Source organism: Azonexus sp. (genome assembly GCF_030824335.1).
GTDB lineage: Bacteria > Pseudomonadota > Gammaproteobacteria > Burkholderiales > Rhodocyclaceae > Azonexus.
The window spans coordinates 170,835-286,177 of sequence record NZ_JAVBXX010000003.1 but is presented as its reverse complement, the minus strand read 5'-3'; the positions used below and the strand labels follow the sequence as shown (position 1 = coordinate 286,177).

Here is a 115,343-nt window from a genome sequence, read left to right as displayed (position 1 = left end):
CATTGCCTTCCGCATCGGTGACCAGATCCATCAGCAGTACACCCTCGAAGCAGATGTGCGGCTGCGGCACCCGAACGCCAGCGTTGGCCAGCCGGTAAAGGGCATCAACTTCGGCGTTCTGCCAGGTTTCTTCCTGCATCTGGCGGCCGTAGCGACTGCCTTTTTCCATGGCCCGCGCTTGCCGGCTATTCTTCACCTTGCGGCCTTCCTGATAGGAAGCGGCCTTGCGGAAACTGCGCTGCTTGGCATCCTTGTATACCTTGGCGCAACGAATGTGCTCGCCGCAGCGAACGATATAGACGGTGGCTTCCTTGCCGCTCATTAACTGACCCAGGACTTCGTCAACCAGGCCTTCCTCAACGAGCGTGATGAGTCTTTTCGGTGTTTTCATGGGCGGACTCGATGGTATTTGGCGGGAGATGCTGGTGTGGCGGGATGATTTTGGTTCGTGCCGGGCCGTTGCTCAAACATCCGCTTCAACCAGTCCGCCGTCCTTTTCCATCCACGCCCGACGCCCGGCGGCTTCGCCCTTGCCCATCAGCAGCGTGAAGGTGGCGGTCATTTCCTCGATCATTTCGCAGCTGGCCTGGAACGGGACCAGGCGGCGGGTATCCGGGCACAGCGTGGTTTCCCACAACTGGTCGGGGTTCATTTCGCCCAAGCCCTTGAAGCGGGAGACGCTGATCTTGTTTTCGTTGATGCCTTCTTCGCGCAGCTTGTGCAGCGTCTGCAGCTTTTCGTTTTCGTCGAGACAGTAAATTTTGCGCGTGTGGCCGCGGGCTTCGACATCGACGCGAAACAGCGGCGGCTGGGCGACGTGGATGTGGCCGCGCTCGACCAATGCCGGGAAGTGCTTGAGGAAGAGCGTGAACAACAGCACCTGGATATGGCTGCCGTCCACGTCGGCATCGGACATCACGATGATCCGTCCGTAGCGCAAGCCGGAGACGTCAACCGTGTCGATCTGTTCGATCCCGTGCGGGTCGACGCCAATGGCCACCGAAATATCGTGCACTTCGTTGTTCTTGAACAACTGGCCACGTTCGACTTCCCAGGTGTTCAATACCTTGCCGCGCAGGGGCAGCACGGCCTGGGTTTCCTTGTCGCGGCCCTGCTTGGCCGAGCCGCCAGCGGAGTCCCCTTCGACGAGGAAGACTTCGTTGCGCGCCAGATCATCGGATTCGCAGTCGGTCAGCTTGCCGGGCAGGGTGGCGATACCCGATGACTTTTTCTTTTCCACTTTCTGCGTCGATTTCAGGCGGTTCTGCGCCGCCTTGACCGCCAGTTCGGCGATCTTCTTGCCGAAATCGGCGTGGTTGTTCAGCCACAGCTCAAACGGATCGCGCACCATCTGCGAGACCAGCTTGTAGGCATCGCGGCTGGTCAGTTTTTCCTTGGTCTGGCCCTGGAATTGCGGGTCGAGCACCTTGGCCGACAGCAGGTAGGTCATCCGGCCGCAGACGTCTTCCTGCGCCAGTTTGACCTTGGCCGGCAGGATGGCGTGGTGCTCGGCAAAGGCTTTGACTGCCTCGAATACGCCAGCCTTCAATCCGGCTTCGTGGGTGCCGCCATCCAGCGTCGGGATCAGGTTGACGTAGCTTTCCGGCTTGCCGCCGCCTTCCTCGAACCAGGCCAGGGCCCAGGTGGCACCTTCGCCTACGGCAAAGCCATTGGCCGTCTCGACATATTTTTCGCCGACGAAAATCGGGGCGACCGGCTCGCCGACCATCATCTCGTTCAGGTAGTCGGCCATGCCGTTCTGGTAGCACCAGGTTTTCTTGTTGACCAAACCGGATTCGGCTTCGATTTCGAGGTCGACCGTAACATTCGGCATCAACACGGCTTTCGAGCGCAGCAGATGTTCAAGTTGCGCCAGATTGACCTTGGGCGAATCGAAGTATTTTGGATCGGGCAGGATGCGCACCGTGGTGCCGGTATTGCGCTGGCCGCAATCGCCGATGCGGCTGAGCGGCTCGGTGACGAAACCGGCACCGAAGGCGATGTGATGGATGCCGCCGCCGCGCTTGATTTCGACCTCCAGCCGGATCGACAGCGCATTGGTCACCGAGACGCCGACGCCGTGCAGACCACCGGAAAATCGATAGGCGTTGCCCGATTCCTTCTTGTTGAACTTGCCACCGGCGTGCAGTTTGCAGAACACCAGTTCGACGGCCGGCCGGCCTTCTTCCGGGTGGATTTCCACCGGAATGCCGCGCCCGTTGTCGGAAACTTCGATGACGCCGTTGGCGCGAATGGCCACCGATATTTTCTTGGCGTAACCGGCTAGCGCTTCGTCCGCCGAGTTATCAATGACTTCCTGCACGATATGGGTCGGGCAAGTGGTCCGGGTATACATGCCCGGACGTTCCTTGACTGGTTCGAGGTCCTTCAGGACGCGGATGGAAGCGGCGGAGTATTCGGTCATCGTGGTGGAAATCGGCAATGAAACAGGGTTGACCGCAGAAGACGGCGAAACCGGGCGATTTTAACGGGTCGCAAGAGGGGGCGGGGGATTTCAGCGGCGCGTATTTTGTTAAAAATGGGCTAATATGCAAGAAAAACAGATATTTGCGTATTAATTGATAAACACATCAAAGCAATCCTTGGGGGAGGGGATGTCCATGGAAGAAGATCAAAGAGGGCGAGGCCTGAGCTTGCGGCTTGATCAGGAGAGCAAGTCGCTGATGGCGACCGTGACGCCAGACGCCGAGTCGAGTCCGATTGATGACGTCTGGTTGAATGAGTATCTGACCAAAAATGGTTATGCGACATTACGTTACGAGCCACAGGCACTGCTTGCCGTGCTGGCCAATTACAACGCTGGTACGGCGCTTGAAATCAAATTGGCCGAGTCTGTCGATGCCAGTCTGAACATTGAAATTTCAGCTGATGGTGTTGAGGCATATCTCGATATTCAGCCTGCAGCGGGTGGTGTTCCGGTTGACGCCGACTCGATTTTTGCACTTTTGGCAGATAACGGTATCGGCGATGGAATTCTGCACGATGCCATTGCAGCAGCAGTTGCCGCCGGCGCCGCCGAGGGCCTGGTGATTGCGCGTGGTTTGCCCCCCGAGCATGGGCTGGACGGTCGGCTGGAGTCCCTGATCCCGGATGTGCGCAGCCGCGTGCCTCGGGTCGATGAAAGCGGTCACACCGATTATCGTGACCTGGGGGATATTTTTGTCGTGCATGCGGGCGACTGGTTGATGTTGCGCCACCCGCCAACGCCCGGGACGCCCGGTAAAACGCTGCTTGGTGAAAAAATCGACGCGCTGCCTGGCAAGCCGGCAGCCTATGCATCATCGCTGCCGGGGACGGCTTTCGATCCGGCCAATCCGGATTTGCTGGTCGCCGCGATTACCGGGCAGCCCGTCGTGGTCAAAGGCGGCATGATCGTCGAGCCGGTATTCAATGTGGCGGAAGTCGGTACGGCCAGCGGGAATATCGATTTCGACGGCAGCGTGGTGATCAAGGGCGATATCAATACCGGTATGCGGGTCAAGGCCAGTGGCGATATCGAAGTGGGGGGCGTGGTCGATATGGGGACGCTGGAGGCCGGCGGCAGTATTGTCGTCAAGGGCGGTGTGATGGGCTCCCTGGGCCGCAAGACCAGCGAGGAATGTCACATTCATTGTGCCGGCTCGATCCACGCGGCGTATGCCCAGCAGGCGCGGATCGAAGCGGGGGACAGTATTTTCATCGACGACACGGCAATGCAGTGCGAGTTGTCGGCGATCAATCACGTGCATGTGGCCGGCAAGCGGCGTGGCCACATCATCGGCGGGCGCATCCATGCCACGCTGTCGATTACGGCCAAAGTCATCGGTTCGCCCAACCGCGTGCTGACCTATTGTGAAATCGGGGTCAATCCGCTGATGCACAAGCAGTTGCTGCAAATGAGCAAGCTGCGGGATGAGCGCGAAACCCAGTTGCTGGAAGTCAGCAAATTGCTTGATTTCGCCCGCAAGAATCCTGGCAAATTGCGCCCGGAAATGTGCGAAAAGGCGCGTACGACTGCCGCTTCGTTATCGGCAGAAATTGCAGCCATGCGCGAAGAACACGATGTGCTGACGAAAAAAATTGAGCTTTCGCAACAGTCGCGTGTCGTAGCTCAGCAACTTCTGCACGAGGGGGTCGAGGTGCACATGGGCAATCAGCGTTACCGCGTTACCGGGGAACAGGGCGCTTGTGCCGTCGGGATCGGTCGGGACGGCCTGGCGTTGCTGGCGCTGGACGAAAAGCCCTAGCGCCCGTTATCTTGCCGTCCGCAGCTTGGCCGTGCAGCCTTGCTATTTTTCACTGTCATTTGACCAGAATCCGGAGCCACTTCCCATGAATATCGCCGAGATCGCCAGTACCCGTCACACTTGCAAGGCATTCGATGCCAGCCGGCGCATTGATGCCGCCTTGATCGACCAGTTGCGCACGCTGCTGCGTTTTGCGCCGTCTTCCGTCAATTCCCAACCTTGGCATTTCATCATTGCCAGCAGCGAGTCAGGCAAGGCGTCTATTGCCGATACCCTGAAGGCCAATTTTGCTTACAACGAACCCAAGGTGCGCAATGCATCGCATGTGGTCGTGCTGTGCGCTCGCCGTGAACTGGATGACGCGCATCTGGCGTCGATCCTGGCGCAAGAAGAGAAGGATGGTCGCTTTGCTACGCCAGAAGCCCGGACAGGCCAGCAGAACACGCGTAATTTTTATGCCAGCCTGCACCGCGATCAATTGCAGGATGCACCAGTGTGGATGGACAAGCAGGTTTACCTTGCGCTGGGCAGCTTGATGTTCGGCGCTGCCTCTCTGGGGCTGGATGCGTGCCCGATGGAAGGGATCGATTGCGCCGCGCTGGATCAGGCGCTCGGTCTGGAAGAAAAAGGCTTGCGCAGCGTGGTCCTGTTGGCGCTCGGCTATCGCAGTGCGCAGGATTTCAATGCAAGCTTGCCGAAATCCCGCTTGTCGGCCGACGTGGTCATCAGCGAAATCTAAGGGCGTTTTGTCCGCTTGGGCGTGCCTATATGGCTCGCCTTGGCTGCCCGTTTGCCAACCCGGGAAAATGGCGAGTTCTGCCAGTTGACCGCAAAACTCGCATCCCTCTGGATGCATCGACGGAACGCGGCACACGCGCTGGATCGCTGCGATGTGCTGTGCGCGGCATGCTGATTGGCTTGTAACATGACGCCTTCAACGCATTGAAAGGTGGCGAAAATGAGCAAGGCATTGCGCTGGTCGGAACGCTGGTTCCGTTTTGGTCTGTGGATCGTGGCCGTGGTCTTCGCCAGTTTCTTGATCGGGCTGGGCGGAAACATCGTCGAAAATCTGCCGAAGGTGGAGCAGCGGCTGACGCTGGACAGCTTCATTGACCGACCTGCCGCCGAAGCCTTGCGGGTCGAAATCACGCAGGCTCAGACGGCGCAGCAGCAGGCAAAAGATGCGCTTGATCAGGCGCAACTGCAACTGAATTCCGCCCGTTCCGACGCGTCGACCGCAAGAGACACGTTCAACAACTGGCTGGCCGCTCGGCACGTTACCAAACGCGTTGAGCAGGATAGCGAGGTGATTGCCCGCACTGCGGCGCTGGATCTCCTGAAAGCGGCCGAGCGGCAGGCGCTGGCTGCAGTACAGGCGCAACAGCAGGTTTTGCTCGACCAGCAGCAGTTGGAGCAACGCGTCCAAAGCCAGTTGCGCGAGTTGCAGCGACTGGCTGGGAATCGCTTGAGCAGCGAGTTGCGTAGCCAGGAGTTGCGGGTTTTTGGCTATCGCTTGTTGTTGACCCTGCCATTGTTGGGTGTTGCCGGCTGGTTATTTGCAAAAAAGCGCCAGAGCATCTGGTGGCCATTTGTCTGGGGCTTCATCTACTTCGCCCTGTTCGCCTTCTTTGTCGAACTCGTGCCCTACATTCCAAGCTATGGCGGCTGGGTGCGCTACGTCGTTGGCATTGCGCTGACGGTGCTGGTTGGCCGTTACGCGATCATCGGACTGAACCGCTACCTGGAACGACAGAAACTGGCCGAAGCGATGCCCGACGTCGAGCGGCGCAAGGAATTGTCCTACGACGTGGCGCTGGCGCGACTGGGCAAGAAGGTCTGCCCCGGCTGCGAGCGCACGGTCGATCTGAGCAACACCGCCATCGATTTCTGCCCGCATTGCGGCATTTGCCTGTTCGATCATTGCTCGGGCTGCAAGGAACGCAAGAGTGCCTTCGCCCGTTTTTGCCACGCCTGTGGCGCGGCAGCGCGCGGTGAGGCCTAGAACAACAGCCCGCCGGTCAGTGCGCAGGCGGCGACGATGCGCCACGGCGCTTGTTTGCCAAGGGTCAGCGCAGTGAAGGCAAGGAGTGCAAGCAGCAGGTCCGCCAGCGTGTGGATCGTGCTGGTCCATAGTGGGTCGTAGAGTGCTGCCAGCAGGATGCCGACTACTGCCGCGTTGATCCCGGCCAGCGCCGCTCTGGCCCGTGGATTGGTGCGCAGGCGGTCCCAGAAGGGCAAGGCGCCGGCCAGTAGCAGAAAGGCCGGCAGAAAGATCGCCAACAGGCAGAGCAGGCCGCCCGCCCAGCCATTGGGTGACGGGCTGGCCGCGGCGCCGAGGAAAGCGGCGAAAGTGAACAGTGGACCGGGTACCGCCTGGGCTGCGCCGTAGCCGGCAAGGAAAATTTCGCGGTCGACCCAGCCATGACCGACAATTTCCGCCTGCAGTAGTGGCAACACGACATGGCCGCCGCCGAAAACCAGCGCACCGGCGCGATAGAACGCATCGATCAAGGCCAGCCCATGAACGGGAAATGCCTGGGCTAGTACTGGCAAGGCGATAAGCAGGGCGAAGAAAAATGCCAGCCAGAGCGCGCCGGTTCGTTGTTCCATGCCGGGGAAGAGGCTTTCTGCCGGAGCACCGCTCACTGGCCATGAGCGGCTCAAGCCGATCAGTCCGGCGAGCAGGATGACCACGATCTGGCTCCAGGCTGATGGCCATGCCAGGAGCGCCGCGGTGGCCGCCAGCGCAAGTACGCGTCGTAGCCCGTCGGGACAAAGGCTTTTTGCCATGCCCCAGACGGCTTGCGCGACGACTGCAACGGCAACGATCTTCAAGCCCTGAAGCAGGCCGGCGGGCAAGGCATTGCCGAACTCGCCCAGAGCGAGGGCAAACAGGATCAGCAGCAGCGCCGAGGGCAGCGTGAAGCCGCTCCATGCCGCCAGTGCGCCACGGTAGCCGGCTTGCTGCAGACCGATGGCCAGTCCGACCTGGCTGCTCGCCGGTCCGGGCAGGAATTGACATAGCGCGACAAGGTCGGCGTAGGCTGCATCCGTCAGCCAGCGCCGACGCAGGACAAATTCCTCCCTGAAGTAAGCCAGATGCGCGACAGGGCCGCCGAAAGCGGTCAGCCCCAGGCGAAGAAAAACAAGAAAAACGGACAGTGGCCCGTTCGGATTTTTTGTGTTCACTGAGCCTCGTTTCGTGTAATCACAATATTTCCATTTCATTATCTGGTTATTTAGTTGTCGTTTCTTTGCCTGGTGATGTGTATAGTCCGCGTTTTTCGCTTGAAGGTTTTACAACCTGAAAGTACAGGCCAACGTAAAAGATTGGCCATTCAAAATTCCCCTTTGCCATAAGCCACCATGCTTATTTCTGCTTGGGGAAAAAAGGAGGATACATGGCTCACATGCTGTCGGCTGCTCACCGTTCCATCGCTGCAAAGCTCAATTTCATCCTGCTCTCCGTCATTGTGGCGATATTTCTTGTTGCGGGCACCTTTCTTTCAAGCTGGCTTGGCAATCGTCTCGAGGCGCGTGGCATCGATGAGCTAAAACGTACCAACCAGCAGGTGGTCGACATGGTCGAAGCCTACGCCAGCGTGCTTGAGCGTTCAGCCGAAATGCTGGGGGCCAGTTTTACCGCTTCCTTGCCGAAGGGGATTTCGCTGGATGCACACCAGCAGGTGCCGACCGGGCCACTCGCCCTGCCGTTGCTGAAGGCTGGTGATGTCGGGCTCAATAACCAGTTCGCCCTGGTGGATCAATTTTCAAAAACGACCGGCGGCGTGGCTACCCTGTTTGTTCGCCAGGGTGACGAGTTTTACCGGGTCACGACCTCCTTGCGCAACCCGGCGGGTGAGCGGGTGATCGGTACACCGCTGGGCAGCAAGCATCCAGCCTACGCTGCCGTTCTGGCGGGTAAAAGCTATCTTGGTCCGGCTGCACTTTTCGGCCGCAATTACATGAGCGCTTATCTGCCTTTGCTCGATGCGGAGGGCAAAGTCGTCGGGATCTCGTTCATTGGCATGGATTTCACGGATAGCCTGAAAAATCTGAAGGCCAGGATTCTGGCGCTCAAGGTCGGCGAGTCCGGCTACCCGTTTGTGATCGACGCGGTCAAAGAGCCGGGGCTGGCAATCATTCACCCGGCTTCCGAAGGCAAGAACATTCTCGATATTCAGGACAAGAACGGTGTTGCCGTCGTGCGCCGCCTGATCGAGATAAAGTCTGGCGAATTGCGTTACTGGTGGCAGAACGCCGCCGTGGGTGAAACTGCGGCGCGGGAAAAAATCACGGTAGTAGCCCCCTTCGAGAAGTGGGGCTGGATTGTGGCCACGGGGGCGTATACCGAAGAATTCAGTCGTGAAGTGACTGCCGTTCAGTGGCAACTGACCATTGTCGGGATATCCATTCTGCTGGTGATCGCCATTGCCATTCTGTGGACCACGCATCGCTGGATCAGCAAGCCGCTGGCCGAAGCTGTTGCCGTAACGAACCGCGTGGCCGGCGGCGATCTGACGCAACATATCCGGGCGACCTCGTCGGATGAGGTCGGGCTCCTTCTTTCGGCTCTGGACGCGATGAGCAATCAACTGCGGCAGATGGTCAGTGAAATCGATGCCGGGATTGGTGGTCTGGCGAATGATGCGCACCGCTTGTCGCTGGCTTCCGAATCGGTTGCCAGCAGTTCCGGCGAGCAAAGCTCGGCAGCAACGACCATGGCGGCGACTGTTGAAGAGATGAGTAGCAGCATGCAGCAGGTTGCAATGCATGCCGAGGCATGCCGGAGCCTTGCAGAAACCTCGGGCAGGGTTTCCGATACCGGGATCGAAGTGATCAACCGGGCGGTGCAGGGGATGAGTTCCATTGCCCAGACCGTCGGCCATTCCTCAACGGCAGTAGCGCGCCTGGGGCAGGAGTCGCAGCAGATATCGCATATCGTCAATGTGATTCGCGAAATTGCCGAACAGACCAATTTGCTGGCGCTCAATGCCGCGATTGAAGCGGCACGGGCCGGCGAGGCCGGTCGGGGTTTTGCCGTGGTGGCCGATGAAGTGCGCAAACTGGCCGAACGGACGACCCAGTCGACGCAGGAAATTACCCGCATGGTGAATAGCATTCAGCAAGGGGCAAATCATGCGGTCGACAGCATGCAAACCGGAGAAAAGCAGGTTGACGAAGGCGTTCGTCTGGCCAGCGAGGCTGGCGGCAGGATCAACGACATCAAGTCCGGGGCGGATGAAGTCAGCGTTGCCGTGGTCGGGATTTCCGAGGCGCTGCGCGAGCAGAACATGGCGAATCAGGAAATTGCCCGCAATGTCGAACTGATCGCCCAGCAAGCGGAAGAAAACTATGTGCAGGCCAAAGCAACGGCCGATACTGCGCACGGTATGGAGGCGCTGTCGACCCAGTTGCGCGCCAGCATCGGCCGTTTCAGAACCTGAGCCTGAGCGTGTTTTGCCGACTTGCGGCTCGGCCGCGGGAGATCGTCACGGTTCGGCTGTCGAAGGCCTAAAATACGGCTTTTCTGTCACGAACCGGATGATCATGCCGCGCATCAAGATCGACCTGCCTGAACACTTCGTTTTTTCCACCGAAGTGCCTATTTATATTAACCACATCAACTATGGCAATCACCTCGATAACGCCGCATTGTTGATGTTGGTCTCGGAAGCGCGGGTCCGCTTCTTCCGCTCACTCGGTTATTCCGAACTCGACGTCGAAGGCGTTGGTGTCATCGTTGCCGATGTCGCAGCACAGTATCGTTCCGAAGCGTTTCACGGCGAGACCTTGCGGATTGAATTCGCTGCCGGCGACTTTCACAACCACGGTTGCGATCTGCTCTGGCGTTTGTCCGACCTGGCGAGCGGGCGCGAAGTGGCGCGTGGCAAGCATGGCATCGTCTTTTTCGACTACGCGGCACGGAGCAAGGCGGTAGTGCCGGTAGCCTTTCTTGCCAAGGTCGGCGGCGCATGATCCCGATCCGCTACGTCGAGCCGGTCTACCGGCCGCCGAGTGAGGCTGAATCGCTGATCCTGCCGCTCACTGATGGTTGTTCCTGGAACAAATGCACTTTCTGCGAGATGTACACCGCGCCGCAGAAAAAATTCCGCGCCCGTGAAGAAGCCGAGGTATTGGAGAGTATCCGCCTGACAGGTGAACGCTATGGTAACGATATCCGGCGTGTCTTTCTGGCGGACGGCGATGCACTGGTTTTGCCGACCAAACGCTTGTTGACCGTACTTGAGGCAATCCATACCCATCTACCGGCGGTGCGCCGGATTTCTTCGTATTGCCTGCCGCGAAATTTAAGGAAAAAGTCGCAGCAGGAAATCGACGAACTGGCGGCGGCTGGTTTGAAAATGGTTTATGTCGGTGCCGAATCTGGCGACGATGAAGTCCTGGCCTTGGTTACCAAGGGAGAAAGCTTCGCTACGACCTGCGAGGCTTTGGAAAAATTGGGAAACGCAGGTATCTCCCGTTCCGTGATGATCCTCAATGGCTTGGGCGGGCAGGTCTACACCCACCAGCACGCAGTCAACTCCGCGAAGCTGGCGAATCTGACACAGCCTGAATACCTTGCCACCCTGGTGGTCAGTTTTCCGAAAGGCGAGCAGCGTTTTCGTGCGGATTTTCCTCAGTGGGAACCGCTTGACCAACAGGCCTTGTTCACTGAAATGGAAGATTTTCTCTCGCGCTTGACGTTGACGCGTACCGTGTTTCGCAGCGATCACGCCTCCAATGCCCTGATCCTGAAAGGCACCTTGGGAGCGGATAAGGAAAGACTGTTGGCGCAGGTCAGGCAAGCGATTGAACGACCGCAGGAAGCGCGACTGCGGCCTCTCTGGGCGCGCGGTTTGTAACGCTGCCCTGGTTTTCCTGATGTATTTTTCAAGCATCGGGCATTTCTTGCCCGCCGGATGTTGTTGAATTCAGCGCTCAGAACGAAGGACCAAGAAGGAAGGACCAAGAAAAAGGCCAGCTGTTTTGCTGGCCTTTCTGCTGGCACCGTAACGCTCTCCGTTCAGTGCCGACCGATTTGCGGCGGATCATCCTCGGCTGAATCTTCAGCCCGTGTTGCCTTGGTAATTCCCGGATTCATCATCGGCCTGTTTCTTTGCGTTACTACACACATGATTCATTTCCTTTCGGTGAAACAACGTGCTGTGCACTTTCACTTTAGTCCAGAAATCGAACTTTACAAGGATGATTTTTTGCTACGTTGTCATATACCTATTTTTGGTAATTGCCTGGCAATCTATTCAAATGGTATTTTTGTTCAATGGATACCAACATACTGCTTATCATCCTTTGTTTCCTTGCCGGAGTCGGTGCGACCGTCTGGGTGAGTGCTTTGGCGCTGATGCATTTCGACCGGAAAAAACGGGGGGGCGAAATCGGCGGGAACTCACGGGGAGATGGCAGTTTGTTCCGTAACATCTGACTTCGTTGCACGCCATTCTCCCTATGCTATCCACCCACCATGTCATGCGGGGGGGCGTCCGCCAGGCCAGCTTCATTCAGCCGGCCCGACCAACCCGCAGGGCGGTGAAAATGGCCAGTATCTGGAAGCCGGCAATGCCAAATAGCACCTCCGTAAAATTTCCGGCATCCATCAATCGTCCGAACAGCAAGGGCGCCAAGGCCAAGCCGAGGTCCAGCCCGGAATAAACGAAACCGTAGATGCGTCCGAATGCCGCCTGACCAAAGCGCGCCGTGGCAGCCCGGCGCACCAGCAGATCACGCGATGGGCCGGCGATGCCGGTGCAGAAGCCGATGGCGCTCATCAGCGGCAGCATGCTCCAGGCGGGTAGAAGGCTGCTGGCGAGCAGTAATGCGAGCAGTGCGGCGATGCCGAGGGCCGCAGCGATCAGCCAGTCGTGTGCATTTTTCTGCGCGAGAAAGCCTCCGAGCACGATACCGACTGCGCCGCCGAGCAAGTAGGCCGACAAGGCGCTGGCTGCGCTTGCCAGGCTCAGGCCATAAAGTGCCTGCAGGATCGGGCTGGAAAAATTCTGGATGGCACCGAAGGCGGCGGTGATCAGAAAGAAGAACAGGAAACACAGCCAGACCGCCGGTACGCGCAGGAAGGCCAGCGGCGGTACGGCTTTTTCCGGTGGCCGACTGGCGTATTCGCCACGCGGATCGGCAATGGCCTGGCGACGCCAGAACAGTACAGCCAGCGCGGCGAGTGCCAGCAGGCTGGCGGCGAGGGCGGCATCGCGCCAGCCGGATACGGCGGCAATTCCTGTCATGAACACCGGTGCAGCAGCCCAGCCGAGATTGCCGGACAGGCCATGCACCGAGAAAGCGTGGCCGAGCCGGGATTGTGAGACATGACGGTTGAGCACGGTGAAATCGGCTGGATGGAAAACACTGTTGCCCAGACCGGCGAGCCCGGCAGCGATGAGTAGTCCGGGCAGGCCGTTGGCGAAATGCAGCGCGATGCCGGCGAGTATGAAACAGCAGATGCCGGCGGCGAGAACACGGAAGGCACCGAAGCGGTCAACGAAGAATCCTGCCGCAGCCTGGCCGATACCGGAAATGACGAAAAAGACTGTCATCGTCGTGCCAACGGCAGTGAAGTTCAGTGCGAAATCCACCATCAGCCATGGGAAGAGTGGTGGCAGCAGCAGATGAAAAAAGTGCGAGACACCATGTACGAAACCGATCAGCGAAATGGTTTCGATATCGTGCGTAACAGGTGGGGGAAGGGCAGTAGTACTCATGTCGGCAGCAGAAGAAATGCGTGTGCTTGCAGTTTAGCGACGTGCTACTTGACGTAAATTCGATAATAGGACAAAAATTATCGCAATGCTGACACATCTCCCCTTCGATCCCTGCCCCCGCCGGGCACCTACTGTCGCCGAGCCGCTGACCGTCAACCTGCGCAGCCTGCCGTCCGACGTGCGCGTACCCTTGCACAGCCACGACTGGGCGCAACTGGCTTTTCCGCTACGTGGTGCTTTGCGCATCGCGGCTGCAGGCATGGCCTGGCTTGTCCCGGCCTTCCGTGCGGTGTGGATTCCGCCACAGATCGAGCACGAAGTGGTGATGCTCGGCCAGGTCGAGTTACGTACCATTTACATCGCGACCGAGGCTGCACCATTACCGCTCGACGCTTGTTCCGTGGTTGAAGTATCCGATCTGATGCGCGCCTTGATTGAAGCAATCAGCGCATTGGCGGAGGAAGAGGACGAGCGTCGTGAGTTGATGATTCGTCTGTTGTTGACTGAAATTAGTCGCGCGCCCCCATTGTCGCTGGGCTTGCCCTTGCCACGCGACCGGCGTCTGCAAACCTTGTGCGGCGCCTTGATGGAGGATCCGGCGGCCAAACTTTCGTTGGCCGAATGGTCGGTTCGCGTCGGCGCCAGCGAACGGACGCTGGCCCGGCTGTTCGCCAGCGAACTGAAAATGAGCTTCGGCGCCTGGCGTCAGCAGCTACGCCTGGCCCGAGCACTCGACCTGATCGGCCGGGGGCGGGCTTGCGGTGAGGTTGCGAGCGAACTCGGTTACGCCAGTCAGGCGGCTTTTTCCGCCATGTTCAAACGCGCCTTTGGCGTATCGCCGGCTCGATTCATGCAGTCACGCGCCCAGTCTTCCGGGGGGAACGGCAATCTGGGCTATGATTCAACTATTCCCGAGGATAAGTGAAATGAACCCGAATCCATTGACCGAAGCCGATCTCGACCGGCTTGAAGAATTGCTCGAGGCAGAAATTTTTGGCGAAGAGTCGATGCGTCTGGACGAAGCGCAGGCATTGATCTGCGCTGTGGTCAGCAGTCCGCAGCCGATTCAGCCGGCCGTCTGGCTACCAGAGGTACTCGGCGCCGCCGCCAGCAAGGTTGACGATCCAGTGGTTGGGGAAACGGTCGAATTGTTGATTCGATTGAACAACGACATCGCGCAATCCCTGCTGGCCGATGAAACCATATCGCCGTTGCTTTACCCGGTGGATGAAGGCTCGGAAGAATACGATTTTGCCGCTTGGGCCGATGCTTATGTCTTTGGTGCCGGACTCGGCGGCGATTGGTACGAACTGGCCGGCAAGCACGCCGACGACTTGTCTGAACTGCTCGAGCCGCTGTTCATGCTCAACGGCATGCTCAAGGAAGATGCCGAAAAAAGTGGCGAACGCTGGTTCCTGCCCGCCGAGGAAGCCCGCCTGATGGGCGATATCCAGGACAACCTGCCGGTCATCGTGCAGACGCTGTACAACTTCTGGCGCGCCAAGCGTGGCGGGATGACGGTGCAGCACGACGAACCGAAATCCGGTCGCAACGACCCCTGTCCCTGCGGCAGCGGCAAGAAATACAAGCAATGTTGCGGTCGACCGGAAAAATTGAACTAAATATGCCGATCCGGGCAATCGCCCGGATCGTTTCTCCGCTGATCTGGCGGTCTCGCCCGGCATAGGGCGAATGGTGCAGTAGCACCAAAGTGATATTCCCAAAGCATTTAATGTTCGGCTAGGCTACGCTTGCCGGGCATAGGCGTGCGTCGCGTTAGTCCAGCCCGTCACCGCCAGGGGGATACGATCATGCAACACAAGGCACGCGGCAAATGCTCGGCCGGAGATTCGGCGCGGATTGATCCGCAGCAGCGCGTAAAAAACCAAGTGAATCGATGGCGGGCAAGCCTGCTAATGCTGGGAAGCTTGCTGCTGTTTCCAAGCGCCGTGCAGGCTGAGGCTGTCATCCTGGACAGCGATGTTGCGATTGCTACGCCATATTGGATGCGCTGGATGGATGAGCATCGGGTGATATTTCTTGCCAAAAGCGGTACGTTCTGTGAACGGAATATCCCTTCAACGCATGACAAAATGCAGATGCTGCAATCGGGGGACCGCCTCATGCCGCGCTCCGATCAGCCCAAGCGCAATCAGGGGGTGGCGCTCAATCGTTTGGCCATTTTCGATACCCGCACGCAAAAGACGAGCTTCCAGGGGGCTGTCGGTATCGATGCGCCATGTTACGCCAACGGAAATATTGCGTATTTCCAGCCAGTGCTGAGCGGTGGCAAATGTCTGCGGGAGGAATGGGAGCGTGTGTACGGCCGTTTGGGTGAGGAAAAGGTACAGCCGAAAACCTTGATCAGCCCGGAAACCTGCCTGCCCAAGTCGTCGAATGACCCGGAGGAGGACTGGCTAACCCAGGTCGGGCTTGATGATGCCTTGGTAAAAAACAAACGCACAATCAAGATGATCCGCTTGAACAAGGCCCACGGCTGGTTGGCAATGTCGCTGGAGGCTCGCGACTATCGGCCGCTGGCAATCTATCCGCCGGGGCACGGGAGCAAACCGATTCTCATCGACCGGGCGCCCTTCATCGATTGGCTGACGCAAGATGAAAAGAGGGCGACTCAAGTCAGGTTCCTGCGCTATGAAACCTTCCGTGGTGCCTACCTGCTGAGTGGAGAGTACCGGCCGGAGATGGCGGGACAGATTAATCCTGTGATCACGGCATTTTGGTGGCTGTATCCCGATGGCAGGGTTGAGCATGTTTTGACGCATCGTGGCGCTTTTGGGCTGGAGCTAATCCCCTTCAAGGAGGGGGTATTGGTCAAGCATTTCAGCGAAGGCTTGTACCAAATCAAACCCGATGGGACGCGAAGGTCGATATACCGCAAGGGTGTGAACCTGCTTATTGCACCAACGCTATCTCCTGGTGGATGCAAGATGGCATTTGGTACGCGCAAAGAAGGGGAAGGATCGCCACATTTGCGTGACGATGTCTTGCGTGTGATTGATTTGTGTACCGATGTGCTCCGGTAATCGCGGTGTTTTCAGATTCGGGGAAAAAAATGAGTGATAAAAACACTGGGCGCTGGTTTATGAATAAAAAAACCATTTTTGTTTTTATTTTGATATTCGTACTTTTTCTTCCTGATTTTTTTTCTGAAGAAAGAGATCCTCGAGTTATTGAAAGTGGCGTAGTCCTGGATTACTTCGCGTCATCGATGTGGCTTGATGATGATCGAGTGATTTTTTCCAATCTTTCTGACAAATATTGCCATGATGCTGCAACTCCACAAAACCCGAGAGAGAGCAAGTGGAGGAAGCGCCAAATAGGTATTTTCAATACCAGGACAAGAGAAATTACATGGCATGAAGATTTGGATGTTTATAGATTGATTTGTTCTTCAAATGGAAATTCGGCTTATCTAAGAAATAAAAATCAGTGTGATAGTAGCAAGCGCGAATTGGTTTTTGGTAGTTTTGGAAATGAGAGTGCGGTTCAGGATGGTCATTGGGTTGATAGCGAAACTTGTCAGATCAAACCCAATTCATTTTTCAGTACTAAAAAAATCAGGGAGAAAGAATTCGTTCAACAAGAAAAAGCGCTGAATAATCGATCGGTTCGCGTGGTTTATTTGAAACCGGAAGATGGTTTTTTGGAAATTCAGAAGGAAAATGGGCATTACCCTACGAAAATCTATCCACCGGGTCGTGAAAACAACCCAATAAATTTAAATGTTGATTTTTTTTCGATGTGGCTTTGGCTTGGGTATGAAATTGATTTCGTTGGTTATTTTGAATACAAAAAAGCGTATTTAATAGGTCTAGAAGGAGTACCCAAGGGGAGTGTAAATGGCACGCCTACTAAAGATGGGCAAGTCTGGTGGCTATTTCCAGATGGAAGAATTGAGGGGGTTATAAGTTACAAACGGAAAGAAAGTTGGAGCTCCGTGGTGAGTGGTAATGTGTTTCCATTTAAAAATGGATTATTGGTTTATAGGCCTTATTCAAAGAATGGTGATGGTGGGGGGTCTGGATTTTATCTTGTGGGTGAAAAGCAGCATCTTTCCCTGGTTGATAAAGGAGTTTCATTGTCTTTTTACAATACCCCCAGGTACCAGAGAGGGATTATTTCGCCAAATGGTTGTAAATTTGCTTATGGAATAGCTCCAAGTCTCAGCATGAGCAGTAAGAGCCAATATTATCTTAACGTCTTTGACGGATGTTCCAATCGTTGAGTAATGATTTAAATGCCAGAGGTGTATAGGGGTACGATCATGCAACACAAGACACGCGGCAAATACTCGCTCGGAGATTCGGCGCGGATTGATCCGCAGCCGCGCGTAAAAAACCAAGTGAATCGATGGCGGGCAAGCCTGCTAATGCTGGGAAGCTTGCTGCTGTTTCCATGCGCCGTGCAGGCTGAGGCTGTCATCCTGGACAGCGACCTTGCCATTGTTTCGCCATATCGAATACGCTGGATGGATGAACACCGGGTGATGTTTCCCACCAGGAGCGGCACCTTCTGTGAGCGGATTATCCCTTCGACGCATGACAAGCCGCAGGCGGTGCAACTGGGTGACAGCCTGATGCCGCGCTCCGTCCAGCCCAAGCGCAATCGGGGGCTGGAACTCAATCGTCTGGCCATCTTCGATACCCGAACGCAAAAGACGACCTTCCACAGTGCGATCGGTATCGATGCGCCATGTTATGCCAATGGAAATATCGCGTATTTCCAGCGAGTGCTGACCGATGGCAAATGCCTGCGGGACGAATGGGAACGTGTGTATGGCCGTTTGGGTGAGGAAAAGGTACAGCCGAAAACCTTGATCAGCCCGGAAACCTGCCTGCCCAGGCCATCGAATGACCCGGAGGAGGACTGGGCAACCCAGATCGCGCTTGATGAACTGATAAAAAACAAACGCAGAATCAAGATGATTCGCTTGAACAAAAGTCATGGCTGGTTGGCCGTGTTGGATGAGGGGCATGACCGCCGGCCGTTGGCCGTTTATCCGCCGGGGCGTGAGAGCAAACCGATTTTGATCGACCGGGCACCCTTCGTCGATTGGCTGACTCAGGATGCTTGGGTCAACTTTTTGCATTATGAAACCTTCCGTGGTGCCTATCTGCTGAGAGCTTCCTACAAATCGAAAGTAGAGAAAACGCCCTACGAATCGACAGCAGGAATTCAGTTGTTTGATGCGGTGATTACAGGATTGTGGTGGTTATATCCCAATGGCAAGCTTGAGCATGTTTTGACGCATCGTTCTGTATGGAAGCCGGAATTAATTCCGGTCAAGGAGGGGGTGTTGGTTAATCAGGAGCACAACAAAGGCTTCTACCAAGTCAAACCTGATGGCACGCGAAGCTTGATATACCGGAGGGATGTGAGTTTGCTTATTGAACCAACGGTATCTCCCGGTGGATGCAAATTGGCATTTGGTATGCGCAAGGAAGGGGAGGGACCGCCTCATTTGCGCGAAGATGTTTTGCGTGTGATTGATTTGTGTGCTGAAGCTGCACAGTAATTGCTGTATTCAACCGGGAGTTTGGTGATGTTTCTCGAAGGAATGTGCGGAATGAGAAATTTCTGGCGGATTCGTGAGGCGTTTTATTTGGGGATTCTTGTCTTGCTGAGCGCTTGTTCTCTTGGTGCGCCATTGGTGATGAACAGTGGCGCTGAAAATGTTATACCAGGTAATAAGAAAATATTTTGGCTGGATGATGATCGTGTGCTTTTTCTCGCTCATGGCGGTGAGTTTTGTCATGTGGGTGAGCCTCCCAATACTAACAAGGCATCACTTCAGCACTTGGCGATTTTCGATACGCGGACACAAAAGCTGAGCCGGTATAGCGATCTTGGGATACAGGGTCTTTGTTATGTGAACGGGAATGTCAGTTATCGCCGTCGTATTGTCCGGGATGGGCAGTGTCCAATAAATGAAGAATCGGATTTGTTCTATGGTCGTTTCGGCGAGGAAGTAATTCAAAAGTCTGTTCCGATCGATCCAGAGAATTGCTTGCCTGATTTAAATGCTGCGGTGGCTGCAAGGGAACTCTGGCGGGAAAGAAAGGCCAGGGAAGAAAAGGAGATGAACAATCGCCAGGTCTGGATGGCTCGTTTGCAACCAGCGCACGGCTGGCTGGCGATGCAACAGAACGAAGGGGATTACGGTCCGCTGGCGATTTATCCGCCGGGCCGTGAGGATAGCCCAATCAAAATTGATCGGGCGCCATTTGCCAAATGGTTGGATAAGGGTTACCAAATAATTGATTTGCGTTATGAAGCATTTCGCAATGCTTACTTGGTTGCGCTGCGGGACAGTGGGACAAAGTATGGTGGGTTGTGGTGGTTGTATCCAGATGGAAAAGTGGAGGAGGCTTTTATCTTCCAACGGAATGGAGATTGGCAGTTTTTTAATTATTCTGGAGTTATTCCCTATCGGGACGGTATTGTCGCAAGATCTGCTAGATCCAATCCAATGGGTTTATATCAGAGAACAAAAAATGGTGGGGTGAGGTTAATTGATTCTGGATGGATTTCCGAAGAAACCCAAAGACTTTCGCCGGATGGGTGCAAGCTTGCTTACGCTATCGATTTACGGAAGGCTTTTTTTCCTCAGTCAGGTCCTTATGAGTTACATGTGGTAGATCTTTGTGGGGCGATTAATTAAATTGACTGAATCTGAGGTAGCAGCGAGAAATACAAGAAATATTGCGGTCGACCGGAGAAATTGAGCTAAAACGACGGACTGATCACGAAAAGTGAAAAAGGACAACACAGTGTTGGCCTTTTGTTTGTTTCATTCAGCGACCGTATCGCTGTTTCTGCTCAAATGCCACGGCACGCCGTAAATAAGCGGTGAATGCCTGCATGGCTTCGGTATTGTTGCTGTATCCCTTGTCCTGAACTTCTGCATCGACGATGGCATCAAGTTCAGCGGGAAAGGAGATGTCCGGGTAGCGGGTTCTGCGTTTGGCTTGTTTCATGGTGGTTCGGGTGGTAACGGGAAAGGTGCGGACTGTACATGCAGCAAGGCTATTTTCCAATGCAGGCAAGCGTTGGTTTACCTGGCCTTGCCGGGGGCGGCGATGGATGGCGTTGCGGCTAATCCCAACGTTGCTGGTAGGAAAACGTCGGGAGCTTCCAGCTGAAACGTAGCGCCAGCATGCGAAAGCCAAAGCCGAGGACAAAACACAGCAGGGTATTCAGGTCGGCGTCGACGCCCAGCGAACGCATGGCCAGAAACAGGATGCAGACAAAGAGCGAGACGCTGGCGTAAAGCTCGCGGCAAAAGATCACCGGGAGCTGGTTGCACAGGACATCGCGCAGAATGCCGCCGCATATGCCGGTGATCATGCCGGCCATGATGATGACGACTACCGGGTATTCCAGTTGCAGGGCCACATTGCAGCCAATCAGCGAAAAGGCGACCAGGCCCATCGCATCGAGCATCAGGAAGATGCTTTTCATGTGGTGCATGAAGCGGGCGAGCAGGATGGTGGCCAGTCCGGCGAGGACGACCAGATACACATATTCGGGGTGTTGCGTCCAGCCAATCGGGTAGTTGCCAAGTACGACATCCCGGATCGTTCCACCGCCCAGCGCGGTGACGAATGCAATCACGGCGACGCCGAAAATATCCATGTTGCGACGTCCTGCGGCCAGTGCGCCGGACATGGCTTCGGTGGTGATGGCGATCAGGTAGATGACCAGCAGCAGATCGAATTGCTTGGTCGCGAGGGGCTGAAAAACGAGGGCGAGACTTTCTAGCATGGGAGAGACTCCGTCAAAGAGCAGAAGCCCCGAGTCGGATGCTTCTGTGACGCCTCTCCCCCTGTCCTTTTACCTGAGAGTTTGAGCCCTGCGAGGGCCTGCCCCTTCGGTGAGTTTGCGAGCATCTTGATGCTCGAAACTTCTCTCCAGCCGGCGAATCATTTCTGCGGTTCAATGTGCCTGAGCGATTATGGGAGTTTGCGCCTTCGGCGGAGCCCGGAAATCCGGTGCTCTCTCTCCCGCAGATCGGGCGGATTATCCTCATCTCGCGGCTTGGCTGTCAATCTGTGGCAAGCCTTGCCGGTGAGCCGTGCATCATCGTTCGGGGGTGATGCTGCGAAAGGTGATAATCTGATTCAATGATAAAAGCAATATGAATAGAGAAAGTTGATGTTGGCGAAAACCATCAGGCGTAGCCGCAGCGGTGTCGTGAGCACAGCCGGTGCGTCCTTGCGTCTGCCTGGCTTTCCTGTTGTGGGCATCGGTGCATCGGCTGGCGGGCTTGATGCTTTGGAACAGTTTCTCAGCCATGTTCCCCCGGCCAGCGGTATGGCTTTTGTTGTCATCCAGCATCTTGATCCTGACCACAAGGCTATGCTGTCCGAACTGCTGCAGCGGGTGACGCCGATGGTGGTGACGCAGGTGAAGAATCGCATGAAGATCAAGCCTGATTGCGTCTATGTCATTCCTCCCAACTCCGATATCTCCATCCTGCATGGCAGCCTTCATCTGCTTGAGCCATCTGCACCAAGGGGGTTGCGCTTGCCGATTGATTTTTTCTTTCATGCCCTGGCCGAGGATCGTGGCGAGCAGGCTATCGGCATCATCCTTTCCGGCATGGGTTCGGACGGTACGCTTGGCTTGCGCGCCATCAAGGAACACGGTGGCCGGACGCTGGTTCAGCAACCTGCAAGCGCAAAATTCGACAGCATGCCGAAGAGTGCGATCGCTGCCGGTCTGGCTGACATCGTTGGCGTGCCTGAAGATCTGCCGCAGCAACTGATCGAGTCGCTGCATCATTTGCGCTCGGCTGTGCTCGGCAAGCTTCCCAAGGAAACCGAAACAGTCGAGCAGAAATCGGTATTCGACAAAATCTGCATTCTGTTGCGCGCCCGTACCGGGCACGATTTCTCGCTTTACAAGAAGACCACGGTTTACCGGCGGATTGAGCGCCGTATGGCTATCCATCAACTTGAGCGGATTGCTGACTACGTGTGCTACCTGCAAGAGAACCCGCAGGAGTGCGATCTGCTGTTCAAGGAATTGCTGATCGGTGTCACCAGTTTCTTTCGCGATCCGGCAATCTGGGCTTATTTGCAGGAAGTCGTGCTGCCTGATCTGCTGGCTGCCTATCCTGACGGGGCTGCACTACGCGCCTGGGTGGTTGGCTGTTCGAGCGGTGAAGAAGCTTTCTCGCTGGCTATCGCCTTTCGCGAAACCTTGGCTGACTTGCAACACCATGCTCCTTATACCTTGCAGATATTCGCCACCGATCTCGACCCCGATGCCATCGAAAAGGCGAGGCGTGGCGTCTATCCCGCCAACATTGCGAGTGACGTGTCCGAGGAGCGCCTGAAACGTTTCTTCATCGATGAGGGCGGTACTTACCGGGTACGCAAGGATATTCGCGAGATGGTGGTGTTCGCGCCGCAGAATCTGATCATTGACCCGCCGTTTACCAAGCTCGATATCCTGACCTGTCGTAACTTGTTGATTTATCTTGGCCCCGAGTTGCAGAAACGGGTATTTCCCTTGTTTCACTATAGCCTCAAGCCGGGTGGGATATTGATGCTCGGCAGTGCCGAGTCGATCGGTAGTTTTACCGAACTCTTTGCACCACTGGAAAGCAAGGCGCGGTTGTTCCGGCGCAGCGACAATCTGCTGCGCGCCAAGTCCCTTGAATTCCCGACCCGCGAATTCACCAAAAAAAGTGAGCCCACCATGGACAGCACGCCCGAACACGTTACCGCGAATCTGCAGACGCTTGCCAACGACTTGCTGCTGCAGCGATTCTCACCAGCCGCCGTGCTGGTTACGGCTACTGGCGATCTGGTCTATATCAGCGGGCGCACCGGGAAGTACCTGGAACCGGCGGCTGGCAAGGTGAACTGGAATATCCACGCGATGGCCCGCGAAGGGTTGCGCCAGGAAATTTCTCTGGCGTTACCCAGGGCGCTACGAACGGGCGAAACCGTTATCTGCCGTAATCTTTCCATCGCTTCCGGTGAGCGCGTGCAGGTCGTCGATCTGACGGTGCAGCCAATCGCCGAACCAGCGGAACTGAGTGGCATGGTGATGCTGGTTTTTGCCGATGTGGCCAGTCGACCGCAACAATTGGCCATTGCAGGCGAAAAAGATGACAGCAAACGGGGGGAGCGTGAAGCCGAACTGGAGCTGTCGCTCGTTCGGATGCATGAGGAAGTGCAGACGTTGCGCGAGGAGATGCAAAGCTCTCAGGAAGAGCTCAAATCAGCCAACGAAGAGTTGCAATCCACCAATGAAGAGCTCCAGTCGGCCAATGAGGAGCTAACGACCTCGAAGGAGGAAATGCAGTCCCTGAATGAGGAGTTGCAGACAGTGAATGTCGAACTGCAATCCAAGGTGGACGAGCTTTCAAGCACCAACAACGATATGAAGAATCTCCTCAACAGCACCGATATCGCGACCGTTTTTCTTGATAACGAATTGCATGTCCGGCGTTTCACGACGCAGGCGACTCGTCTGTTCAAGCTGATTCCGAGTGATGTGGGGCGAGCCTTGTCGGATATCGTCACCGATCTCGATTATCCCGAGTTGCCGGCTACTGCCGAAGAGGTGCTGCGGACGCTGGCCTATTCGGATCGGGAGGTCGTTACCAAGGATGATCGGTGGTTTCAGGTCAAGATCATGCCTTACCGGACACTGGAAAATGTCATTGACGGCATTGTCATTACCTGCAACGACATCAGTCGTGCCAAACAACTGGAGGCAGAGCTGAGAGCCAGCGGTCGACCACTCAAGGAAAAATCATGACCCTTCAAGGCGATGGCCTCGAACTGCGCCGTATTGCCGAGGCGCGCCTTGCCGTCGGAAAGGCTGAGGCACTGCGCGCCGAGAATAGCGCTGAACTGCCGCGTCTGGTGCACGAACTCCAGGTGCATCAGATCGAGCTGGAAATGCAGAACAGCGAACTGGCAGAAACCCAGTCGGCACTTGAAAGCGCATTGAGCCGCTATACCGAGTTGTATGATTTTGCACCGGTGGGATATTTCACCATCGACCGGCCAGGCACTATCGTTCGCGTCAATCTGGCCGGTGCGCGCCTTCTTGGCGCTGATCGCTCCTCCTTGATTGGCCGCCGTTTTGCGGATTTCATCGGGCTGAATGCAAAATCGGATTTCAATAGCGTGCTAGTCAGTGCGCATGCCATTCCTGGCCGTAAAACCTGCGATCTGGCCCTGACTGCCAGTGCGTCACAGACGACGCCGGCCTATATCCACCTTGAGGTCGTGCTGGCCGATAACGCTCCGGTTTTTCATGTGGTCGCGATGGATATCACCGAGCGCAAGCGAACCGAGGCCGAGCTGGATAACTACCGTTGTCATCTGGAAAATCTGGTTGCTCAGCGTACAGCCCAGATTACCGATCTCAATCAGCAACTGGAGAAACGCGTTCAGGAAGCGGAAACCGCCAATCGTGCCAAGAGTGCTTTCCTGGCCAACATGAGCCACGAAATCCGCACCCCGATGAATGCCATTACAGGGCTTGCTTATACGCTGCAGCAAAAAGGCCAGCTGAATGTCGAGCAACAAGAAAAGCTGCACAAGATTGTCGGTGCTTCCAATCATCTTCTGGCAATCATCAATGACATCCTGGATATCTCCAAGATCGAGGCTGACAAGCTGACATTGGAGCACGCGGATTTCAACCTGAATGCCTTGATTGAGGACATCTGTGGCTTGATGGGGGGCGCAATCGCGGAAAAGGGGCTGCGTTTCGTCATCGATACCGACCATTTGCCGAATATTCTGAATGGCGATGTCACCCGTCTGCGCCAGGTGCTCCTCAATTATCTGGGTAATGCCGTCAAATTCACTGATGCCGGTGAAATCGCCTTGCGTGGGCGGATTATCGAGGAGGATGGCAAGACGTTGTTACTGAATTTCAGCGTCGAAGATACCGGCATTGGTGTGACAGAGGAGCAGAAGACCCGACTGTTCAGCAACTTTGAGCAGGCCGACAGCAGCATTACCCGACGTTTTGGCGGCACCGGGCTGGGCCTCGTCATCAATCGTCATCTGGCGCGATTGATGGGCGGTGAAGTCGGGATCGAAACACGGGCGCAAGGGGGAAGCATTTTCTGGTTGACCGTCAGGCTGGGCAAGGCGACGGCGTTGGTCGAGGCAAAAATGCCCGATGTGCCCGCCCAGGGAAGCGCTGCGGCACTCATCCAGAAGAAATATCACGGTACGCGTGTACTGCTGGCTGAGGATGAAGAAATCAATCGTGAGGTTGCTGGCGAAATCCTGGCGTATTGTGGCCTGAACGTTGATTTCGCCGAAAATGGGCAGCAGGCCGTCAAGATGGCACAAGCTAATTGCTATGCCTTGATCCTGATGGACATGCAGATGCCAGAACTGGATGGCTTGACTGCAACGCGGGCCATACGGGCGTTGCCGGGATATGCTTCAACGCCCATTCTGGCGATGACAGCCAATGCGTTTGCCGAAGATCGTCAGGCTTGTCTGGATGCTGGCATGAATGATCATGTTGCCAAGCCGGTTGATCCCGACAGCTTTTACACCTGTTTGCTGAAGTGGCTGGATAATTCCGTCTGATAGGATTGTCGGGTAGAGGAGAAGCCGGCGTACCTCTTCAGGATTTGCTCGCTAGTTGCGGTCGACCGGAATAAATGGGGAATTTGCCGCATCCGAGACCGGGAAGTGTACGAAAAAAGCCGTCCGGATGACGGACGGCTTTGGCTGGGGCAGCAGAAAATCAGGCGGTCTTGACCGGGATCTTGCCGATCTTGATCTGCCATTCCTTCGGGCCGGTTTCGTGCACGCTGACGCCGGAGGAATCGACGGCAACGGTCACCGGCATGTTCTCGACGTCGAACTCGTAGATCGCTTCCATGCCCAGGTCGGCAAAGCCGACCACCTTGGCCGACTTGATCGCCTTGGCGACCAGGTAGGCAGCGCCGCCGACTGCCATCAGGTAGGCCGACTTGTTGTCCTTGATTGCCTCAATGGCAACCGGGCCGCGCTCGGACTTGCCGATCATCGAGATCAGGCCGGTCTGTTCGAGCATCATCCGGGTGAACTTGTCCATGCGGGTGCCGGTGGTCGGGCCGGCTGGTCCAACGACTTCGTCACGCACCGGATCGACCGGGCCGACGTAGTAAATGACGCGGTTGGTGAAGTCGACCGGCAGCTTTTCGCCCTTGGCCAGCATGTCGGCAATGCGCTTGTGCGCGGCATCGCGGCCGGTCAGCATCTTGCCGTTCAGGAGCAGTTTCTGGCCGGGCTTCCAGGCAGCGACTTCGTCCTTGGTCAGCGTGTTCAGATCGACGCGGGTGGCCGACTTGAGGTCCGGCGTCCAGGTCACGGCCGGCCAGTCTTCGAGTTTCGGCACTTCGAGCTTGGCCGGGCCGGAGCCGTCGAGGTGGAAATGGCAATGGCGGGTCGCGGCGCAGTTCGGCACCAGCGCAACCGGCAGGTTGGCGGCGTGGCAGGGGTAATCCAGAACCTTGACGTCGAGCACGGTGGTCAGGCCACCGAGGCCCTGGGCGCCGACGCCGAGGGCGTTGATCTTTTCCATCAGTTCGAGGCGCAGTTCTTCCGGACGGGTCAGCTTGGCGCCGGTGGCCGCCTTGGCCTTGAGTTCATGGATGTCGACCGGTGCCATGATCGATTCCTTGGCCAGCAGCATGGCCTTTTCCGGCGTGCCGCCGATGCCGATGCCGATGATGCCGGGCGGACACCAGCCGGCGCCCATTTCGGGGATCTTCTTCAACACCCAGTCGACCAGGTCGTCGGACGGATTCAACATGGCGAACTTGGACTTGGCTTCCGAACCGCCGCCTTTGGCCGCACAGATCACTTCGACGTGATGGCCGGGAACGATTTCGAAATGCACGACGGCCGGGGTGTTGTCCTTGGTGTTCTTGCGGGCACCGGCGGGGTCTGCCAGCACCGAGGCGCGCAGCGGATTGTCCGGATTGCCGTAGGCGCGACGCACGCCTTCATCGATCATCTGCTGGATGCTCATCGTCGCATCCGGCCAGGTGACCTGCATGCCGACCTTGATGAAGACCATGCCGATACCGGTGTCCTGACAGATCGGACGATGGCCTTCGGCCGACATCCGCGAGTTGGTCAGGATCTGGGCGATGGCGTCCTTGGCGGCAGGGGATTCCTCACGGTCATAGGCTTCGCCCAGTGCCTTGATGTAATCGAGCGGATGGTAGTAGCTGATGTACTGGAAAGCATCGGCGACGGACTGGATCAGGTCTTCCTGTTTGATGGCGGTCATGCACAACTCCGAATCAATGGTTTTTTTGATGTTGCAGGGCGAGAGTCTGGGTCATGGTCTTGTCGACAAGCGCCATGGCCAGGGCAGAGAAAAGGAATACGACGTGAATGATCACCTGCCACATCAATGTGTGCTCTGACAGATTGGCCGCATTGATGAAGCTTTTCAGCAGGTGGATCGACGAAATGCCGATGATGGCAGTCGATAGCTTGATCTTGAGGACGCCGGCATTGACGTGCGACAGCCATTCCGGCTGGTCCGGGTGATCATCGAGATCGAGGCGGGAGACAAAGGTTTCGTAGCCGCCGACGATGACCATGACCAGCAGGTTGGCGATCATCACCACGTCGATCAGGCCAAGAACCACCAGCATCACATCAGCCTCACTCATGTGCTGCGAGCTGAAGGCACCGGTAACCAGATGGCTCAGTTCGATCATGAACAGCCAGCAATACACGACTTGGGCAACAATCAGGCCGACGTAGAGCGGAGCCTGAATCCAGCGGCTGGCGAAGATGAAAGTTTCAAGTGACTTGACAGGGGAATTCATCGTCATGGTGGGTTGTTATGGAAGGCCGGAGTTTATCACGCGACTGCAGGACGGTTCCCGATAAGCGGAAATGCTGCGCCGCAGCGTGATTTCGTAAGGCGTTTGTAAGATTATCGACGTGTAATGCCGGTTCGGCGCTGGACTGGGGAGTGTGTCAATTCCAGTGCGTACGGCTTTACTACATCCCGGGGTTTTCCCCGAGATCCGATCGGTTGTTTCAACATAAATGCGAAGTACCGCAGAGGAGAAGAATATGTCGAATGAGTCCGTGCAGTTTTATTATCCGTCTGACGAAATGGTCAAGAACGCGGCGGTTTCGGGGATGGACGCCTACAAGGCGCTGTGCGCGGAAGCAGAAGCCGACTACGAAGGTTTTTGGGCCAAGCGGGCCCGCGAACTGATCACCTGGAAGGAACCGTTCACCCAGGTGCTGGACGAGTCCAACGCTCCGTTTTTCAAGTGGTTTGCCGACGGCAAGCTGAATGTTTCCTACAACTGCCTCGACCGTCAGGTCGAAGCCGGTCTGGGCGACAAGGTCGCCATCATCTTCGAAGCCGACAACGGCGACGTGACCAAGGTGACCTACAAGGAATTGCTGGTCAAGGTCTGCAAGATGGCCAATTTGCTCAAGGCCAAGGGTGTCAAGAAGGGTGATCGCGTCGTCATTTACATGCCGATGACCATCGAAGGCGTAGTGGCCATGCAGGCTTGCGCCCGTATCGGCGCGCCGCACTCCATCGTGTTCGGCGGCTTCTCCGCTCAGGCACTGCGCGACCGTATCAACGATGCTGCCGCCACGTTGCTGATTACCTCTGACGGCCAGTTCCGCGGCGGCAAGGCCTTGCCGCTGAAGACCATTGCCGACGAAGCCCTGGCCATGGGCGGTTGCGAATCCCTGAAGGGTGTTGTCGTCTTCAAGCGCACCGGCGTTGAGTGCAACATGGTTGCCGGCCGTGACGAATGGTTGCACGACGGTCTGGCCAATCAGCCGGAAACCTGCGAGCCGGAATGGGTTGGCGCAGAACATCCGCTGTTCCTGCTCTACACCTCGGGTTCCACCGGCAAGCCGAAGGGTGTTCAGCACTCTACCGGCGGCTATCTGCTGCACGCCATCATGACCATGCAGTGGACTTTCGACATCAAGCCGACCGATGTCTTCTGGTGTACGGCTGACATCGGCTGGGTCACCGGTCACACCTATATCGCTTACGGCCCATTGGCTTGCGGTGCCACCGAAGTCGTCTTCGAAGGCGTGCCGACCTACCCGGATGCCGGCCGTTTCTGGAAGATGATCCAGGATCACAAGGTCAGCATTTTCTACACCGCGCCGACCGCCATCCGTTCGCTGATCAAGGCATGCGATACCAAGCCGGAAATCCATCCGAAGAGCTTCGACCTGTCGTCGCTGCGCCTCCTCGGTTCGGTCGGTGAGCCGATCAATCCGGCGGCCTGGGAGTGGTACCACAACAATGTCGGCGGCGGTCGTTGCCCGATCGTCGATACCTTCTGGCAGACCGAAACCGGTGGTCACATGATCACCCCGCTGCCGGGCGCAACCCCGCTGGTGCCGGGTTCCTGCACGCTGCCGTTCCCGGGCATCCAGTTCGCCGTGGTCGATGAGACCGGTGCCGATCTGCCGTGGGGTCAAGGCGGTATCCTGGTGTGCAAGAAGCCGTGGCCGTCGATGATCCGCACGATCTGGAATGACGACGAACGCTACGTCAAGTCCTACTACCCGGCCGACTTCCAGGGCAAGTACTACCTGGCAGGCGACGGCGCGATCCGTGACAAGGACACCGGTTACTTCACCATTACCGGCCGTATCGATGACGTGCTGAACGTTTCCGGTCACCGCATGGGTACGATGGAAATCGAATCCGCTCTGGTTGCCAATCCGCTGGTTGCCGAGGCTGCCGTGGTTGGCCGTCCGGATGATCTGACCGGTGAAGCCATCGTCGCCTTCGTCGTGCTGAAGGGCCAGCGCCCGACCGGTGACGATGCCAAGAAGATGATCAAGGAACTGTCCGACTGGGTGGGCAAGGAGATCGGTCCGATCGCCAAGCCGAAGGACATCCGCTTCGGTGACAACCTGCCGAAGACCCGTTCGGGCAAGATCATGCGTCGTCTGCTGCGTGGCCTGGCCAAGGGCGAGGAACTGACGCAAGACACCTCGACGCTGGAAAACCCGGCGATCCTTGAGCAACTCAAGGGCTAAGGCGGTCTAACAGACTGCATGGCATAACGGCTGGCACGCTTGGCGTGTCAGCCGTTTTTATTTTTACAGGGGGTATCTGGTGAAACGCGGTAGTCCAACCCGGCAGCGCCTGGCGGCGATCGGCTTGTGCGGTATTCCTCTGCTGACTTACCCGTTGCTCGGTTTGCCGAAAGGCAGCCTGGCGGGTATCCCGATGATTGTGTTTTACCTTTTCGGCGTTTGGGCCGGCTTGATTGCGTTGGCCGCCTGGATCGCTGAACGGCGGAATGCCTAGATGCTTTCCGGCTGGTTCATCGCGCTTTTGTCTGCCGCCTATGTCGGGCTCCTCTTTGCCGTTGCCCGTTTTGGCGATGCGCGGGCGGATGCGGGCAAGTCGATCATCTCAGCCAACGTTTATGCCCTGTCACTTGCGGTCTACTGCACCTCCTGGACGTTTTTCGGCAGTGTCGGCCGCGCCACTTCCGGCGGGCTGTCTTTCCTGACCATCTACCTTGGTCCGACGCTGATGCTGATGTGCGTCGGGGTCATCATCAAGATGATCCGTATCGCCAAGGCGCAGCGCATCACCTCCATCGCCGACTTCATCGCCTCGCGTTATGGCAAGAGCCAGTTGCTGGCTGGCCTGGTGACGGTGATTGCAGTGATCGGCATCGTGCCGTATATCGCCTTGCAGCTCAAGGCGGTGGCCGCCAGTCTGGATGTGCTGTTTGACCGGCCGGGGCATGCCATCCAGTTGTGGGGTATCGATTCGACCTTGTTGGTGGCTGCCGTGCTGGCCTTGTTCACCATCCTGTTCGGGACCCGCCATCTCGATGCCACGGAGCGCCACGAAGGCATGGTGGCTGCTGTTGCCTTCGAGTCAGTGGTCAAGCTGTTCGCTTTCGTGGCGGTTGGTCTGTTCGTCACCTATGGCATGTATGGCGGATTTTCCGATCTTTTTCAGCGGGCGGCAACGCATCCGGAACTGGTCGGCTTGCTGGAGCTGGATTCCGCACGGGCCGGGACATGGACGGCGATGGTCCTGCTTTCCGGTTTGGCCATTGTTTTCCTGCCGCGCCAGTTTCAGGTCATGGTGGTGGAAAATGTCGATGAGTCGCATCTCAAGCGGGCGGTCTGGCTGTTTCCGCTCTACCTGCTGCTGATCAACATCTTCGTGCTGCCGGTGGCTTTGGGTGGTTTGATGCATTTCAGCGGGCAGAATTTCAATCCCGATACTTTCGTCCTCACCCTGCCGCTTTCCCAAGGTGCCGAGTCGTTGGCGCTACTGGTTTTCATTGGTGGTCTGTCGGCCGCTACCGGTATGGTCGTCGTCGAAACCATCGCGTTGTCGACAATGATTTGCAACGATCTGGTGATGCCGATTTTGTTGCGGTCGACCTGGCTGAAAATGGAAAAAAGGGGCAATCTTTCCGGCTTGCTGCTCGGCATTCGGCGGGTCGCCATCATCCTGATCCTGTTGCTCGGTTACATCTATTTCCGTGCGGCCGGCGAAGCTTATGCGCTGGTTGGCATTGGGCTGATTTCCTTTGCCGCTGTGGCCCAGTTCGCCCCGGCGCTGTTTGGCGGCATGTACTGGAAGCAGGGGACGCGGGCCGGTGCGCTGGCCGGTTTGCTCGCCGGTTTCGCCGTCTGGCTTTATACCTTGCTGCTGCCGTCGTTTGCCAAATCGGGCTGGATTGCCAATGGCTTCGTCGAGCACGGCCTGTTCGGTCTGGGCTGGCTCAAGGCGCAGGCTTTATTCGGTTTGAGCGGACTGGACGAGATTTCACATTGCCTGTGGTGGAGTCTGCTGGCCAATCTCGGTGCCTACGTGGTGGTTTCGTTGAACAGCGTGCCGGGGGTTGTTGAAGCCGGGCAGGCCGAGCGTTTTGTCGATGTTTTCCGGCATGCCCAGCGCGGCCCCGATACCCGCTTGTGGCGCGGCGATGCCTCAGTCAAGGATCTGGTCGATTTGCTCGAGCGCTTTCTCGGGCCCTTGCGGGCTCAGCAGCAACTGGTTTCCTATGCGCAGATGCGCGGCGTTGAACACTGGCAGGTTTTGCCGCCCGACGCGGCCTTCGTGCATTTCGCCGAAGCCGAACTGGCTGGTGCCATCGGCTCGGCCAGTGCGCGGGTTATGGTCTCCAGCGTGACGCGTGAGGAGAACCTGGGCTTGGAGGAGGTGCTGGATATTCTTGATGAGGCAACCCAGGTTCGCGCCTATAGCCGCGAACTGGAGGCCAAGCAACTGGCGCTGGAGGTGGCGACAAGCGAGTTGCGCGAAGCCAATGAGCGTCTGCGCGAACTGGATCGCATGAAGGACGATTTCATCTCGACGGTGACGCATGAATTGCGCACCCCGCTAACGTCGATTCGCGCCCTGTCCGAAATGTTGCACGAAGACCCCCAGATGGAACTGGTCGACCGCACGCGCTTCATGGCCATTATCGTCAGTGAGACCGAGCGCCTGACGCGTTTGATCAACCAGATTCTCGACATGGCCAAGCTGGAGTCCGGGCGAGCCGAGTGGACGACGGCCGAAGTCGATATCGGGGAAGTGGTACGCGATGCCATGGTCGTACTGGGCCAGCTTTTCCGGGAAAAGGCGGTGCGTCTCGACGACGAGATTGCTGCCGATTTGCCGTGTGTGCTGGCTGACCGCGACCGCCTGACGCAGGTCGTGGTCAATCTGTTGTCCAATGCTGTCAAGTTTGTACCGGGGGGCGATGGTGTGGTCCGGGTCAGCGTGACTGCCGGTGCGCACGAGGTCCGGGTGGCGGTCGCCGACAACGGTCCTGGCTTGAGTGCGGAGGAGTGCTCGGTCATTTTCGAGAAGTTCCGCCAGGGCGGAAACACGCTGACAAACAAGCCCCAGGGAACGGGTCTTGGCCTGCCGATCAGCCGGCAAATCGTCGAGTATTTTGGTGGTAAGCTTTGGGTCGAAAGTACGCCGCGTGCCGGTGCTACCTTCATTTTCACGGTGCCCTTGCCGGTGCCGGAAGCATAACAATGGGAGACTGGACAAATGTCCAAAAAAATTCTGATTGCCGATGACGAGCCGAATATCGTCATCTCGCTTGAGTTCCTCATGAAGAAGGAAGGTTTTGATGTCGCAGTGGCAGTCGATGGTGAAGAAGCGTTGGCCAAAGCGGCTTCCTTCGCACCGGATCTGATCCTGCTTGATGTCATGATGCCGAAAAAATCCGGTTTCGAAGTCTGCGAAGCCTTGCGTGCCGATCCGGCCAAGGCGGATTTGCGTATCGTCATGTTGACCGCCAAGGGGCGCGACACGGAAGTCGCCAAGGGGCTGGCCATCGGGGCCGATGCCTATGTGACCAAGCCATTCTCGACCAAGGATCTGGTGATTCAGGTCAAGTCCCTGCTTGGCATGGCCTGAGTCCCGTTTCGTTTCCAGTCCCGGGTCCGTTTCTTTCGATTCTGCGGTCGACGCCGTGCGCGGCGTAAAAACGCTTGCTGTGGAGTACCAGCCATGAAGGCCAAAGTACGCTTTGCTATTGCTGTTGTCGTTCTCGGTCTGTTGATGACCGGGCCATTCGTCGTGACTTCCTTCCTGGTCTGGGTGGACATGGGGGAAAGCGAGCGTCAGATACTGATCGATCTGCTGGTCTCGCGTTTGCCGATTGGCACGATGATGACCCTGTTCGGTTTTGGTATCGGTGTCGGGGTGCTGCACAAGCTGTTCAAACAGTATGTCGAAGGTTTGCTTGGAATGGCCGAACAACTGCGCTTGATGCTGGGCGCCAATCGCAATTTCCGGGTCAAACTCGATGGCCCGCCGGAAGTCCAGCAACTGGCCCGGGTGGCCAACGATCTGGCAGCGCAACGCGATGCCTTGATGGATGATGTCGATTCGCAGATTGCTGAAGCCAATGCCTCGGTCGAAGAGGAGAAAAACCGCTTGGCCGCGCTGATGTCCGAGTTGGCGCAAGCGGTGGTCGTGTGCAATCTCGACGGCCGTATCCTGCTCTACAACAATCGCGCCAGGTTGCAATTCAAGGCGCTGTCGCAAGGTCCGACGACGGTGGCGGGCGGCGCGCTGATTGGTCTGGGACGGTCGATTTTCTCCATCCTGGAAAAGAACCAGGTTGAGCATTCGCAGGAAATCATTCGCCAGCGCCTGAGTAACGGCAAATCGGCATTGGCCAACTTCGTCACGACGACGCGCGGTGGCCAGTTGTTGCGCGTCCAGATGGTGCCGGTGCTGTCTGCCGTGCACGAAGAAGGTGAAGCGAAAATGACCGGGTATGTGCTGACGGTTGAGAACATCACCCGCACACTGGAAGAAGAGGCGCGGCGCGATCAGGCGCTGCATTCGCTGACCGAAGGCAGCCGGGCGGCACTGGGCAGTATTCGCGCAGCAGTGGCCAACCTGATCGATTACCCGGAAATGGACCCCGAGTTGCGCGAACGTTTCGTCAAGGTAGTCGATGACGAAGCTGCCCGCATGAGCCAGCGCCTGGACGACACGATGGGCGAGTTTTCCGATTCGATGAAGACGCGCTGGCCGCTGGAAGATGTGCTGGCAATCGACGTGATCAGTGCTGCGCAACGCCGGATCGACGACAAGCTGAAGCTGCCGAGCAAGATCGAGGATGTGGATGAAAGCTTGTGGATCAAGGCCGACAGTTTCTCGCTGGTTTTCGCGCTGACTTTCCTGGCCGAACGTTTGCTCGATCATTACCAGATTCGCGATCTGCGTTTCCGCACCAGTCACGAGGGAAAATTGGCCTATCTTGACTTGATTTGGGTCGGTCAGGCGATTTCCTCCGAGACTTTCTACACGTGGGAAATGGAGACCATGCAGGCACTGGGCGAGAGTTCCTCCTTGTCCCTGCGTGACGTGATCGACCGGCACGGCGGCGAAATCTGGTATCAGCGCGACAAGGCGGCACACCGGGCATTCTTCCGCTTCGTGCTGCCGGTAGCGGCGCCGGAGACCGAGTTGCTGGATGAGCGCCGGGCGACCGGCCGACCGGAGTATTACGATTTCGACTTGTTCAAATTCGAGGATCAAACGATAGACCTCGACCGCAAGCTGTCCGACCTGACTTACACCGTGTTCGATACCGAAACGACCGGGCTGGAGCCATCGAAAGGCGATGAGATCATCCAGATCGGGGCGGCGCGCATTGTCAATAACCGCCTGCTCAAGCAGGAAACCTTCAATCAGATCGTCGATCCGGAACGCCCATTGAAGCCGGAGTCCATCCCCATTCACGGCATCACCGAGGACATGGTGCGCGGCCAGCCGAACATTGATATCGTGTTGCCGGCCTTCCATGCTTTCTGTGAAGAAACCGTGTTGATCGCCCACAATGCGGCTTTCGACATGCGTTTCCTGCAGTTGAAGGAGGATCGTACCGGTCTGCGTTTCACCCAGCCGGTGCTCGATACCTTGCTGCTGTCGGCGGTGGTTCATCCCAACCAGGAATCGCACAAGCTCGATGTCATTCTTGAGCGCCTCGGCATTTCCATCGATACGCGACACAATGCCCTCGAAGACGCCGTCGCAACCGGCGAGGTCTTTCTGAAATTGGTCCCGCTGCTGGAACAAATGGGCATTGTCACCGTGCGTCAGGCGCTGGAAGCGGCTGAGAAGACCTATTTTGCCCGGATCAAGTACTGACATGGCGTGCGTGTCTTTGCCGGAAATGCCGGGGCTGCCGTGTATAGAACTGGCAGCATTGTCCGGCGAGCTCGCAGCGCTTGGCGATCTGGCACTGGCACCTGAACTGGCTAGGCGCTTGCACGATTTCCAGCGCCGGATTCCAGTCAGCGGTTTGTCGGGCGAAGCCGCGACACGCCTGATTTCTCGCCTCAACGACCAGTTGACCGCAAGTGTGCTGGCACTGGTCGCCCGTCGCCATCGATTGCCGCCGACCGAATGGTGCTGGTTGGCGATGGGCTCGGAAGGGCGCGATGAACAGACGCTGGTCACCGATCAGGATAACGGACTGGTTTTCGTCGCTACCAGCAGCAGCGAGGCCCAAGCATTGCGTGAATTGTTCCTGCCGTTTGCCCGGGAAGCCAACGAGCACCTTGCGGCCTGCGGCTTCACCCGTTGTCCCGGCGAGATCATGGCGGGCAATCCCGCTTGGTGTTTGTCGCTGGATGAATGGCGTGGCAAGTTCATTGACTGGGTCCGTTGTCCAGAACCGGAAGCTTTGCTCAATGCGACGATCTTCTTCGATTTTCGCCCCTTGTACGGTCATTTTGAACTCGGTGTTTCCTTGCGCGAACTGGTTTCTCGCTTGACCGCCGATGCCCCGGCATTTCTGCATTTGATGGCGGTCAATGCCCTGGCGGTGCATCCGCCGCTGGGTTTTCTCGGCGATGTTGCGGTCGACGACGCAGAAACCGTGGATTTGAAAAAACTGGGCAGCCGACTGTTCGTCGACACCGCCCGCATCCTGGCGCTGGCCAGCGGCGTGTCGGCGGTCAATACCTTCGACCGCTTGCGCGATGCCGGACCTTTGGGGTGCATGAAGGATTACGAAATCCGCGTGGCCCAGGCGGCGCTGTCACAGATTCTGCGCTTGCGCCTGGAGCATCAAGCAAGCCAGAGCGGGATGGAGCAAGCGGGTTTTCACCCTTCTTCGCTCCATGAAATCGACCGCGTGATCCTGCGTGAAGCACTGCGTCAGGCGCGCCATCTGCAACAACGACTAAAGTTAAACTACTCACTTTGACAGTAAATCAGGAAGGATTTGCCGTGCATTCAAAACAAGAAAATATCGGGAGAGCGACTGAAATGGATGTAAACCAAGTTGAAGCCATGTTGCGCGAGGAAGGTTTGCATCGCGCTGCAGGCAACACGATGACCTTCCTGCGCAAGCATGCGCCGTTCAACAAGATGTCAGCCGAAGCGCTGCAGCGCTTCGGCGAAAAGGCGCATATTGCCTTTTATCCGGCCGGGAGCCTGATCGTCGGGCCGGATTCCGGCAATGTCCGGTTCTTTTACCTGATCGAGTCCGGCAAGGTGCAGGCCCGCCAGGCGGGTGAAGTGACGGTGACCGAATATTCCATTCTCAGCCTGGGGGCGGGCGAGAGTTTCCCGATTGGCGCGGTGACGGCGGGGCGTCCTTCCACCAACATCTATACGGCAGTCGAAGATACGTTCTGCTATCACCTGCCGGCCGAGGATTTTCTCCTGCTGATGTCGAGCAGCCCGGAGTTCAACCTGTTCTGTACCCAGTACATTGCCAGCCTGCTCGACCAGTCACGGCGCCAGTTGCAGGCCCAGTTTGCCCAGAAGGCGAGCGAACAGCAGACGCTGAATTCGCCGCTAGTTGGTATCGGGACGCGTGAGCCGATTTCCGTCTTGCCGGAAACGCCGTTGCGCAGCGTGCTGGAAACCATGTCGCTGAAGGGTATCGGTTCGATGGTGGTGGCCGATCCGGAGAAGAAACCGGTCGGTATTTTTACCCGCAGCGATTTGCTTGATCGCGTCGTGCTGGCGGGTCTGGAACTTACTTCACCGATCAGCAGTGCCATGTCGTCTTCGCCTTTCATGCTCAGCGAGCATGCCACGGCGTACGACGCGATGTTGGCAATGGCAACGCACGGCATTCGCCATGTGCTGGTGACCGATCACGCCGGCTGCCTGACCGGCGTGGTTTCCGAGCGCGACCTGTTTGCCTTGCAGCGCGTTGGCTTGCGCCAGATTCGCCAGGCCATCGAGGCCGCACCGGATGTCGAAGCGCTGCAACATTCTGCCGCCGATGTGCGCCAGTTGTCGTTCAACATGCTGGCGCAAGGGATAGGCGCTGAGCAGTTGACGCAGTTCATTTCTGCCCTGAACGACGCGTTGACCCGGCGCGTCATCCAGCTCAACCTGGAAAAGCACGATTTTTCCGGTATCGATTGGGCTTGGCTGGCCTTCGGTTCGGAAGGCCGCGATGAGCAGACTTTCAGTACCGATCAGGATAACGGCATTGTTTTCGTGGTGCCCGAAGGGGAATCGCAGGATGCCCTCAAGCAGCGTTTCCTGGCTTTTGCGCTCGATACCAACAAGGATCTCGACAAGGTCGGTTTCCCGTTGTGCAAGGGCAATATCATGGCCAGCAATCCCGAGTGGTGCATGACGCTGGACGAGTGGCGGTCACAGTTCAGCAAGTGGATTCGCACACCGGAGCCGACTGCCTTGCTCAATGCAACCATCTTTTTCGACTTCCGGCCGCTTTTTGGCAAGAGCGAACTGGCCGATGCCATGCGCCGGCATTTATTGGCGCAGGCAGCCGCAACGCCGATTTTCCTGCAGGCCATGGCGCGTAATGCCCTCGATGTCAGTCCTCCGCTGGGCAAGATTCGCGATTTCTTGACCGATCTCGAGCCGGATCATCCGGGCAAGATCGATCTGAAGAAATATGGTTCGCGCATTTTTGTCGATGTGGCGCGCATTTACGCGCTGGCCGTCGGCGTGCACGGCACCAATACCGGCCAGCGGCTGAGAATGTCCGCACAGAAAATGAACATCAAGGGCGATGAAATCAACGCCATTCTCGATGGTCTGAACTTCATCCAGTTGCTGCGCCTGCAGCACCAGTATCTGGAAGGTGAGCCGGGACGCCAGGGCGACAACCTGATTGATCCGGAAAAACTCAATGAGCTTGATCGCCGGATTCTCAAGGAGTCCTTCCGTCAGGCGCGCAAGATACAGTCGCGTCTCAAGCTCGATTACCAGGTGAATCACTGATCATGTTCGGCATCAAGAAATTCCTGTTCGGGGAAGGACCGAACGAAAATCTGCCGGCCGACGTCAAGGCTGCTGTTGTTGCCTGGCAGGGACTCGAACTGGCTGGCCTTGAGTCATCGCATCATCTGACGCGCTACGTCATCGTCGATATTGCGACTACAGGCGCCAATGCAGAAACCGATCAGGTGACCGCGATTGCTGCCACGGTGATGCATCAAGGCGTTGCTTCGCCGGCGCAGAGTATCTACATCGACTTGTCGGCGGCAACTGACGATATTGCGGTCGACCGGCAATTGGCGGCATTTTTGCAATTCATCGGTAAATCGCCGCTGGTTTCCTACCATGTCGTTTTCGTCAGCGCCTTCCTGGAGCAATTGTTGAAGAAGCGACTGGGCATCAATTTCCAGCCGCGCTGGGTCGACTTGACTTGGTTACTGCCGGCGATGTTCAGCGAGGTACACCACAAACCCATGCCGCTGGATGACTGGCTGCTTGCTTTTGGCCTTGATCTTGGCGATGGGCGGCGTAGCCCCTGTGAAAACAATTTGTTGCTGGCCCGCCTGCTGCAAATGCTGGTGGTGCGCGCACATGCCAAAGGGGTTTATACGGTGGACGAACTGATCGAGGAATCGAAAGCCAGCAGCCACCTGCGTCGGACCCATTAAACGAGACGGCATGCTTAATTCGTTGACCCGGCTGCAGCGCTACTACCTGTATTACACGGCGGTCTTCGTGCTGTTCGTCCTGACGCTGGCACTCCTTGAGCGTCACGGGATGCCGCCGCGTTGGGTCGGCTATGCTTTCCTCGTTTTCACGGTATCGATGTACGCCACCATCGGCGTTTTCAGTCGAACCACGGATGTCTCGGAGTACTACGTGGCGGGGCGCCGGGTACCGGCCCTGTTCAACGGGATGGCGACCGGTGCCGACTGGATGAGTGCGGCGTCCTTCATGGGGCTGGCCGGCACGCTCTATCTGCAAGGCTTCCAGGGGCTGGCTTACGTGATCGGCTGGACCGGCGGTTTCGTGCTGGTCGCCTTGCTGCTGGCCCCCTATCTGCGGCGCTTCGGGCAATACACCATTCCGGATTTCCTGGTGGCCCGTTACGGCGGCAATTTCATCCGGCTGGTCGCTGTCGCTGCGGCCATTCTCGCGTCCTTTGTTTATGTCGTTGCGCAGATTTACGGTGTCGGCGTCATTACCAGCCGCTTCGTCAGTTTGCAATTCGAGGTCGGGGTCTTCGTCGGTCTGGCCGGCATCCTGGTCTGTTCCTTCCTGGGGGGCATGCGGGCCGTGACGTGGACGCAGGTGGCGCAATACCTGATCCTGATCGTGGCTTACGTAACGCCGGTCGCCATCCTGTCCTACAACGTCACCGGGGTGCCGATTCCGCAACTGGTTTACGGGCAAGTGCTGGAAAAGGTGACCACGCTCGAACATCAGTTGTTCGACTCAGCCAAGGAGCTGGAGGTGCGCGAACTCTATCAGGAGCGCGCCGACCTTTATGCACAGAAAATCATGCAGCTGCCACAGTCGCTGATCCTGGAACGCGAGCGCTTGTCGATCCAGATCAACGAACTGAAATCCAGCGACGTACAGATGCGCGAAATCGTCGCACTGGAACGTCAGCGCCGCGAACTGCCGCATGATCCGGAACAGGCCAGATTGCGCTGGGAAAATGAGATGTTTACTGCGGTCGACCGCAGTAAACCGCCAATTCATCACGCCGAACCCTTCCCGGCCAAAACAGTTGAAGAACAAAATGCCTTGCGCTTCAATTTCCTGGGGCTGATTTTCTGCCTGACGATTGGTACCGCTGCGCTACCGCATGTCCTGATGCGTTATTACACGACACCATCAGTGTCACAGGCCCGAGAGTCCGTGGTCTGGTCGCTGTTATTCATTGTCATCCTGTACATCACGGCACCGGCCTATGCGGTATTCGCCAAGTTCGAAGTGCTGTCCAATCTGGCCGGCATCCCGATTGCCAAATTGCCCGGCTGGGTTGCAGCGTGGACCAAGGTGGGCCTGGTCGGTATTGAGGATATCAATGGCGACGGCATCTTGCAGTTGGCTGAGCTGTCGCTTAACCCGGACGTTATCGTGCTGGCGACACCGGAAATTGCCGGCATGCCTTATGTGGTTTCCGGACTGGTCGCCGCGGGCGCTTTGGCGGCCGCGCTGTCAACCGCCGATGGCCTGTTGCTGACCATTACCAGCGCATTGTCGCATGACGTTTATTACCGGATTTTCCGTCCGGGTGCATCGACCCAACTGCGTCTGGTGATTTCCAAATCGCTGTTGCTGGTGGTCGCGGTTTTTGCTGCAACCGTTGCCGCCCAGAAACCCGGCACGATTTTGTCGATGGTGGCCTGGGCATTCTCGATCGCCGGTTCGGCTTTCTTCCCGGCATTGGTGCTCGGGATTTTCTGGGCGCGGGCAACGCGGGCCGGGGCCATTGCCGGCATGTTGGTTGGCCTGTTGTTGACGCTTTACTACATCCTGCGTCTTGAGTTCGGCGGCTTTGCCTGGCTCGGTCTTGAAGGCGCTCCCCTGAAACCCTGGTTGCATCTGCAATCGACCTCGGCGGGGGTGTTCGGTATTGTGGCTGGCTTCATGACCAATGTGCTGGTCAGCCTATTTACCCGTCCATCGCCTCAGGCGGCAGATTTTCTGGCCCGCATCCGACAGCCGGATCGTCGCGGGGAGGGCATATGAATCAGGTTTCTCCCTACTGGCGCAAGACACGACATCTGACTGCCTGGTTGCTGGTCATCTGGGTCGTTCTGACTTTCTGTGTCAGTTGGTTCGCCCGGGAACTGAATGCCTACAGCTTTTTCGGTTTTCCTTTTGGCTTCTATTTTGCCGCCCAAGGCATCTTGCTCTGTTATCTGGGCATCATCGTCTATTACAGTCGTCGCATGCGGCAACTGGATGCCGAATATGCTGGCGATGCGGAATAGAAGAGGGCGCTGCAGGAAAGAAGCGGTCTGGCGCGGGTGTTTGTGCTGCTGTTTCTGATCAGCGCCTTGCGCGCTGTGATCGAAATGCTCGGGCTGGCGCTGCTCGGGTTGGCGCTTATGTATGTCCTGGCCGGCAGTCAGCGTGATAAAAATCCTATTTATCAGCTTTTTGCCCTGATTACCCGAGCCCCCCGTCGTCTTGTCGCGTGCTTGCTGCGCAACAAAGTCGGGCCGGGATTATCCGGCCTGCTCTGCTTTGTTCTGCTTTTGGCACTCTGGGTTGGCTTGGCCCTCTGGCGTGCCGCGCTGCTTTAGTCGCGGCATCTGCTTGCGGACAAGCTTGAACAAGCTGAATTATTCAGCCAGTTGTTCACGCAATTGATCGAGGGCGGCGACCAATTGATGCGCACCTTCGTTCAGTTCAGGCAAAAGCAAATCCGCTGAATCCCCCAAGCCATTCTGACTGAGGTCGACAATTTCGTTGGCCAGATCGTGGAATCGGTTGTGGACCGAAATCAAACCGGATAGATTATCTGGCGTCTGCCGGGATGACTGGTGCTCGGCCAGCGATTTGACCAATGAATTGGCCAGCGTACAGCAGCGGTGTTCGGAAAGCGGCATGTCGGCATAGTTGCCACCGGCAAATGCGTTGAGAAACTGGCGACGCCACTTGTTGTGCTGGCGTATGGCCTCGTCGATGTCGATACGCTTCATGATTGCATTTCCCCGGAGTGAAATTGCCGCCGAGAGCGGCTTTGGTCTTCCAAACCGCCATTATGCCGCAGGTGGCCTTGCCTGCCTGCCTGAGATGGCCAGAATGCCGATATTTGTTGGGAGAATGCCGGGCTTTCTGCCCGCCTGTTTTCAGCTTGTCGTGCCGCTGGTCTGTGCGTGCAATACGGGGGGGCGGGCGCTGTGTCAGGCGAGGCTCAGGCGCTGCGCCGCTGGATGTGGCTGGAACGGCGCCAGCAGGCCGGGCGACTGAGTTCGGCAAGATCTGGGCCGCGTTGGCCGAAAATTGCATGGGCCAGAGCCAGGCGTTTTTGTTCCTCTTCCGAAATGCCGGCGATCAGGTCAAACCATTTTTGCAGTTGTTTCATGTGCTTTCTCCTCATTACATTGAGCTGTATGAAAAACCAGTCCTTGTAGATTAATCGAAAGCTGTATGGATGTACAGTTCTTTGTTCGGTGGCCTTAAGCGCTTAAAACAGCGTTTTTCCGGCCATCCGGAAAATGACGCTGCTGCGTAGCCATGCTAGAATTTCACCCTTGTCCGGATTAGCCTGAGGATGTTGAAAATGGGTGTCGTCAATACCAGTTACGTTTCTGATCACACGAAGTGGATGAACGAGCAGCTCGAGAAAAACCCGCAGTGGGTTGAAGATCAGAAGGCCGGACGTGCCTTGTGGTGGGACAAAAAGCAGGAAGTCGAAGCGACTGATCGCAATGCGCAGTCGAAAGTTCCGCAGAAGCCTTATCCTTACGACGTGAATTTCTTCGGCGAGTGATTCTGCGCCGGCTTTCTCTTTATGGGGGAGCCTGAAAATGCAAAAAGCCGGTGCAAACCGGCTTTTTTGTTGCCCAGTCGGACGGCGGCCAGAATCAGCCGCCTCCCGATTAGCCGCGCATCGATTCCGGCAGCTTGTCTTCGATCACCTTGAACAGCGGGGCGAAAACCTTGGGGGTGCCGGCGATGATGTTGCCGCTTTCCAGATAGTTGGCTTCGCCACGCATATCGCTGACCAGACCGCCAGCTTCGGAAATGAGCAGCGCACCGGCTGCCATGTCCCACGGCGAGAGGCCGAATTCCCAGAAGCCGTCGTAACGGCCGCAGGCAACGTAGGCCAGGTCGAGCGAAGCAGCACCCGGACGGCGTTGGCCGGCGGTTTTTTCGGTCAGTTCCTTGAAGATGGCCAGATAGAGATCCATCTTGTCGAGCATGCGGTAGGGGAAACCGGTACCGAGCAGCGCGTCCTGCAACTTGAGGCGGCGCGAAACGCGGATGCGACGTTCGTTCAGGAAGGCACCGCCGCCCTTGCTGGCCGTGAACAATTCATTGCGGTTGGGATCGAAAATGACGGCCTGTTCGATGACGCTGCCCTTGGCCAGCGCAATCGACACGGCGTATTGCGGCATGCCGTGGATGAAGTTGGTGGTGCCGTCGAGCGGATCGATGATCCACTGGTATTCCGCATCCGCTTCATCCTTGCCGGCGCTCTTGCCGGGGATTACACCGGACTCCTCTGCTAGAATCCCGTAATTCGGATAGGCATCCCGCAGAATTTCGATAATCGCGGCTTCGGCAGCCTTGTCGACTTCGGTTACGAAGTCGTTTGGCTGCTTGGTTGAAACCTTGAGCAGATCAAGGTCGTTGGAAGCGCGATTGATGACTTGGCCGGCGCGACGCGCGGCCTTGATGGCGATATTGAGGGCTGGATGCATGGCTTATGAAAGAGCGATCGGACGGCTGCGGTCGTGGACTGAAAGCCACTCGACAACCCACCCGATTCTTATTTGGGAAAGAACGAATTTTACACCATGAAACCGGAAGTCCTGCTGTCCCGCATCAGAGTTGTCCTTTGCCGTCCTAGCCACCCCGGAAACATCGGTGCCGCGGCACGGGCGATGAAGACCATGGGCTTGTCCGACCTGCGTTTGGTCAACCCCAAGCAGTTTCCTGACCCGGAGGCCGATACGCGGGCGACGGGTGCGGTCGACCTGCTTGATAACGCAAAAATCACCGCGACGCTGGCTGAAGCCTTGGCCGACAGTGTGTTTGCCGTGGCCGTCTCGGCCCGCCAGCGCGATCTCGGGCCAGCGGTCGGCACGCCGCGCGAAACGATGGCCCGCTTGCTTGAGGCAGCGCAGCAGGGTGTCGTGGCACTGGTTTTTGGCAACGAAACGATGGGCCTGTCGAACGAGGAAGTGCTGCAATGCCAGGCGGCAGTGACCATTCCGACCAACCCGGATTTCAGTTCGCTGAATCTCGGCGCGGCCGTCCAGGTGCTGTGCTACGAGTGCCGCATGGCGGCGTTTTCCGGCGCGGCGCCGTTGAGCAGTCAGGGCGCGACGCCCTTTGTCTCGCCACCGGCCACGCACGACGAGATCGAAGGGCTGTACGGCCATCTGGAAACGCTGATGACGGATACCGGATTTTTCAATCCGCAGCAGCCGGGGCGCTTGATGCCCAAGTTGCGTCGCTTGTTCGGCCGGGCCGGGCTGGAGAAGGATGAAATCAACATCCTGCGCGGTATTCTGGCGTCCACGCAAGTGCGTACCGGGCACGGCCGCAAGGGCTGATTCGCCTGCGAGCCGGTTTTCCGGCGTTCTGATCGGCGTTTATATCTAGCCAGGAATTTTCGCCAGGAAGCGGTCGAGCTGGTTGCCGAAGGCTTGGCGGTCGGTCTGGCTGAAGGGGGCTGGTCCGCCGGTTTCGATGCCGGCGGCGCGCAGGCCTTCCATGAAATCACGCATGTTCAGGCGTTCACGGATGGTCGCTGTAGTGTACAACTCGCCGCGTGGATTCAGCGCGTGAGCGCCGCGTTCGATGACCAGCGCGGCGAGCGGAATGTCGGCGGTAATGACCAGATCGCCGGGGGCCAGCTGGTCAACGATGTGCGCGTCGGCGACGTCGAAACCGCTGGCTACCTGGATGGCGCGGATATATTTTGACGGCGGCGTGCGCAACATCTGGTTGGCCACCAGCGTAGTCTGGATTTGCCGGCGTTCGGCCGCACGAAAGATGATTTCCTTGATGACGCCGGGGCAGGCGTCGGCATCGACCCAGATCTGCATGTCAGTTCTGCATCTCAGTCACGTATCTCAGTCGTGAAAGGCCAGCCAGGCGGCCAGGCCGAACAGGGCGATCATCAGGTAACCGGCGATGCCGCCGATCAGCATCTGCTTGTCGCCCTGGCGACCGAGCGGCAGCATTTCGGTGACCTGGACGCGTCGACCGTAACGTGCTTCGCCGGCCTGACCGATGCGGATGCAAACCAGCGCGGCCGTCACACCGAGCGTGACGAGCAGCGGAACCGGCGTGTAGTACCAGGCGATCCACAGCATCGGCAGGAAAATGGCGATGGCACTGATGCCGCGAATCAGGACAATGGCACGTTGTCTTTTGGTTTGTTCGCTGTCCGGGTTGTTGGTTTGCTTGTCGTTCATGCGCTGTCTTTCTCCTTGTCTTTGTCCTTATCTTTCTCCCCGGCTCGGGCGGCGTGTTCAAGAATGGTCGCAGCCAGGCGCTCGATTTCTCCGCTATCCAGTCTGGCTGCGGCAAACAGGGTGGGCGGGCTGTTGGCGTAATCACGCTGCCGGGCACGGGCGTAGAGCGGATCGTAGTGCTTGAGCAAGAGTGATTCGGTCAGTCCGGCAAAGTCCTGTTGATCGATTTGCCCATGCCACTGGTTGACCAGTTCGTGGCCGAGCAGCGTGCGCAGCGTATCGAGGTGTTTTTTCAGGTCGACCGCATCATTGACGAAATAATCGTAGTCGGACAGCAGGAATTCGACGCGATGCGCGAGTTCGGCCCGGATTTCATGGCAGGGGCCGGCCTGCATGCCGATGAATAGCTGTTCGGGCAGGCGCAGGCTGCCGATCTTGCGCGATTCCGATTCGACAAACACCGGCCGGGCCGGGTCGAAACTGCTCAAGGCTTGCCAGATCTGTGTTTCGAAGCGTTTTTGCGAAGGCTGCGGCTGGCTGGGCAGGCGGCCAAGCACCGAACCTTTGTGGCGGGCGATTTCTTCGAGGTCGAGCACTTGCCCACCCTGGCGTGCAATGGCTTGCAGGATGCGCGTCTTGGCCGAGCCGGTGGGTCCGCTGATGACCTGGAAACGGAAGCGGTCGGGCAGGGTTTCCAGCTGTGCCAGCACATGGTTGCGGAAAATCTTGTAGCCACCGTCGAGTTGGCAGGCATCCCAGCCGATGGCACGGAACACTGTGGTCATCGCGCCGGAGCGCATGCCGCCGCGCCAGCAGACGATCAGCGGCCGCCAGTTTTTGTCGCGTTCGAGAAAGCCGTTGTGCAGGTGCTGGGCGATGTTGGCCGAGATATAGGCCGCGCCCAGTTTCTTCGCAGCAAAGGGCGATACCTGCTTGTACAGCGTGCCGACCTCGGCGCGTTGCGCGTTGTCGAGCACCGGGCAGGAAATGGCACCGGGAATATGGTCGTCGGCAAATTCGGCCGGTGAGCGAACGTCGATGATGGCATCGAAGTTCGCCATTTCGTCCAAGGTGGCGACGCCTTTCTGACGTCGGCGCGGCGCATTCTCTGGCGCAGCCATCAATCAGCCGGCCTTGGTTTGAGCCATGAATTTTTCACCCATTGCTTCGCCCATCCGGATGGCGCGGGTTGGTGCCCAGTCGGCATTGAAGGCGATGCTGTCTTTCGGGAAGAGCATGACGACGGTGGAGCCGAGCAGGAAACGGCCCATTTCATCGCCTTTTTTCAGGTTGACCGTGGCTTCGCCATCGTATCGCCATTCCCGGACGACGCCGGGGCGTGGCGGATTGATCACCCCTTGCCAGACGGTTGCCATGCTGCCGACGATGGTCGCGCCGACCAGCGTCATGATGAACGGGCCGCTGGCCGTATCAAACACGCAGACGAGGCGTTCATTGCGGGCAAACAGGCCGGGTACGCCGCGCGCCGTGGTCGGATTGACCGAGAACAGCGCGCCGGGTACGTAGATCATCCGGGTCAGCCGGCCGTCGCAGGGCATGTGGATGCGGTGATAGTCGCGCGGGCTGAGATACAGCGTGGCGAAGCTGCCATTGTTGAAGCGTGCGGCCAGTTCGCGGTCGCCGCCGACCAGCGCGGTGGTCGAATAGCTGTGACCCTTGGCCTGGAAAATCTGGTCGCGTTCGATGGCGCCGAACTGGCTGATCGCGCCATCGACCGGGCACAGGAAACCGGCAGCGGCCTGCGGTCTGGCGCCATCTTTCAGCGGTCGGGTGAAAAACTCGTTGAAGCTCTTGTAACTGGCAATGTCCGGATTGGCCGCTTCGTCCATGTTGACGTTGTAGCGGCCAACAAACCAGCGAATGACGCGAGTTGTCATCTCGCCGGCTTCGGTCGATGCAAACTTGCCGGCGAGGATGGTCAGCGCCTGTTTGGGCAGCAGGTATTGGGGCAGTACAGCAAGGCGGTCGAACACAGGCAGATATTCCAGACAGAAAAAGACAATTATACGGGGTCGACCCCAGGGCCAGCCGTTGCTTCTATGGTCCCAGGGCCAGCATTTGCTTCTATGGTCCCAGGGCCAGCATTTGCTTCTATGGTCCCAGGGCCAGCATTTGCTTCTATGGTCGCAGAAGGTGTTTCGTCAGTCGGCGGACTGGCTTGTTCGGCAATTGCAGGGGTGGAGAAGGCGGGTGACGACGACCAGCGTTCGCGCCGCCATTTTTCGCGTTCGCCGTTGGCGCAGAAGGTCCAGGCGATCAGCCGGCTTTGCTTCTGGCCTTGCGCCATCGGGATGATGCGCGATTCGACGACCTTGGCTTTCTTCAGCGCCGCCTCAATGTGCGGCAGGTTTTCGCCCTGCGACAGCAGGCTGGTGAACCACAGCACGCGCTTCGGGATGTTGCAGCTTTGCTCGATCATCAGTTTGACGAAAGCGCGTTCACCGCCGTTGCACCACAGTTCGGTGCCGCCGCCGCCAAAGTTGAGGCGCGGCTGGGCGCTGCCTTTCTTGGCGCCCGGCTTGCCGAGGTTGTTCCATTTGCGCTGGCTGACTGCCAGCACCTCATCCGGCGAATTGTGGAAGGGCGGGTTGCAAATCGACAGGTCGAAGTACTCGCCGGTGCGCAGCAAGCCGGTGAAGATGTTGTCCCAGACCGTTTGGTGGCGCAGTTCGATATCTACGGTCAACCCCGGATTTTTCGCCAAAATGCCCTGTGCGTTGGTCAGCGCCGCTTCGTCGATATCGACGCCGAGGAAGGACCAGCCGTATTCGGCGTGGCCGATAAGCGGATAGACGAGGTTGGCGCCGGTGCCGATGTCGAGCACGCGCACGCTGGCGCCGGCCGGGATGTTCTTCTTGTTGCAGGTGGCCAGCAGGTCGGCCACGCTGTGGATGTAGTCAGCACGGCCGGGAATCGGCGGGCACAGGTAGCCTTCGGGAATTTCCCAGCCCTTGACGCCGTAGTGATGCATCAGGATCGCCCGGTTCAGCATCTTGACCGCCGCTGGATTGGCGAAGTCGATGCTGGCCTTGCCGGCCTGCGTGGTCTTGACGTGCTTCGCCAGCGCGGCCGAGGTGGCGGTCAGTGCGGCCAGATCGTAGCCGTTGGCGTTCTTGTTGCGCGGGTGCATGGCGGTCCTTCCTTCTGCGGGGTCGGGATTGTCCCACGAAAGCCTGTCGCAAGCACGACAATGCCGGTTTGCGCCAATCGATTGATTTTTAATGATTTGGCGCGGTCGACCGCAAGGCACGAAACTGGCTAGTCCTTTGCCTGTTCAAACGACAGGGAGGCGGCCCATGAAGCTGCAGATCGACCGGCCGCACATCGAAACGATGCTGCAGGCTTTTCCGCGTCTCGACTTCGTGCGCGAGCAGTTGCGTTTCGGCAATCGCGTCGAATTGGCTTTCCCGCAACTCGAAGCCGCTGAACTCGATTTGCTGCAGGCGCTGTACGCCGCCGGCGACGCCGAGTTGCGCGCACGCGCCGCGCAGATCGCCACCTTGCGCAGCGCGTTCGCCGAGGGCGGCAAGCGCTTCGATGCCGAAGAACTTGAAATGGCGGTGCCGGCCATCGCCCGTTATCTGGCCGAAGACGCCACGCGCGGCTGGGTGTTCTCGGCGGCGATCACTGGCAAGCCGCTGGCCTGGGTGGTGACGCGGCTTGATTACACGCCGCCGTCGGAAGAGGAAAGCGGCAAGATCTTTGTCGAACTGAAGGCCAATTCGCGCGCCCGGATGGCCATGGTCACCGTGCGCATCGCCGGGCCCGACATCGCCGGCCGGACGATCCCGGAAATCCTCGCCAGCAAGGGCTACGTCAAGGAAACGCCAGCGCTGCTGGCGAGTTACGACGAAGCGGCGGCGCGCTATTTCGACTGGCGGGCGCAGTACGGCGCGCAGTTCTCCGGCAGCGGCACCGGCTGGTTCGCCGAGAACCCGACGGCGACGCACCGCGACACCGACTATTCGCGCAAGGACCAGATCATCCTGTCGTCGACCGGCAGCCCGGCGCGCCTGGTCAACGATGAAAGCATTCTCGGCGAGCGCGTGCTGGCGCTCGATGCCAGCGGCGACATCCTGGCAAAGTTCGTGCGCCGCGTGCAGCGCAACGCGCGCTTGTCCGGCAAGGAGGAAAGCGAAGTCGAGGAAACCCGCGACGGCATCGCCAAGGGGCTGTTCACCGAACTGCCGGTGCATTTCTACATCCTGATGTTCCACCTCGACCTGCATCACTACGTCTGGGTGCATGTGGACGACATCGCGTCCTACGCCTACCAGCCGGAACTCAAGGACAAGCTGGTGCTGCCGCCCGAGCAGACCGACCTGATCGACATCCTGACCGCCGAGATGGACGTACTGATGGACGACATCGTCGCCGGCAAATCGGGCGGTACGACGGTGCTCTGCGCCGGGCCACCGGGCGTCGGCAAGACGCTGACCGCCGAGGTTTACTCGGAAATCATCCGCCGCCCGCTGTACCGCGTGCACTCCGGCCAGCTCGGTCTGAACGTCGCGGAAATGGAAAAATCGCTGAAGGAAGTGCTGACCCGCGCCCAGCGCTGGGGCGCGGTGATGCTGATCGACGAGGCCGACGTGTATATCAAGCGGCGCGACGACAACATCACGATGAATGCCGTCGTCGGCGTGTTTTTGCGCGTGCTGGAGTATTTCAACGGCCTGCTGTTCCTGACGACCAACCGGGTGGATGACATCGACGAAGCCATCGTCTCGCGCTGCATCGCGCTGATCCGTTTTTACCCGCCGGAGCGCGTCGACCGCAGAAAGATCTGGGGCGTCATGGCCGACCAGTTCGGGCTGACCATCGAGGCCGATTTGCTCGACCGCCTGCCGGACATCTTCCCGCAGGCGTCAGGACGCGACATCAAGGGCCTGGCCAAGCTGGTCGCCAAGTACTGCAGCCAGAAACAGACGGCGCCGACGGAGGAGGTATTCCGCCGCTGCTCGATGTTCCGGGCGCTGGAGCAGGCGGAGGGGTGAGGCAGGGATTTGCCCCACCGGCAAAAAATGCCAGTTGCGATAACTGAATCTGTCGAAAATATCGCTGATGCTGGTGTGTTGCGGACTTGGCAGATACCGGAGCGATGTGGCCTGTAACTTGCTGTGATTTGCTGCAAGCAGCCGGAATCCAACCTTGTCGGGAGAGTAAGCATGACCTTGAGCATCAACAGCAATGGATCGAAATTTTTCAGTGAATTGATGAATTCACGCATCAAGACTTCGGCCAATCCGGCTGCGTCGTCATTTGCCGAGAAATTGAGCCACGCGCAGAAAACCGGCGAAGAAAAAACATCCGCGCCTGCATCAGGCACAACTGTTTTGAATAACCCGGTACAAAAAGGCAATGATGCTGTGAATGGCGGCATGCCGATGGCCGCACTGGATTATTTTTCATTTGGCGATGGGGCAGCCATGGGATTGCCAAAGGATGTCTCGCGCCTGGAATACAACGTCTACCGTCCTGATGGCCTGGATATTGACGGGCGATCCTATCCTTTTGTCGTCAAATCGACCGGCGAAATACTCAGCGGGTCCGTTGCCGATAAATACCAAAAGATGCTGATGGACGTAACCAGACAGAGAGTCGGGATTTTCCAGGAAGGAAAAGCCAAAGGACTGTCTGACGAGCAGTTGTTGTCAAGCCTTCAGGCGTTCGACAACAGTCTGCCGGATTCGTATCGCACTTTGGTTGGCAAGTCCGACATGGTTGCCCCGTCAACGAGATACAACATGCCGACATATCACGAGGTGATGCAGGCGTGAAACCGGAGCCAGGCGGATAGGTCGCTATGCCGGCAGGTGCTTGTCCGATGAAATACGTTGAGCAAGTTTTCAGCGGCTGCCAATCAAGGTATTGTCATGAGTCATTCAAGGAAAATACCGGTGGCGAGGCATTTCATGGGATTTTTACAGCGTATTTTTGGTGTGTTTCAGAAGGAGGCGTCGCTACCTTCACCGGTGCTGGAGCAAGCGCCGCCGCTTGCAGCCGTGCTTGAAACACCGCCGCGTAGCGTCGCGCTCTCCTGGAAGGAAATGCTTGACGGGTCTGAGCGCATTGCGGGCTATTACTTGCGCCCGGTGGCGTTGGGTGGTGAGGAAACGGTCGCCGGCAGCGTGTTGCTGGATGCCCTGAGCAAGGAAAATGTGGGGCGCCTGAGCGCCCGTTGCAAAGTATTGATCCCGCTGACGCCTGAGCAATGGCGGGCTGCTGATTTCCGTTCTTTCATTTCCGGCAATACATTTTTCCTGCTGGCCGAAGCATCCGGTTCGGCCGAGTTCAATGCTGCAGCGGGGCTGGAGTTTGCCGCCGAGATTTGTGCAGCGGGCGGCCAACTGGCAATCAACCAGACTTTCCATAGCCGCCTGGCCGAGCCGCGGACGTTTTCTGGCCTGATTTTTCTCGATATTGCAGGGGCGCAACTTTCCAGCTTTGAGTTGTTGATCCGGAACATTCGCCAGGCTAGTCCACAAGCCATGCTGGCCGTCGATGGGGTTGGCACCTGGAGCGAATCGCGTTTTCTGCAGTCATTGGGCGTTGCCTTGTGTGCCGGCCCATTCACCACGACGCCGGATGAGACGGAGCAGACAGGCCAGATTTCCGAAAGTCGGCTGGTGGTCGTGGAAATGCTCAACTTGTTGCGTCGGGATGCGCCCAATCATGAAATTGCGGCAGTGGCCAAACGCGATCCCGGTGTGGTTCTGAAATTGATCGCCATGGCCAATTCGCCGATGTCCGGCTTGTCCCGGCAGGTGGCAACGCTGGATGACGTCATTCTGGTGCTTGGGCGGGATGTGGTTTATCGCTGGCTGGCGCTGGCGATGTTCCGGCTCGATCAACAAAGCCGGCGCGATGAGACGCTGATGGTGCTTGCCTTGAGCCGCGCCTCATTTCTGGAGAGCCTGGCTCCCCGCTCGGATCCGCAAATGGCGGGTGAATTGTTTTTGGTCGGTTTGTTTTCCTTGCTGGATAGTTTGCTCAGGATGCCTGTGGAAACAGCGATTTCGCGGATGAACTTGCCCAAGAAAGTGGTATCGGCTTTGCTGAGCAGAGCATCACCTTATGGCGACTATTTGAAGCTGGCTTTGGCCATTGAGGCTGGCAAGCTCAAGCAGGGACTGTTGTTGTGCGAACACCTCGGTCTTGAACCCGCCGAGGTGTGGCATCACTATAGCGAGGCGATGCTTTGGGCGGCCTCGGATGCGTCGGTCTGATTGCCGGTTTAATGTTCGCGGCCGTCGATGCGCGGTTTCAGCAGAATCGGGATGTAGCGCCAGCCGAGCAGGCCGAAGGCCAGCAGCCAGCAAGTTGCAGCGGCGTGGATGCAGGCCAGGTACAGGCCGGGCGCGAATTGCGGGATGACGATGCGGATCACCAGCGCGGCCAGCATGATGTACAGGATTCCGCGGTCGACCGGCGAAAACACGACTTTTCTGCCGGTGTGGCCGTTGGCGATGCGCACGATCATCGCCGGGATGATGCAGCCCATCGCGCCGAAGGTGAACAAGTGGATCGGTACTGAGCCGACCCAGCCGGGATCGGCCACCTGCACCAGCGCCACGGTCAGCAACTGGCCGACGATGGCCAGGTAGCCGACGTACATGATGCCGATGTCGATGCGGCGGAACGCCAGTTGCGGTTTCCAGAAAACGAAGCGGACCAGCAGCAGTAGCGCCAGTGCCAGCGACAAAGCGCCGGTCAGTTCGGCCGGCAGCAGGAAGCCGGCGACCAGGACCAGGCCGAGTAGCTTGATCGGCATGTCCAGCCGCGGCTGTCGCAGGATTTCCACCTGGAAGGCGCCCTTCATGAACGGCGTCAGCGTGCGTTCGAGCATGACCAGAAAGGCGAGGCGGAAGAGCGCCAGCACCATGTCGCTGCCAGCGGCGAAGTCACCGTGTAGCATCAATTGCTTGGCAACGATGAAGGCCGGCAGCAGCACGATGAAGAAGACATTGTCGCGGTAGCTGTCCTGTGCGCGGTAGCGGATCAGCGTCCATAGCAGCATGGTGATAATGCTGCCGAGGAAGAGGTTGTTCGACAGCAGGAACAGCGCCGTCGGCCAACTGCCGCCAAAGGCCATGCCGAGGCGTTCGAACAGCCAGGCAGCGGCGAGAAAGGCGAGCGCGTCGCCGTGGTGGCCGCGGATGTTCACCCAGTTCTTGGTCGAGGTCAGCAGGAAGCCGCCGAGTACCGCCCAGCCGAAACCGAAGAACATTTCGTGGGCGTGCCAGCGCAGTGCATCGACCGGACTTGCGGTCAACAACCCCACGCCGGAAAAAATCAGCGCCCAGATCAGTGGCAACAGTGCGCCGGCCAGGCAGGCGAGCAGAAAAAATGGACGGAAGCCGACCAGCCACAGTGGATGGCGTGCAAGGGACATGTTTTTCTCGTATTCGGGGGATGGAAACGTCGCAACTTTACCAAGCCTGAAGGCACCGGCATTTGATTTATCCCATGCTGGCGCGCAGGAGGGGGGACATTGGCGTAAAATCGCAGGCTTGGCTGGACAAGGAGTGAGACTGTGGTCCGGCTGATTTCCTAAGGATAATGATGAAGCGCGTGGATGATTTTCGCTTGCGTCTGGGCAAGCATGAGCTGGTTCCGATCATGATTGGTGGCATGGGCGTCGATATTTCGACAGCCGATCTGGCATTGGAGGCCGCACGGCTCGGGGGGGTCGGGCATATTTCGGATGCGATGATCAATACCGTTTCCGACCGCCGTTACGAGACCAAGCACGTCAAGGAAAAGCTTGCGCTGTACAAGTACAACGTTCTCAACGAGGACAAATCGTCAGTCAAGTTCAATCTTGGCCGCCTCGAAGAGGCCACCCGGCTGCACGTCGAAGCAACGATGGCGCGCAAGCAGGGTAGCGGCATGGTGTTCATCAACTGCATGGAAAAGCTGACGATGAACGCGCCGCGCGAAACCCTCAAGGTTCGCATGTCGGCTGCGCTGGATGCCGGGATTGATGGCATTACGCTGGCCGCCGGCCTGCACCTCGGTTCCTTCGGCTTGATCGAGGATCACCCGCGTTTCCGCGATGCCAAACTGGGCATCATCGTTTCCTCTGTTCGTGCGCTGCAGTTGTTCCTGAAGAAAAGTGCGCGGACCAACCGTCTGCCTGATTTCATCGTTGTCGAAGGTCCGCTGGCTGGTGGCCACCTGGGTTTCGGCATGGATTGGGCGCAGTACGATCTGGCCACCATCGTGGCCGAAGTGATGCAGTTCCTGAAAACCGAGCAGCTCGATATTCCGGTCATCCCGGCCGGTGGCATCTTCACCGGCACAGACGCGGCACAATTTCTCGAAGCCGGTGCTGCTGCCGTACAAGTGGCAACGCGCTTTACCGTGGCCAGCGAATGCGGTCTGCCGGACGAAGCCAAGCAGGAATACTTCAAGGCCAGCGAAGACGATATCGAGGTCAACCAGATTTCGCCCACCGGCTACCCGATGCGCATGATCAAGTCCAGCCCCGGTATTGGCGACGGTATCCGTCCGAATTGCGAGGCGTATGGTTACCTGCTCGACGCCAACGGCAAGTGCGCCTACATCTCGTCGTACAACCGTGAAGTGGCCCTGCACCCGGAAGCGCGCAAGGTCAAGGTGATGGACAAGACCTGTCTGTGCACGCACATGCGCAACTTTGAAATCTGGACTTGCGGCCAACTGACTTATCGTCTCAAGGATACGACCAACAAACTGGGTGACGGTAGCTACCAGATGCTCAGTGCGGAACATATCTTCAAGGATTATCAGTTCAGTACGGAGCAAAAAATTGCCTTGCCGGAGATCCTTCAGGGCTGAGGTTCACTCCTGCCATCTTGCGGTCGACAGGCCGCAGGAGCGGCTTTTTGAAATGCAAACACCCCGACGCAGCGTCGGGGTTCTTGATTCAACGCCAGGCATGCCTTCTACTCCCCGTTGTGCCAGACATTCCTTAGCCGGATGGCTCGGATGTCTTTTTCCTGCTTTGTTGGTCGGCCTGTTTTTTTCTGCGCAGGCGTTGGCCGATGCCGATCCGTCATTCTCCGTGCAGGGATTCGGGACGCTGGGGGCGGTGCGCAGCGATACGGATGATGTGGAATTCGTCCGCGATCTTTCGCAGGCGAGGGGCGCCACGAACGAATGGACCGCCAAGACGGACAGTGTTATCGGCCTGCAGGCCAATTGGCGGATCGCACCGAAATGGCAGGTCGTGGCGCAAGGGATCAGTCGCTACCGCTATGACCGCAGCTTCAAGCCGGAAATGGCTTGGGCCTTCGTCAAATATGAACCGGCGCCCAATCTCAGTTTGCGTGCCGGGCGTCTGGGGACCGAGTTTTTCATGCAGGCCGATTCGCGTTGGGTGGGATATTCCTTCCTGACCGTTCGCCCGCCTGGCGATTTTTTCTGGTATCTGCCTTTCTACAGCATTCATGGCGCAGATGTCGCATTGAGTGTTCCGGCCGGCGAGGGCATCGTTCGTGGCAAGGTTTTTTACGGATTGTCGCGCGGCAAGATACCGCTAGCCGATGAGCAGTGGGAAATCAAAGCCTCGCCGATGCAGGGCGGATACCTTGAGTATCAAGCGGGTGCCTGGCAACTGCGGGCAAGTTACGCCAATATCCGCTTCAAGCGCGATCTGCCGATTGCCCGCGTGCTCAAGCAGGAAAGCAACTATGATTTGACCGCCGATCAGCAGCGCTTCCTCGCCGCAAAAGGCACCAGAACGCATTATTACTCGCTGGGTGTGGTCTATGACCGAGGTCCTTGGCAGGCGCAACTGATGCTCAATCATATTCGGCAGGGCACCAGGACACTGGAAGATTCTGACGGTGGGTATGCACTGATCGGCTATCGCACGGGGCAAGTAACGCCCTACGTCGGTTATTCCTGGGTGCGCTCGAAAGCGCGGGAAAAACCGGTGACGGGTGACCCGCTGGCCGATGCGGTGACGGCTTATGTCATGCAGGATGCCCATTCGGAACAAAACACGCGCTTCCTCGGTATGCGCTGGGATGTGGCCCGCAATGTGGCGCTGAAGGCACAGTGGGACAGGGTGCAGGGAAGTTCTTCCTCGTTGTTCCCATATCGGCGGGATGATCGTCCGAACTGGGATGGCCGGATGGATGTGTTTTCTCTGAGCATGGATTTCGTTTTCTGATGCCATGAGCCGCCGATTTCTGCGACTTCTCCTGTTTTGCCTGGGCGGCCTTATCGCCGGACCGGCGCTGGCCGATCTGGTTGTGGTGGTCAACGCCCGCAGCGGTGTCGCCGCGATGACGCGTAGCGATGTAATCAATATTTTCTTTGGCCGAAACCGCCAGTTTTTCAATGGCCTGGAAGCCCTACCGGTTGATCTGGAAGATATGCATCCGCAGCGTGTGCAGTTTTACAAACAGTTGGTCGGCAAGGATTTGTCTGAAATCAATGCATACTGGTCGCGTCAGGTCTTTACCGGACGCATGCAGGCACCGCCGCGCTTGAGCTCCACCGATGAGGTCCTGAAATGGGTGGCGACCCGGCCCGGGGGGATCGGTTTTGTCGAGCTGTCGCGAGCCGATGCGCGGGTACGCGTGGTCTACGAACTGAAACCCTGATTTTTCGGGTATTGATTTGTCTCTCTGGGGTTTTTTTCTGTCCCTGTTGCGGTCGACCGCATAAAAACCCAATATATGCCTGCAGGACACACAACCTATAAGGAGACAAACCATGCCTAGAAGGATGATTCGCGACATTATTGCTGCGCGGCCCCTGATTACCGCAACTCAGGAGATGACCGTGCGAGCTGCTTGCCGCTTGATGGCAGAGAACAAAATCGGTGCTTTGCTGATTATCAAAGGGGCTGCGATTACCGGTATTTTTACCGAGCGCGATGTGCTGAACAAGGTGGTTGCTCCATCTCTTGATCCGGATAGCACGCCGCTGTCTCAGGTCATGGTGGCCAACCCGCTGACGATTCGTGCTGGCAAACCGTTGGCCCATGCGCTGCAGATGATGGCCGAAGGCGGCTTCCGGCATGTTCCGGTGGTTGACGATGATGGCGTTCCAGTCGGCATGGTTTCAGCGCGCGATGCGCTGGGGCAGGACATGGTCGATCTGGAAAACGACCTGAAGCGGATGGAAATGCTGGAAAACTCGATCGGTTATTGATCGGGCGACCAGCCAAAACGCGTCAGCAGGCCGGCGAATTTGCCGGTCAGCGGCGCGTCGACCGCAAGATTCAGTTGCGTTACCGGATGGGTAAAGTTCAGGTGCGTACAGGCCAGTAGCAGGCGATGGCAATCGAGTTGTTCGGCAAAGAAGCGGTTATGTCGTCCTTTGCCATAAGTTGCATCGCCGATGATCGGGTGGGCGATGTGCTTGAGGTGACGGCGCAACTGATGCCGCCGGCCGGTGACGGGTTCCAGTTTGAGCAGGGCGTAACGACTGCTCGGATAGCGGTCGACCGCAAACGGCAATTCGATGCTGGCCAGCCGGCGATAGCGGGTCAGTGCCGGCTGCGCTTCCTGGCTGCTGTGTTCGCCCTGGAATTCATAGGCGTCGCGCTGGCGACTCAGCGCGTGGTCGATGCTGCCAGATAGCGGCGGATGGCCGCGCACGACGGCAAGGTAGCGTTTTTCCACGGTACCGGCCTCGAATTGTCGACCAAGCAGGCTGGCTATTTCCGGACTGAGGCCGAACAGCAGGACGCCGGAAGTGCCGCGATCCAGCCGGTGTGCCGGCCAGACTTTCTGGCCGATCTGATCACGCAGGATCTGGATGGCGAAGCGCGTTTCGTGACGGTCGATTTCCGAGCGATGGACCAGCAGGTTGGCCGGCTTGTCGATGACGACGATGTGCGCGTCTCGATACAGGATGGTCAGCGGCGCGTCGTCCGGCAAAAACGCTGGAATATTGCGGTCGACCGCAATATTTTCATCGAAATCAGGCAAAAAAGCGTTCCTTGGCCTGTGTCGGGATGTCCATGCCGGTAACGTGGGCGCGGTCGAGCAATTCCCAGTAATAGCGGTAGGAGGCGCGGTCGTGCAGTTTGCCGGCGTGCTGGATCGGTCCCCAGTCCTTGTCCTGTGCGGCGATCAGGATTTCGGCCGCAGCCTGGACTTCGGAAAAGTCCGGGCGCATCGCTTCGACGATGGGCACGATCTGGTTCGGATGGATGCTCCACATGCGCAGGTAGCCGAACTCGCTGCGGGCGCGCAGCGCGTCGTTGCGGATGTATTCGATGTCCTTCAGTTCGGTCGTCACGTTGTGTGCCGGGACGACACCACAGGCCAGCGCGGCGGCGCTGATCTCGCACTTTGCGCGGGCAACCAGCGGATGGTCGAACTGGCCGGGGCTCTTCATCGCACTGCCGGGAATCGCGCCGTGGTGACCGGAGACGAAATCCATCAGGCCGAAATCGAGCGACTCGACGCCGGGTAATGCGGCGATTTCCCAGACTTCGCGCAATGCGCCGTGGGTTTCGATCAGTACATGCACCGGAATTCTGCGGTCGACGCCGTATTTTTTCTCGATTTCGCGCAAAGCTTCGATCTGCACCTGAACATCGCTGGCGCAACAGGGTTTCGGTAGCGTGATGAATGGCAGGCGGCTACCGGCAATGCGAACGAGGATTTCCATGTCCTGCTGCCAGTGCGGATGTGTGATGTCATGCACGCGGGCACCGACCCGGTTGAACAGGTTGTCATCCGACATGATCACGGCAGCAGCCATTTCGGCGTGCTCGCGCTCGGCGCCGGCGTGGGCGCCATCTTCGCAATCGCAGGTGATGTCGAAGATCGGCCCGAGTTCTTTCTGCAATTGCAGCGCTTTCCGCATCAGCTTTTCCGAGCCGGCGTAATGGTCGACGGCTGGCAGGATGGGGAAGGGCTTTTCGCCGGCAAAGAGAATATTTCTGGGATGGCGCATGGCAGCAGTGGGGCGAAGAAAAATGAGTTTTTTGCGGTCGACCGTAAAAATGAAGCAAATTCCGGTCATCTGAAATGAAAAAGGCCGCGGTATTTTACCGCGGCCTTTTGAATCAGCTAAGTGCTGAAACTGGATTACAGCATGCTGGCAACAGCAGCGCGCTCGTCTTCCAGTTCCTTCAGGGTGATCGCGATCTTGCCCTTGGAGTATTCGTCGATTTCCAGGCCCTTGATCAGCGTGAAGGTGCCGTTCTTGCATTCGCAAGGCAGGCCGAAGACCAAGCCTTCCGGAATGCCGTAGCCGTTGTCGGCCGGTGCCGGGATACCCATCGTGACCCACTCGGTCGAGCCGAGGTGCCAGTCGCGGATGTGGTCGATGGCAGCGTTGGCGGCCGAAGCAGCGGACGACAGGCCACGGGCGTCGATGATGGCGGCGCCGCGCTTGCCGACGGTCGGCAGGAAGGTGTCGTTGTTCCAGGTGGCGTCGTTGATGATGTTCTTGACGTTGTCGCCGTTGGAGGTAACGAAGCGGTAGTCGGCGTACATCGACGGCGAATGGTTGCCCCAGACGACCAGTTGCTTCAGCGACGAGACCGGACGGCCGGCCTTCTGGGCCAGTTGGGTCAGCGCGCGGTTGTGGTCGAGACGCAGCATGCCGTGGTAGTTGTTCGGGTTGGTGCGGCCAACCTTGATCGCGGCAGAACGGGCGATGTAGGCGTTGGTGTTGCACGGGTTGCCGACGACCAGAACCTTGACGTCTTCCTTGGCGTTTTCAGCAATGGCCTTGCCCTGAACCGTGAAGATCGCGCCGTTGGCGGTCAGCAGGTCGGCACGTTCCATGCCGGGGCCGCGCGGACGGGCGCCAACCAGCAAGCAGACGTCGGCGTCCTTGAAGGCGACGTTCGGATCATCGGTAGCGACCATGCCGGCGAGCAGCGGGAAGGCGCAGTCGTCGAGTTCCATCATGACGCCCTGCACAGCCTTCTGGGCTTGCGGCAGGTCGAGCAATTGCAGAATGACCGGCTGGTCTTTGCCGAGCATTTCGCCGGAGGCAATGCGGAACAGCAGGCTATAACCGATCTGGCCGGCGGCGCCGGTAATTGCTACGCGCATGGGGGCTTTGGACATATGTCGCTCCTGGATTTAAACAGCGTGATTGAATTGTTCAATTTGGCTCGAATGCCGGCCATTTTTCTTGAGCTTGCGTCAGTCGGCACTGGAGACTGGAGATGTTAGAAGTTCGGCGTTTCGCTGTCAATTCATCATGTGTCTTATATAAGACAACTTTTCGTGGACGCTATTGGTGAAATATGCTGAAATCTCCCGCCATGAGCCGTGATCCAAATCGTCCTGCCGCGCGTGCAAGCGCACCAACCTTCAGCCCCCTCTATCGTCAGATCAAGGATTTTTTGATCGCCAGCCTCGAGCGAGGTGAGTGGGGGCCGGGTGATGCCATTCCCAGTGAGGGAGAGTTGGCACAGCGTTTCAATGTGAGTCAGGGGACCGTGCGCAAGGCGATCGACGAAATGGCCGCCGAGAACATGCTGGTTCGTCGGCAGGGCAAGGGAACATTTGTTTCCACACATAACGACCCGCGCTCGTTTTACCGTTTTTTGCGTTTGTTGCCAGATGATGGTGTGGCGGTTCCTTCTGTCAGCGACCCGTTCTTTTGCCAGCGTGTTGCTGCCTCGGCGGAGGTTGCGTTGGCGCTGGGTTTGCAGCCGGGAGATCCGGTGGTGCATGTAAAGCGTCTGCTGCGCTTTGCCGGGGAGCCAGTGGTTTTTGATCAGATTTATTTGCTGGGCGATCTTTTTGATGGTTTGACCCTTGAGGCCCTGCGGGGTGGAGAGCGTTCGCTCTATAGTCTTTTTGAAAGCGATTTCGGCGTACGCATGATCAGTGCAGAGGAGCATTTGCGTGCCTTGGCTGCCGATGCCGAGAGCGCCAGTATGCTCGGCGTGGTGCCCGGCGAGCCTTTGTTGCTGGTGGAGCGTACTGCTTACACTTATGGCAACAAGCCGGTTGAGTGGCGTCGCGGTCTGTATTGCACAAGAAACCACTATTACAGAAACGATCTTGGCTAGCCGGGAATTTTGTTGGTCAGAATATCTTCAAAGCACGCCAGAAGGCGCTTTGTGGCCGGGTTTTAGCTGTATAATTATGGCTCTTTTCAAACCACGTACAAGCGGTAATCCGCACTCTTACGCGAGGGATGACGTTCATGGCAGAAATGTCCATTAAGAAGAAACGTCCAAAAAATTTGGACTTGACGACCATCAGGTTGCCATTGCCTGGCAAGGTTTCAATTCTGCATCGCGTGAGCGGTGCCGGCTTGTTTCTCTGCTTTCCGGTAATGCTCTGGCTCTTCGGTGCCAGCCTGGAGTCCCCTGAAAGCTTTGCTTCCTTCCAGTCGCTGGCCAGTATGTTGCCAGTAAAAGTGATTTTTGCCGGCCTGCTCTGGGCTTTTGTGCATCACTTTTGTGCTGGTATCCGCTTCCTGTTGCTTGATTTGCATGTCGGGATCGAGAAGGAAGCCGCTGGCAAGTCTGCGGCGGTTGTGTTTGCGGTCAGCATTCCGCTGACCCTGATCCTGTGGGGGGTTCTGCTGTGATCAACCGTATCGTTGTCGGTGCCCATTACGGCCTCAAGGACTGGATTGCGCAGCGTGCCACCGCCGTCATCATGGCTGTTTATTCGGTCTTGATTGCTGCGGTGTTGTTGATTGTGCGTCCGGGGACTTTTGATGCCTGGCAGGGGGTTTTTGCCAATGGTGTCATCAAGTTCTTCACCTTCCTGTTCTTCGTCAGCCTGTTCTATCACGCCTGGATTGGCGTGCGTGACATCTGGATGGACTACGTCAAGCCGACCGGTCTGCGCCTGACGCTGCACGTTGTCACCGTTTCCCTGTTGGTGGGTTACACCGCATGGGCTGCTGCGATTCTCTGGAGGCTGTAAGCGTGAGTATTCCTGTTCTCAAGTTTGATGCGGTTATCGTCGGTGCTGGTGGCGCCGGTCTGCGTTCCGCAATCCAATTGTCCGAAGCCGGCCTGAAAACCGCCGTGCTCTCCAAAGTTTTTCCTACCCGCTCGCACACGGTTGCGGCGCAGGGCGGTGTTGCTGCGTCCCTCGGTAATTCCGAGGAAGATCATTGGACGTGGCACATGTACGATACCGTCAAAGGTTCCGACTGGCTCGGTGACCAGGATGCGATCGAGTTCATGTGCAAGAAGGCCAACGAAGTGGTCGTCGAGCTCGAACACTACGGCATGCCGTTCGACCGTACCGATGACGGAAAAATCTATCAGCGTCCGTTCGGCGGCCACATGTCGAACTTTGGCGAAAAGCCGGTGCGTCGTTCCTGTGCTGCCGCTGACCGTACCGGTCACGCCATGTTGCACGCGATGTACCAGCGCAACGTCAAGGCCAACACCCAGTTCTTCGTTGAATGGATGGCGCTGGACCTGATCCGCGACGAAGAAGGTCATGTCCTCGGCGTTACCGCGATGGAAATGGAAACCGGCCAGGTCGTCATCTTCCACAGCCGGGCGACGATTTTCGCCACCGGCGGTGCCGGTCGTATTTTCTACTCTTCGACCAATGCCTTCATCAATACCGGTGACGGTCTGGGTATGGCGGCACGCGCTGGTATCCCGCTCGAAGATATGGAATTCTGGCAGTTCCACCCGACCGGCGTAGCCGGTGCCGGCGTGCTGATTACCGAAGGTGTGCGCGGCGAAGGCGGCATCCTGCGTAATTCCAGCAAGGAACGCTTCATGGAGCGCTACGCACCGAACGCCAAGGATCTGGCGTCGCGTGACGTGGTTTCACGCGCCATGGCCACTGAAATCAAGGAAGGTCGCGGTTGTGGTGTCAACAAGGACTACGTCCTGCTCGATATCACCCACCTCGACCCGGCCACCATTATGAAGCGCCTGCCGGGTATTCATGAAATCGGTATCCAGTTCGCTGGTGTCGATTGCCTGAAAGAGCCGCTGCCGGTCGTGCCGACCTGTCACTATCAGATGGGCGGTATTCCGACCCACTACTCCGGTCGTGTCGTGATGCCGCAGGGCGGTGACATGAATGCTGTCGTGCCGGGCTTCTACGCCGGTGGTGAATGTGCTTGTGCTTCGGTGCACGGTGCCAATCGCCTGGGTACCAACTCGCTGCTCGATCTGCTGGTCTTCGGCAAGTCGGCTGGTGATTCCGCTGTGGAAGACCTGAAGGCTGGCCGCGCACATCGCGAACTGCCGAAGGACGCTGCCGACAAGTCGCTGGCCCGTATCTCTGCCATCGACAACCGCAAGGGCGGTGCCAACGTGCACGAGACCCGTCTGGCCATGCAGCGCACGATGCAGGATCACGCTGGCGTGTTCCGTTTCGGCGACATGCTGAAGCAGGGCGTCGAAAAGATTCTCGAAGTCGAAAAGGCTGCCCGCGAGCTGGAAATCAAGGACAAGTCCATGGCCTGGAATACGGCCCGCACCGAAGCGCTCGAAATGGAAAACCTGATCGAAGTCGCCAAGGCCACGATGATTTCCGCCGAAGCCCGCAAGGAATCCCGCGGTGCGCACGTCCGTGACGATGCCCCGGATACCGCCGAGTTCCCGAATGGCCGTAACGACAAGGAATGGCTGAAGCATACGCTGTTCTCGCCGGTTGATAACTCGATCTGCTACAAGCCGGTGAACATGCAACCCCTGACCGTCGAGCCTGTCGCGCTCAAGACGCGCTCGTACTAATTGGAGTTGAAAATGAGCAAACGCATGGTTCAATTCAGCATCTATCGTTACGATCCGGACAAGGATGACGCGCCTTACATGCAGGACATCTCGGTCGAGCTCGAGCCGACTGACCGCAAGCTGCTGGATGCCCTGACCAAGTTGAAGGCCAAGGACGACACGCTGTCTTATCGCCGTTCCTGCCGTGAAGGCGTCTGTGGTTCGGATGCAATGAACATCAACGGCAAGAACGGTCTGGCCTGCCTGACCGACATCGACAGCCTGAAGCAGCCAATCGTGTTGCGTCCGCTGCCCGGTTTGCCAGTCATTCGCGACCTGATCGTCGATATGACGCAGTTCTTCAAGCAGTACCACTCGATCAAGCCCTACCTGATCAACAACGATCCGCTGCCGGAGCGCGAGCGCCTGCAGTCGCCGGAAGATCGTGAAGAACTGAATGGTCTTTACGAATGCATCCTGTGTGCCTGCTGTTCGACCTCCTGTCCGTCGTTCTGGTGGAATCCGGACAAGTTTGTCGGCCCGGCTGGTTTGCTGGCGGCTTACCGTTTCATCGCAGATACGCGCGATCAGGCGACCAACGAGCGTCTCGATAACCTCGAAGACCCGTATCGTCTGTTCCGTTGTCATAGCATCATGAACTGTGTTGACGTGTGCCCGAAGGGTTTGAACCCGACCAAGGCTATCGGCAAGATCAAGGACATGATGGTTCGTCGCGCCGTCTGATGGAACGCCAGGACTACGAACGCCTGCGCTGGCGTTGTATACGGCGTGCCTTGCTGGAACTCGACATCACCTTGACGCGTTTCCTGGATGATGGATTCGATCAATTGACCGAGGACGAGCAGGTGGCGTTCGTAGAACTGGTGGCATTGGAAGACCACGATCTTTGGTATCTGATCAGTGGCAAGGAAGAGTGCAATGATGACGAGGCGCACTTCGTGCCCATCGTCGAAAAATTACGTAAGTGTTCAGTAAGGTTGGCGAATTAACTTTGTAACGTTAACCGTTTTTTGGCAATGCAGTGATAACCAATACCTGTAAAGGGAAGAAAACATGACGACCGAACGCAAGGCAACATTGGCGATTGAAGGGCAAGCTCCCGTCGATTTTTCGATTATGTCCCCGACGCACGGCAACGACTGTGTCGATATTCGTACGCTGGGTGCTAAAACCGGCCTGTTCACCTACGATTCTGGCTTCCTGTCGACTGCCAGTTGCAAGTCCACCATCACCTTCATCGATGGTGACAAGGGTGAGCTGCTGTATCGCGGCTACCCCATTGAGCAGCTTGCCGAAAATTGCAACTTCCTTGAAGTGGCTTACCTGCTGAAGAACGGCGAACTGCCGAATGCTTCCCAAAAAACCAATTTTGAAACCACCATCAAGAATCACACGATGGTGCATGATCAACTGACCCGTTTCTTCAATGGTTTCCGTCGTGATGCGCATCCGATGGCTGTCATGGTCGGTGTTGTCGGTGCCCTGTCGGCGTTCTACCATGAAGCGATGGATTACTCCGATGCCGAGCATCGCAGCATCAGCTTCAATCGTCTGGTAGCCAAGCTGCCGACTATCGTCGCCATGGCCTACAAGTACAACAAGGGTCTGCCCTTCATGTACCCGGACAACAGCCTGGATTACACCGCCAACTTCATGCAGATGATGTTCGGTACGCCGTGCGAGAAGTACAAGCCGAACCCGGTTCTGGTCAATGCACTGGACACCATTTTCACGTTGCACGCCGATCACGAGCAGAACGCTTCCACCTCGACCGTCCGTCTGGCCGGTTCGTCGGGTGCCAATCCGTTCGCCTGCATCTCTGCCGGTATCGCCTGTCTGTGGGGCCCCGCGCACGGTGGTGCAAACGAAGCCTGCCTGCAGATGCTGGAAGAAATCGGCGACGTTTCGCGCGTCGGCGAGTACATCAAGCGTGCCAAGGACAAGAACGATTCCTTCAAGCTGATGGGCTTCGGTCACCGCGTTTACAAGAACTTCGATCCGCGCGCCAAGCTGATGCGCAAGGTGTGCAACGACGTTCTGGGCGAACTTGGCCTGGAAAATGATCGTCTGTTCAAGCTGGCAATGGAACTGGAAAAGATCGCTCTGGAAGATCCGTACTTCGTCGAGAAGAAGCTCTACCCGAATGTGGACTTCTACTCCGGCATCGTTCAGAAAGCCATCGGCATTCCGACCGAAATGTTCACCTGTATCTTCGCACTGGCCCGTACGGTCGGCTGGATGACGCAGTGGGAAGAAATGATTTCCGATCCCGAGTACAAGATCGGTCGTCCGCGCCAGCTTTACATGGGTGCAGCGAAACGCAATGTTGTACCGCTGGCTCAACGCGGCTAAGAGAAAATCTGGGCGGCCGTGGGGCCGCCCTTTTTTACATGCGGAGAATTGTCAGCTGCTTTCTGTGCTGACATGAAATAAATACCCTTGGTGGGGACGCCTATGACTACGATGAATGAAAAATTCGACAGCACGCTTTATTTTGGCGGTAATGCGCCTTTCGTCGAAGAAGTGTATGAGAACTATCTGAATGATCCGACCTCCGTTCCGGCGGAATGGCGCGATTATTTTGATCACCTGTCCCAGATGCCCGGTTTCGTGGCACGCGATGTGGCGCACGCTCCGGTGGTTGCTGCCTTCGCTGAACTGGCCAAGGATGGCGGTTTCCGTCCGGCAGCACCGGCTTCGTCGTCGACCGAACACAAAAAGCAATCGGCGGTCGGCCAACTGGTTACTGCGTATCGCTCGTTGGGTACCCGTTGGGCTGATCTGGACCCGCTCAAGCGCGTGCCACGACCAAAGCTGGACGAACTGGACCCGTCGTTTTATGGTTTCACCGATGCCGACCTGAATCAGACATTCAACGTTGGTTCGCTCAAGGGCTTGCCGGAAAATGCCAAGTTCAGTGACATTCTCGAAACACTGAAGCAAACCTACTGCGGCACGATTGGTGTCGAGTACATGTACATGACCGATTACAACGAGAAGCGCTGGTTGCAAGAGCGCCTCGAAAGTATTCGTTCGCGTCCGACTTATAACGTCGAGCAGAAAAAACGCATTCTGGAGCGGTTGACCGCAGCAGAAACGCTGGAACGCTATCTGCATACCAAGTATGTCGGTCAGAAACGCTTTTCCCTCGAGGGCGGCGAATCCCTGATCGTTGCGATGGATGAGGCAATCCGTTCCGGTGGTTCGCTGGGCATCGACGAAGTCGTGGTCGGCATGGCGCACCGTGGCCGTTTGAACGTTCTGGTCAATACGCTGGGCAAGGCTCCGTCCATGCTGTTTGCCGAGTTCGAAGGCAAGAAAAAGAGTGATTTGTCGGCTGGTGACGTCAAGTACCACATGGGCTTCTCGTCCGATGTGTCCACGCCGGGAGGCCCTTGCCACCTGACGCTGGCTTTCAACCCATCCCACCTCGAAATCGTTAACCCGGTGGTCGAAGGCTCGGTGTATGCACGCCAGGTACGTCGTGGTGAAGGTAGCAAGGCCAAGGTCATGCCGGTCATCATCCACGGCGACTCAGCCGTGGCTGGCCAGGGTGTCAATCAGGAGATGCTGAATTTCGCGCAGACTCGTGGTTATGGTACGGGTGGTACGCTGCATATCGTGGTCAACAATCAGGTTGGCTTCACCACCTCCGACCCGCGCGATTACCGTACCGGTCACTACTGTACCGACATCTTCAAGATGGTCGATGCGCCGATTTTCCACGTCAATGGCGACGATCCGGAAGCGGTTGCACTGGTTACCCAGATTGCTGTCGAATATCGTCAGAAATACGCCAAGGATGTCGTGATCGACATCATCTGCTTCCGCAAACTCGGTCACAACGAGCAGGACGAGCCGATGGTTACCCAGCCGCTGATGTACAAGATCATCAGCAAGCACCCGGGTACCCGCAAGCTGTATGGTGACAAGTTGATTGCCGAAGGTTCGTTGCCGGCAGATGGCCCGGACCAGATGATTGCCGAGTATCGCGCTCACCTTGACAAGGGCGAGTTGCTGTACAACCCGGTGCTGGCTGGCTACAAGCATCCAAACATGATCGACTGGACACCGTTCCTGGCGAAGAATTACATCGAAACCTGCGATACGACGGTGCCGGTCAAGGAATTGCAGCGCTTGTCGAAATGCCTCACGGCGCTGCCGGAAGGTTTCACGCTGCATTCTCGCGTCAAGAAGATCGTCGAAGATCGCGCCGCCATGGGCGAGGGCAAACTGCCGGTCGACTGGGGTATGGCTGAAAATCTGGCCTACGCTTCGCTGCTGGTTTCCGGTTACGGCGTGCGTATCTCCGGTGAAGACGTCGGTCGCGGTACTTTCTTCCACCGCCATGCCGCGTTCCATGATCAGAACCGGACCAGCTGGGATGTCGGTACCTATCACCCACTGAAGAACCTGCAGGAAAAACAGGCTGGTTTCCAGTGCTACGATTCCGTTTTGTCCGAAGAAGCCGTTTTGGCCTTCGATTATGGCTATGCCACGGCAAATCCCTACGAATTGGTCGTTTGGGAAGGCCAGTTCGGCGACTTCGCCAACGGTGCCCAGGTCGTGATCGACCAGTTCATCGCCTCTGGTGAAGCCAAGTGGGGTCGTGCTTGTGGTCTGGTCATGCTGTTGCCGCATGGCTATGAAGGTCAGGGACCGGAGCACTCTTCGGCTCGTCCGGAGCGTTTCATGCAGCTCTGTGCCGAGATGAACATGGAAGTTTGCGTGCCGACCACGGCAGCCCAGGTCTTCCATATGCTGCGCCGTCAGGCCGTCCGCATGCAGCGCAAGCCGCTGATCGTCATGTCGCCGAAGTCACTGCTGCGTCACAAGGATGCTGCTTCGTCGCTCGAAGAACTGGCTAATGGCGAGTTCCAGCGGGTGATTGGCGAAGTTGATCCGATTGATGCCAAGAAGGTCAAACGCGTTGTCCTGTGCTGCGGCAAGGTCTATTACGATCTGATCAATGCCCGTCGCGAGAAGAAAATCGACGATATCGCCATCGTTCGTCTTGAGCAGCTCTATCCTTTCCCGAAGGAGTCGCTGGAGCAGGAACTGGCAAAGTATCCGAAGGCAACCGAAGTGGTCTGGACCCAGGAAGAACCGCGTAATCAGGGTGCCTGGTACTGGATTGCCTCGCGTCATCACCTCGATACGCAACTCGGCAGCAAACAGAAGATGCTGCTGGTGTCCCGTCCGGCTTCCTCGTCGCCGGCGGTTGGCTACCTGGCCAAGCACAACGAGCAACAAAAGGCACTGATCGAGTCCGCGCTGGGCAAGATCGAGTACTGATAACTAAAGCAGAGTGGAGTCACTATGAGCATTATCGAAGTTCAAGTTCCCCAGCTTTCCGAGTCCGTCGCCGAAGGCACGCTCGCATCCTGGAAAAAGAAAATTGGTGAAGCCGTCGCTCGCGACGAAATCCTGATCGATATCGAAACCGACAAGGTCGTTCTCGAAGTCCCGTCGCCGGGTGCAGGCGTTTTGGTTGAAATCGTCAAGGGCGATGGCGAGACTGTCGTTTCCGGCGAAATGATTGCCCGTATCGACACTGCTGCAACCGCTGGCGCTGTTGCGCCGGCCGCTGCCGCTGCTGCACCGAAGGCCGCTGCACCTGCTGCAGCCCCGGCGCCGGCTGCTGCTGCACCGGCTGGTACGGCCAGCCCGTCGGCCCGCAAGATCCTCGACGAAAAGGGTATCGCGGCAGCTGACGTCGCCGGCTCCGGTCGTGGTGGTCGTGTGACCAAGGAAGACGCTGTTGGTGCCCAGGCCAAGCCTGCTGCCGGTCCGGTGGTTGCAGCCAAGTCGACCGCTTCCCTGCCAGTGCCGCCGACCGGTGTTGCTTTGGGCGATCGTACCGAAGAGCGCGTGCCGATGTCCCGCCTGCGGGCCCGGATTGCTGAGCGTTTGCTGCAATCGCAAGCCACCAACGCCATTCTGACCACGTTCAACGAAGTCAACATGGCGCCGGTCATGGCGCTGCGCAAGCAGTACGGCGAGAAGTTCGAGAAGACTCATGGCGTTCGTCTGGGCTTCATGGGTTTCTTCGTCAAGGCTGCGTGTGCTGCCCTGCAGAAATTCCCGATCCTGAACGCTTCGGTTGATGGTAACGACGTCGTTTACCACGGCTATATCGACATCGGTATCGCTGTCGGTTCGCCGCGTGGCCTGGTCGTGCCGATCATCCGCAACGCCGACCAGATGTCTATTGCCGACATCGAGAAGAAGATTGCCGAATTCGGTGTCAAGGCCAAGGATGGCAAGCTGACCATCGAAGACCTGACTGGCGGTACCTTCTCGATCTCCAACGGCGGCATCTTCGGTTCCATGATGTCCACCCCGATCATCAATCCGCCGCAATCTGCGATCCTCGGCATTCATGCCACCAAGGACCGTGCGATGGTTGAAAACGGTCAAGTGGTTGTGCGTCCGATGAACTATCTGGCCATGTCCTACGATCACCGCATCATTGACGGCCGTGAAGCCGTTCTCGGTCTGGTGACCATGAAGGAAGCCCTGGAAGATCCGTCACGCCTGCTGCTCGGCGTTTAATCATCCTGCGCCGGCGCCAGTTCCTCGTCCAAGAGGGCTGGCGCTTTTGCACATCTGAAATCTGAAAGGATATTCATGTCCAAGCAATTCGACGTACTCGTCATCGGTGGTGGTCCCGGCGGTTATGTAGCCGCCATTCGCGCCTCGCAACTCGGTTTTTCGGCCGCCTGTGCCGAATCCAATCCCTATGCCGACCCAAAGGGCGAGCCGCGCCTCGGCGGCACCTGCCTGAATGTGGGCTGCATCCCGTCCAAGGCCTTGCTCCATACCTCGCATCTGTTTGAAGAAGCGGGTCACAGCTTTGAAGCCCAGGGCATCAAGATCGGCAAGCCGAGCATCGACGTGGCCGTCATGAAGGGCCGCAAGGATGGCGTGGTCAATCAACTGACCGCCGGCATCAAGGGCTTGCTGAAGAAGAACAAGGTCACCTTCCTGGCCGGCCACGGTTCTTTCGTCGGCAAGGAAGGCGAGTTCTGGAAGGTCAAGGTTGGCGAAGAAGAAGTGCTGGCCAAGCAGGTCATCGTGGCTACCGGTTCCAAGGCGCGTCATTTGCCGAATGTGCCGGTCGACCAGAAGATCGTGCTCGATAACGAAGGCGCCCTGAATCAGGAATCTGTGCCGAAGAAGCTGGCCATCATCGGCGCTGGCGTCATCGGTCTGGAAATGGGTTCGGTCTGGCGTCGCGTCGGTGCCGAAGTCACCATCCTCGAAGCCATGCCGGATTTCCTGGCTGCCGCCGATCAGGACGTGGCCAAGGAAGCGCACAAGCTGCTGACCAAGCAGGGTCTGAACATCCAGATGAGCGTCAAGATTGGCGACATCAAGGTCAGCAAGAAGGGCGTTTCGATTGCCTACGCCGACAAGGATGGCAAGGAACAGAAGCTGGAAGCCGATCGCCTGATCGTCTCCATCGGCCGCGTGCCGAACACCGACGGTCTGAATGCCGAAGCGGTTGGCCTGCAACTGGACGAACGCGGCTTTGTTGCGGTCGACGGCCATTGCAAGACCAATTTGCCGGGCGTCTGGGCCATCGGTGACGTGGTCCGTGGTCCGATGCTGGCCCACAAGGCGTCGGAAGAGGGCGTCATGGTTGCCGAATTGATGGCCGGCCAGGCTGGTCACTGCAATTTCGACACCATTCCCTGGGTCATCTACACCGCGCCGGAAATCGCCTGGGTCGGCAAGACCGAGCAGCAATTGAAAGCCGAAGGCGTTGCCTACAAGGTTGGCAAAATGCCATTCATGGCCAATGGCCGTGCGCTGGGCATGGGCGAACCGAACGGCTTCGTCAAGATGCTGGCTTGCGCGCAGACCGACCGCATCCTTGGTGTGCACATCATCGGTGTCAATGCTTCCGAACTGATCGCCGAATCCGTTGTGGCGATGGAGTTCGGTGGTGCTTCCGAAGACCTGGCCCGTATCTGCCACGCCCATCCGACCCTGTCGGAAGCGGTGCACGAAGCGGCCCTGGCCTGCGACAAGCGCGCGCTGCACTTCTAAGCACATCGACGCTGACGTATAAGACGTCACAGCGTCAAATCGGGCGGGTTGCGGTAACGCACCCGCCTTTTTATTTGGCAAAATAGCCAATCATTCCAATAACGATGCCCCCAGGAAATGCCCCATAGAAAACTGAACGTTGCCGCCCAGGGCATGCTCGACGCCTACAAGAACCTGCTCGACATGCGCGGCTACATTGCCGATGCCGCACAGCTGACCGCTGCGTCGGCGTTGCAATCCCTCTACACGAATTTGCTCTATTTCAAGGTTGACCGCAAAAATACGTTCAAACGCCTGCTGTCGCCGCCCAAACCACCCAAGGGCGTGTATTTCTGGGGTGGTGTCGGACGTGGCAAGAGCTTCCTGATGGACTGCTTCTACGACTCCGTGCCGTATCGGCGCAAGAAGCGGCTGCATTTTCATTCGTTCATGCAGCAGATTCATCGTGATCTGGAGAAGTACAAGGGCGAGCCCGATCCGATGCTCAAACTGGCTGCCGACATCGCCAAGGATGTCCGGCTGTTGTGCTTCGACGAATTCCACGTTTCCGACATCGCCGATGCAATGATTCTCGGTCGCCTGATGGAAGGGCTGTTCAAGAATGGTGTGATTGTCGTGATGACCTCCAACTACCCGCCGGACATGCTCTACCCAAATGGCCTGCACCGCGAAAGTTTTCTGCCGACCATCGCCCTGCTGAAAAAATACCTCGACGTGTTCGAGGTCGAAGCCGGTATCGACTATCGCTTACGGGCGCTCGAACAGGTCGAGATTTTCCATTTTCCGGCCGATCAGGCTGCCGAGAAAAAGATGCTCGACTACTTCAGGATGGTGGCGGGTGAAGACGGCGAGGCTGGCGGCCACATCGAAATTCTCGGACGCGACATCGAGACCGTGCGTCGTGGTCACGGCGTGATCTGGTTCGATTTCCGGACGCTGTGCGGCGGTCCGCGTTCGCAGAACGACTACCTGGAAATCTCCCGCGCCTATCACACCGTGCTGCTCTCGCACATTCCGAAGATGACCCAGCACCAGGCCTCAGAGGCACGTCGTTTCACCTGGCTGGTCGATGTGTTCTACGACAACAAGGTCAAGCTGATCGCGACTGCCGACTGCGCAGCCGAGGATTTGTACACCGAGGGCACGCAGGCCAGTGAATTCAAGCGTACAGTCAGTCGACTGACCGAAATGAATTCACGCGAATATCTGGCCCAGCCACATATCGTCGCGCCTTGAGGAAACTGCCATGAAAAACGCGCTGAAAGCCTGGTTGACCGCAATATTCATCGTTTTTGCCTGTTCGGCGGGCCTGGCAACGGCGCAGCAGATGGAAGTCATTGAACTGAAGAGCCGGACGGTCGATGAAGTGCTGCCGGCGCTATTGCCGCTGGTCGAGCCGGGCGGCACGCTGACCGGGGTCAATAACCAGCTCTTTCTGCGCGCCTCGCCACGCAATCGTGACGATATCAAGCGGGCGCTAGCGGCCATCGACAAGCCGGCCCGGCGCCTGATCATTCACGTCAGCCTCGACCGGCGCAGCCAGGACAGCGCACGGGGTGCGGAAGCCAGTGGCCAGGTGGTGCTGGGGAGTACCCGCCGCACCGACGTCGAGGGCCGCGTTTGGGATACGCGCAGTCAGCGCGGCGAAAATACCGCCCAGCGGGTACAGACCATCGAAGGCGGGCGGGCATTCATCCAGCTGGGTCAGTCAGTGCCGGTACCGATGCGCCAGGTGCTTGTCGGGCCGGGCGGTGCGATGATCAATGAAGGCGTGGTCTATCGCGATATTGGCAGTGGTTTCTACGCCAGCCCGCGGCTGAATGGCGAACGAGTCACGCTGGATATCAGCCAGCAGGCCGAAACGCAGGATGCCCGGCAGCGCGCTGCCATCGATGCTCAACGCTTGAGCACGATGGTTTCCGGACGGCTGGGTGAATGGATCGAACTCGGCGGTGTGGGGCGGGAAGCCAGTAGTCGGCAAGCTGGTTCGTTCAGCGCCGGGAGCGGTCAAGTCCGCGACCGGCGTTCGATCTGGCTGATGGTCGAAGCGGCCGACTAAGCGCAGAAAGTCCGGCCACAGTGCGCCAAGTGGCCGGCTATTCCAGAATTTCAGTATCTGCCGGATCGTAGGCCGGGCTGCAGCAACACAACAGGCGCAGTGGTACCGGCCAGGTGTTGTGAACTGCGTGCGGTGTGCCGGGCGGAATCAGGATGGTGTCGCCGACGCTGATGAAAAAACTTTCCCCATCGAGAATCATCGTCCCTTGACCGGCCGTGACGTGATACAGCTCCTCTGTGGTGTGGTGCCGGTGCAGCAAGGTCTTCTGCCCGGAAAAAATGGTGGCCTCGGCCAGACTCTGCGCCTGATTGCCATGCTTTTGCGGATGCATCAACTCGCGGATTTCGGAGCCATCCTTGGCGGTGATGGGGGGAATGTCGTCGTAACGACTGAGTTTCTGGTTCATGGTGCTTGGCTCCGCAGACAGATGCTGCTGTCGAATTTGAGGTGCAGCCCACGTAAGGTGGGCTGCGTTAAGCAAAAAAGCCGGACAAGCCGGCTTTTTCACTATCAGTCGTTTTTTCAGGCAGCGTTCAGCGCCTGATCCAGATCGGCGATCAAATCGTCGATATGCTCGATGCCGACCGACAGACGGATCATGTCTTCCGACACGCCGGCCTTGGTCAGTTCTTCCGGCGACAGCTGGCGGTGCGTGGTCGATGCCGGGTGGCAGGCTAGAGTCTTGCAGTCGCCGATGTTGACCAGACGGGTGACCAGCTTGAGCGCGTCCTGGAATTTGCCGCCGCCTTCGCGCCCACCCTTGACGCCGAAGTTCAGGATGCCGGAAGCGCGGCCGCCCATGTACTTCTGGACCAGCGCGTGGTCCTTGTGGTCGGGCAGGCCGGCGTAGTTGACCCAGCTGCATTTCGGATGGTTCTGCAGGAACTGGGCGATCTTCAGCGAGTTTTCGCAGATCCGGTCCATGCGCAGCGCCAGCGTTTCGATGCCTTGCAGGATCAGGAAGGCGTTGAACGGGCTGATTGCGGCACCCATGTTTCGCAGCGGCACAACGCGGGCGCGGCCGATGTAGGCAGCGGCACCGAGCGCTTCGGTGTAGACGACGCCGTGGTACGACACATCCGGCTCGTTAAGGCGTTTGAATTTGGCCTTGTGCTCGGCCCACGGGAACTTGCCGCTATCGACGATGATGCCGCCCAGGCTATTGCCGTGGCCGCCGAGATACTTGGTCAGCGCATGCACGACAATGTCGGCACCGTGTTCGAACGGCCGGCACAGGTAGGGCGAGGGCACGGTGTTGTCGACGATGACCGGCACGCCGTGCTTGTGGGCGACTTCGGCGAGCTTTTCGAAATCGACGACATTGCCCAGCGGGTTGCCGACCGACTCGCAGAAAACCGCCTTGGTTTTGGCGTCGATCAGCTTCTCGAAAGCTTCCGGATCGCGGTAATCGGCGAAACGGACTTCGATACCGTACTGCGGCAGGGTGTGCGCGAACAGGTTGTAGGTGCCGCCGTACAGCGTGCTTGAGGTGACGATGTTGTCACCGGCCTCGGCGATGGTCTGGATCGCCGCAGTGATCGCCGCCATGCCGGACGCCATGGCCAGCGCCGCAATGCCGCCTTCCATTTCGGCCACGCGCTTTTCCAGCACGTCCTGGGTCGGATTCATGATCCGCGTGTAGATGTTGCCGGCGACCTTCAGGTCGAACAGGTCGGCGCCGTGCTGGGTGCTGTCGAAGGCGTAGGAGGTGGTCTGGTAAATCGGCACCGCCACGGCTTTGGTCGTCGGGTCCGGGCTGTAGCCGCCGTGTACGGCAATCGTCTCGATTTTCATATCTCTCTCTTGTATGTGTGGCAAAAATCAAAGTCTAACTTTTTTCGTTCTCGATATGGGTCTGGCGCGGCAAAACGACTCGAAAGGTAGAGCCTTTACCAACCTCGCTCGATACTTCGATATGTCCGCCATGTTTCTTCACGGTGCCGTAGGAAAGAGAGAGGCCAAGACCGGTTCCTTTACCAACCGGCTTGGTGGTGAAGAAAGGTTCAAAAATACGCCGTTGCAACTCGACCGGAATGCCCTTGCCAGTGTCTTCGATTTCGACCCAGACATTATTTTCATCATGGCCGGTACGGATGGTTACGGTGCCGTGTTCCTCGATGGCATGGGCTGCATTGACCAGCAGATTCATGAATACCTGATTGAGTTGCGAGGGATAGCACTCGATCTGTGGAATGTTGCCGTATTCCTTGACCACCTTGGCCTTGTACTTCAATTCGTTCCAGACCACGTTGAGCGTACTGTCCAGGCCACTTTCCAGATTTGCCCACTCCAGATTTCCACTATCCACGTGCGAGAAGTTTTTCAAATCCTGCACGATGTGTTTGACCCGCTGCAGTCCATCCAGTGATTCCACTGTCAGGTCGTTGATATCCTGGCGCAGGAAGTCCGCATCGATTTCCTGCTTCAATTTTTTGATCTCTTCCTGTGCTGCGCGCGGCATGGAGGATTCCAGTTTTTCGTAAGCGCCGAGTAGTTGCAGCATGTTCTTGACGTAAGTCTGCAAGGTGCCGAGGTTGGAATTGACAAAGCCGATCGGGTTGTTGATTTCATGCGCCACGCCTGCCGCCAATTGACCGATTGACGCCAGTTTTTCAGATTGCAGCAATTGCGTCTGGGCTTCACCCAGCTTGCGGATCAGTTCTTCCTGGCGACTCTTTTCCTCCTGCAGCAGGGCATTGGCTGCTTGCAGATCGGCTGTGCGTACCCGGACCCGCTCTTCCATCTTGTCGCGCGATTCGCGTAGCGATGCTTCGGCCTGTGTCCGCGCCGTGATGTCGTTGAAGCCGAATACCCGGCCGACGATGTGTTCACCAAGGTATTGCGGCCGTGATTTGCATTCGAAGACACGTCCATCCTTCAGTGTGAACACGTCTTCGGTTTCAACGCTGTCTACGATGCCTTGCAGGCGTTCGCGCAAAACCTCTTCTTCATGGACCTGGTGACACATGAAATCGATGATTGCCGAATCGTTGCGTGCCTGAAGCAGATTTTCCGGTATTTCCCAGATGTTGCTGAACAGCCGGTTCAGGCTGACGATATTGCCTTGCCAGTCGATCACCAGAATGCCGTTGCTGGTCGATTCCAGTGTGGCGCGCAATTGGGAGAGCGTTTGCTCCAGCGTGTCTTCGACCTGGCGTTGGTTCTGGATATCCTGGGCCTGAACCAGCAAAAAACGCCGGTCTTCATGTTCAAGCACTTCAATGCTCTTGGTCACGGGCAGCATGGCACCATCGGCGCACTGGTAGAGACCTTCCTGCCCCTTGATGTCGAGAAACTGGCCATTGCGCACGTCTTCCCAATAGAAGACATCCTGTAGCGAGCTTTCGATTTCCGTGATGCTCATGGTGAGCAACTGTTCTACGCGATAACCAAGTAACTGCTCGGTCGGCCGGTTGGCATGTACGATCTGAAGACTCTCCGCATCGACCAGCAGTACCATGCTCGGGCAATGATCCAGCATCAGTTTTTCAAGACTGCTCATTTTTTACCCGTTTCCTGCCCCGATTTGATCGGGTCGAAGTAATAACTGACCCGTTTACGCGGACTGAGGTAGTTGTAAACATCGGCAGGTACCTGGGCCGGACGGATGGCTTTGCTGATATTCAGGTCGTTTTGATCTTCCATGTCGACCAATATCGCTTCATCTTTCGGAATGTCGGCGTCGTACACCACGATCACGGGTTTCATCGGTCTTGCGGTGTTGACCGTAGCAACCATGCCGAGCAGCCCGTTGGACAACTGCACAATGGTTCCCGGCGGATAGACGCCGAGACAGCGGACGAAAACCTGCAGCATTTTGGGATCGAACTTGCTGCGCAATTTGGCGAACATCACCGACAAGGCTTCATGCGGCGTGAGTGCATCGGCAATGTTGAACGGATTGCACAAGCTGTCGTAGTGATTGGCGATGACGACGATGCGCGAGAGCAGGTTGATTGCCTCTCCCTTGAGTTTTTGCGGATAGCCGCTGCCATCGAAAAATTCGTGATGTTCGTAAATGATATTGGTGACGGGCGGCGTGAAATGCAGGCGTTGTGCCATGTCGAGGCCGTACTGGCAGTGCATTTCGTACAAATGGCGTTCCGCTTTGGTCATTGGCTCCAGCTTCATCAGGATGCGATTCGGGATTTCCTTGCGGCCGATGTCGTGAAACAGTGCCCCCATGCCCAGTGCGCTGACGATTTCCGTCGGTAGCTTGATTTCGCGAGCCACCATCAGGGAGAGGGTGGTGACGTTCAGCGAATGGAAATACAACTCTTCGCCACCCATCTTGTCGCCCATCACGTGAATGGCGAGTTCGGGAGCGCACAGAATCGAGTCGGCAATTTGTGCAATCAGCCGGCTGGCTTGTTTGACCGTTTCTGCCGGTCGGGTAAACAGGTTCTTTTCCACTTCATGAACCGTTTTTGCCGTGTTGACGAACGCATTTTCGATGCGTGCTGCCGCTTCACGCTGGATCTTGATCTGCGTGATCATCGTGCGTTTGGCTTCCAGGGCGCGGGCAATGAAGGGGCTGACGGCAGCACCCGGGGTTTCTGCGGTTTCGACGTTGGTGTTGGGTGGTGTCCCGGATTGGGGCGTTTCGAGCCTGGCTGCCGGGTTGGCTTGGGCTGCTGCTTGGATCGGGTCGGTCAGCTCCGGGTTGTAACGAACGGTTTTCAGACCCAGACCACGGATTGTCTCAATCTGTTCGTCGTTCTTGATCTTGAACTGATTGAAAGCAAATGGATGCTTGAACCAAGGCAAGTCCAGGTGGACGTACAGACCGATTCTCAATTGGTCTACGCTGATGGTGTGATTTTCAGGCATCTCGAGAAAGCTCGGCTATTGGTTCGCGCGGATGCTGCTTGGCAGGTGTGCTGGGGAATCCAGCGCGGATTCCCCTTCGCTCACCTTATCAAGAATCAAAAGGCTTGGCTAACACTCTTCACTCGGCTTTGCTGCCGCTGCTTTGCCGTCGTGCCGATGCCTGACCATGCGCCCATTGCTGCACCGCCCCACCAGTGACCGCCAGCAGGATCAGTAACAGACCAAGCCAGGTCATGACTTCCTGTCCGGTCTGGCGCTCGACCCGGCTCAGGACTTGCCCGCGGACCGGTACATAGGCGTTTGCCGGCGTTGCGGCATTCGCCGGCGCCGGGCTGCTCACCGGCAGGATTGCGCCGCCATTGGCCAGCACCACACCGGCGGTTTTCCCCTTTTCGGCTTGCCGCACCGGGCGCGACTTGTCGAGCACCTTGTCAACCCACTGGCGAACGCCAGCGAGTTCCTGCGCCAGCGGCGCCTGCTTGGTCAGTTCGTCGTACAGGCCGGCCAGTTGTTGGCGCGTCGCCAGGTCCGGCGACCAGTGGCCCTGGCGTTGCGCCTGGATCAAGCGCTCCAGCGTCTGGGCATAGGCCTGAGGATGGCTGCGCAACCAGGCCGGCACATCGAGACCGTGACTGTCGCGGACATAGACATCGTAGAAACCCTGCCAGTGGTCCTCGCGCACCATGCCGTCGGTGACGCTTTGCCAGCCCCAGCTGTTCTGCACCGCCTTCAGCACCTGCAGGGTGCCGGCGTAGCCCTCTTTCTTCAAAGCCTCGACCCAGCCGGGATGCAGGTAACGCGCCTGCATTTCCAGCGCCACGCTTTGCTGCGCGCTCTGGGTGAAGGGTTCATCGGCATTCTGCAACTGGTTCACGTACAGCGGCAGCGCTTCCTGACGCCCGGCACTGCGCGCGGCGGCGGCCAGGCCACCGAGATACTGGAACGGGTCGTCCGAGCTGGCCATGCCGTACAGGTGTGAGGTCCGCGACAGCAAGGCCGCGTCGGTCCGGCGCAAGCCGGCGGCCAGCGAGCGGGCAGCCACCGCCGTGCTGACGCCATCGACCGGCACGCCACCGAGATAAGGCTGGCTCATCCGCTGCAGGAACAATTCGCCCAGGCGCGCATCGCGCACCCGCAAACCGTCGTCCTGCACGGCGGCATCGATGCCGGTCCCGTAGTCGCCGACGGGATTGCCGAAAACGCGGGCCTGCCCGATCAGTCCGGCCAGCTTGGCCGGTACGCCCTGAGCAGCCAGTTCGCGGGCAACGTCCCGGCTGTGGCTGGCCACCGCACCTGCCGGCTCGGCATGGCTGACCTCGGCGATGGCCGTGTCGACCAGCGCCATCAGTGCCGGAAACTGGTCGCGGTAGGAGCCGGTGACACTGAGCAGCACATCGACGCGCGGTCGGCCGAGTTCGGCCAGCGGAATCACCGTCACGCCACGCGGCCGGCCGGCATCGTCCCAGACCGGGCGAACGCCCAGTGCGACCAGCGCCTGCGCTTCCATGATGCCCTGATGGCGCAGGGTTTCGCCGGCCCACAACGACAGCGCCAGGCGCTCGGGATATTTGCCGCCATGCTCGCTGCGCCAGGTCTGCAGCCAGTTGTCGAACATCAGTTCGGCCACGGTGTATGCCTGCCGGGTCGGCAGCCGGCTCGGGTCGAGACCGGTCAGGTTGCGCCCGGTCGGCAGGCTTTCCGGATTACGCACCGGGTCGCCGCCATAAGCCGCCGGCAGGAAGCGCCCATCCAGCGCCGCCAGCAATCCCGGCATTTCGTTCTCGGTCGCCAGCAGGCGGTCCAGTTCCTGCGCCCGCTCGGCCAGCGCCAGCAGTGCCTCGCGGTCGATCCGGTGTACGGCGGCGCGGTTCGGCACCGCGTTCTCCGCCTGCTGCGGCCGCAGATCGAGCTGGCTGGCGGCTTCCGCGTCCTGCAAGGCGAGCTTCAGCCACTGCATCGGGCGCGATTCGGCGATCCGCCGGTGATCCATCAGGAAGGTTTCGTCCACATCCTCGCCCAGCGCGTCGAGCAGCGGTGTGCGCAGCGACTGGAGTATGGTCTGCCGGCGCAGTTCTTCGTCAGGCGCCCGGCCGAACACCGCCAGGCCCTGCGGCTGGCTGCCGTGGGCCAGCTGGTCGAGCCAGGGATGCAGCAGTTCGAGAAAGGGATCGAGTTCGGCGCGCACCCGTTCAGCCGACCATTTCAGGTCGTGGTGCAGGCGGCTGTCGACAATCAGGGTCGTCAGCCGGTCGCCGATGGCCTCGCGCGTCGGCCCCTGGTCGGCAATGGCCCATTCGTGCATCAGTTCATGCAGTTGCGCCATTCCGCCCGCCAGACCGGTGGTGGCGAAGATCGGCGTACGATGGCTGACCAGCACGGCACGGCCGCGTCGCTTCGCGGTCAGCGCCTCGCCCAGGTTGTCGACGATGTAGGGATAGACCACCGGCACATCACCGAGCGGCAACAACGCGTCGTCGAGTACATCGAGGCCACGCGATTTGCCGGTGGCCCATTCCTGCGTGCCGTGCGTGCCGAAATGAATCAGGGCATCGGCCTGGCGGGCCCACAGGTAAACCGCCAGGTAGTGATGCGACAGCGGCTGACGGCTGCGGTGCATGAAAGGATTCTGGCCGCGATGCAGGGTTTCCTCGCGCGGCGGTTGCGGCAGCACGGCAAGATTGCCGAACTGCAGGCGGGGTATGACGAAGACCGGTTCGCCCTGCCAGTCGACCAGATAGCGGCTGCGTGTCGGCACGCCCCAGACACTTTCGATCCGGCGCCGCTGCGCTGCCGGCAAGGCCTGCCACCAGGCCAGGTAATCGCGCAGCGGCAGGGCAGCCGCCTGATCGTTGGCCAGCAAGGCGCGCAAATCGCCATCCGGGTAATAGGCGCCGAGCAGCGGCTGCAGCGACTTGATCCAGGTCGCCTCGGCAACCTGCTGCGTGGTATAGCCGGCTTGCGCCAGCGCGCCGCTGACGACTTCCAGGCTGCGCGGGACATTGAGGAAGGACGCGCCGAAATTGCTGCCGCCGGGCGGATAGTTGTAGACCATCGCCACCAGCTTTCTCTTCGCCGGCGGCGTGTCGCGCAGCTGGATCAGGCGTCTGGCCTTGGCGGCAACAGCCTCGGCCTGGCGCGGGATCAACTGTGTCTGCCGGCCGCCGTCGGCATGCGCGGTGACCACCAGCGGATCGACGGCGCCGGCAGCTTCCGGCTGCACCAGGTAGAAGGGGGTATCGGACAGTTTCAGGCCGGTGGGATCGGCTTCCCAGGCGGCGATGTCGCCATGCCGGTAAGGCTGGGTGGCGAGCACCGGGACGCCCCATTGATCGAACAGCGCCTGCAGTGCGCTCGATTGCGAGGCCAGTTGGTGCAGCACCAGCACCCGCGGATGTGCCCCGCCATCGGGGAGCGCGAGCAATTCGGCCAGTCCGCGACTGTCGAGCTGCTGGCCAAACACTGCATAGGCAAACATGCCGCGCGCTGCGAACAGGCGCAGCCACTGTTCCAGCCAGCCGGTTTCGGCATTGACGAAATGATGACGATGGACGAGCAGCGCGACGGCCGGCAAGTCGCGCAAATGCGGCTGTCGCGCCTGCCATGCGGTCAACTGCCCGATATCGGCAAAAAAGCTGCCAGCATCCGGGTGGTACAGGCCACGTTGCGGCCATGCACGGGCCGGCGGCAGGTCGGGCAGGAGTCCGGCCACCGGGGTTTGCGGCTGTTGCTGCCAGGCCCTGGCGAGCATGAAGGCATGGCGGATGTTGTCTTCGCCGCCAAAACGCAGGTAGCCGGCAACACGTCCGGCCAGGTCAGCCACCACCGGATCGCCGCCGGCTTCGGCGCCAATCCATACCAGCCGTTGCGGCTGCTGTGCCGCGTATGCGGTCAACTGCTCGCCGAACAGCTTTTCCAGGCGGCTTCTCGCCGTCGCATGTGGCGCATCGACCCAGACCATGTCGGCACCGGGCAGCGCCCGTGCAAGAGCGGCACGCTGCTCGCCGGTCAGCGCTGGCGTGTCGTTCAGCGGATGATCAAGGTGCTGAACTTGCCAGCCCTGTTCCGCCGCCATCCGCTCGACAACGGCCGTCCGCGCCGCCGGCGTGATGTCGGCGGTCAGCCACAGCAGTTGCCGGGCCTGCGCCACGGCCGCCCAGCAGCACAGGGCGGCGATGGCCAGCGCCCGGAAAAAACGATGAACCATGCGGATCAATCCGCGGCAGGCGGCGAGGCTTCGCCTTCGGGCACGTAGATGATGCTGCCGTCGCGCAGCCGGTAGGCGACGCCGGCGCGTACGCCTTCGCCTTCACCGCTGCTGCCGGTGCCCTGGTAGCGGATTTCCTGGCCATTCTCGCGAATGACCATTTCCACCGGCGATTTTTCCGTATTCGCCGTGGCGTTTTCCGGCTTCGTCGACAGGTTGACCGCAGCCATCAGCGCCACGACCAGCACCAGGAAGACGTCGACCAGGTTGATCGACGACAGCATCGGATCATCGTCGTCTTCCTCGAAAATGCTGAAGTGTTTCAGGCTCATTGCCCCGCTCCCAGGCGCTTGCGGATGACCAGCAGTTCGGCCAGCAACCAGCGTCGGCGCAGCGAGTAGAGAACCAGCCCGATGGCTGCTGCGGCCAGTGCCAGGACGACGCCGGCAAAAGCGTTGCTGAACACCGACAGGGCGGCGTTGCCCTGGCCGCTCGCCACACCCTGCAAGGCCGGGCCGAGCGGAATCATCGTGGCGATCAGACCGAGCATCGGGGTCACCCGGCTGAGCAGGCGCAGCGGTTCGAGCCGGCGCAGGGCGAGCAGTTCAAGCTCCTCGAAATCCATGCCGGCCGCCAGCTGTAGACTGGAAAATGCCGGGTCGGTGCGGCGTTGCCAGGCTTCCATCGCCACCATCCCGGCCATCCAGAGCGCGTAAAGGAAAGCTGCGGCGAGCAGCACGAGAATGGGCGTCAGCAACCACTGCGCCAACTGCAGGAAACCGGCTTCAAGCATGGTCCATCCTCAGAGCGTGATGGCCGGGAAGCGCGGGCGCACCGTAACCGTCTTGCGCTGGCCGTTCAACTGCAGCTGCACGCGCAGTTGCTTCAAGCCTGGATGATCGCGGAAGGCGTGCAGCGAGAAGGACTTCAGCGCCGCCGGCTGCTCGCAATGAAATTTCACGGTGAGGACCACGTTGCTGATATCGACCGCAGGTGTTGCCTTGGCGATATCGGGTGTTGTGCTCGCTGCAGTCACCGTGCACCGTGCCTCGGCGGCCGGCTCGATGAAATTCAGCGGATTGCCGGCGCGGGCTGCGAAGGCATCCCACACCTGCTGCTGGGCTTCGCCGCGCGGCGGATAGTCGTAGCCGAGATAACTTTCGAGCGGAACATCGATACTGACCTCGACAACCGGCCCGTCGACCGTCAGGCGCGCCGTCCCGTGCCCATGGGTATGCGTGCCGTGGGCATGCGCGTTGAAGGAAATGCAGGTGCCGGCGGCGAAAGCGCAGGCGAGCAGGCGCGCAGCGGGGGCGACGCTTGAAAGGGAAGGAAACATGTCGAATACCAAAAAAATCGCCGTCGTCGACATCCCCGTCGACCTGTTGGCACTACAGACCGGCTGTTCACTGGTCCACCTTGTTGGCCGGTATCCGGGCTGGTGGAGACAACCTTCGTCGCCTTCCCAATGATGCGCGAACACATCACCAGTGGCTCAAGAGACGAAAGCAGGGCGGAACCGAAAGGCCCGACCCGTCCACTTACCGTTGCGGGGGCAGCGCTGGTTAGAAGAATCGGTCCTGCAGGACTTTCTTCCCCCAGCTTCCCGTTGAACCGCGGCAAAGGAATCCTGCCGCGAGCACCAACGGCGGCGATGCTAACACATCATGCGGATTGATTTTGCCTTGACCCGGTTTTCAGTCGGCTTCGCTGGAATTGTCAGAATCCTGCCGTCGACCGCAGGATTTGAGCAAAAAGCGGCCGGGGTCGAGCGCATCGACCAGATCGTTTTCCAGCGGCAGCGGTTCGTTTTCCAGACGGGAGAGCAGCAGATCGGCCATCAGCGCCGACCACACGATGCCGCGTGCGCCATAGCCCTGCAGGCACCACAGACCGGGGTGGCGGGGCAGGGCGGCGAGGCGCGGCTGGCCCTTGATGGCGCTGCTGTCGGGCAGCGCGCCGACGATGGGCAGACGATCCGGCGACATCGGCCGGAAACCGACGCGGCCATGCAGGCTGGCCGGATCGATGTTTTCCGCCAGTCCGGGCAGGTTGAGGCGGGCCTGTGCGAGATTTTCCGCGTGATCGGCCAGCCGTTCGGCCGAATCGCTGTCGTCGTATTGCAACGTGGCGCCGATCAGGCACTGGCCGTCGACTTCGGGGATGGCGTAGCAATGTTTGAACACCACATGCGGCAGCGACGCAGCTTGGCCGGCGGGCAGGTGGCTGACCTGACCACGGGCCGAACTTTGCGGAATCGGCGCAAACTGCTCGAAATGCTGCGCGGCGGCGCCGGCCGCCAGAATGACAACCGGTGCCACGGCCAGTTCGTTTCCCGCCGCGTCCAGTAATTGCCAGCCGGTTTCTGTCCCGTCTATCGTTTTCGTTCTTTCCAGCCGGTCGACCGCAGTATTGCAGCGCAGCGCGATCTGTTCGGGAAAGGCGGCAAGCGCTGCCTGGCAAACCGAGCCGGGCTGGACCCAGCCGCCTGCCGGAAACCACCAGCCGCCGGTATCGACCGGCAGACCGAGGCGGCGGACGGCCTCGTCGCGCTCGATGAAGCCGAGCAATTCGGGCGGCCAGCCCAGCCGGTCTACGGCCTTGTGTTGCAGGATTTCATGTTCGGCATCGCGGCCCAGATGCAGCACGCCGCAGGCGGACCAGCGTGCGGTTGGCAGGTTTGCCAGCAAGCGGCGGGTGGCCAGGAAGCCGGCGCGGGTCAGGCGTGACAGGCGATTGTCGTCGGCACTCGGCAAGGGGCGCAGCATGCCGGCCAGATTGCACGAGGCACCGCTGGCCGGACTCGCCGCCTGCTCCAGCACCGTGACTTGCCAGCCGGCAGCGGCCAGCGCGTACGCCGCCGTGCAGCCGGCAATGCCGGCGCCGATGACGACGGCCCGGCGCTCTTTCGGCAGCGGGTAACGCTCCGGTCGTTGGGCGCGCAGTGTGCCGACCAGCATTTGCCGCTTGTTGGCAAAACCGGGGCGCTTTTTTACCGTGAATTCGGCGTCTTTCAGTGCTGTCCGCACCTGGCCGGCGACCGACCAGGTGGCCAGCGTGGCACCCGGTGCGGCCAGTCGGGAGAGCGCCTTGCACAGTTGCGGCGTCCACAATTCCGGATTCCTGTCCGGCGAAAAGCCGTCGAGGAAAAAGGCATCAACCGAGGCGTTGACCGCACGAAGTTGCGTGCTGGCGTCGCCAAAAAACAGGGTCAGGATGACCCGGTGCTGATCGAGAAAAATCCGGTGTACGCCGGATGTCAGCAGCGGCCATTGGGCGTGCAGTTGGTCGGCCAGTTCGGCAAATTCCGGCCAGGCTTGCTGAGCCTGGCGCAAGTCGGCGGCGCTGAATGGGTGTTTTTCGAAGGAGACGAAATGCAGTCGCCGGCAGCGTGCTGGGTCGTTGCGCCAGGCCTGCCAGGTGGTCAGGAAGTTGAGGCCCAGCCCGAAGCCGGTTTCCAGAATGACGAAACGTTCCTTGCTTTGCCAGCGCTGCGGCAGGTCGTTGCCGGTGAGAAACACATGCCGTGTCTGCGCCGGTCCGCCATGGGCCGAGTGATAGACATCGTCGTAAGTGCTGGAGTACGGCGTGCCGATGGTGGCGAATTCCAGGCGGGCAGGCTGCAGTTTTTTCACTAATGCAGCAGGGTGGGTTTGTTACCGGCCGGCATCTCGGGGGGCGCTTTGGCGGGCGTGGGCTGGCTGGTGTAATCCAGCGTCAGGTTCCATGCCGCCTGCTCGGCGGAGGCCCGCAACATGGCGCACAAGGCCTGCAGCAGGTCGGCATTGAGGCTCAGGTTGAAGGTACGTTCACGGCCTTCACGAAAGGTCATCTGGACGGTCTTTTCGTTGATTGCCGTCAGGCTGGCTTCGCTGGTCAGCAGGGGCTGGCTGCCCAGCGGATAGCGCGGGTTTTCTTCCTGGAAGGCCTGATCGAAACTCGGTTGCTGGCTCGGCTCTTGAGCGCTGGCGCCCATCTGCGGCGTGGCCGCGAGATGGTCGATCAGCATGCCGGTCAGCAGTGGCCAGACTTCGCGCAGGAAGTTGCGCGTGAACCAGACGCGAAACTCCTCGTTGGCTTGTGTCGATACGCGCAGCATCAGCCTGTCCTGCACTGCGTCGCGCGCGACCTGTATCTGGCGAAGTTGCATCGGTCGGTCTTTCCGGAGATTACTCGGGACGCATCGACGGGAACAGGATGACGTCGCGAATCGCCGGGCTGTCGGTCAACAACATGATCAGGCGATCGATGCCGATACCGCAGCCACCGGTCGGTGGCAGGCCGTATTCCAGCGCGCGGATGAAGTCGGCGTCGTAGTACATCGCTTCTTCGTCGCCGGCGTCCTTGGCCTTCATCTGTTCCTGGAAGCGGGCGGCCTGGTCTTCGGCGTCGTTCAGCTCCGAGAAGCCGTTGGCGATCTCGCGGCCGACGATGAACAGCTCGAAACGTTCGGTGATTTCCGGGTTGGAATCGGAGGCACGGGCCAGCGGCGACACTTCGACCGGGTAGTCGATGATAAATGTCGGCTCCCAGCACTGGGCTTCGGCGCAGGCTTCGAACAATTGCAGTTGCAGGCTGCCGAGGCCGCCCGGCTTGACCTTCTCGCCGAAGGCATTGATCTTGGCCTTGAGGAATTCAGCGTCGGCCAGTTGCTCGTCAGTGAAGGACGGCTGTTCGCGCTGGATCGCCTGAGTGATGGTCAGGCGATGGAAAGGCTTCGACAGGTCGAGTTCGCGGCCCTGATAGACAAACACTTCCTTGCCCAGCGCTTCGCGCGCGGCGTGGCGCAGCAGGCCTTCGGTGAAGTCCATCAGCGTGTGGTAATTCGCATACGCCTCGTAGAACTCCATCATCGTGAATTCGGGATTGTGCCGCGGGCTCAAACCTTCGTTGCGGAAATTGCGGTTGACCTCGAAGACCTTCTCGAAACCGCCGACGACCAGGCGCTTCAGGTACAGCTCGGGCGCGATGCGCAGGAACTGCTGCATGTCGAGCGCGTTATGGTGCGTGACGAAAGGCTTGGCCGCAGCGCCGCCGGGAATCGGGTGCATCATCGGCGTTTCGACTTCCATGAAGCCGTGGCCGCACATGTAGTTGCGGATCGACTGGACGATGGCCGAACGTGCGCGGAAGGTGAAGCGCGTTTCCTCGTTCATGATCAGGTCGACGTAGCGCTGGCGATACTTCATTTCCTGATCGGCCAGGCCGTGGAACTTGTCCGGCAGCGGGCGCAGCGACTTGGTCAGCAGGCGGATTTCGGCAGCCTGGATGGACAGTTCGCCAGTCTTGGTCTTCATCAGCGTACCGACGACGCCGACGATGTCGCCCAAATCCCAGCCCTTGAACGCCGCGTAGACGTCTTCGCCGACCTTGTCGCGCGCGACGTAGAGCTGGATGCGACCAGAAACGTCCTGGATGGTGGCGAACGAAGCCTTGCCCATGACGCGCTTCAACATCATACGGCCGGCGACCTTGACTTCAACCGGCATACCTTCCAGTTCTTCCGCCGTTTTCTCGCCATAGCCTTCATGCAGCTTGTGCGCGGTGTTTTCACGCTGGAAATCGTTCGGGAAGGCGGCACCGCTCTTGCGCCACTCGGCCAGTTTGGCGCGACGCTCGGCGATGAGCTGATTTTCGTCTTGCTGGACCGGGGCTTGCTGCTCGGCGTTGTCGGAGGTGGCCATGAGGAAGAATCCTTGGAAATTTGAGGTTTGCTGCGGTCGACCGCGTAGAACCCTGAATTTTCGCCGATTTAGGGGCTTAGCGACAAGCACAATGCCGTGGGGTCGGGGAAATTGCCCATCGGCCGAAAGTGAAAAGCGGTGCAATAATCCTGCCCCATGGAAATCCTCATCGACATCATCCTCAAGGCTGGCCGTTCTGCGGTCGAGCTTTCGCTGTTCGTTCTGTTGCCCGTCATGGTCGTCATGCTGTCGTTGATGCGCCTGCTCGAAGCGCGAGGCGTGCTCGACTGGGTGGTCAGCCGACTGGCGCCGGTCTTGAAACCATTCGGCTTGACCGGGCTGGGCGTATTCGCTGCGCTACAGGTCAATTTCGTCAGCTTCGCGGCGCCGATGGCGACCCTGACGATGATGGACCAGCGTGGCGCCTCGGATCGGCATATTGCTGCCACTCTGGCCATGGTGTTCGCCATGGCACAAGCCAATGCCTCCTTGCCGATGATGACGATGGGCCTGGATATCGGCCTGACGCTGCTTTGGTCTTTGCTCGGTGGCCTGGCGGCGGCTGCGGCGACGTATTACCTGTTCGGGCGTGCGCTGTCGGTCAGCGAAGCTGTAGTCGATGAACACCTGTCGCATCCGGTGGCCGAGAGTGCGAAGGGCGTGCTCGACGTGATCAACCGGGCGGGGGCCGAGGCGTTCAAGTTGGCGGTTGGTGCCATCCCGATGTTGGTGTTGTCGCTGGTCGTCGTCACTGCTTTGCGCGTTTTTGGCGTTATCGACCTGTTGACCGCAGGATTGGCCCCGCTACTCGGCTTCTTGTCAATCGATCCGGCGCTGGTCTTGCCAGCGCTGACCAAGTATCTGGCCGGCGGCACGGCGATGATGGGGGTGATGGACGAGATGCGTAAAGCCGGTCAGGTCAGTGTCGAACTGCTCAACGCCAGCGCGGGCTTTCTGATCTCGCCGTTCGATTTGCCCGGGGTGGCCGTCCTGATTTCGGCCGGGCAGCGCATCGCCAAAGTCTGGAAACCGGCGGCGCTCGGTGCCTGCATCGGCATCGCGCTGCGTACGGCGGGGCATATACTGACGGCCTGAGCGTTTTGGAGGTGTCATGAAAATTGCGAAAATTGCCCGTGTCAGCGTTCTGGCCGGTGCATTGCTGTGTCTGGTGACCGGGGCGTCAGCCCGACAGAATATTCTCGGACTGGACGATATGTCCTGTGCCGCCTGGCAGGCGGCGCAAAATGACCCAGAGCAGCGTGCGGCGTATGTCGCCTGGCTGCGCGGGTTTTTGAGCGGTCACAACTATGCTTTGCCGAAACAGCAGGTGTCCACCATCTCCAGTGGCACGATTGAACTGAATATCAAGCGCTATTGTTCGACGACGCGCGATGGCAACCTGAGCGATGCAGCGATGCGTTTGAGCGACGAGTTTTCCGGGCGCAATCAGCCGATCCGGAAATAGTACGGCACGCTGTTCGTGCCGCGTGCCGGAAAGTTTGGCGGCTTGTCGTATTCATGCTCACGGCAACTTCGTCAGGCTTTCATGGCACAATCGCGCATGAACTCGGGGGAGCGCTTGATGAAAATTCTGCTGGTTGACGCGTCCAATCTTTACCTGGAAATACTGCAGCGGGGTTTGTCCCGCTTTCGCGGTGTGCAAGTCCTGCATGTCAGCAACGGCGCAGAGGCGCTGGCGCTACTCAAGCGGGACCATTTTCAGTTTTTCATCATCTCGGGTCAGCTGGTCGATGGCGATGGCATCGATCTGGCAAACAAGCTGCGGACTTCCGGCATTGTCTCCGTCGAACCGATTGTCGTATTGACCGCCACGCCGAGTGAATCACTGGCCGCTGCGGCTGCCCAGTGCGGTGTGACCGAGCTGTTTCGCCGGCAGGACGTGGAAGAACTGCTGACCTTCATGCGTCACTTCCTGGAGGCCAACCAGCCGCTGCGTTGCCGGCTGCTCTACGTCGAAGACAGCCGTGATCAGCGCGAGGCCTTGAGCATGCAACTGCGCAGTTGGGGCATGTCGGTCGATGCCTTTGCTTCGGCCGATGAAGCATGGCCGGCTTTTCTCGCCCAGGATTACGACATTCTGCTGTGCGATGTCGTCCTGGGGGGCAGCATGACGGGCGCCCGACTGATCAACCGCATTCGTCGTCAGCCATTGCCCCGCGGCGGTATCCCGGTGTTGGCGGTGTCGGCCTTCGATAATCCGGCACGGCGTATTGAACTGTTCAATATCGGTATTGACGATTACGTGCCCAAGCCTGTTTTCCCGGCCGAGTTGAGGGCGCGGCTATCCAACCTGCTGGCCCGCAAGCGGGCGGCGGAGCGCAATACCGCTTTGCTTGGCGCAACGGCGCTGGGCGTTTTGGTGATCGATGCCGAAGGCGCCATTCGCTCGATGGATGAGAACGCCTTGTCCATGTTCGGGCTGGATGAGGCGGCGCAGAGAGCGCAAAACTTCCAGCATCTGTACGCCTTGTTTCCGGATGAAAATCGCAGCCTGCTGGCCTCCTTGCTGGCCGGAGAAAAGCTTTGTCGCGTCCAGCATGTGTGTCGGCGCCATGGTGGCAGCAGCTTTCCTGTCGAATTATCGTCATTGGAGCTGGATGCCTGCGATGGGGTGCGGCAGTTTGCGCTGTTGATGCGCGATATTTCCGATGAACAGGAAATCAAGCGCTATCTGATTTCGGCGCGCGAGACGGCCGAGCGAACCGGGCGCATGAAGGCGGATTTCCTGGCCAGCATGAGCCACGAAATCCGGACGCCGCTCAATGCCATCATCGGCATGGCGCATTTGATGAAACGCAACGAATTGAGCAGCGATCAGCGGGATCGGGTAGACCGCATCGATGCCGCCGGGCAGCATTTGCTCGGGGTGGTCAACGACGTACTCGACCTGTCGAGAATCGACGCCGGCAAACTTCAGCTGGAATCGATCCCGATATCGGTTGCCGCACTGGCAGCTAACGTGGCTTCAATGATCCGGGAAAAGGCGAGCGAGAAGGGGATCGAGGTTCATCTGGATGTTCCCGAGATGCCGTCCGGGCTGGCGGGTGATCCTTTGCGGATTACCCAGGCGCTGCTTAATTTTGCCGGCAATGCCGTGAAGTTTACCGATCATGGCCGGATCGATTTGCGCGTCGATCTCCTTGAGTCGACGCCGGCCAATGCGCTGGTCCGGTTTTCTGTCAAAGACACCGGGATTGGCGTCAAGCCGTCGGATGTCGGGCAGATTTTTGAACTGTTTCATCAAGCCGATGATTCGACTTCCCGGCGCTACGGCGGTAGCGGGCTTGGCCTGGCCATCGCTCGCGAACTGGCGCGCTTGATGGGCGGCGATGTCGGCGTGGATAGCCGGCCCAATGAGGGCAGTACCTTCTGGTTCACGGCCCGTCTGCCAAAGACTGGCAGCTTGACCAGCGATCTGCCGGATGAATCGGCGTACGAAGCCATTCTGATCGAGCGTTTCGCCGGTGAAGCGGTGCTGGTCGTCGAAGACAACGAAATCAATCGTGAAATCACCGGCGAATTGCTGGCCGCATGCCAGTTCGATGTGGATTTTGCCGAGGACGGCCTGGTCGCAGTGGCGCGGGTCGCGGCGCGAAACTATCGCCTGATCCTGATGGATATGCAGATGCCGAATCTCAATGGCCCGGATGCAGTGCGGCGGATCAGGGCGATGCCCGGACTCGGCAGGGTTCCCATCATCGCCATGACGGCCAACGCCTTTGCCGAAGACAGGCAACGTTGTCTGGATGCCGGTATGAATGATTTCGTCACCAAACCGATTGATCCGGACCGGTTGTTTGCAGTCATCCTGCGCTGGTTATCCATCGCGCCCGAAGCCTTGCCTGAAATCGTTCCGGTTCTGGACTGCTGACTGGATGCCGAATCCTTGGCCGGCGCCCGTGCCGGTGACGATCAACGGTTAAAGCGTCCGGTCGGGGGCTGAAAATCGCCCCGGATTGCACGTCGACCGCAGTCTTTGACGCGCAATCCGGCAAACAGACTTCCGCTTACACGCCCTGTTTCAGGCTGGCCTGGATGAAGTCATCGAGGTCGCCGTCGAGTACGGCCTGGGTGTTGCCGGTCTCGAAGTTGGTGCGCAGGTCCTTGATCCGGCTCTGGTCGAGCACGTAGGAACGGATCTGGTGGCCCCAGCCAATGTCGGACTTGGCATCTTCCAGCTTCTGCTGTTCGGCCTGCTGCTTGCGCAGTTCGAACTCGTAGATGCGGGCGCGCAGCATCTGCCAGGCTTCGTCGCGGTTGCGGTGTTGCGAACGGTCGTTCTGGCACTGCACGACGATGCCGGTCGGGACGTGCGTCAGACGCACGGCCGAGTCGGTCTTGTTGATGTGCTGACCGCCGGCGCCGGAGGCGCGGTAGGTGTCGGTACGGACGTCGGCCGGGTTGATCGCGATCTCGATCGAGTCATCGACTTCCGGGAACACGAACACCGACGTGAAGCTGGTGTGGCGCCGCGCATTCGAGTCGAACGGCGATTTTCGGACCAAGCGGTGGATGCCGGTTTCGGTACGCAGCGTGCCGTAGGCATGGTCGCCGGTGAACTTGACGGTGGCGCTCTTGATGCCGGCCACGTCGCCTTCCGATTCTTCCATGACCTCGACGCTGAACCCCTTCTTTTCGCCGAACTTCAGGTACATGCGCAGCAGCATGGCCGCCCAGTCCTGCGCTTCGGTACCGCCGGCGCCGGCCTGGATTTCCAGGAAGCAGGGCATCGGGTCGGACGGGTTGTTGAACATCCGGCGGAATTCGAGCGTGCCGACTTTCTTCTCGATATCGGCATTGTCGGCCTCGACCGACAGCAGCGTGTCTTCGTCGCCTTCTTCCTTGCCCATGGCAAAGAGTTCGCGACCGTCCTTGATCGCGCCGTCCACGTCTTCGAGGACGAGCACGATGTCTTCCAGTGCCTTCTTTTCCCGGCCCAGTTCCTGGGCGCGTTTCGGATCGTCCCATATCTTGGGATCTTCCATTTCCTGACTCAGGAGGGTCAGACGCTCACGTTTGTGATCGTAGTCAAAGATACCTCCGCAGCTCGGCGGCGCGCTGCGCCAGATCGTCGAGCTTGTTGGAGATGCTGTTGAGCTGTTCTGCTTCCATTTTTATATCAACCAGTTGAATTCAAACGGCGAATTATACATTGCCCGATCAAGGCTTCGGCGCCTGCCATCTTATGTGAATGGTGCGGTGCACTATGGTGCGCACTTTTTTGGTGCGCCAGTTGGGGCAGGAAGGCCGCTTTTTTCCGGTCTACGGCGGAAAGCTGACAAAAGTGCCAGTATTTTCACCGGGCAAGGTTTTTGCTCAATAAAACCGACTCTGACTTGAAGCCTCAACATTGTGACTGATAAAGCATCATCCTCCGGTTTTCTGCCCGTCCTGCGCAAGCGTCGTGATTCGGCCTGGAATGGCATCGATAGTGAGCGCGTCTTGCAGGTCTTGGTGCGCAATCTTGACGGGATGGTTTTCCGCTGTTCGATTGATCATCAATGGACGATGCATTTTGTCAGCGATGGTTGCCGCGAACTGACCGGTTATTGTCCGGACGAACTGGAGTACAACAAGGTTTGTTCGCTGGAAGCGTTGACGCATCCGGACGACCGTGCGCGGGTGCGCGAGGCGATTGTTGCGGCGATGGCCGGTAGTGGCCGGTATCGCCAGCAGTATCGGATTTGTCCCCGGCAAGGGGGCGAAAAATGGGTGCTTGAGCGGGGCGCCGTGGTGCTCGATGAAAAAGGTGGCCGTGTTCTCGAGGGCTTCATCGAGGATGTGACCGAGCAAGTTGTCGGCGAGCGCCAACTGGCCGATGCCGAGTTGCGTTACCGCAGCATTTTCGAGGATTCAGTGGTCGGCATGTTCCAGACCTCGGTCGATGGCCATTATCTGGCAGCCAACCGGGCACTGGCGGCACTTTATGGTTATGAAAACCCGTCGGCGCTGATTGCCGGCTTGTCCGATATCGCCACCAGTCTTTACGTGGCACCGGGGCGGCGCGATGAGTTCAAAACCTTGATGCGCGAGCACGGCCGGGTGACCGATTTCGAATCCGAGGTCTATCGGCGCGACGGTAGCCGCATCTGGATTTCCGAGCATGCCCACGTGGTGTACAGCCCGGATGGCGAGGCGCTGTATTACGAAGGCACGGTTGAGGATGTCACGGCGCAGCACAACTACCGGCGGCAACTCGAATATCAGGCAACGCACGACCCGCTGACCGGCTTGCCGAATCGCAATCTGTTGCAGGATCGTCTGCAGCAGGTGTTGCGCATGGCGCAACGGCGGGCGACGCAGGGTTCGCTGGCTTTTGTCGATCTCGACAACTTCAAATTCGTCAACGACAGCCTGGGCCATGGTGCCGGCGACCGTTTGCTGGTTGAAGTGGCGCGCCGCCTGAAGGAGTGTCTGCGCGATTCCGATACCGTGGCGCGTTATGGCGGCGATGAATTCGTGCTTATCTTGGGCGATTACGGCGGTCTGAGCGACACCCTGCATATCCTGCATCGCGTACAGGATGCCGTCAGTGCGCCGATGATGCTCGACGGCCACGAAGTGCATGTCAATTGCAGTCTGGGTGTCAGCGTTTTTCCGGATGATGGGGTCGATCTGGAAGTCCTGTTGCGCCATGCCGATGCCGCCATGCACCACGCCAAAAAGCTGGGCAAGGGGCAATTCCAGTTTTATACCGAATCGCTCAACGTCGAGGCACGCGACCGGCTGGCGCTCGACTCGGCCTTGCGGCGCGCCGTTGAGCAGGATGAGTTGTACGTGGTGTACCAGCCCAAGGTAAAAGCCAACGGGCGGACCTGCGGTTTCGAAGCGCTGGTCCGCTGGGACAGCAGCGAATTCGGCGCCGTTTCGCCGGTGCGCTTCATCCCGTTGGCGGAAGAAAATGGCCTGATCGGGCAACTGACCTGGTTCGTCATGCGCGAAGCCTGTCGGCAGGCTGCCGGTTGGCGTGCCGCGGGGTATTCCAATCTGCGTGTTGCGGTCAACATCTCGCCCAGCCTGTTTCGCGAGAAGGATCTGGCGGCACTGGTGCGCTCGGTACTGGAAGAGGCCGGTTTGCCACCGGAAAACCTGGAACTGGAAATCACCGAGGGCATGCTGATGGGCGATGTCCAGCGGGCGCTCACCGTGCTCAAGGAACTGAAGGCGATGGGCGTCTACATCGCGATCGACGATTTCGGCACCGGTTATTCATCACTGGCCTACCTGAAGCGTTTCCCGATCGACATCCTCAAGGTCGATCGTTCCTTCGTCATCGAGTGCGATGCCAGCAACGAAGGTCTGGCCATCACGCGGGCCATTGTGACACTGGCGCATAGCCTGAACCTGCATGTGGTGGCCGAAGGCGTCGAGAAACAAACCCAGCTTGCCGTACTCAACGCATTGGGCTGCCACGAGTTTCAGGGCTACCTGTTCGCTAAACCGCTGCCGGTCGAGGCGCTTGGGGAATATCTGACGCAGCACGCGCGCGATTGATTTGGTGTAGTGAAGCGGTGTGATTGGCTGCCTTAGAGCGGGCAGTCGGTTTCCAGCGTGCAGGCGAGATCAGCAGGGGCCGGTTTCGCAAGGTCGACCATCGTAATCGCCATCCATTTTCACGCCAGGGCAATAACGCAGGAAGTATTTCGCTTCTTCGCAGGATGTCATTTGGGAGCAGTGCTGGCGTCCGTCGCAGCGGAAGCTCTGTGGCGCCGGTTCTGCTGTCGCCGGCCAGGCGTTTGCTGGTTCCGTCTGATGCCAGGATGCTGTCGGCGTAGCGATCTGGCTGCGCTGCATGAATGCGTTATAGCCGTAGTAGCCAACACCGGCGGCCAGCAGCAAGGCGACCAAGCGTCCGAACCAGCCCGGACCGGGCTGCGTTTCTCTATGCCTGGCAGGATGTGTGCGCTGCGCCGGCCGTCCGACCGTTGTGCGATCAAGACAAACCAGGCGCTTTGCCTGCTTTTTGCCATCGTTGCCGGTTTCGATCTCGAAACTCAGGCGTTCACCGAGTCGGGGGCGCAGGCCGTCTTTCGGGAAGGCCGAGACATGAACGAAGACTTCTGGACCACCGGTTGTTGGTGTGATGAAACCGAAGCCACGATCATCGTTCCATTTGGCGAGGGTACCTTCGATACGCATGGGAGTGATCTGGGTTGGTGAATGCTGGGGGCGTCATTTCGAGCGCAGCGCTGGATTGCTTCGCTGCGCTTGAAATGACGGGGCCGTGGTTCAGGAAAAGCGGTTTGGTTCCTTGCTTTCCTGCGTGGCGAAGAACAGCAGGACGATCCAGCCGATGATGGGGAGCAGCCAGAGCAGCAGGAACCAGCCGCTGCGGTCGGTGTCGTGCAGTCGGCGGGCGCCGACGGCGAGCGAGGGCAAGAGTACCGCCAGCGAAAACACGCCGGAAGCGGTCTCGCTGATCATGCCGAGGATGACCGAAGCGAGAAAGGTGAACAACGCGAACCACCAGTATTCCGAACGTGTGGCTCGGCCGTCGAAGGTCGCGTACTTGCTGAAGCAGGTGCTGATGGATTCACCGAATGTCATGCTTGTTCCCCTGGGGCAGTTGGTTGTCATGGCCTGGAGTATGCCATGTGCGATGGTGTGCCAGATGAAAAAGCCCGGTTTTTGAGGTCGACCGCAAAAAAACGGGCTTTTTTCGGGATGCGGCCGGTTTATTCCAGATGTTCGATCATCAACTGCGGGCTTTCCACGCCCTTGTATTCATTGATCGACAGGCGATAGGCGGCGCGGGTGCTGTGGCCGGGCTGGGTGGAAAAGTTGAACTGGATCGCCTCGATCAGCGTGTTGCCCTTGCGCAGCTTGAGTTTCAGGTGCTTTTCCTTGAGTACGCGCTGTTGTTCGACGTCGAACTCATCGACGAACAGCGGTGCCGGGAAGCCCTGGCCCCAGATTTCGTTTTCCAGCAGTTTGGCGGTGGCCAGCGAAATGTAGCCGCCTTCGAGCGGGCCGTCGGTTTCCAGCGTGCGGGTCAGGTCGGACGGGGCGAGGAGTTCGCCAGCAATTTCGGCGAACAATGCCTGGAAACGTTCGAAATCTCCGTCCTTGATCGTCACGCCAGCCGCCATCGCGTGGCCGCCGAAGCGGACCAGCAGGTCGGGCGCGCGCTTGGCGACGAGGTCGAGTGCGTCGCGCAGGTGCAGGCCGGGAATCGAGCGGCCGGAGCCCTTGATGATGCCGCCTTCGCTTTGTGCGAAGGCGAATACCGGCCGGTGCAGCTTGTCCTTGATGCGCGAGGCGAGGATGCCGACGACGCCTTCGTGCCAGCTTGCGTCGAACAGTGCGACGCCGGGCGCGGCGGCTTCGACATGCATCGACTCGAGCAGCAGCAAGGCCTGTTCCTGCATACCGGATTCGATTTCGCGCCGTTCGCGGTTCAGCGCATCGAGTTCCTGCGCGATGTTCAGCGCCCGCGCCGGGTCGTCGGTGATCAGACATTCGACGCCCAGGCGCATGTCGGCCAGCCGGCCGGCGGCGTTCAGGCGCGGGCCGATCAAGAAGCCGAGGTCGAAAGCCGTGGCCTTGCTGGCCTCCCGCCCGGCCGCCTTGAACAGCGCGGCGATGCCCGGTTGCAGTCGGCCGGCACGCATACGCTTCAAGCCCTGGCTGACCAGAATTCGGTTGTTGCGGTCGAGCTTGACGACGTCGGCGACGGTGCCCAGCGCAACCAGGTCGAGCAGATCGGCGAAGTTGGGTTCGGGGCGGTCAGCAAAGAAACTGCGCTCGCGCAGTTCGGCGCGCAGCGCCAGCATCACGTAGAACATCACGCCGACGCCGGCGATGCACTTCGACGGGAAGTCGCAGCCGGGCTGGTTCGGATTGACGATGCAGTCGGCGTCCGGCAAGGTCGCGGCCGGCAGGTGATGGTCGGTGATCAACGTCGCGATGCCGTGCTGCTGCGCACGGGCGACGCCTTCGAGACTGGCGATGCCGTTGTCGACGGTGATGATCAGGTCCGGCGATTGCTGCGCGGCGACATCAACGATCTCCGGAGACAGCCCGTAGCCGAGCTTGAAGCGGTCGGGTAGCAGGAAATCGACGTCGGCGCCGAGCGCCTTCAGGGCGCGCATGCCGACCGCAGTGGCGGTGGCGCCATCGCAGTCGTAGTCGCCGATGATCAGTAATTTGGCTTCGGCTTCGATGGCATCGGCCAGCAGGCTGGCGGCGTCGCTGGCGTGGGTCAGCGCGGCTGGTGGCAGCAGCGATTTCAGTTCGTAATCGAGTTCGGCCTTGTCGGTGACGCCGCGGGCGGCGTAGAGCCGGGCGAGCAGGGGATGCATCCCCTGCTGTTCGAGTTGCCAGACGGTGCGCTGCGGTGCGCTGCGGGTAACGATGCGGGTCAAGACGGTTTTCCTTCCAGCGGTACGGCGGCCAGTGCGTTGGCAATATCGGCCAGCGGGCGGCCTTTCTTCCAGAATTTCCAGCGTTCGCCGCCGCTGATCGTCCATTGCAGCCGGCCGTAGATGGTCGGCGCGACGATCTCGAGGTTTTTGACGGTTTTACCCAGGTTTTTACTCAACTGAGCGCGTAAGGGGGCGAACCAGTGGTTTTCCAGGTCGGCAAAGGTCTGCCGCCAGTTTTCCGGGTTTTCGTAGAGGACGGTCGGTAGCAACTGGTCGAGCACCACCAGCGGCGTCTGCGCGCCGCTGTCGAGCAGTTCGGCCAAGGCTGTTGGTCGCGGCTGCACGGCAATGCCTGTGGCGCGGCCGAGGCCGATGGCCAGTGGATCGTCGGCGAACAGGGCATCTGCTGAGCCGGCCGCTTGTTCGGCCATTCCGGCCACACCGGCGCCCCACAGCCACAGGCTGTTGATCGCCGGCTTGCCCTGCGCTGCACGTTGTTCGTTGACCGGATGCAGGTGCAGGAACATTTGCACTTCGTTCAGCCAGCGATGCAGTGGCGAGGTCTTGTCGGCCAGTTCGCTGTCCATGCGCCGGCCGGCGACGGCGGAAAGTGGCTCGGCGACATGGTCGACCGCAGTATTCAGCCGCAGATACCAGCGCCTTGCCGTTGCCGCATGGAATACGCCGATGTCGGCAAACGTGGCATTGAGCGAAGTGATCAACGCGGCGGCTTCGCCGTCGTCGATCTCGAAGGCGCCGGCATCGGCCAGCACGATGCGTTCATGGTGAAAACACAGATGCACCGGGTCGGCGCACAGCCAAAGTCCGTCGTCGGACCTCGGGCTGGCAACACTGGCCTCAGCTTCGCCCAAGCGGCGAAATGCCGCCGCGCTGCCATCGGGGCGGCCGAACAGGTCGAGCAGGGCTTTTTCCTGTGAAATCCGCGTGGACCGCAGAAATTCGGCATGGCCATCGAGCCAGGTGAAACCCGGTGTCGATAGTTTCCCCAGGGTCATTTGGTCGCCCGGTTCGGGCCAGATCAGTTCGGGGACGAGCAGGGTAAGGCGCACAGCGGGGCCATCCGGTGAAAGCGAAGGCGCGAGTTTACCACTGGAGTTCGGGATGCCTCGGCTGGCGGGTTTTTTTCGTCATGCTCTGTGCGCTGCCCGGCGTCTCCCGAGTCATCGCTTTCAGGTGTCGACTGCCGTTACTGGGCCACCGATGGAGACACTGCCGGCCGAACGCTCACCCTCGGTTTCGGCAAACCGGTAACTTCCCTTGCCGCCGCGTTTCGCCGCATACATGGCATGATCTGCCGCTTTCAGCAATTGCTGGCGGCTTGTGCCGTGCTCCGGGTACAGGGCGATACCGATCGAGCTGCCGGTCTGGATCGTCCAGTCGTTGAGCGTGCACGCTTCGCCCAGGCTGGCGAGGATGTCTTCGGCAATCGTCTGGACCGCTGCCGCATCGCTGATGTCGCGCAACAGGACAACAAATTCGTCGCCGCCCAGACGGGCGACCAGGTCGGTTTCGCGCACCACGGATTTCAATTGCCGGCCGACGTGGACCAGCAGCGCATCGCCGACGTCGTGGCCCATGCTGTCGTTGATGTGTTTGAAACCATCCAGATCGAGAAAGAGGAGCGCAAAACGGGTGCCGCGGGTGGCTGCCCGTTCGACCGCCAGTTCCAGTTGCTCGTTCAGGTTCAGCCGGTTGGGCAGGCCGGTCAGTGCGTCGTGCAAGGCCATGCTGCGAATGCGTTCTTCGGCTTTTTTGCGTTCGGTAATGTCAATGTAGCTGGTGACAAAACCGCCACTTGGTAGCGGCGTGCCGCGGATATCCAGCCAGGTGCCATCCGGTCGTTGGCGTTCGATGTGATGCGCCTGAAAATTCCGCGCGCGTTCGACGGTCGCCTGAATCTGCTCGTCCTTGTCTCCCGTTCCGTATTCGCCGCGTTCGGCATTGAATCGGGCGAGTTCTTCAAAATGCACCCAGCCCTTGGCGAACATCGCGGGCGGGAAATCGAGCAGTTTGATGAATTGCTCGTTGAAGGTGGTGAAACGCAGATCGGGATCGCACAGCGAAATACCGCCGGGGAAGTTGTCGATGATGGTTTGCATCACGTCACGCTGGCGGGCCAGCAGTTCTTCGCTGTGCTTGCGCTGCGTGATGTCGGTGTACGTGGTGACAAAGCCTGAAATCTCGCCGGCAAACTGAAAGGGCACGCCCTCGATCAGGATGCTGTTGCCGCCGGTTTGCGTCCGTTCGAAACGGTGCGGCTTGAACTCCCTGGCGCGGGCCACGTTGATCTTGACGTGATCTTCCGGATCGCCCGGCCCATATTCGCCGCGCTGGGCGTTATGGCGGATGAAATCCTCGAACGGGGCGTAGCGGTACACCAGACGTTGCGGGAAATCGAGGATTTCCATGAAGCGGCGATTCCACAGGATCAGGCGCAATTCGCTGTCGATCACGCTGACGCCCTGCGGCAAGGCATCGAGCAGCGTCTGCATCTGCGTCAGAACCTTCTCGCGCTCGATTTCGGTTTGCCGTTCATGCGTAATGTCATGGAAAGTGCCGGCAAACCAGATGTCCTCCGGGTTCCGGGAGCGGGGTGCGCCACGGACAACCAGATGGATGAATTCCCCCTGCGCATTGGGCAAACCGAGTTCGATGGTGAAGGGCAGGGTACTGCTGACGGCTTGCTCAAGGGCCAGCATGAAGCGGCGTCGTTCGGCCTCGTTCAGAACGTCCGGCAGGTTGCTGCAGGCGGCTGGCTCGGCCGCCATGATCGTTGCCAGCAGTGCTTGCGACGGCTGCGGCAGCAGCATGAAGTTGCTCGCCGGGTCGTACTCCCAATAACCGACCCGCCCAAGTTGCTGGATCAATGCAAGCTGGCGGCTTTCAATGCAGTCGTTGCAGTTTTTTTTCATGACGGCTCCGCATGAACAAGCCAAACGGGTGGCGATGGTTGGGATGTAACGCCTTGTTTTATAAAATATTCGCCGGGCGCTAGCGTACTTTAAACGCTAAGTTAGCATGCGGGATGGCTTTGTGAAGCATGACTTTCATTGTGCACTTGCGTCAAAACGGCGCTCGCTGTACATCAAACGGTCCGTCCAGGTGACATGTGGCTTGAAGTGCTTTTCGAGAACAGTCCACATGCCGTGTTGTTCCGAGCCGGTTTCGATGACCGCCACAGCTGTCTCGCCATGCCGTTCGACCAGCCGTCTGGCGCCATCGGCATAGGCAACGAGCAGCCAGCCTTGCGTATCGTAGGGCGGAACGACCCAGCCGACCGGATAATGCCAGCGCGCCATGGCGGCCTGATACTCGCAGATGACCCAGCCGACCGCCGTATCGGTCTTGTCCAGCAGAATCAGCGACAGATCGGGGTCCAGCCGTTCCGCCCACATGGCCGGGGAGGTCCACATCGGCGCCTTTTCCTCGGCGATGCAACGCCCGGCCAGCGCCTCGGCAGCCTCGGCACGTTCACGCCAGGCGCATATGCGCAAGCCATGTCTTTCCAGGCGCCGGAGCAGGGCAGTCTGATTACGGAAAATCACGCCGGTTTGGCGTCCTTCACCACAAATGCGCAGACGCTGAGGCTGTACGTCGCTCCAGCCCAGCGAGGGCAGGAGGCGTGCCAGCGCCGGGGCGCCGGGCAAGCGATCCGAGTAGGAGATGGAGATGCCGCGTAAAGCGAGTTTCTCCCGCTGTTCTTCCAGCGCGGCGAGTAATTGCCGCGCAATGCCGCGTCGCCGCCAGGCTGGCGAAACCATCAGCGACAGTACGCGTTGCTGCCCCGCTTCAACCCGATGGTCGTCCGCTGCCGCTGAAAGTATCAGACCGACCGGAAGTTCATCCACCCAGGCGACCAGAGCACAGGGACGAACGATGCTCGGCAAATCGGTTTCAATTGCGTGCAGCAGGGGGTGGTAATAACGCCACGTCAGGCTGTAGACCTTCGGGGCATCTGCGGCTAGCAGGGGTTTGATCGAGACAGGCAACACCAGGGAGAAATCCGGCAAAATGAACTTGCCATTGTAATGGGCTGATATAGAATATTCCATTCGATTTTCTCGTTTGTGACTGGCGCTCCGCCAATGTTTTTTGGCGATGCCGGTTTATTTGCATCAATTGCTCTGTTTAAGGAGATGTAACTTGTCTGAAAAAATCAGCCCGGATTTCGTGTTGGATATTCGCCGCAAAACTGAAGATGAACTGATTCGTGCGGCGCAGCTTGACGAAAACTTTCGTGCCCAGTTGTTGAAAGACCCGCACGCCGCGCTTGCGTCTGTGTTCGGCAAGGACCCTGTGCCGAACAAGAAGATCAATGTGATCGTTGAAAGCCCCGACGAGCTGACCTTTGTCCTTCCTGCGCCAACGCTCGAGGACGAATTGCCCGATGAGTTGCTCGACCTGGCATCTGGTGGCACCAGCTTCAGTGCCTTTATTCTTTATGGCCCGCCGTATCCGGAGAGAAAGCCGAAAAAGTAACAATTATTGCGGTCGACCGCAGTAATTGCCGATAAAACGCCCCTGGCCGGATTGCTGTTCCGGGCAGGGGTGTTTTGCATGGGGCGCTCACAAGACGGTTTGCCGGCAGAGTGCGAAATTTGTCGCTTGCCTGATCAGGGCGCGTATCCTTGTCGCCCGCATCTGCTGACGCTGTATTTTCCATGACGACCGAGCTTTCTCCGCGTAGCGAACGTTTCTTCCTGCTGACCCTGGCCGGCATCCAGTTCAGCCATGTGCTGGATTTCATGATCATGATGCCGCTCGGCCCGATCCTGATGCGGGCGTTTGGTATCGGTACGCACGAATTCGGACTGCTCGTGGCGTCCTACAGTTTCGGTGCGGCGATTTCCGGCGTGCTGGCGGCGACCTTTGTCGATTTATTCGAGCGCAAGCGCCTGCTGCTCATCAGTTTTACGCTGTTTGCGCTGGCTACCCTGGCCTGCGGGCTGGCGCCCGGTTATTCGACCTTGATGCTGGCGCGTGGTTTGGCCGGTGTGTTCGGCGGCATCATGGGGGCGCTGATTCACACCATGATCGGCGACGCCATTCCGTTTTCCCGGCGGGCACGGGCCAGTGGCGTTGTGGCCAGTGCTTTCTCGTTGTCGACCATCGCCGGTGTGCCCTTGTCGTTGTGGCTGGCCAATCATTTCGGCTGGCGCGCCCCTTTCATGTTGATTGCCCTGATCAGCGTGATCTTTCTCGCTATCGGCCTGCGTTTCCTGCCCGAGTTGCGCCATCACCTCGGCGAAGAGAAGCGCGCCCATCTGCTGTCGGCCACCTTCAGCGTGCTGGGCGAGGCGAATCACCGGCGGGCCTTGCTGTTTTCCGCCTTGATCATTTTTTCCGGTTTCACGGTGATTCCCTACATCACCATCTACGCCGTGAACAATGTCGGTATTTCCCCCGGCGATATTCCCATCGTCTATCTCGTGGGCGGCTTCGCCACCTTCATCAGCGCTCGCCTGATTGGCCGCTGGGCCGACCATCACGGCAAGGCCGAGGTTTACCGTCGGGTTGCGCTGGTCGCCATGCTGCCCTTGCTGGTGATCACCCATGTCGGCGCGCTGCCCTTATGGGGCTGGCTGCTCTGCTCGACCAGCTTTTTCGTGCTGATCTCGGGACGGATGATTCCGGCCATGGCGATCATCGCCTCGGCAGCTCAAGCCAATTTGCGCGGTACTTTCATGTCGCTGAACGGTACCGTCCAGTCACTGGCCATGGGCTTGGCGACAACGCTGGCCGGTTTCCTGATCACGCTCGATGGCAGCGGCCGGATCGTCGGTTATCCGCTGGTCGGCTATGTCGCCGTCGCGGCAAATCTGCTGGCCATCTGGTTTGTTTCGCGCATCGTCATGCACGGGCGTCATGCCTGATTCGGCCCCTTCCTTTTTCGGAGTTGCCATGGACAAAACGGTTTACTGGATATTGCGCAGCGAAAATCGGCTGCTGGCCTTGCCGGGTCAGGCCGACGGTGGATTTTTCCCATCGGGCAAGGCAAGGGCTTTTGGCGATCCTGAAAAAGTCCTGCCGGTCGGCGAATTGAATGGACTGCCGTGTCTTGCGGTCGACCTGGCCGAATTGCCGAAAATTCCCGGCTATGAAGCGGTTTCCTTGCGCGCAGTATTTTCGCTGGCCGGTCCGGCTGTTTTTGCGCTGGCCGGCCGGGCGACGCAGTTGCTCGACTGGCAGGCCAATCATCGTTTCTGTGGCAAATGCGGCACGCCGACCACGCGTCAAGCCGGCGAACTGGCAATGCGCTGCCCGAGTTGCGGATTGCTCGTCTATCCGCGCATTTCACCTGCCGTGATGGTGCTGGTGCGCCACGGCGACAAACTGTTGCTGGCGCGCAGTCCGCATTTCAAGCCGGGGGTGTACAGCGCGCTGGCCGGTTTTGTCGAGGCCGGCGAGACGCTGGAAGAATGTGCCGTTCGGGAAGTCCGCGAGGAGGTCGGCATCGAGATCGCCAACCTGCGTTATTTCGCCAGTCAGCCCTGGCCATTCCCCAATTCACTGATGGTCGCCTTCTTTGCCGATTACGCCGGCGGGACGATTACGCCGGCGCCGGAGGAAATCGAGGCGGCAGACTGGTTCGCACTCGATGCACTACCCATGCTGCCCGAGCCGATCAGTATTTCACGACGTTTGATCGATGCCGCCTGCCGGTAGGGGAGGCATTTGCTCTCCCACCGGCTCGCCTTCCGAGGTGAAGGCGAGCCCAGGCATTATTTGTTGAAATTCACCTTGGCCTGATCGATGCAACGATCCTTGGCGTTGCCGGAATAGCTGTCACACTTTTCCTTGGCCACAGCGTACTGGGCATCCGACTTGTCAGCCTTGGCATCCTTGCGGGCATCTGTCGACTTCTCATTGGCCGTCATGTTGGCTTCGCTGGATTTCATCTGCGCCTTGGCATCGGCCTTGGCCGCGACTTCAATGGCTTTGGCTTCTTTCACGCAGACATCCTTGATGTTGCCGGCCCGGTCATCGCAGCGTTCCTTGGCCAGCGCATAATTGGCTTCAGCCTTGACGACCTGAACTTCATGACGCGCTTTCAGGCTGGGTTTGTAATTGGCATCCAGTTCGGCGATGGCAATGTGCTCCTTCCCCTTGGCTTCGACTTCGCAGACATCGCCGGCATTGCCCGACAAGGATTTGCAGGTGGCCTTGCTCGCCTTGTACTGTTCGCTGATTTTTTCCTTGCTGCTCTTGAACTCTTCTTTGGTCATGCCTTCAGCCATGGCACCCGTGCTGAACATCAGGGTGAGGGCCAAGGCAATTGTGTTGATGTCGAATTTGTTCATGGTCTTTCCTTCCAGAAAGGGTTGGCTGCCAATCCAGAAAACAGGAAGAAATTTCCGCAGGCTTGGCTGAACCAAGCGTAGTGGGACGACCATGATTCATCTGTCTGATGTCGAACATAGGCCGTTTTCCTGAGCAGACAGGTGTCGACCGCAGCAGCGAGTGATGTGCGCTGCTGAAACTGCGTCTCGGATATTCATCTGTAACTTCGGATCAAGTCAGCAGCAGCTTGCTGCCGATCAGTACCAGCATGACCGCAAGTGCCCGACGCAGGATGTGTTCGGGGATTTTTGCCGACAGTCGGCTACCGATATAGATGCCGGGAAGCGAGCCCAGCAGCAATGCGCCGAGCAGGGTCCAGTTGACGCTGCCCAGCCACCAGTGACCCAGGCCGGCGACCAGTGTCAGCGGGACGGCGTGTGCGACGTCGGAGCCGACGATCTTGACCGAACTCAGTTTCGGATACAGGAAGAAAAGTGCAGCTACACCCAGTGCGCCGGCCCCGACCGACGAAATGGATACCAACACGCCGAGCAGGACGCCGACCAGTACGGTGATCTTGTCGAGATGCTTTTTCCGCCAGTTGGTGTTGTCGTGGTGTGCTGCATATTGCTGGACCCGGCGGCCAAAAAACAGCGCCAGCGAGGTGAGCAGCAGGGCGACGCCGAGAATGATTGAAATCAGTTGGGTCAGATCGTCGCTGCGCTTTGGCAGAAAGGACATGCCGACGATGGTGATGGCCGCCGCCGGGAGGCTGCCGGCGGCCAGCAGGCCGGTCAGGCGCCATTCGACGTGACCTTGCCGGCCGTGCACGACGGTGCCGCCGGCTTTGGTGATCGCCGCATAAAGCAGGTCGGTGCCGACTGCCGTGGCCGGGTTGATGCCGAAAAACAGGACCAGCAAGGGCGTCATCAGGGAGCCTCCGCCAACGCCGGTCAAGCCGACAATGATGCCTACGGTGAAGCCTGATGCGGTGTACAGCCAATCCATGATGTGCTCGATGTCTTCGGATAACGAGGCGCATCGTAACAAAGCCGGTATTGAACAAAAATTCTAAAAAGGTAATTGTTTATAGCTAATGGGTATAAGCAATGGATTTCTTTGCCAAACATTGGCTTTTATCCAGGCGTCAGTCTTCGAGCAGGTTTGCAGTGCGGTCAGTGAGCCTGGTCTCAGGGGATGCTGAGTGAGTTTTCAACGGATGAATTTTTACCATTTTTTTATATTTTCACTCCCCTATTTCTTGAAAATTTTAATAAGCGTTTTCCTAGTATGGCCCTGTCGCAATACCTACATGGGGAGTATTCATGGATTTCGTTTATCTCGCTGGTATCGGGCTGTTTCTTACCCTGATGCTCGGCTTCGCCGCCGGCTGTGCCCGGCTCGGGGGGGCCAAATGACTTGGCTTTTCATTCTTAGTGGCGTTGTTGCCGTTGGTCTGCTGGTCTATCTGATCGCCGCGCTGATCAATCCGGAGGATTTCTCATGAGCCATCATGCGTGGATTCTGCTCGGACTTTACCTTGTTGTCTTGTTACTCACGGTCAAACCGTTGGGAACCTACATCGCCAACGTAATGGAAGGTCGCTTCCGTCTGGCTGGCAAGATCGAAAGTCCGCTCTATCGCCTGTGCGGTATCCGCCAGGATGAAGAAATGGGTTGGCTGAAATACGCCTTCGCCATCCTGCTTTTCAATGCGTTCGGGGCGCTTGCTGTCTATGGGCTGCAGCGCTTGCAGGCCGGCCTGCCGTTCAATCCGCAGGCTTTTCCCGCAGTCAGTCCGGACTCCGCCTTCAACACGGCGATCAGTTTTGCTACCAACACCAACTGGCAGGGCTACGGCGGCGAAGCGACGATGAGCTACCTGACCCAGATGCTTGGGCTGGCCGTGCAGAATTTCCTGTCGGCTGCCACCGGCATCGTCGTCGTTATCGCCCTGATCCGCGGTTTCGCCCGGCATAGCGCCAAGACGGTTGGCAACGCCTGGGTCGATCTGAGCCGCGTCACGCTTTACATACTGCTGCCGATTTCCATCGTCTACGCGGTCTTCCTGACCAGCCAGGGCGTCATCCAGAACTTCGACGCCTACAAGGAAATCACGACGCTGGAAGTGACCGGTTTCGAGATGCCCAAGCTCGACGCTGCCGGCCAGCCGGTGAAGGACGGGCAGGGCGCCGTCGTCACCGAACCGGCGCAGACGCAAAGCCAGACCCTGGCCATGGGCCCGGTCGCCTCGCAGGAAGCGATCAAGATGCTGGGCACCAACGGTGGCGGCTTCATGAACGCCAACTCGTCGCATCCCTTTGAAAACCCGACGCCGCTGTCCAACTTCATCCAGATGCTGTCGATCTTCCTGATCCCGGCCGCACTGTGCTTCACCTTCGGCCGTATGGTCGGCAATACGCGCCAGGGCTGGGCGGTGCTTGCCGCGATGACCCTGATGTTCGTCGCCTTCGCCTCGGCAGCGATGTATTTCGAACAGCAGACCAATCCCTTGCTGACGCAACTCGGGGTCGATCCGGCCGCCGGCAACATGGAAGGCAAGGAAACCCGCTTCGGCATCGCCGAATCCGGCTTGTTCGCCACCATCACGACGCTGGCCTCCTGTGGTGCGGTCAACGCCATGCATGACTCGTTTACGCCGCTCGGCGGTCTGGTGCCGCTGGTCGGCATGCAGCTCGGCGAAGTGGTCTTCGGCGGCGTCGGCACCGGCCTGTACGGCATGCTGATTTTCGCCATCATGGCTGTCTTCATTGCCGGTCTGATGATTGGCCGCACGCCGGAGTTTCTGGGCAAGAAGATCGAGGCTTTCGAGATGAAGATGGTTTCCCTCGCCATCCTGGTGACGCCGTTGCTGGTGCTGCTGGGTACCGCCATCGCAGTGACGGTGAGCGATGGTCGAGTCGGTATTGCCAACCCGGGTGCCCATGGATTCTCGGAAATCCTCTACGCCTTCACCTCGGCGGCCAACAACAACGGCAGCGCCTTTGCCGGCCTGTCCGCCAACACGCCGTTCTACAACGTGATGCTCGGTATTGCCATGTGGTTTGGTCGCTTCGGCGTGATCGTGCCGGTGCTGGCCATCGCCGGTGCGCTGGCCGCCAAGAAACGCATCGCCGTTGGTGCCGGTACGCTGCCGACGCATGGCCCGCTGTTCGTCTTGTTGCTGATTGGCACCGTGTTGCTGGTCGGCCTTCTGAATTACGTCCCGGCGCTGGCTCTTGGCCCCGTCATCGAGCACCTCGTGCTCTGGGCCGGTCAATAAGCCTGGGGAGAACACAATGACACGCAAGACTTTTACCCTGTTCGATCCGGCGCTGGCCATCCCGGCCATTGCCGATGCCTTCCGCAAGCTGAACCCGACGGTGCAGTGGCGCAACCCGGTGATGTTCGTCGTCTATATCGGCAGCATCCTGACCACCATCCTGTGGCTCCACGCCTTCGCGGCCCAAGGCGAGGCAGGGATGGTGGAAAACCCTGGCTTCATCCTGGCGATCACCGTCTGGCTATGGTTCACCGTACTTTTCGCCAACTTTGCCGAAGCGTTGGCTGAAGGACGCAGCAAGGCCCAGGCGGCATCGCTGCGCGGCCTGAAGCAGGAGACCTGGGCCAAAAAGCTGCGCGAACCGAAGCGCGATGCGACGTGGGTCATGACGCCGGCCAGTGAGTTGAGAAAGGACCATATCGTCTTGGTCCAGGCCCAGGAAACCATCCCGGCCGACGGCGAAGTCATCGAAGGCGTCGCCTCGGTTGATGAGTCCGCCATCACCGGCGAATCGGCCCCGGTCATCCGCGAATCCGGGGGCGACTTCTCGGCTGTCACCGGTGGCACCCGCGTGCTGTCCGACTGGATCGTCGTCCGGGTTACCGTAAATCCGGGCGAAACCTTCGTTGACCGCATGATTGCCATGGTCGAGAACGCCAAGCGCCAGAAGACGCCGAACGAAATCGCCCTGAGCATCCTGCTGGTCGCGCTGACTATCGTTTTCCTCGGTGTCACGGTGACGCTGCTGCCGTTCTCGATGTTCAGCGTCGAGGTCGCCGGGGCCGGCACGCCGATCAGCATCACCGTACTCATCGCGCTGCTCGTCTGCCTGATCCCGACCACCATCGCCGGCCTGCTGTCGGCCATCGGTGTGGCCGGCATGAGCCGCATGATGCAGGCCAACGTGATTGCCACTTCCGGCCGCGCCGTTGAAGCGGCGGGCGACGTCGATGTACTGCTGATGGACAAGACCGGCACGATCACGCTGGGCAATCGTCAGGCTTCGACTTTCCTGCCGGCCGATGGCGTGAGCGAAGCTGAATTGGCCGATGCCGCTCAACTTGCCTCGCTCGCCGATGAAACGCCGGAAGGCCGCAGTATCGTGGTTCTTGCCAAGCAACGTTTCCAGTTGCGCGAGCGCGATATTCAGGCGCTGGATGCCCACTTCGTGCACTTCTCGGCCAATACCCGAATGAGCGGTGTGGACATGGCCGGTCGCCAGATCCGCAAAGGCGCCGCCGATGCCATCCGAAAGCATGTCGAGGCGCTGGGTGGCAAGTTCCCGCCGTCGGTCTCGGGAAAAGTGGATGAAGTGGCGCGCCGCGGCAGCACGCCACTGGTTGTTACCGACAGCATGCGTGTCATGGGAGTCGTTGAGCTCAAGGACATCGTCAAGGGCGGCATCAAGGAGCGTTTCGCCGAACTGCGCCAGATGGGCATCAAGACCATCATGGTGACCGGCGACAACCGCGTTACTGCCGCCGCCATCGCTGCCGAAGCCGGCGTCGACGACTTCCTGCCGGAAGCCACGCCGGAAGCCAAGCTGGCGCTGATCCGTCAGTACCAGGCCGAAGGCCGCCTAGTGGCGATGACCGGCGACGGCACCAACGACGCTCCGGCCCTGGCCCAGGCCGACGTCGCGGTGGCCATGAACACCGGCACGCAAGCCGCGAAGGAAGCCGGCAACATGGTCGACCTCGATTCCAATCCGACCAAGCTGATCGAGGTCGTCGAAACCGGCAAGCAGATGCTGATGACGCGCGGTTCGCTGACGACATTTTCCATCGCCAACGACATCGCCAAGTATTTCGCTGTCATCCCGGCTGCTTTCGTCAGCACCTACCCGCAGCTCGCCGCGCTCAATGTCATGGGCTTGGCCAGCCCGGCCTCGGCCATCCTGTCGGCGGTGATTTTCAATGCCCTGATCATCGTCTTCCTGATTCCGCTGGCCCTGACGGGCGTCAAGTACCGGCCGCTCGGCGCGGCGACGCTGCTGCGCCAGAACCTGGCGATCTATGGCCTGGGCGGCGTCATCGTTCCATTTATCGGCATCAAGCTGATCGATCTGGCGATTAGCGCCGTTGGTCTGGTCTGAGGAGAAAACTCATGAAAACCCTGTTGCGTCCTGCCGTCAGTCTCTTCGTTCTGCTTACTGCCGTCACCGGCATCGCCTACCCGCTGGCCGTGACCGGCATTGCCAAGCTCGCTTTTCCCGAAGCGGCCGAGGGTAGCCTGATCGTCCACGATGGCAAGGTGGTCGGTTCCCGCCTGATCGGCCAGAACTTCACCGATCCCAAATATTTCTGGGGCCGCCCCTCGGCCACCGGGCCGATGCCTTACAACGCCAGCGCGTCCGGCGGTTCCAACCAGGGGCCGCTCAATCCGGCCCTGGTCGATGCCGTCAAGGGCCGCATCGACACACTGAAAGCGGCCGATCCCACCAACCCACTGCCGATCCCGGCCGATCTGGTCAATGCCTCGGCCAGTGGTCTCGACCCCCATATCAGTCCGGCCGCAGCCGATTACCAGATCGCCCGTGTCGCCCGCCTGCGTCAGTTGCCGCCGACCGCCGTCCAGGCGCTGGTCAGCCAGCACACCGAAGGTCGCCAATGGGGCGTCTTCGGTGAACCGCGGGTCAACGTCCTGCAACTCAACATTGCGCTTGATTCACTGCGTTAAAAACACCGAGAGACTCATATGAAAAAGCATTCCGCTCCGCTTCGCTCCCTGGTCACCCTTGCGCTGACCGTCAGTTTTTCGGCACCGCTTCTGGCAGATCAGGTGCCAACCGCCGAGCATAGCCTGACCGGCAACCTCGGCCTGTTCTCCAGCTACCGTTTCCGTGGCATCGACCAGACCTTTGGCAAGCCAGCCTTGCAGGGTGGTTTCGATTACTCGCATGCCAGCGGTTTCTACGCCGGCAACTGGAATTCCAATATTTCGTCCGGTGCAGGTTATCCGGAAGGCAATCTGGAGATGGATTTCTATGGTGGCTATAAGGCCAGCTTCGGAGATTTTGGCATCGATCTCGGCAGCTTGTATTACTACTATCCCGGTACCGAGCTGACGATTTCGAACCGGGGGAAAACGCATACTGGCAGCGTCGATAACACCGAAGTGTACGTTGCAGCCTCCTGGAAAAACGTCTCCCTGAAGTATTCCCACGCAATCAGTGATTATTTCGCCATGCCGGGCAGCAAGGGAACGGGCTATCTGGATTTGTCCGCGAACTACGATCTGGGTGACGGCTGGGGGATCAATGGCCATGTGGGTTACTTGCGCTTTAAAAACGTGAGCAACGGTAGTTTTACTGACTGGAAACTCGGAGTAAGCAAGAGTATTTCTGGTTGGACGCTTGCTCTGGCCTACATCGACACCAATGCGCAAGGGAGTTGCGGCAGCAGTGAGTTCTATTGTTTTGCCAATTCCCTGAACAAGCAAAATGTCCAGAACGGCAGCCAGACCAAGGATGCTGGTCGCGGCATCGCGGTCATCTCCGCCAGCAAGACATTCTGATTCCGTGGAGGGGCCTGCTTTTAGTCCCTCCGCTCGGAACGTTGTCGACAGAACAATCTACAGGAGTAGTCCAAGTGAGCACCATTGCTGAATTGCTATCGAAGAAAGACATTCTTCTTGACCTGGAGGTGCCAAGCCAGATTCGTTTGCTACAGGAAGTGGCCCGGCATATGGAGCGTGAGCATGGCATGCCGCAAGAATGGGTGTATCAGAGCCTTTTGCGTCGGGAACAGCTAGGGTCAACGGCCCTTGGCGGTGGGGTAGCCATCCCGCATGCCCGGATCAAGTATCTTGAACGTATTCAACTCGCCTACCTGCGCCTCAAACAGCCCATTCCCTACGATGCACCGGATGGCAAGCCGGTGTCAGACATTCTTGTGATTCTGGTTCCGAAGGAAGCAACCGAAGAGCATCTCAGAATCCTGTCTGAAGTAACCCAAATGTTTTCCGATCCTCAGTTCCGTCAGCAGCTTTGCTTGTGCACGGAAGCGGCGGAGACCAAGAAGGTGTTCGACGCTTGCTTGCTTGCCGCATGAGGCTCTGATCAGGAGGTGATCGCTTTGCCCGGCATGACTCATGTGCCAGGGCAGCTAATTCGAAGAAATCATGGATACGCTGAATTTTTTACTGACATTAGCCGCCTTTCTCATTCCCGTGGGATTGGCCTGGTTGTTTATCAATCGAAAGTGAGAGACAGCATGAACGCTGAGCTATGTATCGGTATCGCCTCAACGAAAGAATCTCTTGAGGTTGCTGCGTTGGAACCCGGTAAGGCGGTGGTGGTGATGAAGTTTCCGGCAACGGGAATGGGCATTGAAGGGATCAGGATTTTTCTGTCCAGCTATGGAAACCCGGTACGGATGGCGGTGGCAGGTGTGGCGGCATTGAATCTTGCCCTGAAGCTCGGAAACGCCTCTGGACGGGAAACCTTCATCGTCTCGTCGACAATTGCCGATCACGCGCTAGCATTGGCTCATTACGCTGGACATGCGGCATAAGCCATCATGGTGCGACACATTTGCCCGGTTTGCGCTAAGCACCATGAGATCCATGTGATTCTGCATCGGTTGTCCTATGGTCGGCAGCGAACCTGTTCCCCACACTGCAAGGCGCTATTCCCCGGGCTGGTTCGAGCCCGGTTGCTGGCAGAGATAGCGAGAAATTTTCAGGAAAAATGAGGTCAAACCCATGTCCGATCAACGTCCCGACCCGGATCAGTTACTGAATCGCCTGAATGCTGAGGAAGCCAAGGCTCGGCGTGGCAAGCTGAAGATATTTTTCGGTGCCTCGGCCGGCGTCGGCAAAACCTACGCCATGCTGGGCGCTGCCCGGCAGCAACTCCTGCAAGGTGTTGATGTGGTGATCGGCATCGTCGAAACCCATGGCCGGATGGAAACGGAGGTGATGACCGACGGCCTGGAATATTTACCGCTGCGGGACGTTCCCTATCGTGATCGTGTGCTCAAAGAGTTCGATCTGGATGGCGCGC

Annotated in this window: 102 protein-coding genes and 2 riboswitches (2 of these 104 cut by a window edge); of the genes, 62 read left to right on the top strand and 40 right to left on the bottom strand. The window is 58.8% G+C overall.

The annotated features are described in order from the left end of the window. Both RCI20_RS01240 and parE read right to left on the bottom strand, forming a co-directional pair. Positions 1-391: the 5' portion of a PA4780 family RIO1-like protein kinase gene (locus tag RCI20_RS01240; protein ID WP_306602656.1), read on the bottom strand. It extends 446 nt beyond the left edge of the window; the window shows 391 of its 837 coding nt (coding positions 1-391); its start codon is at positions 389-391; the stop codon falls past the left edge of the window. A gap of 72 nt (positions 392-463) precedes the next feature. Then, entirely contained in the window at positions 464-2,425 is a 1,962-nt protein-coding gene (gene parE / locus RCI20_RS01235) for a DNA topoisomerase IV subunit B (RefSeq protein ID WP_306602655.1), read from the bottom strand. A gap of 196 nt (positions 2,426-2,621) precedes the next feature. On the opposite strand from parE, the gene RCI20_RS01230 reads away from it, so the two are divergent. The 3 genes from RCI20_RS01230 (at position 2,622) to RCI20_RS01220 (ending at position 6,249) form a co-directional block, all read left to right on the top strand. Next, positions 2,622-4,247, top strand: coding sequence for a DUF342 domain-containing protein (locus RCI20_RS01230; RefSeq protein WP_306602654.1), 1,626 nt, complete (start codon positions 2,622-2,624; stop codon positions 4,245-4,247). Positions 4,248-4,332: 85 nt separating this feature from the next. Beyond that, positions 4,333-4,986: an oxygen-insensitive NAD(P)H nitroreductase gene (nfsB, locus tag RCI20_RS01225; protein WP_306602653.1), complete on the top strand. Its 654-nt coding sequence runs from the start codon at positions 4,333-4,335 to the stop codon at positions 4,984-4,986. A 219-nt stretch (positions 4,987-5,205) separates the two neighbouring features. Next, positions 5,206-6,249, top strand: coding sequence for a zinc ribbon domain-containing protein (locus RCI20_RS01220; protein WP_306602652.1), 1,044 nt, complete (start codon positions 5,206-5,208; stop codon positions 6,247-6,249). Here RCI20_RS01220 and chrA read toward each other — a convergent pair. Continuing rightward, complete coding sequence (gene chrA, locus RCI20_RS01215; RefSeq protein WP_306602650.1) at positions 6,246-7,436, bottom strand: chromate efflux transporter; 1,191 nt, start codon at positions 7,434-7,436, stop codon at positions 6,246-6,248. The genes RCI20_RS01220 and chrA overlap by 4 nt on opposite strands. A 212-nt stretch (positions 7,437-7,648) precedes the next feature. Between chrA and RCI20_RS01210 the strand changes: the two genes are divergently transcribed. The 3 genes from RCI20_RS01210 to RCI20_RS01200 all read left to right on the top strand — a co-directional run bounded on the left by RCI20_RS01210 (position 7,649) and on the right by RCI20_RS01200 (position 11,113). Continuing rightward, positions 7,649-9,694, top strand: coding sequence for a methyl-accepting chemotaxis protein (locus RCI20_RS01210; protein ID WP_306602649.1), 2,046 nt, complete (start codon positions 7,649-7,651; stop codon positions 9,692-9,694). Positions 9,695-9,797: 103 nt separating this feature from the next. Beyond that, positions 9,798-10,226: a thioesterase family protein gene (locus tag RCI20_RS01205; RefSeq protein ID WP_306602647.1), complete on the top strand. Its 429-nt coding sequence runs from the start codon at positions 9,798-9,800 to the stop codon at positions 10,224-10,226. Beyond that, positions 10,223-11,113 carry a radical SAM protein gene (locus RCI20_RS01200; RefSeq protein ID WP_306602646.1) on the top strand — a complete coding sequence of 297 codons (891 nt, stop codon included), beginning with the start codon at positions 10,223-10,225 and terminating at the stop codon, positions 11,111-11,113. Before RCI20_RS01205 ends, RCI20_RS01200 begins: the two co-directional genes overlap by 4 nt. Before the next feature lie 657 nt (positions 11,114-11,770). Here the strand turns inward: RCI20_RS01200 and RCI20_RS01195 are convergent. Continuing rightward, on the bottom strand, positions 11,771-12,979 hold the full coding sequence (locus RCI20_RS01195; RefSeq protein WP_306602645.1) for an MFS transporter: 1,209 nt from the start codon (positions 12,977-12,979) through the stop codon (positions 11,771-11,773). An 85-nt stretch (positions 12,980-13,064) separates the two neighbouring features. On the opposite strand from RCI20_RS01195, the gene RCI20_RS01190 reads away from it, so the two are divergent. The 6 genes from RCI20_RS01190 (at position 13,065) to RCI20_RS01165 (ending at position 19,661) form a co-directional block, all read left to right on the top strand. Further along, entirely contained in the window at positions 13,065-13,904 is an 840-nt protein-coding gene (locus RCI20_RS01190) for a helix-turn-helix domain-containing protein (RefSeq protein ID WP_306602644.1), read from the top strand. Between the two features lies 1 nt (position 13,905). Next, on the top strand, positions 13,906-14,601 hold the full coding sequence (locus RCI20_RS01185) for a YecA family protein (protein ID WP_306602643.1): 696 nt from the start codon (positions 13,906-13,908) through the stop codon (positions 14,599-14,601). 189 nt (positions 14,602-14,790) lie between these two features. Then, a complete protein-coding gene (locus tag RCI20_RS01180) occupies positions 14,791-16,023 on the top strand; it encodes a hypothetical protein (protein ID WP_306602641.1) in 1,233 nt (410 codons plus the stop codon). 29 nt (positions 16,024-16,052) lie between these two features. Next, a complete protein-coding gene (locus RCI20_RS01175; RefSeq protein WP_306602640.1) occupies positions 16,053-17,225 on the top strand; it encodes a hypothetical protein in 1,173 nt (390 codons plus the stop codon). A 39-nt stretch (positions 17,226-17,264) separates the two neighbouring features. Continuing rightward, positions 17,265-18,515 (top strand): hypothetical protein, encoded by a 1,251-nt coding sequence (locus RCI20_RS01170; RefSeq protein WP_306602639.1) that lies wholly within the window; start codon positions 17,265-17,267, stop codon positions 18,513-18,515. Between the two features lie 27 nt (positions 18,516-18,542). Then, a complete protein-coding gene (locus RCI20_RS01165) occupies positions 18,543-19,661 on the top strand; it encodes a hypothetical protein (protein WP_306602638.1) in 1,119 nt (372 codons plus the stop codon). Between the two features lie 133 nt (positions 19,662-19,794). On the opposite strand, the gene RCI20_RS01160 is transcribed toward RCI20_RS01165, so the two are convergent. Both RCI20_RS01160 and RCI20_RS01155 read right to left on the bottom strand, forming a co-directional pair. Beyond that, positions 19,795-19,977 (bottom strand): hypothetical protein, encoded by a 183-nt coding sequence (locus RCI20_RS01160; protein WP_306602637.1) that lies wholly within the window; start codon positions 19,975-19,977, stop codon positions 19,795-19,797. 118 nt (positions 19,978-20,095) lie between these two features. Continuing rightward, on the bottom strand, positions 20,096-20,710 hold the full coding sequence (locus RCI20_RS01155) for a trimeric intracellular cation channel family protein (RefSeq protein ID WP_373691449.1): 615 nt from the start codon (positions 20,708-20,710) through the stop codon (positions 20,096-20,098). A gap of 211 nt (positions 20,711-20,921) precedes the next feature. Beyond that, a riboswitch (glycine riboswitch) is annotated at positions 20,922-21,016 on the bottom strand. Between the two features lie 138 nt (positions 21,017-21,154). Here RCI20_RS01155 and RCI20_RS01150 point away from each other — a divergent pair. Both RCI20_RS01150 and RCI20_RS01145 read left to right on the top strand, forming a co-directional pair. After that, entirely contained in the window at positions 21,155-23,776 is a 2,622-nt protein-coding gene (locus tag RCI20_RS01150; RefSeq protein ID WP_306602635.1) for a chemotaxis protein CheB, read from the top strand. Beyond that, a complete protein-coding gene (locus RCI20_RS01145) occupies positions 23,773-25,581 on the top strand; it encodes a response regulator (protein ID WP_306602634.1) in 1,809 nt (602 codons plus the stop codon). The genes RCI20_RS01150 and RCI20_RS01145 overlap by 4 nt, the downstream gene beginning before the upstream one ends. 160 nt (positions 25,582-25,741) lie before the next feature. Here the strand turns inward: RCI20_RS01145 and RCI20_RS01140 are convergent, their stop codons facing one another. Together RCI20_RS01140 and RCI20_RS01135 are read right to left on the bottom strand one after the other, a co-directional pair. After that, complete coding sequence (locus RCI20_RS01140; protein ID WP_306602633.1) at positions 25,742-27,277, bottom strand: fumarate hydratase; 1,536 nt, start codon at positions 27,275-27,277, stop codon at positions 25,742-25,744. A 13-nt stretch (positions 27,278-27,290) separates the two neighbouring features. Next, entirely contained in the window at positions 27,291-27,833 is a 543-nt protein-coding gene (locus tag RCI20_RS01135) for a TIGR00645 family protein (RefSeq protein WP_306602632.1), read from the bottom strand. Between the two features lie 247 nt (positions 27,834-28,080). Between RCI20_RS01135 and acs the strand changes: the two genes are divergently transcribed. The 11 genes from acs to RCI20_RS01080 all read left to right on the top strand — a co-directional run bounded on the left by acs (position 28,081) and on the right by RCI20_RS01080 (position 42,015). Then, complete coding sequence (gene acs, locus RCI20_RS01130) at positions 28,081-30,042, top strand: acetate--CoA ligase (RefSeq protein ID WP_306602630.1); 1,962 nt, start codon at positions 28,081-28,083, stop codon at positions 30,040-30,042. Between the two features lie 79 nt (positions 30,043-30,121). Next, the gene (locus tag RCI20_RS01125) at positions 30,122-30,316 is read left to right on the top strand and encodes a hypothetical protein (protein ID WP_306602629.1); all 195 of its coding nucleotides are present in this window, start codon (positions 30,122-30,124) and stop codon (positions 30,314-30,316) included. Then, a complete protein-coding gene (locus RCI20_RS01120) occupies positions 30,317-33,028 on the top strand; it encodes a sensor histidine kinase (RefSeq protein WP_306602627.1) in 2,712 nt (903 codons plus the stop codon). It abuts the gene before it with no gap. Positions 33,029-33,046: 18 nt separating this feature from the next. Next, positions 33,047-33,418 carry a response regulator transcription factor gene (locus RCI20_RS01115; protein ID WP_306602626.1) on the top strand — a complete coding sequence of 124 codons (372 nt, stop codon included), beginning with the start codon at positions 33,047-33,049 and terminating at the stop codon, positions 33,416-33,418. Between the two features lie 93 nt (positions 33,419-33,511). After that, positions 33,512-35,668: an exonuclease domain-containing protein gene (locus RCI20_RS01110; RefSeq protein ID WP_306602625.1), complete on the top strand. Its 2,157-nt coding sequence runs from the start codon at positions 33,512-33,514 to the stop codon at positions 35,666-35,668. 1 nt (position 35,669) lies between these two features. Then, positions 35,670-36,731, top strand: coding sequence for a DUF294 nucleotidyltransferase-like domain-containing protein (locus RCI20_RS01105; RefSeq protein WP_306602624.1), 1,062 nt, complete (start codon positions 35,670-35,672; stop codon positions 36,729-36,731). Positions 36,732-36,793: 62 nt separating this feature from the next. Continuing rightward, positions 36,794-38,737: a DUF294 nucleotidyltransferase-like domain-containing protein gene (locus RCI20_RS01100; RefSeq protein WP_306602623.1), complete on the top strand. Its 1,944-nt coding sequence runs from the start codon at positions 36,794-36,796 to the stop codon at positions 38,735-38,737. 2 nt (positions 38,738-38,739) lie between these two features. Further along, positions 38,740-39,402 (top strand): hypothetical protein, encoded by a 663-nt coding sequence (locus tag RCI20_RS01095; protein WP_306602622.1) that lies wholly within the window; start codon positions 38,740-38,742, stop codon positions 39,400-39,402. A gap of 10 nt (positions 39,403-39,412) precedes the next feature. After that, positions 39,413-41,455, top strand: coding sequence for a sodium:solute symporter family protein (locus RCI20_RS01090; protein ID WP_306602621.1), 2,043 nt, complete (start codon positions 39,413-39,415; stop codon positions 41,453-41,455). Continuing rightward, positions 41,452-41,700: a DUF4212 domain-containing protein gene (locus RCI20_RS01085; RefSeq protein ID WP_306602619.1), complete on the top strand. Its 249-nt coding sequence runs from the start codon at positions 41,452-41,454 to the stop codon at positions 41,698-41,700. The genes RCI20_RS01090 and RCI20_RS01085 overlap by 4 nt, the downstream gene beginning before the upstream one ends. A gap of 42 nt (positions 41,701-41,742) precedes the next feature. After that, on the top strand, positions 41,743-42,015 hold the full coding sequence (locus RCI20_RS01080) for a hypothetical protein (protein ID WP_306602618.1): 273 nt from the start codon (positions 41,743-41,745) through the stop codon (positions 42,013-42,015). A 39-nt stretch (positions 42,016-42,054) separates the two neighbouring features. Here the strand turns inward: RCI20_RS01080 and RCI20_RS01075 are convergent, their stop codons facing one another. Next, positions 42,055-42,414: a CZB domain-containing protein gene (locus RCI20_RS01075; protein WP_306602617.1), complete on the bottom strand. Its 360-nt coding sequence runs from the start codon at positions 42,412-42,414 to the stop codon at positions 42,055-42,057. A gap of 215 nt (positions 42,415-42,629) precedes the next feature. Then, on the bottom strand, positions 42,630-42,800 hold the full coding sequence (locus tag RCI20_RS01070; RefSeq protein WP_306602616.1) for a hypothetical protein: 171 nt from the start codon (positions 42,798-42,800) through the stop codon (positions 42,630-42,632). Between the two features lie 198 nt (positions 42,801-42,998). Here RCI20_RS01070 and RCI20_RS01065 point away from each other — a divergent pair, with 198 nt between their 5' ends. Beyond that, entirely contained in the window at positions 42,999-43,208 is a 210-nt protein-coding gene (locus RCI20_RS01065) for a DUF3460 family protein (RefSeq protein ID WP_306602615.1), read from the top strand. Between the two features lie 109 nt (positions 43,209-43,317). Here RCI20_RS01065 and RCI20_RS01060 read toward each other — a convergent pair whose 3' ends face one another. After that, entirely contained in the window at positions 43,318-44,142 is an 825-nt protein-coding gene (locus RCI20_RS01060; protein ID WP_306602613.1) for an inositol monophosphatase family protein, read from the bottom strand. Positions 44,143-44,238: 96 nt separating this feature from the next. Here RCI20_RS01060 and RCI20_RS01055 point away from each other — a divergent pair, with 96 nt between their 5' ends. Next, entirely contained in the window at positions 44,239-45,000 is a 762-nt protein-coding gene (locus RCI20_RS01055; protein ID WP_306602612.1) for an RNA methyltransferase, read from the top strand. A gap of 45 nt (positions 45,001-45,045) precedes the next feature. Here RCI20_RS01055 and RCI20_RS01050 read toward each other — a convergent pair whose 3' ends face one another. Genes RCI20_RS01050 through rlmF form a run of 5 tightly spaced genes read right to left on the bottom strand, consistent with a single transcriptional unit; the run spans position 45,046 to position 49,018 of the window. After that, positions 45,046-45,495, bottom strand: coding sequence for a YaiI/YqxD family protein (locus tag RCI20_RS01050; protein WP_306602610.1), 450 nt, complete (start codon positions 45,493-45,495; stop codon positions 45,046-45,048). Between the two features lie 27 nt (positions 45,496-45,522). Beyond that, positions 45,523-45,867: a hypothetical protein gene (locus tag RCI20_RS01045; RefSeq protein ID WP_306602609.1), complete on the bottom strand. Its 345-nt coding sequence runs from the start codon at positions 45,865-45,867 to the stop codon at positions 45,523-45,525. Then, complete coding sequence (gene mnmH, locus RCI20_RS01040) at positions 45,864-46,988, bottom strand: tRNA 2-selenouridine(34) synthase MnmH (RefSeq protein ID WP_306602607.1); 1,125 nt, start codon at positions 46,986-46,988, stop codon at positions 45,864-45,866. The genes RCI20_RS01045 and mnmH overlap by 4 nt, the downstream gene beginning before the upstream one ends. A 3-nt stretch (positions 46,989-46,991) precedes the next feature. Then, positions 46,992-47,861, bottom strand: coding sequence for an archaetidylserine decarboxylase (gene asd / locus RCI20_RS01035; protein ID WP_306602606.1), 870 nt, complete (start codon positions 47,859-47,861; stop codon positions 46,992-46,994). Between the two features lie 29 nt (positions 47,862-47,890). Continuing rightward, positions 47,891-49,018, bottom strand: coding sequence for a 23S rRNA (adenine(1618)-N(6))-methyltransferase RlmF (rlmF, locus tag RCI20_RS01030; RefSeq protein ID WP_306602605.1), 1,128 nt, complete (start codon positions 49,016-49,018; stop codon positions 47,891-47,893). A 166-nt stretch (positions 49,019-49,184) separates the two neighbouring features. On the opposite strand from rlmF, the gene RCI20_RS01025 reads away from it, so the two are divergent. The 3 genes from RCI20_RS01025 (at position 49,185) to RCI20_RS01015 (ending at position 53,117) form a co-directional block, all read left to right on the top strand. Continuing rightward, complete coding sequence (locus RCI20_RS01025; RefSeq protein WP_306602604.1) at positions 49,185-50,885, top strand: ATP-binding protein; 1,701 nt, start codon at positions 49,185-49,187, stop codon at positions 50,883-50,885. Between the two features lie 171 nt (positions 50,886-51,056). Next, entirely contained in the window at positions 51,057-51,668 is a 612-nt protein-coding gene (locus tag RCI20_RS01020; protein ID WP_306602603.1) for a hypothetical protein, read from the top strand. Between the two features lie 135 nt (positions 51,669-51,803). Next, positions 51,804-53,117: an EAL and HDOD domain-containing protein gene (locus tag RCI20_RS01015; protein ID WP_306602602.1), complete on the top strand. Its 1,314-nt coding sequence runs from the start codon at positions 51,804-51,806 to the stop codon at positions 53,115-53,117. Between the two features lie 8 nt (positions 53,118-53,125). Here RCI20_RS01015 and RCI20_RS01010 read toward each other — a convergent pair whose 3' ends face one another. Beyond that, the gene (locus tag RCI20_RS01010; protein WP_306602601.1) at positions 53,126-54,283 is read right to left on the bottom strand and encodes an NnrS family protein; all 1,158 of its coding nucleotides are present in this window, start codon (positions 54,281-54,283) and stop codon (positions 53,126-53,128) included. A gap of 170 nt (positions 54,284-54,453) precedes the next feature. Here RCI20_RS01010 and RCI20_RS01005 point away from each other — a divergent pair, with 170 nt between their 5' ends. The 4 genes from RCI20_RS01005 (at position 54,454) to RCI20_RS00990 (ending at position 58,038) form a co-directional block, all read left to right on the top strand. Beyond that, positions 54,454-55,710 carry a nitronate monooxygenase gene (locus RCI20_RS01005; RefSeq protein ID WP_306602691.1) on the top strand — a complete coding sequence of 419 codons (1,257 nt, stop codon included), beginning with the start codon at positions 54,454-54,456 and terminating at the stop codon, positions 55,708-55,710. A gap of 169 nt (positions 55,711-55,879) precedes the next feature. Next, entirely contained in the window at positions 55,880-57,049 is a 1,170-nt protein-coding gene (locus tag RCI20_RS01000; RefSeq protein WP_306602600.1) for a hypothetical protein, read from the top strand. Positions 57,050-57,053: 4 nt separating this feature from the next. Beyond that, the gene (locus tag RCI20_RS00995) at positions 57,054-57,485 is read left to right on the top strand and encodes a hypothetical protein (protein ID WP_306602599.1); all 432 of its coding nucleotides are present in this window, start codon (positions 57,054-57,056) and stop codon (positions 57,483-57,485) included. 112 nt (positions 57,486-57,597) lie between these two features. Continuing rightward, positions 57,598-58,038, top strand: a complete 441-nt coding sequence (locus RCI20_RS00990; RefSeq protein ID WP_306602598.1) for a cyclic nucleotide-binding/CBS domain-containing protein — start codon at positions 57,598-57,600, stop codon at positions 58,036-58,038. On the opposite strand, the gene RCI20_RS00985 is transcribed toward RCI20_RS00990, so the two are convergent. Continuing rightward, positions 58,032-58,751, bottom strand: coding sequence for a tRNA pseudouridine(65) synthase TruC (locus RCI20_RS00985; RefSeq protein WP_373691448.1), 720 nt, complete (start codon positions 58,749-58,751; stop codon positions 58,032-58,034). The two genes, RCI20_RS00990 and RCI20_RS00985, sit on opposite strands and share 7 nt — an antisense overlap. 61 nt (positions 58,752-58,812) lie before the next feature. Next, on the bottom strand, positions 58,813-59,796 hold the full coding sequence (locus RCI20_RS00980) for a CoA ester lyase (protein WP_306602597.1): 984 nt from the start codon (positions 59,794-59,796) through the stop codon (positions 58,813-58,815). On the opposite strand from RCI20_RS00980, the gene RCI20_RS00975 reads away from it, so the two are divergent. Then, the gene (locus tag RCI20_RS00975; protein ID WP_306602694.1) at positions 59,728-59,874 is read left to right on the top strand and encodes a hypothetical protein; all 147 of its coding nucleotides are present in this window, start codon (positions 59,728-59,730) and stop codon (positions 59,872-59,874) included. The two genes, RCI20_RS00980 and RCI20_RS00975, sit on opposite strands and share 69 nt — an antisense overlap. A gap of 56 nt (positions 59,875-59,930) precedes the next feature. On the opposite strand, the gene RCI20_RS00970 is transcribed toward RCI20_RS00975, so the two are convergent. Then, complete coding sequence (locus tag RCI20_RS00970) at positions 59,931-60,923, bottom strand: malate dehydrogenase (protein ID WP_306602595.1); 993 nt, start codon at positions 60,921-60,923, stop codon at positions 59,931-59,933. A 182-nt stretch (positions 60,924-61,105) separates the two neighbouring features. Between RCI20_RS00970 and RCI20_RS00965 the strand changes: the two genes are divergently transcribed. From RCI20_RS00965 to RCI20_RS00910, 12 genes are all read left to right on the top strand, one after another. Continuing rightward, entirely contained in the window at positions 61,106-61,879 is a 774-nt protein-coding gene (locus RCI20_RS00965; protein ID WP_306602594.1) for a GntR family transcriptional regulator, read from the top strand. Between the two features lie 137 nt (positions 61,880-62,016). After that, complete coding sequence (gene sdhC, locus RCI20_RS00960; protein WP_306602593.1) at positions 62,017-62,406, top strand: succinate dehydrogenase, cytochrome b556 subunit; 390 nt, start codon at positions 62,017-62,019, stop codon at positions 62,404-62,406. Continuing rightward, complete coding sequence (gene sdhD / locus RCI20_RS00955; protein WP_306602592.1) at positions 62,403-62,750, top strand: succinate dehydrogenase, hydrophobic membrane anchor protein; 348 nt, start codon at positions 62,403-62,405, stop codon at positions 62,748-62,750. The genes sdhC and sdhD overlap by 4 nt, the downstream gene beginning before the upstream one ends. Then, on the top strand, positions 62,720-64,537 hold the full coding sequence (sdhA, locus tag RCI20_RS00950; RefSeq protein WP_306602591.1) for a succinate dehydrogenase flavoprotein subunit: 1,818 nt from the start codon (positions 62,720-62,722) through the stop codon (positions 64,535-64,537). The genes sdhD and sdhA overlap by 31 nt, the downstream gene beginning before the upstream one ends. Before the next feature lie 12 nt (positions 64,538-64,549). After that, a complete protein-coding gene (locus tag RCI20_RS00945) occupies positions 64,550-65,260 on the top strand; it encodes a succinate dehydrogenase iron-sulfur subunit (RefSeq protein WP_306602590.1) in 711 nt (236 codons plus the stop codon). Further along, on the top strand, positions 65,260-65,526 hold the full coding sequence (locus RCI20_RS00940; protein WP_306602589.1) for a succinate dehydrogenase assembly factor 2: 267 nt from the start codon (positions 65,260-65,262) through the stop codon (positions 65,524-65,526). Before RCI20_RS00945 ends, RCI20_RS00940 begins: the two co-directional genes overlap by 1 nt. A gap of 64 nt (positions 65,527-65,590) precedes the next feature. Next, on the top strand, positions 65,591-66,889 hold the full coding sequence (gene gltA, locus RCI20_RS00935; protein ID WP_306602588.1) for a citrate synthase: 1,299 nt from the start codon (positions 65,591-65,593) through the stop codon (positions 66,887-66,889). 102 nt (positions 66,890-66,991) lie between these two features. After that, positions 66,992-69,832 carry a 2-oxoglutarate dehydrogenase E1 component gene (locus tag RCI20_RS00930; protein ID WP_373691446.1) on the top strand — a complete coding sequence of 947 codons (2,841 nt, stop codon included), beginning with the start codon at positions 66,992-66,994 and terminating at the stop codon, positions 69,830-69,832. Between the two features lie 24 nt (positions 69,833-69,856). Next, on the top strand, positions 69,857-71,092 hold the full coding sequence (gene odhB, locus RCI20_RS00925; RefSeq protein WP_306602587.1) for a 2-oxoglutarate dehydrogenase complex dihydrolipoyllysine-residue succinyltransferase: 1,236 nt from the start codon (positions 69,857-69,859) through the stop codon (positions 71,090-71,092). Between the two features lie 75 nt (positions 71,093-71,167). After that, on the top strand, positions 71,168-72,592 hold the full coding sequence (gene lpdA, locus RCI20_RS00920; protein ID WP_306602586.1) for a dihydrolipoyl dehydrogenase: 1,425 nt from the start codon (positions 71,168-71,170) through the stop codon (positions 72,590-72,592). Between the two features lie 117 nt (positions 72,593-72,709). Beyond that, entirely contained in the window at positions 72,710-73,828 is a 1,119-nt protein-coding gene (gene zapE, locus RCI20_RS00915) for a cell division protein ZapE (RefSeq protein WP_306602585.1), read from the top strand. A gap of 10 nt (positions 73,829-73,838) precedes the next feature. Beyond that, positions 73,839-74,651 (top strand): secretin N-terminal domain-containing protein, encoded by an 813-nt coding sequence (locus RCI20_RS00910; RefSeq protein ID WP_306602584.1) that lies wholly within the window; start codon positions 73,839-73,841, stop codon positions 74,649-74,651. Between the two features lie 37 nt (positions 74,652-74,688). Here RCI20_RS00910 and RCI20_RS00905 read toward each other — a convergent pair whose 3' ends face one another. The 11 genes from RCI20_RS00905 to lysS all read right to left on the bottom strand — a co-directional run bounded on the left by RCI20_RS00905 (position 74,689) and on the right by lysS (position 89,369). Then, on the bottom strand, positions 74,689-75,057 hold the full coding sequence (locus RCI20_RS00905) for a cupin domain-containing protein (RefSeq protein WP_306602583.1): 369 nt from the start codon (positions 75,055-75,057) through the stop codon (positions 74,689-74,691). Between the two features lie 116 nt (positions 75,058-75,173). Then, on the bottom strand, positions 75,174-76,445 hold the full coding sequence (locus RCI20_RS00900) for a bifunctional O-acetylhomoserine aminocarboxypropyltransferase/cysteine synthase (RefSeq protein WP_306602582.1): 1,272 nt from the start codon (positions 76,443-76,445) through the stop codon (positions 75,174-75,176). 34 nt (positions 76,446-76,479) lie between these two features. After that, entirely contained in the window at positions 76,480-78,153 is a 1,674-nt protein-coding gene (locus RCI20_RS00895; RefSeq protein WP_306602581.1) for an ATP-binding protein, read from the bottom strand. After that, positions 78,150-79,481, bottom strand: coding sequence for an HD-GYP domain-containing protein (locus tag RCI20_RS00890; protein ID WP_306602580.1), 1,332 nt, complete (start codon positions 79,479-79,481; stop codon positions 78,150-78,152). Before RCI20_RS00890 ends, RCI20_RS00895 begins: the two co-directional genes overlap by 4 nt. Positions 79,482-79,599: 118 nt before the next feature. Next, a complete protein-coding gene (gene cobN, locus RCI20_RS00885; RefSeq protein WP_306602579.1) occupies positions 79,600-83,685 on the bottom strand; it encodes a cobaltochelatase subunit CobN in 4,086 nt (1,361 codons plus the stop codon). 5 nt (positions 83,686-83,690) lie between these two features. Beyond that, positions 83,691-84,017: a DUF2149 domain-containing protein gene (locus RCI20_RS00880; protein WP_306602578.1), complete on the bottom strand. Its 327-nt coding sequence runs from the start codon at positions 84,015-84,017 to the stop codon at positions 83,691-83,693. Then, positions 84,014-84,478, bottom strand: coding sequence for a hypothetical protein (locus RCI20_RS00875; RefSeq protein WP_306602577.1), 465 nt, complete (start codon positions 84,476-84,478; stop codon positions 84,014-84,016). The genes RCI20_RS00880 and RCI20_RS00875 overlap by 4 nt, the downstream gene beginning before the upstream one ends. A 9-nt stretch (positions 84,479-84,487) precedes the next feature. Then, entirely contained in the window at positions 84,488-85,024 is a 537-nt protein-coding gene (locus RCI20_RS00870; protein ID WP_306602576.1) for a DUF2796 domain-containing protein, read from the bottom strand. Between the two features lie 67 nt (positions 85,025-85,091). Next, positions 85,092-85,347, bottom strand: a riboswitch (cobalamin riboswitch). A 35-nt stretch (positions 85,348-85,382) separates the two neighbouring features. Continuing rightward, positions 85,383-87,320: a bifunctional tRNA (5-methylaminomethyl-2-thiouridine)(34)-methyltransferase MnmD/FAD-dependent 5-carboxymethylaminomethyl-2-thiouridine(34) oxidoreductase MnmC gene (gene mnmC / locus RCI20_RS00865; RefSeq protein WP_306602575.1), complete on the bottom strand. Its 1,938-nt coding sequence runs from the start codon at positions 87,318-87,320 to the stop codon at positions 85,383-85,385. After that, positions 87,320-87,835 carry a hypothetical protein gene (locus RCI20_RS00860; protein WP_306602574.1) on the bottom strand — a complete coding sequence of 172 codons (516 nt, stop codon included), beginning with the start codon at positions 87,833-87,835 and terminating at the stop codon, positions 87,320-87,322. The genes mnmC and RCI20_RS00860 overlap by 1 nt, the downstream gene beginning before the upstream one ends. A gap of 19 nt (positions 87,836-87,854) precedes the next feature. Further along, positions 87,855-89,369 (bottom strand): lysine--tRNA ligase, encoded by a 1,515-nt coding sequence (gene lysS / locus RCI20_RS00855; protein ID WP_306602573.1) that lies wholly within the window; start codon positions 89,367-89,369, stop codon positions 87,855-87,857. 156 nt (positions 89,370-89,525) lie between these two features. On the opposite strand from lysS, the gene RCI20_RS00850 reads away from it, so the two are divergent. The 3 genes from RCI20_RS00850 (at position 89,526) to RCI20_RS00840 (ending at position 93,261) form a co-directional block, all read left to right on the top strand. After that, positions 89,526-90,464: a nucleoside recognition domain-containing protein gene (locus RCI20_RS00850; RefSeq protein WP_306602572.1), complete on the top strand. Its 939-nt coding sequence runs from the start codon at positions 89,526-89,528 to the stop codon at positions 90,462-90,464. Between the two features lie 16 nt (positions 90,465-90,480). After that, entirely contained in the window at positions 90,481-90,834 is a 354-nt protein-coding gene (locus RCI20_RS00845) for a hypothetical protein (RefSeq protein WP_306602571.1), read from the top strand. A gap of 117 nt (positions 90,835-90,951) precedes the next feature. Continuing rightward, positions 90,952-93,261, top strand: coding sequence for a response regulator (locus RCI20_RS00840; RefSeq protein ID WP_306602570.1), 2,310 nt, complete (start codon positions 90,952-90,954; stop codon positions 93,259-93,261). A 136-nt stretch (positions 93,262-93,397) separates the two neighbouring features. Here the strand turns inward: RCI20_RS00840 and prfB are convergent. Continuing rightward, positions 93,398-94,502 (bottom strand): peptide chain release factor 2 gene (gene prfB / locus RCI20_RS00835; protein ID WP_306602569.1). Its coding sequence is split into 2 segments (ribosomal slippage): positions 93,398-94,420 and positions 94,422-94,502, totalling 1,104 coding nucleotides; the frame shifts between segments, so codons are not numbered across the junction. A 240-nt stretch (positions 94,503-94,742) separates the two neighbouring features. Between prfB and RCI20_RS00830 the strand changes: the two genes are divergently transcribed. Beyond that, positions 94,743-96,884: a GGDEF and EAL domain-containing protein gene (locus RCI20_RS00830; RefSeq protein ID WP_306602568.1), complete on the top strand. Its 2,142-nt coding sequence runs from the start codon at positions 94,743-94,745 to the stop codon at positions 96,882-96,884. Between the two features lie 69 nt (positions 96,885-96,953). On the opposite strand, the gene RCI20_RS00825 is transcribed toward RCI20_RS00830, so the two are convergent. The 6 genes from RCI20_RS00825 to RCI20_RS00800 form a co-directional block, all read right to left on the bottom strand. Continuing rightward, positions 96,954-97,529, bottom strand: a complete 576-nt coding sequence (locus tag RCI20_RS00825; RefSeq protein ID WP_306602567.1) for a cold shock domain-containing protein — start codon at positions 97,527-97,529, stop codon at positions 96,954-96,956. A 90-nt stretch (positions 97,530-97,619) separates the two neighbouring features. Further along, positions 97,620-97,937, bottom strand: coding sequence for a DUF805 domain-containing protein (locus tag RCI20_RS00820; protein WP_306602566.1), 318 nt, complete (start codon positions 97,935-97,937; stop codon positions 97,620-97,622). A gap of 128 nt (positions 97,938-98,065) precedes the next feature. After that, positions 98,066-99,754, bottom strand: a complete 1,689-nt coding sequence (gene recJ, locus RCI20_RS00815; protein WP_306602565.1) for a single-stranded-DNA-specific exonuclease RecJ — start codon at positions 99,752-99,754, stop codon at positions 98,066-98,068. Continuing rightward, a complete protein-coding gene (locus RCI20_RS00810; RefSeq protein ID WP_306602564.1) occupies positions 99,751-100,770 on the bottom strand; it encodes a hypothetical protein in 1,020 nt (339 codons plus the stop codon). The genes recJ and RCI20_RS00810 overlap by 4 nt, the downstream gene beginning before the upstream one ends. A 174-nt stretch (positions 100,771-100,944) precedes the next feature. After that, positions 100,945-102,687, bottom strand: a complete 1,743-nt coding sequence (locus RCI20_RS00805) for a PAS-domain containing protein (protein WP_306602563.1) — start codon at positions 102,685-102,687, stop codon at positions 100,945-100,947. Between the two features lie 135 nt (positions 102,688-102,822). Continuing rightward, complete coding sequence (locus RCI20_RS00800) at positions 102,823-103,827, bottom strand: GNAT family N-acetyltransferase (RefSeq protein ID WP_306602561.1); 1,005 nt, start codon at positions 103,825-103,827, stop codon at positions 102,823-102,825. Positions 103,828-103,918: 91 nt separating this feature from the next. Here RCI20_RS00800 and RCI20_RS00795 point away from each other — a divergent pair, with 91 nt between their 5' ends. The 3 genes from RCI20_RS00795 (at position 103,919) to nudC (ending at position 106,441) form a co-directional block, all read left to right on the top strand. Beyond that, positions 103,919-104,254, top strand: a complete 336-nt coding sequence (locus RCI20_RS00795; RefSeq protein ID WP_306602560.1) for a hypothetical protein — start codon at positions 103,919-103,921, stop codon at positions 104,252-104,254. A gap of 182 nt (positions 104,255-104,436) precedes the next feature. Continuing rightward, positions 104,437-105,648, top strand: coding sequence for an MFS transporter (locus RCI20_RS00790; protein WP_306602559.1), 1,212 nt, complete (start codon positions 104,437-104,439; stop codon positions 105,646-105,648). Between the two features lie 28 nt (positions 105,649-105,676). After that, entirely contained in the window at positions 105,677-106,441 is a 765-nt protein-coding gene (nudC, locus tag RCI20_RS00785) for an NAD(+) diphosphatase (RefSeq protein ID WP_306602557.1), read from the top strand. Positions 106,442-106,497: 56 nt separating this feature from the next. On the opposite strand, the gene RCI20_RS00780 is transcribed toward nudC, so the two are convergent. Next, positions 106,498-107,076 carry a hypothetical protein gene (locus RCI20_RS00780; RefSeq protein WP_306602556.1) on the bottom strand — a complete coding sequence of 193 codons (579 nt, stop codon included), beginning with the start codon at positions 107,074-107,076 and terminating at the stop codon, positions 106,498-106,500. A gap of 211 nt (positions 107,077-107,287) precedes the next feature. Beyond that, positions 107,288-108,064 carry a sulfite exporter TauE/SafE family protein gene (locus RCI20_RS00775; protein WP_306602555.1) on the bottom strand — a complete coding sequence of 259 codons (777 nt, stop codon included), beginning with the start codon at positions 108,062-108,064 and terminating at the stop codon, positions 107,288-107,290. A 406-nt stretch (positions 108,065-108,470) separates the two neighbouring features. Between RCI20_RS00775 and kdpF the strand changes: the two genes are divergently transcribed. The 8 genes from kdpF to kdpD form a co-directional block, all read left to right on the top strand. Then, positions 108,471-108,563: a K(+)-transporting ATPase subunit F gene (gene kdpF / locus RCI20_RS00770; RefSeq protein ID WP_306602553.1), complete on the top strand. Its 93-nt coding sequence runs from the start codon at positions 108,471-108,473 to the stop codon at positions 108,561-108,563. After that, positions 108,560-110,338, top strand: a complete 1,779-nt coding sequence (gene kdpA / locus RCI20_RS00765; RefSeq protein ID WP_306602552.1) for a potassium-transporting ATPase subunit KdpA — start codon at positions 108,560-108,562, stop codon at positions 110,336-110,338. The genes kdpF and kdpA overlap by 4 nt, the downstream gene beginning before the upstream one ends. A 16-nt stretch (positions 110,339-110,354) precedes the next feature. Continuing rightward, a complete protein-coding gene (kdpB, locus tag RCI20_RS00760; protein ID WP_306602551.1) occupies positions 110,355-112,433 on the top strand; it encodes a potassium-transporting ATPase subunit KdpB in 2,079 nt (692 codons plus the stop codon). An 11-nt stretch (positions 112,434-112,444) separates the two neighbouring features. Next, a complete protein-coding gene (gene kdpC, locus RCI20_RS00755; protein ID WP_306602550.1) occupies positions 112,445-113,017 on the top strand; it encodes a potassium-transporting ATPase subunit KdpC in 573 nt (190 codons plus the stop codon). An 18-nt stretch (positions 113,018-113,035) separates the two neighbouring features. Continuing rightward, positions 113,036-113,854, top strand: coding sequence for a TorF family putative porin (locus tag RCI20_RS00750; RefSeq protein ID WP_306602549.1), 819 nt, complete (start codon positions 113,036-113,038; stop codon positions 113,852-113,854). 74 nt (positions 113,855-113,928) lie between these two features. Continuing rightward, entirely contained in the window at positions 113,929-114,390 is a 462-nt protein-coding gene (locus tag RCI20_RS00745; protein ID WP_306602548.1) for a PTS sugar transporter subunit IIA, read from the top strand. A gap of 162 nt (positions 114,391-114,552) precedes the next feature. Continuing rightward, positions 114,553-114,852, top strand: coding sequence for a hypothetical protein (locus tag RCI20_RS00740; RefSeq protein ID WP_306602547.1), 300 nt, complete (start codon positions 114,553-114,555; stop codon positions 114,850-114,852). Positions 114,853-115,042: 190 nt separating this feature from the next. Beyond that, positions 115,043-115,343, top strand: the start of a protein-coding gene (kdpD, locus tag RCI20_RS00735; RefSeq protein WP_306602546.1) for a two-component system sensor histidine kinase KdpD. The gene runs 2,405 nt beyond the window's last position; the window shows 301 of its 2,706 coding nt (coding positions 1-301); its start codon is at positions 115,043-115,045; its stop codon lies off the right edge, out of view.

Coding starts and splice junctions, on each gene's coding strand:
- parE (WP_306602655.1), bottom strand. CDS start 2,425: ATGACCGAATACTCCGCCGCTTCCATCCGCGTCCTGAAGGACCTCGAA.
- RCI20_RS01230 (WP_306602654.1), top strand. CDS start 2,622: ATGGAAGAAGATCAAAGAGGGCGAGGCCTGAGCTTGCGGCTTGATCAG.
- nfsB (WP_306602653.1), top strand. CDS start 4,333: ATGAATATCGCCGAGATCGCCAGTACCCGTCACACTTGCAAGGCATTC.
- RCI20_RS01220 (WP_306602652.1), top strand. CDS start 5,206: ATGAGCAAGGCATTGCGCTGGTCGGAACGCTGGTTCCGTTTTGGTCTG.
- RCI20_RS01210 (WP_306602649.1), top strand. CDS start 7,649: ATGGCTCACATGCTGTCGGCTGCTCACCGTTCCATCGCTGCAAAGCTC.
- RCI20_RS01205 (WP_306602647.1), top strand. CDS start 9,798: ATGCCGCGCATCAAGATCGACCTGCCTGAACACTTCGTTTTTTCCACC.
- RCI20_RS01200 (WP_306602646.1), top strand. CDS start 10,223: ATGATCCCGATCCGCTACGTCGAGCCGGTCTACCGGCCGCCGAGTGAG.
- RCI20_RS01195 (WP_306602645.1), bottom strand. CDS start 12,979: ATGAGTACTACTGCCCTTCCCCCACCTGTTACGCACGATATCGAAACC.
- RCI20_RS01190 (WP_306602644.1), top strand. CDS start 13,065: ATGCTGACACATCTCCCCTTCGATCCCTGCCCCCGCCGGGCACCTACT.
- RCI20_RS01185 (WP_306602643.1), top strand. CDS start 13,906: ATGAACCCGAATCCATTGACCGAAGCCGATCTCGACCGGCTTGAAGAA.
- RCI20_RS01180 (WP_306602641.1), top strand. CDS start 14,791: ATGCAACACAAGGCACGCGGCAAATGCTCGGCCGGAGATTCGGCGCGG.
- RCI20_RS01175 (WP_306602640.1), top strand. CDS start 16,053: ATGAGTGATAAAAACACTGGGCGCTGGTTTATGAATAAAAAAACCATT.
- RCI20_RS01170 (WP_306602639.1), top strand. CDS start 17,265: ATGCAACACAAGACACGCGGCAAATACTCGCTCGGAGATTCGGCGCGG.
- RCI20_RS01165 (WP_306602638.1), top strand. CDS start 18,543: ATGTTTCTCGAAGGAATGTGCGGAATGAGAAATTTCTGGCGGATTCGT.
- RCI20_RS01160 (WP_306602637.1), bottom strand. CDS start 19,977: ATGAAACAAGCCAAACGCAGAACCCGCTACCCGGACATCTCCTTTCCC.
- RCI20_RS01150 (WP_306602635.1), top strand. CDS start 21,155: ATGTTGGCGAAAACCATCAGGCGTAGCCGCAGCGGTGTCGTGAGCACA.
- RCI20_RS01145 (WP_306602634.1), top strand. CDS start 23,773: ATGACCCTTCAAGGCGATGGCCTCGAACTGCGCCGTATTGCCGAGGCG.
- RCI20_RS01140 (WP_306602633.1), bottom strand. CDS start 27,277: ATGACCGCCATCAAACAGGAAGACCTGATCCAGTCCGTCGCCGATGCT.
- RCI20_RS01135 (WP_306602632.1), bottom strand. CDS start 27,833: ATGACGATGAATTCCCCTGTCAAGTCACTTGAAACTTTCATCTTCGCC.
- acs (WP_306602630.1), top strand. CDS start 28,081: ATGTCGAATGAGTCCGTGCAGTTTTATTATCCGTCTGACGAAATGGTC.
- RCI20_RS01120 (WP_306602627.1), top strand. CDS start 30,317: ATGCTTTCCGGCTGGTTCATCGCGCTTTTGTCTGCCGCCTATGTCGGG.
- RCI20_RS01115 (WP_306602626.1), top strand. CDS start 33,047: ATGTCCAAAAAAATTCTGATTGCCGATGACGAGCCGAATATCGTCATC.
- RCI20_RS01110 (WP_306602625.1), top strand. CDS start 33,512: ATGAAGGCCAAAGTACGCTTTGCTATTGCTGTTGTCGTTCTCGGTCTG.
- RCI20_RS01105 (WP_306602624.1), top strand. CDS start 35,670: ATGGCGTGCGTGTCTTTGCCGGAAATGCCGGGGCTGCCGTGTATAGAA.
- RCI20_RS01100 (WP_306602623.1), top strand. CDS start 36,794: ATGGATGTAAACCAAGTTGAAGCCATGTTGCGCGAGGAAGGTTTGCAT.
- RCI20_RS01095 (WP_306602622.1), top strand. CDS start 38,740: ATGTTCGGCATCAAGAAATTCCTGTTCGGGGAAGGACCGAACGAAAAT.
- RCI20_RS01090 (WP_306602621.1), top strand. CDS start 39,413: ATGCTTAATTCGTTGACCCGGCTGCAGCGCTACTACCTGTATTACACG.
- RCI20_RS01085 (WP_306602619.1), top strand. CDS start 41,452: ATGAATCAGGTTTCTCCCTACTGGCGCAAGACACGACATCTGACTGCC.
- RCI20_RS01075 (WP_306602617.1), bottom strand. CDS start 42,414: ATGAAGCGTATCGACATCGACGAGGCCATACGCCAGCACAACAAGTGG.
- RCI20_RS01070 (WP_306602616.1), bottom strand. CDS start 42,800: ATGAAACAACTGCAAAAATGGTTTGACCTGATCGCCGGCATTTCGGAA.
- RCI20_RS01065 (WP_306602615.1), top strand. CDS start 42,999: ATGGGTGTCGTCAATACCAGTTACGTTTCTGATCACACGAAGTGGATG.
- RCI20_RS01060 (WP_306602613.1), bottom strand. CDS start 44,142: ATGCATCCAGCCCTCAATATCGCCATCAAGGCCGCGCGTCGCGCCGGC.
- RCI20_RS01055 (WP_306602612.1), top strand. CDS start 44,239: ATGAAACCGGAAGTCCTGCTGTCCCGCATCAGAGTTGTCCTTTGCCGT.
- RCI20_RS01050 (WP_306602610.1), bottom strand. CDS start 45,495: ATGCAGATCTGGGTCGATGCCGACGCCTGCCCCGGCGTCATCAAGGAA.
- RCI20_RS01045 (WP_306602609.1), bottom strand. CDS start 45,867: ATGAACGACAAGCAAACCAACAACCCGGACAGCGAACAAACCAAAAGA.
- mnmH (WP_306602607.1), bottom strand. CDS start 46,988: ATGGCTGCGCCAGAGAATGCGCCGCGCCGACGTCAGAAAGGCGTCGCC.
- rlmF (WP_306602605.1), bottom strand. CDS start 49,018: ATGCACCCGCGCAACAAGAACGCCAACGGCTACGATCTGGCCGCACTG.
- RCI20_RS01025 (WP_306602604.1), top strand. CDS start 49,185: ATGAAGCTGCAGATCGACCGGCCGCACATCGAAACGATGCTGCAGGCT.
- RCI20_RS01020 (WP_306602603.1), top strand. CDS start 51,057: ATGACCTTGAGCATCAACAGCAATGGATCGAAATTTTTCAGTGAATTG.
- RCI20_RS01015 (WP_306602602.1), top strand. CDS start 51,804: ATGGGATTTTTACAGCGTATTTTTGGTGTGTTTCAGAAGGAGGCGTCG.
- RCI20_RS01010 (WP_306602601.1), bottom strand. CDS start 54,283: ATGTCCCTTGCACGCCATCCACTGTGGCTGGTCGGCTTCCGTCCATTT.
- RCI20_RS01005 (WP_306602691.1), top strand. CDS start 54,454: ATGAAGCGCGTGGATGATTTTCGCTTGCGTCTGGGCAAGCATGAGCTG.
- RCI20_RS00995 (WP_306602599.1), top strand. CDS start 57,054: ATGAGCCGCCGATTTCTGCGACTTCTCCTGTTTTGCCTGGGCGGCCTT.
- RCI20_RS00990 (WP_306602598.1), top strand. CDS start 57,598: ATGCCTAGAAGGATGATTCGCGACATTATTGCTGCGCGGCCCCTGATT.
- RCI20_RS00975 (WP_306602694.1), top strand. CDS start 59,728: ATGGTCGACGGCTGGCAGGATGGGGAAGGGCTTTTCGCCGGCAAAGAG.
- RCI20_RS00980 (WP_306602597.1), bottom strand. CDS start 59,796: ATGCGCCATCCCAGAAATATTCTCTTTGCCGGCGAAAAGCCCTTCCCC.
- RCI20_RS00970 (WP_306602595.1), bottom strand. CDS start 60,923: ATGTCCAAAGCCCCCATGCGCGTAGCAATTACCGGCGCCGCCGGCCAG.
- RCI20_RS00965 (WP_306602594.1), top strand. CDS start 61,106: ATGCTGAAATCTCCCGCCATGAGCCGTGATCCAAATCGTCCTGCCGCG.
- sdhC (WP_306602593.1), top strand. CDS start 62,017: ATGGCAGAAATGTCCATTAAGAAGAAACGTCCAAAAAATTTGGACTTG.
- sdhA (WP_306602591.1), top strand. CDS start 62,720: ATGGGCTGCTGCGATTCTCTGGAGGCTGTAAGCGTGAGTATTCCTGTT.
- RCI20_RS00945 (WP_306602590.1), top strand. CDS start 64,550: ATGAGCAAACGCATGGTTCAATTCAGCATCTATCGTTACGATCCGGAC.
- RCI20_RS00940 (WP_306602589.1), top strand. CDS start 65,260: ATGGAACGCCAGGACTACGAACGCCTGCGCTGGCGTTGTATACGGCGT.
- gltA (WP_306602588.1), top strand. CDS start 65,591: ATGACGACCGAACGCAAGGCAACATTGGCGATTGAAGGGCAAGCTCCC.
- RCI20_RS00930 (WP_373691446.1), top strand. CDS start 66,992: ATGACTACGATGAATGAAAAATTCGACAGCACGCTTTATTTTGGCGGT.
- odhB (WP_306602587.1), top strand. CDS start 69,857: ATGAGCATTATCGAAGTTCAAGTTCCCCAGCTTTCCGAGTCCGTCGCC.
- lpdA (WP_306602586.1), top strand. CDS start 71,168: ATGTCCAAGCAATTCGACGTACTCGTCATCGGTGGTGGTCCCGGCGGT.
- zapE (WP_306602585.1), top strand. CDS start 72,710: ATGCCCCATAGAAAACTGAACGTTGCCGCCCAGGGCATGCTCGACGCC.
- RCI20_RS00910 (WP_306602584.1), top strand. CDS start 73,839: ATGAAAAACGCGCTGAAAGCCTGGTTGACCGCAATATTCATCGTTTTT.
- RCI20_RS00905 (WP_306602583.1), bottom strand. CDS start 75,057: ATGAACCAGAAACTCAGTCGTTACGACGACATTCCCCCCATCACCGCC.
- RCI20_RS00900 (WP_306602582.1), bottom strand. CDS start 76,445: ATGAAAATCGAGACGATTGCCGTACACGGCGGCTACAGCCCGGACCCG.
- RCI20_RS00895 (WP_306602581.1), bottom strand. CDS start 78,153: ATGAGCAGTCTTGAAAAACTGATGCTGGATCATTGCCCGAGCATGGTA.
- RCI20_RS00890 (WP_306602580.1), bottom strand. CDS start 79,481: ATGCCTGAAAATCACACCATCAGCGTAGACCAATTGAGAATCGGTCTG.
- cobN (WP_306602579.1), bottom strand. CDS start 83,685: ATGGTTCATCGTTTTTTCCGGGCGCTGGCCATCGCCGCCCTGTGCTGC.
- RCI20_RS00880 (WP_306602578.1), bottom strand. CDS start 84,017: ATGAGCCTGAAACACTTCAGCATTTTCGAGGAAGACGACGATGATCCG.
- RCI20_RS00875 (WP_306602577.1), bottom strand. CDS start 84,478: ATGCTTGAAGCCGGTTTCCTGCAGTTGGCGCAGTGGTTGCTGACGCCC.
- RCI20_RS00870 (WP_306602576.1), bottom strand. CDS start 85,024: ATGTTTCCTTCCCTTTCAAGCGTCGCCCCCGCTGCGCGCCTGCTCGCC.
- RCI20_RS00860 (WP_306602574.1), bottom strand. CDS start 87,835: ATGCAACTTCGCCAGATACAGGTCGCGCGCGACGCAGTGCAGGACAGG.
- lysS (WP_306602573.1), bottom strand. CDS start 89,369: ATGGCCACCTCCGACAACGCCGAGCAGCAAGCCCCGGTCCAGCAAGAC.
- RCI20_RS00850 (WP_306602572.1), top strand. CDS start 89,526: ATGGAAATCCTCATCGACATCATCCTCAAGGCTGGCCGTTCTGCGGTC.
- RCI20_RS00845 (WP_306602571.1), top strand. CDS start 90,481: ATGAAAATTGCGAAAATTGCCCGTGTCAGCGTTCTGGCCGGTGCATTG.
- RCI20_RS00840 (WP_306602570.1), top strand. CDS start 90,952: ATGAAAATTCTGCTGGTTGACGCGTCCAATCTTTACCTGGAAATACTG.
- RCI20_RS00825 (WP_306602567.1), bottom strand. CDS start 97,529: ATGCGTATCGAAGGTACCCTCGCCAAATGGAACGATGATCGTGGCTTC.
- RCI20_RS00820 (WP_306602566.1), bottom strand. CDS start 97,937: ATGACATTCGGTGAATCCATCAGCACCTGCTTCAGCAAGTACGCGACC.
- RCI20_RS00810 (WP_306602564.1), bottom strand. CDS start 100,770: ATGACCCTGGGGAAACTATCGACACCGGGTTTCACCTGGCTCGATGGC.
- RCI20_RS00805 (WP_306602563.1), bottom strand. CDS start 102,687: ATGAAAAAAAACTGCAACGACTGCATTGAAAGCCGCCAGCTTGCATTG.
- RCI20_RS00800 (WP_306602561.1), bottom strand. CDS start 103,827: ATGGAATATTCTATATCAGCCCATTACAATGGCAAGTTCATTTTGCCG.
- RCI20_RS00790 (WP_306602559.1), top strand. CDS start 104,437: ATGACGACCGAGCTTTCTCCGCGTAGCGAACGTTTCTTCCTGCTGACC.
- nudC (WP_306602557.1), top strand. CDS start 105,677: ATGGACAAAACGGTTTACTGGATATTGCGCAGCGAAAATCGGCTGCTG.
- RCI20_RS00780 (WP_306602556.1), bottom strand. CDS start 107,076: ATGAACAAATTCGACATCAACACAATTGCCTTGGCCCTCACCCTGATG.
- RCI20_RS00775 (WP_306602555.1), bottom strand. CDS start 108,064: ATGGATTGGCTGTACACCGCATCAGGCTTCACCGTAGGCATCATTGTC.
- kdpF (WP_306602553.1), top strand. CDS start 108,471: ATGACTTGGCTTTTCATTCTTAGTGGCGTTGTTGCCGTTGGTCTGCTG.
- kdpA (WP_306602552.1), top strand. CDS start 108,560: ATGAGCCATCATGCGTGGATTCTGCTCGGACTTTACCTTGTTGTCTTG.
- kdpB (WP_306602551.1), top strand. CDS start 110,355: ATGACACGCAAGACTTTTACCCTGTTCGATCCGGCGCTGGCCATCCCG.
- kdpC (WP_306602550.1), top strand. CDS start 112,445: ATGAAAACCCTGTTGCGTCCTGCCGTCAGTCTCTTCGTTCTGCTTACT.
- RCI20_RS00750 (WP_306602549.1), top strand. CDS start 113,036: ATGAAAAAGCATTCCGCTCCGCTTCGCTCCCTGGTCACCCTTGCGCTG.
- RCI20_RS00740 (WP_306602547.1), top strand. CDS start 114,553: ATGAACGCTGAGCTATGTATCGGTATCGCCTCAACGAAAGAATCTCTT.